The sequence below is a fragment of the Agrobacterium tumefaciens genome (assembly GCF_005221385.1).
Lineage (GTDB): Bacteria > Pseudomonadota > Alphaproteobacteria > Rhizobiales > Rhizobiaceae > Agrobacterium > Agrobacterium tomkonis.
In genome coordinates, this window is record NZ_CP039904.1 from 1 (window position 1) to 115,343 (window position 115,343).

General features: G+C 59.1%; 106 protein-coding genes and 1 pseudogene (1 of these 107 running past the window's edge). 57 read left to right on the forward strand and 50 right to left on the reverse strand.

The annotated features are described in order from the left end of the window. Positions 1–1,038: 1,038 nt before the first annotated feature. The 4 genes from dcm (at position 1,039) to CFBP6623_RS15255 (ending at position 4,658) form a co-directional block, all read left to right on the forward strand. Complete coding sequence (dcm, locus tag CFBP6623_RS15240; RefSeq protein ID WP_046800494.1) at positions 1,039–2,307, forward strand: DNA (cytosine-5-)-methyltransferase; 1,269 nt, start codon at positions 1,039–1,041, stop codon at positions 2,305–2,307. Between the two features lie 105 nt (positions 2,308–2,412). Beyond that, positions 2,413–2,868 carry a very short patch repair endonuclease gene (locus CFBP6623_RS15245; RefSeq protein WP_046800493.1) on the forward strand — a complete coding sequence of 152 codons (456 nt, stop codon included), beginning with the start codon at positions 2,413–2,415 and terminating at the stop codon, positions 2,866–2,868. Next, complete coding sequence (locus tag CFBP6623_RS15250; RefSeq protein WP_200960447.1) at positions 2,869–4,092, forward strand: type II restriction endonuclease; 1,224 nt, start codon at positions 2,869–2,871, stop codon at positions 4,090–4,092. It begins immediately after the preceding gene. A 203-nt stretch (positions 4,093–4,295) separates the two neighbouring features. Further along, the gene (locus tag CFBP6623_RS15255; RefSeq protein WP_046800492.1) at positions 4,296–4,658 is read left to right on the forward strand and encodes a hypothetical protein; all 363 of its coding nucleotides are present in this window, start codon (positions 4,296–4,298) and stop codon (positions 4,656–4,658) included. 50 nt (positions 4,659–4,708) lie between these two features. On the opposite strand, the gene CFBP6623_RS15260 is transcribed toward CFBP6623_RS15255, so the two are convergent. Together CFBP6623_RS15260 and CFBP6623_RS15265 are read right to left on the reverse strand one after the other, a co-directional pair. Next, the gene (locus CFBP6623_RS15260) at positions 4,709–5,632 is read right to left on the reverse strand and encodes an SRPBCC family protein (RefSeq protein WP_046800491.1); all 924 of its coding nucleotides are present in this window, start codon (positions 5,630–5,632) and stop codon (positions 4,709–4,711) included. After that, positions 5,629–5,970, reverse strand: a complete 342-nt coding sequence (locus tag CFBP6623_RS15265) for an ArsR/SmtB family transcription factor (protein WP_046800513.1) — start codon at positions 5,968–5,970, stop codon at positions 5,629–5,631. Before CFBP6623_RS15265 ends, CFBP6623_RS15260 begins: the two co-directional genes overlap by 4 nt. Before the next feature lie 284 nt (positions 5,971–6,254). Here CFBP6623_RS15265 and CFBP6623_RS15270 point away from each other — a divergent pair, with 284 nt between their 5' ends. The 5 genes from CFBP6623_RS15270 to CFBP6623_RS15290 all read left to right on the forward strand — a co-directional run bounded on the left by CFBP6623_RS15270 (position 6,255) and on the right by CFBP6623_RS15290 (position 10,941). Beyond that, positions 6,255–6,473 (forward strand): hypothetical protein, encoded by a 219-nt coding sequence (locus CFBP6623_RS15270; RefSeq protein ID WP_046800490.1) that lies wholly within the window; start codon positions 6,255–6,257, stop codon positions 6,471–6,473. A 46-nt stretch (positions 6,474–6,519) separates the two neighbouring features. Then, positions 6,520–6,924, forward strand: a complete 405-nt coding sequence (locus CFBP6623_RS15275) for a hypothetical protein (RefSeq protein ID WP_080842754.1) — start codon at positions 6,520–6,522, stop codon at positions 6,922–6,924. A 321-nt stretch (positions 6,925–7,245) separates the two neighbouring features. Next, complete coding sequence (locus CFBP6623_RS15280) at positions 7,246–8,139, forward strand: DMT family transporter (protein ID WP_046800488.1); 894 nt, start codon at positions 7,246–7,248, stop codon at positions 8,137–8,139. Positions 8,140–8,292: 153 nt separating this feature from the next. Further along, the gene (locus CFBP6623_RS15285; RefSeq protein WP_046800487.1) at positions 8,293–10,308 is read left to right on the forward strand and encodes a hypothetical protein; all 2,016 of its coding nucleotides are present in this window, start codon (positions 8,293–8,295) and stop codon (positions 10,306–10,308) included. Positions 10,309–10,662: 354 nt separating this feature from the next. Next, entirely contained in the window at positions 10,663–10,941 is a 279-nt protein-coding gene (locus tag CFBP6623_RS15290) for a hypothetical protein (protein WP_046800486.1), read from the forward strand. Positions 10,942–10,990: 49 nt separating this feature from the next. On the opposite strand, the gene CFBP6623_RS15295 is transcribed toward CFBP6623_RS15290, so the two are convergent. From CFBP6623_RS15295 to CFBP6623_RS15310, 4 genes are all read right to left on the reverse strand, one after another. Beyond that, positions 10,991–11,497 (reverse strand): hypothetical protein, encoded by a 507-nt coding sequence (locus CFBP6623_RS15295; RefSeq protein ID WP_175415500.1) that lies wholly within the window; start codon positions 11,495–11,497, stop codon positions 10,991–10,993. Between the two features lie 338 nt (positions 11,498–11,835). Then, the gene (locus tag CFBP6623_RS15300; protein ID WP_046800484.1) at positions 11,836–12,897 is read right to left on the reverse strand and encodes an ABC transporter ATP-binding protein; all 1,062 of its coding nucleotides are present in this window, start codon (positions 12,895–12,897) and stop codon (positions 11,836–11,838) included. Beyond that, the gene (locus CFBP6623_RS15305; RefSeq protein ID WP_232370439.1) at positions 12,890–14,641 is read right to left on the reverse strand and encodes an ABC transporter permease; all 1,752 of its coding nucleotides are present in this window, start codon (positions 14,639–14,641) and stop codon (positions 12,890–12,892) included. Before CFBP6623_RS15305 ends, CFBP6623_RS15300 begins: the two co-directional genes overlap by 8 nt. 149 nt (positions 14,642–14,790) lie before the next feature. Beyond that, the gene (locus CFBP6623_RS15310) at positions 14,791–15,855 is read right to left on the reverse strand and encodes an ABC transporter substrate-binding protein (RefSeq protein WP_046800483.1); all 1,065 of its coding nucleotides are present in this window, start codon (positions 15,853–15,855) and stop codon (positions 14,791–14,793) included. Positions 15,856–16,162: 307 nt separating this feature from the next. Here CFBP6623_RS15310 and CFBP6623_RS15315 point away from each other — a divergent pair, with 307 nt between their 5' ends. From CFBP6623_RS15315 to CFBP6623_RS15325, 3 genes are read left to right on the forward strand one after another with little or no spacing between them, the layout of a single operon-like run. Beyond that, positions 16,163–16,837, forward strand: a complete 675-nt coding sequence (locus CFBP6623_RS15315) for a response regulator transcription factor (protein ID WP_080843196.1) — start codon at positions 16,163–16,165, stop codon at positions 16,835–16,837. Then, positions 16,824–18,215, forward strand: a complete 1,392-nt coding sequence (locus CFBP6623_RS15320; protein WP_046800482.1) for a sensor histidine kinase — start codon at positions 16,824–16,826, stop codon at positions 18,213–18,215. Before CFBP6623_RS15315 ends, CFBP6623_RS15320 begins: the two co-directional genes overlap by 14 nt. Continuing rightward, positions 18,212–19,312 (forward strand): ABC transporter substrate-binding protein, encoded by a 1,101-nt coding sequence (locus CFBP6623_RS15325; RefSeq protein WP_046800481.1) that lies wholly within the window; start codon positions 18,212–18,214, stop codon positions 19,310–19,312. The genes CFBP6623_RS15320 and CFBP6623_RS15325 overlap by 4 nt, the downstream gene beginning before the upstream one ends. Positions 19,313–19,435: 123 nt before the next feature. Here the strand turns inward: CFBP6623_RS15325 and CFBP6623_RS15330 are convergent, their stop codons facing one another. The 5 genes and pseudogenes from CFBP6623_RS15330 to CFBP6623_RS15350 form a co-directional block, all read right to left on the reverse strand. Further along, a complete protein-coding gene (locus CFBP6623_RS15330; RefSeq protein ID WP_046800480.1) occupies positions 19,436–22,225 on the reverse strand; it encodes a bifunctional aconitate hydratase 2/2-methylisocitrate dehydratase in 2,790 nt (929 codons plus the stop codon). Positions 22,226–22,500: 275 nt separating this feature from the next. Next, the gene (locus CFBP6623_RS15335; RefSeq protein ID WP_046800479.1) at positions 22,501–24,444 is read right to left on the reverse strand and encodes a methyl-accepting chemotaxis protein; all 1,944 of its coding nucleotides are present in this window, start codon (positions 24,442–24,444) and stop codon (positions 22,501–22,503) included. A 352-nt stretch (positions 24,445–24,796) separates the two neighbouring features. Further along, on the reverse strand, positions 24,797–25,876 hold the full coding sequence (locus CFBP6623_RS15340) for an alpha/beta hydrolase (RefSeq protein WP_046800478.1): 1,080 nt from the start codon (positions 25,874–25,876) through the stop codon (positions 24,797–24,799). An 89-nt stretch (positions 25,877–25,965) separates the two neighbouring features. Next, positions 25,966–26,355, reverse strand: a pseudogene (locus CFBP6623_RS15345) (cyclophilin-like fold protein); the annotation flags it as partial. Beyond that, positions 26,352–27,560 carry an MFS transporter gene (locus CFBP6623_RS15350; RefSeq protein ID WP_137002548.1) on the reverse strand — a complete coding sequence of 403 codons (1,209 nt, stop codon included), beginning with the start codon at positions 27,558–27,560 and terminating at the stop codon, positions 26,352–26,354. The pseudogene CFBP6623_RS15345 and the gene CFBP6623_RS15350, both read right to left, overlap by 4 nt. A gap of 109 nt (positions 27,561–27,669) precedes the next feature. Between CFBP6623_RS15350 and CFBP6623_RS15355 the strand changes: the two genes are divergently transcribed. The 7 genes from CFBP6623_RS15355 (at position 27,670) to CFBP6623_RS15385 (ending at position 34,292) form a co-directional block, all read left to right on the forward strand. Next, complete coding sequence (locus CFBP6623_RS15355) at positions 27,670–28,563, forward strand: LysR family transcriptional regulator (protein WP_137002549.1); 894 nt, start codon at positions 27,670–27,672, stop codon at positions 28,561–28,563. A 185-nt stretch (positions 28,564–28,748) separates the two neighbouring features. After that, entirely contained in the window at positions 28,749–29,900 is a 1,152-nt protein-coding gene (locus tag CFBP6623_RS15360) for an extracellular solute-binding protein (protein ID WP_046800474.1), read from the forward strand. Next, positions 29,897–30,781, forward strand: a complete 885-nt coding sequence (locus tag CFBP6623_RS15365) for an ABC transporter permease (protein ID WP_080842755.1) — start codon at positions 29,897–29,899, stop codon at positions 30,779–30,781. Before CFBP6623_RS15360 ends, CFBP6623_RS15365 begins: the two co-directional genes overlap by 4 nt. A 1-nt stretch (position 30,782) precedes the next feature. Beyond that, complete coding sequence (locus tag CFBP6623_RS15370) at positions 30,783–31,607, forward strand: ABC transporter permease (protein ID WP_046800473.1); 825 nt, start codon at positions 30,783–30,785, stop codon at positions 31,605–31,607. A gap of 8 nt (positions 31,608–31,615) precedes the next feature. Further along, on the forward strand, positions 31,616–32,650 hold the full coding sequence (locus tag CFBP6623_RS15375) for an ABC transporter ATP-binding protein (RefSeq protein ID WP_046800472.1): 1,035 nt from the start codon (positions 31,616–31,618) through the stop codon (positions 32,648–32,650). Positions 32,651–32,652: 2 nt separating this feature from the next. Next, complete coding sequence (locus tag CFBP6623_RS15380; RefSeq protein ID WP_046800471.1) at positions 32,653–33,489, forward strand: glycerophosphodiester phosphodiesterase; 837 nt, start codon at positions 32,653–32,655, stop codon at positions 33,487–33,489. Further along, on the forward strand, positions 33,486–34,292 hold the full coding sequence (locus tag CFBP6623_RS15385; RefSeq protein ID WP_046800470.1) for an inositol monophosphatase family protein: 807 nt from the start codon (positions 33,486–33,488) through the stop codon (positions 34,290–34,292). Before CFBP6623_RS15380 ends, CFBP6623_RS15385 begins: the two co-directional genes overlap by 4 nt. Before the next feature lie 76 nt (positions 34,293–34,368). Here the strand turns inward: CFBP6623_RS15385 and CFBP6623_RS15390 are convergent, their stop codons facing one another. The 9 genes from CFBP6623_RS15390 to CFBP6623_RS15430 form a co-directional block, all read right to left on the reverse strand. Further along, complete coding sequence (locus CFBP6623_RS15390; protein ID WP_046800469.1) at positions 34,369–35,130, reverse strand: SDR family NAD(P)-dependent oxidoreductase; 762 nt, start codon at positions 35,128–35,130, stop codon at positions 34,369–34,371. Between the two features lie 3 nt (positions 35,131–35,133). Continuing rightward, entirely contained in the window at positions 35,134–36,816 is a 1,683-nt protein-coding gene (locus CFBP6623_RS15395) for an SMP-30/gluconolactonase/LRE family protein (protein WP_046800468.1), read from the reverse strand. After that, entirely contained in the window at positions 36,813–37,796 is a 984-nt protein-coding gene (locus tag CFBP6623_RS15400) for an NAD-dependent epimerase/dehydratase family protein (RefSeq protein ID WP_046800467.1), read from the reverse strand. The genes CFBP6623_RS15395 and CFBP6623_RS15400 overlap by 4 nt, the downstream gene beginning before the upstream one ends. After that, complete coding sequence (locus tag CFBP6623_RS15405) at positions 37,793–38,875, reverse strand: ABC transporter ATP-binding protein (RefSeq protein WP_046800466.1); 1,083 nt, start codon at positions 38,873–38,875, stop codon at positions 37,793–37,795. Before CFBP6623_RS15405 ends, CFBP6623_RS15400 begins: the two co-directional genes overlap by 4 nt. 2 nt (positions 38,876–38,877) lie before the next feature. Continuing rightward, the gene (locus CFBP6623_RS15410) at positions 38,878–39,708 is read right to left on the reverse strand and encodes a carbohydrate ABC transporter permease (protein ID WP_046800465.1); all 831 of its coding nucleotides are present in this window, start codon (positions 39,706–39,708) and stop codon (positions 38,878–38,880) included. 10 nt (positions 39,709–39,718) lie between these two features. Further along, positions 39,719–40,645 (reverse strand): carbohydrate ABC transporter permease, encoded by a 927-nt coding sequence (locus CFBP6623_RS15415; protein ID WP_046800464.1) that lies wholly within the window; start codon positions 40,643–40,645, stop codon positions 39,719–39,721. A gap of 83 nt (positions 40,646–40,728) precedes the next feature. Continuing rightward, the gene (locus CFBP6623_RS15420; protein WP_046800463.1) at positions 40,729–42,000 is read right to left on the reverse strand and encodes an ABC transporter substrate-binding protein; all 1,272 of its coding nucleotides are present in this window, start codon (positions 41,998–42,000) and stop codon (positions 40,729–40,731) included. Between the two features lie 24 nt (positions 42,001–42,024). Beyond that, on the reverse strand, positions 42,025–43,191 hold the full coding sequence (locus CFBP6623_RS15425) for a mandelate racemase/muconate lactonizing enzyme family protein (RefSeq protein WP_046800462.1): 1,167 nt from the start codon (positions 43,189–43,191) through the stop codon (positions 42,025–42,027). Then, positions 43,188–44,096, reverse strand: coding sequence for a dihydrodipicolinate synthase family protein (locus CFBP6623_RS15430; RefSeq protein ID WP_046800461.1), 909 nt, complete (start codon positions 44,094–44,096; stop codon positions 43,188–43,190). Before CFBP6623_RS15430 ends, CFBP6623_RS15425 begins: the two co-directional genes overlap by 4 nt. A 115-nt stretch (positions 44,097–44,211) precedes the next feature. Here CFBP6623_RS15430 and CFBP6623_RS15435 point away from each other — a divergent pair, with 115 nt between their 5' ends. Further along, positions 44,212–45,123 (forward strand): 2-dehydro-3-deoxygalactonokinase, encoded by a 912-nt coding sequence (locus CFBP6623_RS15435; RefSeq protein ID WP_046800460.1) that lies wholly within the window; start codon positions 44,212–44,214, stop codon positions 45,121–45,123. A gap of 105 nt (positions 45,124–45,228) precedes the next feature. Here the strand turns inward: CFBP6623_RS15435 and CFBP6623_RS15440 are convergent, their stop codons facing one another. The 4 genes from CFBP6623_RS15440 to CFBP6623_RS15455 form a co-directional block, all read right to left on the reverse strand. Next, positions 45,229–46,005: an ABC transporter permease gene (locus CFBP6623_RS15440; protein WP_052820062.1), complete on the reverse strand. Its 777-nt coding sequence runs from the start codon at positions 46,003–46,005 to the stop codon at positions 45,229–45,231. After that, positions 45,992–46,759 carry an ABC transporter ATP-binding protein gene (locus CFBP6623_RS15445; RefSeq protein ID WP_046800509.1) on the reverse strand — a complete coding sequence of 256 codons (768 nt, stop codon included), beginning with the start codon at positions 46,757–46,759 and terminating at the stop codon, positions 45,992–45,994. The genes CFBP6623_RS15440 and CFBP6623_RS15445 overlap by 14 nt, the downstream gene beginning before the upstream one ends. Before the next feature lie 64 nt (positions 46,760–46,823). After that, positions 46,824–47,825: an ABC transporter substrate-binding protein gene (locus CFBP6623_RS15450; protein WP_046800458.1), complete on the reverse strand. Its 1,002-nt coding sequence runs from the start codon at positions 47,823–47,825 to the stop codon at positions 46,824–46,826. A gap of 46 nt (positions 47,826–47,871) precedes the next feature. Then, on the reverse strand, positions 47,872–48,954 hold the full coding sequence (locus CFBP6623_RS15455; RefSeq protein ID WP_080842757.1) for a 4-oxalomesaconate tautomerase: 1,083 nt from the start codon (positions 48,952–48,954) through the stop codon (positions 47,872–47,874). 105 nt (positions 48,955–49,059) lie between these two features. Between CFBP6623_RS15455 and CFBP6623_RS15460 the strand changes: the two genes are divergently transcribed. Continuing rightward, on the forward strand, positions 49,060–49,956 hold the full coding sequence (locus CFBP6623_RS15460; RefSeq protein WP_046800456.1) for a LysR family transcriptional regulator: 897 nt from the start codon (positions 49,060–49,062) through the stop codon (positions 49,954–49,956). 138 nt (positions 49,957–50,094) lie between these two features. Here CFBP6623_RS15460 and CFBP6623_RS15465 read toward each other — a convergent pair whose 3' ends face one another. Continuing rightward, the gene (locus CFBP6623_RS15465) at positions 50,095–51,429 is read right to left on the reverse strand and encodes an aspartate aminotransferase family protein (RefSeq protein WP_046800455.1); all 1,335 of its coding nucleotides are present in this window, start codon (positions 51,427–51,429) and stop codon (positions 50,095–50,097) included. 103 nt (positions 51,430–51,532) lie between these two features. Between CFBP6623_RS15465 and CFBP6623_RS15470 the strand changes: the two genes are divergently transcribed. Next, positions 51,533–52,381 carry a LysR family transcriptional regulator gene (locus CFBP6623_RS15470; protein ID WP_046800508.1) on the forward strand — a complete coding sequence of 283 codons (849 nt, stop codon included), beginning with the start codon at positions 51,533–51,535 and terminating at the stop codon, positions 52,379–52,381. Here the strand turns inward: CFBP6623_RS15470 and CFBP6623_RS15475 are convergent. The 3 genes from CFBP6623_RS15475 to ampC all read right to left on the reverse strand — a co-directional run bounded on the left by CFBP6623_RS15475 (position 52,371) and on the right by ampC (position 56,671). Beyond that, positions 52,371–53,705, reverse strand: a complete 1,335-nt coding sequence (locus CFBP6623_RS15475; protein ID WP_046800454.1) for a solute carrier family 23 protein — start codon at positions 53,703–53,705, stop codon at positions 52,371–52,373. The two genes, CFBP6623_RS15470 and CFBP6623_RS15475, sit on opposite strands and share 11 nt — an antisense overlap. Positions 53,706–53,902: 197 nt before the next feature. After that, on the reverse strand, positions 53,903–55,312 hold the full coding sequence (locus CFBP6623_RS15480; protein WP_046800453.1) for a GGDEF domain-containing protein: 1,410 nt from the start codon (positions 55,310–55,312) through the stop codon (positions 53,903–53,905). Between the two features lie 201 nt (positions 55,313–55,513). After that, on the reverse strand, positions 55,514–56,671 hold the full coding sequence (gene ampC, locus CFBP6623_RS15485) for a class C beta-lactamase (protein WP_046800452.1): 1,158 nt from the start codon (positions 56,669–56,671) through the stop codon (positions 55,514–55,516). 133 nt (positions 56,672–56,804) lie between these two features. On the opposite strand from ampC, the gene CFBP6623_RS15490 reads away from it, so the two are divergent. Next, on the forward strand, positions 56,805–57,683 hold the full coding sequence (locus CFBP6623_RS15490; protein WP_046800451.1) for a LysR substrate-binding domain-containing protein: 879 nt from the start codon (positions 56,805–56,807) through the stop codon (positions 57,681–57,683). A gap of 6 nt (positions 57,684–57,689) precedes the next feature. Here the strand turns inward: CFBP6623_RS15490 and chrA are convergent, their stop codons facing one another. The 5 genes from chrA to CFBP6623_RS15515 form a co-directional block, all read right to left on the reverse strand. Continuing rightward, positions 57,690–58,898, reverse strand: coding sequence for a chromate efflux transporter (chrA, locus tag CFBP6623_RS15495; protein ID WP_080842759.1), 1,209 nt, complete (start codon positions 58,896–58,898; stop codon positions 57,690–57,692). A 184-nt stretch (positions 58,899–59,082) separates the two neighbouring features. After that, positions 59,083–59,553 carry a hypothetical protein gene (locus CFBP6623_RS15500; RefSeq protein ID WP_046800449.1) on the reverse strand — a complete coding sequence of 157 codons (471 nt, stop codon included), beginning with the start codon at positions 59,551–59,553 and terminating at the stop codon, positions 59,083–59,085. Between the two features lie 157 nt (positions 59,554–59,710). Then, entirely contained in the window at positions 59,711–60,253 is a 543-nt protein-coding gene (locus tag CFBP6623_RS15505) for a hypothetical protein (RefSeq protein ID WP_046800448.1), read from the reverse strand. Between the two features lie 229 nt (positions 60,254–60,482). Continuing rightward, positions 60,483–62,351: a tyrosyl-tRNA deacylase gene (locus CFBP6623_RS15510; protein WP_052760247.1), complete on the reverse strand. Its 1,869-nt coding sequence runs from the start codon at positions 62,349–62,351 to the stop codon at positions 60,483–60,485. A gap of 49 nt (positions 62,352–62,400) precedes the next feature. Then, positions 62,401–63,300, reverse strand: a complete 900-nt coding sequence (locus CFBP6623_RS15515) for a hypothetical protein (protein WP_046800507.1) — start codon at positions 63,298–63,300, stop codon at positions 62,401–62,403. 566 nt (positions 63,301–63,866) lie between these two features. On the opposite strand from CFBP6623_RS15515, the gene CFBP6623_RS15520 reads away from it, so the two are divergent. Together CFBP6623_RS15520 and CFBP6623_RS15525 are read left to right on the forward strand one after the other, a co-directional pair. Next, positions 63,867–64,694, forward strand: a complete 828-nt coding sequence (locus CFBP6623_RS15520) for a hypothetical protein (protein ID WP_046800446.1) — start codon at positions 63,867–63,869, stop codon at positions 64,692–64,694. An 84-nt stretch (positions 64,695–64,778) separates the two neighbouring features. Further along, positions 64,779–65,495 (forward strand): GntR family transcriptional regulator, encoded by a 717-nt coding sequence (locus CFBP6623_RS15525; protein ID WP_046800506.1) that lies wholly within the window; start codon positions 64,779–64,781, stop codon positions 65,493–65,495. 51 nt (positions 65,496–65,546) lie between these two features. On the opposite strand, the gene CFBP6623_RS15530 is transcribed toward CFBP6623_RS15525, so the two are convergent. After that, positions 65,547–66,527, reverse strand: coding sequence for a 3'-5' exonuclease (locus tag CFBP6623_RS15530; protein WP_080842760.1), 981 nt, complete (start codon positions 66,525–66,527; stop codon positions 65,547–65,549). A 183-nt stretch (positions 66,528–66,710) separates the two neighbouring features. On the opposite strand from CFBP6623_RS15530, the gene CFBP6623_RS15535 reads away from it, so the two are divergent. From CFBP6623_RS15535 to CFBP6623_RS15550, 4 genes are all read left to right on the forward strand, one after another. Further along, positions 66,711–67,613 (forward strand): hypothetical protein, encoded by a 903-nt coding sequence (locus CFBP6623_RS15535; protein WP_046800444.1) that lies wholly within the window; start codon positions 66,711–66,713, stop codon positions 67,611–67,613. A 140-nt stretch (positions 67,614–67,753) separates the two neighbouring features. Beyond that, positions 67,754–68,263, forward strand: coding sequence for an RNA polymerase sigma factor (locus tag CFBP6623_RS15540; RefSeq protein WP_046800443.1), 510 nt, complete (start codon positions 67,754–67,756; stop codon positions 68,261–68,263). A gap of 86 nt (positions 68,264–68,349) precedes the next feature. Continuing rightward, on the forward strand, positions 68,350–69,276 hold the full coding sequence (locus CFBP6623_RS15545; protein WP_052760246.1) for a FecR family protein: 927 nt from the start codon (positions 68,350–68,352) through the stop codon (positions 69,274–69,276). Positions 69,277–69,432: 156 nt separating this feature from the next. Then, positions 69,433–73,011 (forward strand): TonB-dependent receptor domain-containing protein, encoded by a 3,579-nt coding sequence (locus tag CFBP6623_RS15550; protein ID WP_232370440.1) that lies wholly within the window; start codon positions 69,433–69,435, stop codon positions 73,009–73,011. 68 nt (positions 73,012–73,079) lie between these two features. Here the strand turns inward: CFBP6623_RS15550 and CFBP6623_RS15555 are convergent, their stop codons facing one another. From CFBP6623_RS15555 to CFBP6623_RS15565, 3 genes are all read right to left on the reverse strand, one after another. After that, entirely contained in the window at positions 73,080–73,493 is a 414-nt protein-coding gene (locus tag CFBP6623_RS15555; RefSeq protein ID WP_046800440.1) for a hypothetical protein, read from the reverse strand. A gap of 148 nt (positions 73,494–73,641) precedes the next feature. Then, entirely contained in the window at positions 73,642–74,559 is a 918-nt protein-coding gene (locus CFBP6623_RS15560; protein ID WP_046800439.1) for a lytic transglycosylase domain-containing protein, read from the reverse strand. Positions 74,560–74,769: 210 nt separating this feature from the next. Then, positions 74,770–76,554, reverse strand: a complete 1,785-nt coding sequence (locus tag CFBP6623_RS15565; protein ID WP_046800438.1) for a methyl-accepting chemotaxis protein — start codon at positions 76,552–76,554, stop codon at positions 74,770–74,772. Between the two features lie 295 nt (positions 76,555–76,849). Here CFBP6623_RS15565 and CFBP6623_RS15570 point away from each other — a divergent pair, with 295 nt between their 5' ends. From CFBP6623_RS15570 to CFBP6623_RS15595, 6 genes are all read left to right on the forward strand, one after another. Continuing rightward, entirely contained in the window at positions 76,850–77,440 is a 591-nt protein-coding gene (locus tag CFBP6623_RS15570) for a methyltransferase family protein (RefSeq protein WP_052760245.1), read from the forward strand. A gap of 159 nt (positions 77,441–77,599) precedes the next feature. Next, positions 77,600–78,073 (forward strand): VOC family protein, encoded by a 474-nt coding sequence (locus tag CFBP6623_RS15575; RefSeq protein WP_080842762.1) that lies wholly within the window; start codon positions 77,600–77,602, stop codon positions 78,071–78,073. Positions 78,074–78,331: 258 nt separating this feature from the next. Continuing rightward, complete coding sequence (locus tag CFBP6623_RS15580; RefSeq protein ID WP_046800504.1) at positions 78,332–79,675, forward strand: extracellular solute-binding protein; 1,344 nt, start codon at positions 78,332–78,334, stop codon at positions 79,673–79,675. A gap of 87 nt (positions 79,676–79,762) precedes the next feature. Further along, positions 79,763–80,653 carry a carbohydrate ABC transporter permease gene (locus CFBP6623_RS15585; RefSeq protein WP_046800436.1) on the forward strand — a complete coding sequence of 297 codons (891 nt, stop codon included), beginning with the start codon at positions 79,763–79,765 and terminating at the stop codon, positions 80,651–80,653. A gap of 7 nt (positions 80,654–80,660) precedes the next feature. Beyond that, positions 80,661–81,545, forward strand: coding sequence for an ABC transporter permease subunit (locus tag CFBP6623_RS15590; RefSeq protein WP_046800435.1), 885 nt, complete (start codon positions 80,661–80,663; stop codon positions 81,543–81,545). A 34-nt stretch (positions 81,546–81,579) separates the two neighbouring features. After that, a complete protein-coding gene (locus CFBP6623_RS15595) occupies positions 81,580–82,704 on the forward strand; it encodes a sn-glycerol-3-phosphate import ATP-binding protein UgpC (protein ID WP_046800434.1) in 1,125 nt (374 codons plus the stop codon). 18 nt (positions 82,705–82,722) lie between these two features. Here CFBP6623_RS15595 and CFBP6623_RS15600 read toward each other — a convergent pair whose 3' ends face one another. From CFBP6623_RS15600 to CFBP6623_RS15630, 7 genes are all read right to left on the reverse strand, one after another. Continuing rightward, on the reverse strand, positions 82,723–83,550 hold the full coding sequence (locus tag CFBP6623_RS15600) for a carbohydrate ABC transporter permease (protein ID WP_046800433.1): 828 nt from the start codon (positions 83,548–83,550) through the stop codon (positions 82,723–82,725). Beyond that, positions 83,547–84,431 (reverse strand): carbohydrate ABC transporter permease, encoded by an 885-nt coding sequence (locus CFBP6623_RS15605; protein WP_046800432.1) that lies wholly within the window; start codon positions 84,429–84,431, stop codon positions 83,547–83,549. Before CFBP6623_RS15605 ends, CFBP6623_RS15600 begins: the two co-directional genes overlap by 4 nt. A gap of 69 nt (positions 84,432–84,500) precedes the next feature. After that, the gene (locus CFBP6623_RS15610) at positions 84,501–85,775 is read right to left on the reverse strand and encodes an extracellular solute-binding protein (protein ID WP_080842763.1); all 1,275 of its coding nucleotides are present in this window, start codon (positions 85,773–85,775) and stop codon (positions 84,501–84,503) included. Between the two features lie 72 nt (positions 85,776–85,847). Next, the gene (locus tag CFBP6623_RS15615) at positions 85,848–86,921 is read right to left on the reverse strand and encodes an ABC transporter ATP-binding protein (RefSeq protein WP_046800430.1); all 1,074 of its coding nucleotides are present in this window, start codon (positions 86,919–86,921) and stop codon (positions 85,848–85,850) included. Between the two features lie 7 nt (positions 86,922–86,928). After that, positions 86,929–88,440: an alpha-N-arabinofuranosidase gene (locus CFBP6623_RS15620; RefSeq protein WP_046800429.1), complete on the reverse strand. Its 1,512-nt coding sequence runs from the start codon at positions 88,438–88,440 to the stop codon at positions 86,929–86,931. Between the two features lie 120 nt (positions 88,441–88,560). Beyond that, positions 88,561–89,490: an ArsR/SmtB family transcription factor gene (locus tag CFBP6623_RS15625; RefSeq protein WP_046800428.1), complete on the reverse strand. Its 930-nt coding sequence runs from the start codon at positions 89,488–89,490 to the stop codon at positions 88,561–88,563. 159 nt (positions 89,491–89,649) lie between these two features. Next, positions 89,650–90,942: an ABC transporter substrate-binding protein gene (locus CFBP6623_RS15630; protein WP_046800427.1), complete on the reverse strand. Its 1,293-nt coding sequence runs from the start codon at positions 90,940–90,942 to the stop codon at positions 89,650–89,652. 111 nt (positions 90,943–91,053) lie between these two features. Between CFBP6623_RS15630 and CFBP6623_RS15635 the strand changes: the two genes are divergently transcribed. The 5 genes from CFBP6623_RS15635 to CFBP6623_RS15655 are packed head-to-tail and all read left to right on the forward strand — an operon-like array spanning position 91,054 to position 96,086. Continuing rightward, positions 91,054–92,118 (forward strand): LacI family DNA-binding transcriptional regulator, encoded by a 1,065-nt coding sequence (locus tag CFBP6623_RS15635; RefSeq protein WP_046800426.1) that lies wholly within the window; start codon positions 91,054–91,056, stop codon positions 92,116–92,118. Beyond that, a complete protein-coding gene (locus tag CFBP6623_RS15640) occupies positions 92,111–93,988 on the forward strand; it encodes a DUF2264 domain-containing protein (protein WP_046800425.1) in 1,878 nt (625 codons plus the stop codon). Before CFBP6623_RS15635 ends, CFBP6623_RS15640 begins: the two co-directional genes overlap by 8 nt. Next, positions 93,985–95,001: a hydroxyacid dehydrogenase gene (locus CFBP6623_RS15645; RefSeq protein ID WP_046800424.1), complete on the forward strand. Its 1,017-nt coding sequence runs from the start codon at positions 93,985–93,987 to the stop codon at positions 94,999–95,001. Before CFBP6623_RS15640 ends, CFBP6623_RS15645 begins: the two co-directional genes overlap by 4 nt. Continuing rightward, on the forward strand, positions 94,998–95,774 hold the full coding sequence (locus CFBP6623_RS15650; protein WP_046800423.1) for a sugar phosphate isomerase/epimerase family protein: 777 nt from the start codon (positions 94,998–95,000) through the stop codon (positions 95,772–95,774). The genes CFBP6623_RS15645 and CFBP6623_RS15650 overlap by 4 nt, the downstream gene beginning before the upstream one ends. 45 nt (positions 95,775–95,819) lie before the next feature. Further along, the gene (locus CFBP6623_RS15655) at positions 95,820–96,086 is read left to right on the forward strand and encodes a hypothetical protein (RefSeq protein ID WP_137002550.1); all 267 of its coding nucleotides are present in this window, start codon (positions 95,820–95,822) and stop codon (positions 96,084–96,086) included. Here CFBP6623_RS15655 and CFBP6623_RS15660 read toward each other — a convergent pair. The 5 genes from CFBP6623_RS15660 to CFBP6623_RS15680 form a co-directional block, all read right to left on the reverse strand. Beyond that, positions 96,083–96,454, reverse strand: coding sequence for a hypothetical protein (locus tag CFBP6623_RS15660; RefSeq protein WP_046800422.1), 372 nt, complete (start codon positions 96,452–96,454; stop codon positions 96,083–96,085). The two genes, CFBP6623_RS15655 and CFBP6623_RS15660, sit on opposite strands and share 4 nt — an antisense overlap. Positions 96,455–96,728: 274 nt before the next feature. After that, on the reverse strand, positions 96,729–97,802 hold the full coding sequence (locus CFBP6623_RS15665; protein WP_046800421.1) for an ABC transporter ATP-binding protein: 1,074 nt from the start codon (positions 97,800–97,802) through the stop codon (positions 96,729–96,731). 88 nt (positions 97,803–97,890) lie between these two features. Continuing rightward, the gene (locus CFBP6623_RS15670) at positions 97,891–98,766 is read right to left on the reverse strand and encodes a carbohydrate ABC transporter permease (RefSeq protein ID WP_046800420.1); all 876 of its coding nucleotides are present in this window, start codon (positions 98,764–98,766) and stop codon (positions 97,891–97,893) included. Further along, a complete protein-coding gene (locus tag CFBP6623_RS15675) occupies positions 98,759–99,637 on the reverse strand; it encodes a carbohydrate ABC transporter permease (protein WP_225245840.1) in 879 nt (292 codons plus the stop codon). The genes CFBP6623_RS15670 and CFBP6623_RS15675 overlap by 8 nt, the downstream gene beginning before the upstream one ends. An 81-nt stretch (positions 99,638–99,718) precedes the next feature. Further along, complete coding sequence (locus tag CFBP6623_RS15680; RefSeq protein WP_046800418.1) at positions 99,719–101,008, reverse strand: ABC transporter substrate-binding protein; 1,290 nt, start codon at positions 101,006–101,008, stop codon at positions 99,719–99,721. Positions 101,009–101,125: 117 nt separating this feature from the next. On the opposite strand from CFBP6623_RS15680, the gene CFBP6623_RS15685 reads away from it, so the two are divergent. From CFBP6623_RS15685 to CFBP6623_RS15735, 13 genes are all read left to right on the forward strand, one after another. Next, positions 101,126–101,824 (forward strand): TetR/AcrR family transcriptional regulator, encoded by a 699-nt coding sequence (locus tag CFBP6623_RS15685; RefSeq protein ID WP_046800417.1) that lies wholly within the window; start codon positions 101,126–101,128, stop codon positions 101,822–101,824. 245 nt (positions 101,825–102,069) lie between these two features. Continuing rightward, positions 102,070–103,212, forward strand: coding sequence for a Gfo/Idh/MocA family protein (locus CFBP6623_RS15690; RefSeq protein ID WP_167379177.1), 1,143 nt, complete (start codon positions 102,070–102,072; stop codon positions 103,210–103,212). A 10-nt stretch (positions 103,213–103,222) separates the two neighbouring features. Continuing rightward, on the forward strand, positions 103,223–104,386 hold the full coding sequence (locus tag CFBP6623_RS15695; RefSeq protein ID WP_046800415.1) for a dihydrodipicolinate synthase family protein: 1,164 nt from the start codon (positions 103,223–103,225) through the stop codon (positions 104,384–104,386). Positions 104,387–104,422: 36 nt separating this feature from the next. Next, a complete protein-coding gene (locus tag CFBP6623_RS15700; RefSeq protein WP_046800414.1) occupies positions 104,423–105,244 on the forward strand; it encodes a sugar phosphate isomerase/epimerase family protein in 822 nt (273 codons plus the stop codon). 19 nt (positions 105,245–105,263) lie between these two features. After that, positions 105,264–106,499 carry a Gfo/Idh/MocA family protein gene (locus CFBP6623_RS15705; RefSeq protein WP_046800413.1) on the forward strand — a complete coding sequence of 412 codons (1,236 nt, stop codon included), beginning with the start codon at positions 105,264–105,266 and terminating at the stop codon, positions 106,497–106,499. 336 nt (positions 106,500–106,835) lie between these two features. Beyond that, positions 106,836–107,009: a hypothetical protein gene (locus CFBP6623_RS26845; RefSeq protein WP_167379178.1), complete on the forward strand. Its 174-nt coding sequence runs from the start codon at positions 106,836–106,838 to the stop codon at positions 107,007–107,009. Positions 107,010–107,275: 266 nt separating this feature from the next. Continuing rightward, positions 107,276–107,485 carry a cold-shock protein gene (locus CFBP6623_RS15710; protein WP_046800412.1) on the forward strand — a complete coding sequence of 70 codons (210 nt, stop codon included), beginning with the start codon at positions 107,276–107,278 and terminating at the stop codon, positions 107,483–107,485. Positions 107,486–107,589: 104 nt separating this feature from the next. Continuing rightward, positions 107,590–107,877, forward strand: a complete 288-nt coding sequence (locus CFBP6623_RS15715; protein ID WP_046800411.1) for a hypothetical protein — start codon at positions 107,590–107,592, stop codon at positions 107,875–107,877. Between the two features lie 27 nt (positions 107,878–107,904). Then, positions 107,905–108,141: a 30S ribosomal protein S21 gene (rpsU, locus tag CFBP6623_RS15720; RefSeq protein ID WP_046800410.1), complete on the forward strand. Its 237-nt coding sequence runs from the start codon at positions 107,905–107,907 to the stop codon at positions 108,139–108,141. 34 nt (positions 108,142–108,175) lie between these two features. Continuing rightward, positions 108,176–108,391 carry a hypothetical protein gene (locus tag CFBP6623_RS15725; protein WP_046800409.1) on the forward strand — a complete coding sequence of 72 codons (216 nt, stop codon included), beginning with the start codon at positions 108,176–108,178 and terminating at the stop codon, positions 108,389–108,391. 146 nt (positions 108,392–108,537) lie between these two features. After that, positions 108,538–108,810, forward strand: a complete 273-nt coding sequence (locus CFBP6623_RS15730) for a hypothetical protein (protein ID WP_046800408.1) — start codon at positions 108,538–108,540, stop codon at positions 108,808–108,810. 87 nt (positions 108,811–108,897) lie between these two features. Further along, complete coding sequence (locus CFBP6623_RS26850) at positions 108,898–109,035, forward strand: hypothetical protein (protein WP_167379179.1); 138 nt, start codon at positions 108,898–108,900, stop codon at positions 109,033–109,035. A 585-nt stretch (positions 109,036–109,620) separates the two neighbouring features. Further along, entirely contained in the window at positions 109,621–109,908 is a 288-nt protein-coding gene (locus CFBP6623_RS15735) for a hypothetical protein (protein WP_046800407.1), read from the forward strand. Positions 109,909–110,281: 373 nt separating this feature from the next. Here CFBP6623_RS15735 and CFBP6623_RS15740 read toward each other — a convergent pair whose 3' ends face one another. Next, positions 110,282–111,391 carry an acyltransferase family protein gene (locus CFBP6623_RS15740; protein WP_046800406.1) on the reverse strand — a complete coding sequence of 370 codons (1,110 nt, stop codon included), beginning with the start codon at positions 111,389–111,391 and terminating at the stop codon, positions 110,282–110,284. A 311-nt stretch (positions 111,392–111,702) separates the two neighbouring features. Here CFBP6623_RS15740 and CFBP6623_RS15745 point away from each other — a divergent pair, with 311 nt between their 5' ends. The 4 genes from CFBP6623_RS15745 to CFBP6623_RS15760 all read left to right on the forward strand — a co-directional run. Beyond that, positions 111,703–111,939 (forward strand): acyl carrier protein, encoded by a 237-nt coding sequence (locus CFBP6623_RS15745; protein WP_046800405.1) that lies wholly within the window; start codon positions 111,703–111,705, stop codon positions 111,937–111,939. A 280-nt stretch (positions 111,940–112,219) separates the two neighbouring features. Further along, positions 112,220–112,744 (forward strand): RNA polymerase sigma factor, encoded by a 525-nt coding sequence (locus tag CFBP6623_RS15750; protein WP_046800404.1) that lies wholly within the window; start codon positions 112,220–112,222, stop codon positions 112,742–112,744. Beyond that, positions 112,741–113,691 carry a FecR family protein gene (locus CFBP6623_RS15755; protein ID WP_052760244.1) on the forward strand — a complete coding sequence of 317 codons (951 nt, stop codon included), beginning with the start codon at positions 112,741–112,743 and terminating at the stop codon, positions 113,689–113,691. The genes CFBP6623_RS15750 and CFBP6623_RS15755 overlap by 4 nt, the downstream gene beginning before the upstream one ends. Positions 113,692–113,782: 91 nt before the next feature. Continuing rightward, positions 113,783–115,343: the 5' portion of a TonB-dependent receptor gene (locus tag CFBP6623_RS15760; RefSeq protein WP_232370441.1), read on the forward strand. 944 nt of this gene lie beyond the right edge of the window; the window shows 1,561 of its 2,505 coding nt (coding positions 1–1,561); the start codon lies at positions 113,783–113,785; its stop codon lies beyond the right edge, outside the window.

The following is a 115,343-nucleotide window of genomic DNA, read 5'->3' on the forward strand; positions in this document are numbered from 1 at the left end:
ACAGAAACTATATGAGTGAGATGGAATTGATTAGAGCGGAGATCAGGTTTGAGAGACGATCGATCACAATAACAATATCATGATATTGTTATTGTGATCGATCGTCTCTCAAACCTGATCTCCGCTCTAATCAATTCCATCTCACTCATATAGTTTCTGTGCATAATCATTCTCCAGCCAGATCGCTAATTCCAACATAAAAGTCATATATTTACACGTTATCGTCCCGCAATTCGCAAATTGCAGGCCGTAAAAACAAGATTCTGGCCGCGGATTTTCATCCGCCCTCAAATATTCATATACAATTCAACACAACATATATTTCATATGTTTCTGCATATATATCTATATAAATATATGTTTACGGAATCCTACCAGATCGAAGGTGTGCTCCCCTCTTCCTCTGGTTGTATAAATATTGCTTCTTGCGTCGACGATTCATAATCTTCGCAACCCTTCGCCTCATCAGGGCTGTATCTGCACGAGCTGCAAGAACGTACATTTCATAGAGACCCATTTGAACACACCTTTTCTATCACGCGACGCAGTTGCGACCGTGTTATGATCTTCATCTCTCTTTCCCATCTGCCTTTCAGCTCGATGGGCATTGCAACGGGGCACTGAAAACTGCCACCTGTGGAAAATAAAGACACTTATCAGTGCCCCGCATCAGCGGTTTGTGCCTGTCAAAGCATGCCTTTCAGCCAATGCGTTTCGGAGAAATAGAGAGGCCCACCACAAACCAGATTCCATCTCTCCTCCGGTCATTGCCAGACGACTTTCCCTGCCAGACCCCGGAATATGAAAGCGACGTCTTTCTCTCATACAACGGCAATCATTCAGATCCGAAACAGGGATAGTATAGGTCAGGCAAACAGGATGGGGATGAGTGGGGAAATTAAAAAGTGAGAAACCAGACGGAACACATCTGGGCTGCGTCGCAACATAAGTCTTAATAACTAAATTTGTGCATGCTTTGTTCTTGCTAACAAGGATAAATCCTGGCAGGATGGCAAAAAAATACCCAGCGAGGACAACATGAAAGATTCGATCACCGACTTTTCTAGGTTACGCCAACAGGTCGGAATTAGCCTCGAACAGCTGGCTCCCATCGTGGGCTTCAGCCTTTCCACGTTGTATCGCTGGGAACGCGGACAGCAGGAACCAAGACAAGCTGCCATAGCCGTCCTGCATGGACTTCTGAACGCGCGCGCCCAGGTCGTCAACGAAAATCCAGCATTTACCTTCATTGACCTCTTTGCGGGCATCGGCGGACTGCGCCGCGGGTTCGACCACATCGGTGGGAAATGCGTATTTACTTCAGAATGGGATAAGTATTCACAGGCAACTTACAAGGCAAACTATCGCAGCGACGATCATGAAGTCGAAGGTGATATCACGAAAGTAAACGCCGCTGACATCCCGGCACACGACATTTTACTGGCAGGCTTCCCATGTCAGCCATTCAGTATTGCCGGCGTAAGTAAGAAAAATGCCTTAGGCCGTGCCCACGGCTTTGCAGACGAGACACAGGGAACTCTTTTCTTTGATGTCGCACGCATCATAAAACATCACCAACCCAAGGCCTTTTTGCTTGAGAACGTGAAGAACCTTGTCAACCACGATAAGGGACACACATTCGAAGTGATCATGAAAAAGCTGAAGGAAGAACTCGGTTACGACGTGGAAACCCGCGTCATAGATGCGAAAGGATATGTTCCCCAGCACCGGGAGCGAATTTTCATCGTCGGCTTCCGCAGGGATCTTGGTATCAAATTCTCCTTCAAAAACTTCAACATGCCGGATTCGTACGCAGGGCCGAAGCTCAAGACAATCCTGCACCCGGAAGACGGATCAGAAGGGCCAGACAAACATTATACACTGGGCAACATTGGTAACGTCTCAGAGCGATACATCCTGACAGACCATCTATGGAGGTATCTGCGCGACTACGCCGCGAAGCACGCCGCCGCCGGAAACGGATTTGGTTATGGTCTCGTAGGCCCAGGCGATGTTGCTCGCACTCTTTCGGCACGCTATTACAAGGACGGATCTGAGATCCTGATCGATCGCGGTCCCGCCCTCAATCCGCGCCGACTCACACCTCGGGAATGCGCACGACTCATGGGCTTTGACGAACCGGGCAAGGCCGAATTCGTGATACCGGTGAGTGACACCCAGGCATATCGTCAGTTCGGTAATAGCGTCGTCGTGCCAGTTGTGAAAGCCGTAGCCAGCCATATGCTACCCTTTATCGAGGAGGCGTTGGCCTGCGCAGCAAATGGGCGAATGAAGCTCAGTGCCTGATACTCACCGCCCCAAATGGCGCGCCTTGGACCATAAGGTCAATTGCCTGACCAACTTCCTTGGTCGCCTCCTCCCAAGAGGCCGCCGACGATGTGTTGTTTTGCCATGACTGATGTGGTCGATAGCGTAACTCGTAGTCGAATGATGTCAGGTATCAGGAGCAAAAATACAAAGCCCGAATTGGTCATACGAAAAGGCCTTCATGCGCTGGGTTTCCGCTACAGGCTGCACCCGAAAAAGATTCCTGGTAAGCCAGACCTGTGGCTGCCCAAATATGGCGCCGCCATATTTATCCACGGTTGTTTTTGGCACGGGCACAACTGCTCTCTTTTCAAAATACCTGGTACCAGGCAAGACTTCTGGAAGGCCAAGATCAATACGAATCGCATCAGAGATGCGCGCGTCAACGAGTTACTGGCCGACGCCGGTTTACGTCGACTGGAGATTTGGGAATGCGCTTTTCGGGGACCAGGACGTATCGGGCTGGAAGAGACTCTTGCACGGACAGCCGAATGGCTCCGTGGAGAAGAGATTGGATGTGAGATAAGGGGGACGCGATAAATGATGGAACTGGGTGATTGGCTCAGCGAGTATAGCGGGCCGAATTACACATGGTACGTCAAGCGATTGAGCGGCAATGATACACTTGCCAATAAAACACACCAGGCGGGTCCGTATATTCCCAAAGAATTGCTGTTCGAAGTACTTCCGGGTCTCGCACGTATTGACGTAGAAAACCCCGATCTTTGGTTTAATGTGTACATTGACAGCCATGCCGACGCCCGCCAGATCCGAGCAGTCTATTACAACAGCAAGCGTCACAAGAAACAACCGAACGGTCGCGATGAAACACGACTGACGAATTGGGGCGGTGGCGAATCGGCACTGCTGGATCCCGAAAGCACGGGCGCGTTGACCATATTCGCTTTCTCGGTTGAACCAAGTGTCACACCAGAATGCCATGTCTGGGTCTGCCGGCATGAGACAGAAGAAGAACTCGTCGAGGACCGCATCGGCCCCATCGAGCCGGGTAAGTCGATAGTCCAGCCTGTAGGCGGTACGATCCAAGCCAGCCTGTTCGAGACTACTGTCCGCGCCAGTTGTTGGCTGACGCCGGATGAGATTCCCACCGCGTGGCTCACGAAGTTTCCAAGCGGAGTCGAAATAATCGCCAAGGCAGCCGAACTTCAGTCCCATGGCAACCTTATGCCTGATCTGCGGCTTATGAAGCGACGTGCCTGCGAATACGAGATATTCCGTAGCGTAGAGGAAGCAGTCGAGATGCCGCTTATAAAAGCTGGCTTCACCAATATCGATGGCTTCATCTCTCGAGCGCAGACAATCCTCCAACGCAGGAAATCCCGTGCCGGAAGATCACTCGAACTCCACGCTCGCGAGATTTTCATGGAGGAAAAGCTCGTAGAGGGAACCGACTTTTCGCATCAGCCCGAATCTGAATCGGGTAAATCTCCAGACTTTCTTTTCCCTTCCGAGGCCGCCTATAAGGATACAAATTTCCCCTCAGAAAAACTTAGAATGTTGGCGGTGAAGACGACCATGAAGGATCGCTGGCGTCAGATCCTCAATGAGGCCAATCGCGTGGAGCATAAGCATCTGCTTACGCTGCAGGAAGGAATATCGGAAACTCAATTCAGAGAGATGATCGATGCAAAGGTTACACTAGTTGTGCCAAAGCCAATAATTGAGAAATTTCCGGAATCCGTTCAGCCGCACCTCCAAACCCTTGAATCCTTCATAGGCGACATGCGTCTGCTGCGACTTTGATAGCCGGAAATCAGTTGGAGCAATTGTGGGTTAAACGTCAGGCAGTACCCGCGTTGGGTGTGCAACAAGCAGGCAGAATCAGCCACGTTGTTGGAGCGAAGACAACAATGCGTCAAGCATCAAGTCGCTGTATTGTTTACTTTTTCTTTCTACTAAGGGAAATATTTCTAGTCTGACGAGAAAACACGAATAAGGATCAAGACTTGAAGGTCATCACAGGAACCGGATTTGCCGCTGCTGCCCTGCTTTTTTCAGGCTCTTTTGCATTTGCCGCACCCACATATCTCAGCTGTGAATTCGCAGGTTCGAAGGGAACCCCTCAGGTGTTCAATTTCGCTCTCGACGAAGCCGCCGGGACATTTGGAGTTTATGTCCCGGCTTCTGGCAGTCAGAGAATGGAGAAAGGCGCCTTTGCCGGTGGTAAAGCGAGCCTGAATGAAGGCTCGGTGGCATGGGAGATCGATATCGCCAAGGGTTCGGTCATCCGCGATAAACGCATGGTTGGCGAGAAGGATGGCGGGACCTGCAAGACGATCTCGCACGCGCAGAGCGGCTTTGAAGAGTAATTGCAGTTCTGGACGAGACCGCGGAACAGGGAGCTGACGGCACGGCGCATCTATAGCGCCTTGGCGAAGCGTTCCAGTTTGCCCAGCGTTTGCTGACCCAGCTCCACGGCACCGAAACCCTTCGCTTGCTGGAACTCGGCTTCCGTGCTGAACACCATGCCCAGCACAACTTTCGTCGCGCCATTCTGATCTTCGAAGGAGGCCCAGGCGTCGGCATGTTTCGGCCCGTTTTCGCCCCACAGCAGCATATAGCCGATCCTCTCTTCTGGCCGGACCTCGACATAACGATGATGGTTCGGGAAGACTGTGCCGTCAGGGCCGATCATGTCAAAGACCCATTCCCCGCCGGTCCGCAGATCAATCCTCTTCGTGCGGCACGAAAACCCTTCAGGACCCCACCATTGCGGCAGCGTCTTTTCGTTCATCCAGGCTTTCCAGACGATGTTTCGCGGCACCTTTATCGTTCGTTCCAGCACCATGGTTCGCCCGGCCACGCTAGCCAGATTGTTGAGACCGGCGCTGAAACCTTGTTGATAGCCATCGCGCATATCCTCGGCCAATGAGGAAAGCTGCACCGTTACGGTCAAGCGGCTACGCTCTTCCGCCGCCTGAAAATCGGCAGTGACCAGCGCTGCCGACTGGGTTACGCCCCCGGAGGAGACCACCTCGTAATTCACGCTGCGGCGGGTTGGCTGCAGCTCCAGCCAGCCGCATTCACAGCGAATATCCGGCTGGCCGGCGACCTTGCAGAGCGAGACTTCGCGACCGCCCAGCCTGCTGTCCGCCTCCAGGAATTCCACGGTGACCGAGGGTGAGGGAGAGGCCCACACCGCCCGGGCGGCGGGTGACAGCCAGACCTGCCAGAGAGCCGATAGCGGAACGGCAATCTCCCGTTCGAAGCTGAGCGTCGCAAAACGATCTTGCGGCAGATGCGGTTCAGCGTGTGCGCTTTTTTGACCCGATTTCGTTGTCATTGTGAATCCTCCTTCATGGCCTGCATTGCAAATGCCTCCAACCGGTCAAGCCGGCTCTCCCACATGGCCCGCTGCTCATCGAGCCATGTCCTCACCGGCTCCAGCGCTTCGGGCACTATCGCGCAGGTGCGCACCCGCCCATCCTTGGACGTGATGATCAGCCCCGCCTCCTCCAGCACGGAAAGATGCCGCATCACCGTGGGCAGACGCAGCCCCGTGGGAGCGGACAACTCCATGACCGGTGCCGGCCCGCCGCCGAGGCGGGCCAGAATTGCCCGCCGCGTTGGATCGGCCAGAGCCTGGAAGATCAGTGATAGCTCCTGATGATGCTTAGTCATCCTGCTAACTATCATGCTTCATCGCGACGGAGCAAGGGAAAACTTAGCAGATCAACTAAGTTTTATCCGGAGGAATGGCACCGGGGATGAAATGTCCGTGCGTCTCCCGGCCGTTCGTTTGGGTAACCGAGCCTTTCCCCTTCTTGCGCCTGGCGTTCGGCAACCGGCGGCGGATGCAACTGCTGGGTCGGAAACAAGCCATCAAAAGTTGCAGAAAAAGATTGACTCTCGCAGCTGCCTGAGTGAGCTTCGCGGGGAAAAGACGGGGAAAATATCAAATCATCATGTCACCAGAACGCTTTAATCAATGCCTGCGGGTCATCCGCTGGACGCCGATCAATATTGCGTCCGCGCTGCAATGCGAACTTTCGTGGATCGAGGCACTGGAGGCGGGCAATGAGGAGGTTCCCGCTGGCCTGGCCACATGGCTTGAAACGCTTGCACAGGCGCATGAAGCTCTCCCGCCTCCATCAACCTACAGAGGAAAACGGTCGGCATTCTGATGCGGCCGATAGCTCTTAATCTTCACCAACAACTGGATTACTCGAAATGAAATATGTCATAGCAGCTCTTGGCCTGATCAGCTTCTCAAGCCCTGCCTTCGCGGCCTCCTGCGAGAAGAACTTCGCTGTCTCCGGCGTGCCGATGGTGACGGCTGTCTCTTACAAATCATGGCAGGAATTGCCGAAGGCGAAAGCGCCCGCCGTGCTTCAAAAGCTCGCTCAGGCTGTGGCAGCGGAAGGTTTTTCCGGCATCCAGATCAACAAGGCGCTGTCCTCGATCGATGCGCACCAGGAGACCAGCGGCAGCGGCAGAATTCAGACGCTGCGGGTTGTGGCCCGGCAGAAAGGCGCCGGCGTGCGGATCGACGCTGTTTTCAACATTCAGGCAAGACAGATTGCGGACAAGAACGTCATCCGCGAGGGCATCTGCAATATCATAAACGGCGTGTGAAGTGCTGTAGATAAGACTATCCTTTCGACGGAGCGGGCCAGCCGCTTCGTCTGCATTGGCCTTGGCGTGACGGCCGCTTCTGCGGGTGGCAACAGGAAGCAGGCCCGGGCCTCACCATTCATTCGCAGTCTCTATGATGGTAGACACCGACATCGGAAATGGCACGCCGCCGGCTGACCCGGCACGGGCGGTGAACCAGGCGCTGCTCCGCGCTGTTTATGACGATGCTTATGGTATGGCGGGCGAACCCGGAATCTGCGATGGGTGCAGGCAGGGATAGTGTCCGTGGCCGGAAGCGCGCCATGAAGCGACGGGGAAAAAATGCCGATCTATGAACTGGCTGCCGTGGGCGCCGCAACCTGCTGGGCGATGACCGGACTTCTGGCGGCGCGTCCGGCGGGGCATCTGGGAGCGCTCGCCTTCAACAGGACGCGGCAGCTTTTTGTCGCTTCCCTGCTGGGGGTCTATGTTCTCGCTTCGGGAACCTGGCGAGAACTGCAGCCCGAGGCGCTTTCGGCGCTTCTGCTATCCGGTTTCATCGGCATCTTCGTTGGCGATACGCTGCTGTTCACCTGTCTCAATCGGGTTGGGCCACGCCGCTCGGGAATCCTGTTTGCCCTCAACGCCCCAATTGCCGCGCTGCTGGGATGGGCGGTGCTTGGCGAACAGCTTTCCGCAACAACTGTCACCGGCATAGGCCTGACGCTGTGCGGTGTTCTGCTCGCAATCCTCTTCGGCAAGCGCAAGGCGCAGCTGCACGAATGGGAAAGAGTGAAGGGACCACTCTGGCTCGGCGTGCTGCTGGGCCTGCTGGCCGCGCTCAGTCAGGCCGTCGGCTCGCTGATCGCAAGACCCGTCATGGCGAGCGGGATCGATCCGATTACCGCGTCCATGCTGCGCGTCGGGGTCGCGGCGCTCTGCCTGACGGCGCTTACCATGCTGCCCATCAAGGCAGTCCGGCCGAATGGCCCGCTGACGAAGAGCATTTTCCTGCAGACGGCGCTTACCGGCATCATTGCCCTTGCGTTCGGCATGACCCTGCTTCTTTTCGCGCTTTCCGGCGGCAAGATCGGCATCGTCTCGACGCTGTCTGCGACAACACCTGTCATCATCCTGCCATTGCTCTGGCTGAGAACACGGGAATTGCCGGCACCCGGCGCATGGGCCGGGGCAGCACTGGTCGTGGCCGGCATGGCGCTGATGTTCTGGAAGTGACCGAAGCCGTCGAAAGCGCCGCAGATGACGCCGCGCGCGCCACGATATACCACTGCAAATAATGTCCAGCTGTCCCGGCGGCACACTTGCGCGGCAACTTTCGCGTGTCTAAAAGACGCGCAAAGTTAATTCGCATTACAGAGGACCAATTTCGTGGAACAGGAAAACACTCCAGTCGGCAAGGGCCGGCGCAAGGCTTTATGGGCAGCGGTTGCGATTATTGCCATCGCGGCTGCAGGTGTCATCGGTGGTAAAGCCTTCTACGAAGCAAAGGTCGACGAGCTGATTGCCCGCAGCGGCGCAACGGCGCGTTCCGTGGACGTCGATTTTCTCGGACAAATTCATATTCGCGAGCTGACCCTGCCGCTTGAAGACGGCAAGAAGATCCAGATTGCCGCTATCGACGGGCGTCCCAAACTTCCTTTCCTGGAAGGCGCGCTCGATATGAATGGCATCGATATTGACGTGCCGACCGGCAAGATCTCCATGGCGCATGCCCGTGTCGAGAATGCCGCTTTCAAGCAGGCGACCTCGGCAGCGGCATCTGGCGATGGCAATGCAAACTCCCTGTCCCGGCGCCTGGAGCGCTTCGCAGCGACGCGCATTTCCACGCCTGAACTGACATTCACCCAGTCTATCGCCGAGACCGAGCAGAAGACCGTATACAACAACGCGGCGCTCTCAGACATCGCCGATGGCCGGGTCACCCGCTATACGATCGACAATGCCAGCTATGACATCAAGATGGCTCTGCCGGATAGCACTGGCACGATGGAAAAGAAGCACATGGTCGTCTCGACAGGTGCAATAACCGGCCAGGACTTCGACGCCGCCTACCTTGCAAGGCTCTACACGGAAAAGGCGGGTCCCGAAGACAAGGATGCAAAACCTCTTTACGGACCACTCTCCGTCAGCAAGGTTTCCTTCTCCGACGGTGACGGTCAATTCAGCTACGACGAAATCCGCAGCGACGGCTTTACCGCTCGCATGCCGGCCGAGCCGCTGCTGGAAACCCTGAAGGCGCTGACCGCAACCCAAAATGCGGATGAGCTTTCACCGCAGGAGCGTCAGGCATTTTTCGGCAAGGTCGTGTCCATTCTGGACATGATGGGCAAGAGCAACATGCAGCTGCTGGGCTTCAAGGTGGACGCGCCTGATCAAAGCGAAGGGGCGGACGGCAAGCGGGTCAAGGCCACCATCGAGCGCATTGACATGCAGATGGACAGCCGCAAGCTCGATTTCGGCCTGAACGGCATGTCGATTGGCGATGGCGACGGCAAGATCGAAGTCGCCGAGGCAAGCCTCAAGGGCTTTGACTGGAGTTCCACAATCGAAGGTCTTTCCCAGATCGTCGGTTTCGATGAAACGAAAATCGAGACATTTCCGTTCAATCGGCTGATACCGGAACTCGGCAGGGTGCGTGTCGGTGGCATCAACGTTGATATCGCCGCACCGGAAAAGACCGATGAAGAGGCCGCAGGCACGCCTGAGCGCATCAAGTTCACGCTCAAAAATTTCGAGATGGGACTGACCAAACCCTTCAATGGCATCCCGACCGATATCGAGATCAGGCAGGAGGACCTCTCCCTGCCCATCCCGGCGGATTCGACGGAGGAAGTTTTTGTTGAAGCGCGCAAACTGGGTCTGGAGTCACTCGCCTTGTCTTACGCCCTCGCCGCTGGCTGGGACGAACCCAACAAAAACCTGCTGATCCGCGAAGTCTCGCTCAGCAGCAAGGATATTGGCAGTGTCAATTTCTCCGGTCTGGTAAGCGGCTTCACGGAAGAGTTTTTCTCCTTCGACCTTGGTCGCGCCCAGGCTGCGCTTTTCGGGATTGCCGGTCGTGAGGTAAAATTCACGATCAAGGACGAGGGCATGATGGCCAAGGCGATCAAGCTCTATGCCCTGCAGAACGAGATGACCGAGGATCAGGTGCGTGGCACATTGACGTTGGTTGCCAACGTGATGCTGCAGCAGGTGGCCGCCGAACAACCGAAACTCCAGGAGGCGGTGAACGCACTCGTCCAATTCATCAACACGCCGGGAACCTTGACCGTCACGGTCAAATCGACAGGCCCAAATGGCCTTGGCCTTTTTGATCTGGCTGCAGCCTCCGAGAATCCGATGCTTCTTCTCGACAAGGTGGATATTCAGGCAACGGCGGAATGAGCCGGCCTATCAGCCGCCAATTGTCTCGAGCTCAGTTTCCTGAGCTTGAGATAACCTGAATATACATTCAGCCGCCCCATTTCGGGGCGGCAATTGAAATTTGAATAAAACTTTTTATTTTGTAATCAATAATTTACGCCGAAAATTAAAAGTCAAACATTAAAAGAAATCACAGACGTGAGCCTGAATATCCTGGCTGTGAACAATCCAAAGCGCAGTCCCCCAATAAGAGCAGGCTTTACGCTCCACTGCGCCGATTAAAAGACAGATTTGCGGAAAAAGCCCCGGGGGGCCGGATTTTTCAGTAAATTTGCGTTAGATAAGCCAATCTGTTTCAATCGAAAGAAGGCCACATTGCCGATATTCGAGATCATCATTGTTTTTGCCGCGCTGCTGGCAGTCGGCCTTCTGGCAATCCAGCAGATTGTAGCCCAGGTCCGGGAATATCGGTTTTACAAAAAAAACGGTGGTGATTTTTCTGTTGATAGCGGCGTGGATTACCTCCGGCTTGATAAATCCCTTTATTACAACAGCCTTCGCCTCACGAACTGGCAGCGTTTTTATCTCTTTCGCCCGGCCTGTATCATCATGCTCATCGCATTTCTGGGCATGATGCTCGTGGCCCTGTTCTGAAGAGCAAATTGTGCTTTTAAGGGCACAATCATTGCGAAGAGGAGTGTTGTCACCGGTCGCTCTCGGAATCCTGAACGAAGGTTTCAATCGCGTCTTCTGACAACGAGAGAATACGACCGGCAGCAAATCGTTGCACGGAAACGGCACCCTCATCGCTGCTTTCGAAAGCCAGGTCGAACGTAGAAGAAAGGACCCGTGCCCACCCTTCATCGTAAACGGTACCACCGACATGGATTATACTCATTGATCGCCAGTCGACCCGCTGTTTGGTTTCCGGATCAGTAACCACGGCACTGCCGACGCGAATTTCCCGGGTTGCCAATCTCACCTGGTCAAAAATGGGTTCAAGCTTGAAACTGTAAGTGCCGCTTTCCGGATACACGAGTTCGACGACCGACGCCGGCGAAGAAACTCTGATGCGGAATTCTTTTGTGAGGGGATTCGCGTTGCCGCCACTCTCCTGCAAGGAGTGCCACTCGCTGTCAGAAACCGGGCGAGCTGCGACGATAACCGCACCACCTTTTGTAAGCATCGGCTCATCAACGGTGATACTCAAACGCGTCGAAAGCTCGGGCTCGTCCGAACCCCAGGATTGCAGTCAATAAATGGCGAAAGCCTGCAAAATCCCCCCACAAAATTTGGTGAGGGAAGCGCCAATCAACGGCGATCACGCTGCGGTGGTCTTGCGCCAGCCGCTTAAGCCAAAGGCGATTCGTAATGCTTGTCGTATCGTTGTCGATATTCCAGCCCGGCCGCACGACACAAAACCGGCCGATTGAAAAATCGCATTCCGGTCCATCGCAGCCCCCTTGAAGGACGCTACGATGGACCATAACCCCGTCTTACCGACCATACTGGTCCGCCACAGATAGGCCGGACCGGACGGACGGGATCTTATCGAGCGCCGGCAAAAAGCCAGACGCTTTCACGGGGAATATCCACCCAGACCGGGCCTTCCGGCAACGCCTTCGCGCCAAAGGCCTTGGCGGCGAAGTCGCCGGCCTTCAGGCGGTATTCCCAGCGGTCGCCAAGATAGAGGCAGGCATCCAGATGCATTTCCCTGCGGTTCTGGCCGGGGTTGTCATGCACGGCGATCTGCTCGACGCGGATGACCGCCTTGTCCTCTTTTTCTTCGTTCCTGCCGAAAACAATGCCATCAAGCTGCCAGTTTGGCCCGTGAATGCTGGCATCTTCGCCCAGACCGCGTATCTCGCCGCTGGCGACATTGTTTGCGCCGAGAAAGTCCGCCGCATAAAAGCTCTTCGGCTTTGTATAGATGTCCTGCGGTGTGCCTTCCTGAACGATGGCGCCGTTGCGCAAGAGCAGGATATTGTCGGATGCGGCGAGCGCTTCCGACTGATCATGGGTGACGAGAACACCGCATATTTCCAGATCAAGGATGAGCTTTCGGATCCAGTAACGCGCCTCTTCCCGCAGCTTCGCGTCAAGATTGGAAAGCGGCTCGTCCATCAACAGGACACGCGGCTCATAGACCAGCGCGCGGCAGATTGCGACGCGTTGCTGCTGGCCGCCCGAAAGCTGATCGGGATAACGCTCGGCAAGATGGCCGAGACCGATCTTTTCCAGCGTCGCCTGAACACGTTTGCCGGCATCCACCCGGTTCACGCCACGCAGCTTCAGGCCATAGGCGACATTTTCCATCACTGTGCGATGCGGCCACAGCGCATAGGACTGAAACACGAGGCCGATATTGCGGTTTTCCGGTGCAACCGTCAGGCCCTTGCTGCCATCGAGCATCGGTTTTCCGCCAATGCTGATGAGGCCCTGTTCGGGCTGCTCGAGCCCGGCAATGCAGCGTAGCAGGGTTGTTTTGCCGCTACCCGACGCGCCGAGCAGGGAGACGATCGAGCCGCGTTCGGCAGTGAAGGATGCGCCCTGGAGAATATGCAGGCCGCCGAGATATTTGTGAACGTCGCGAACAGTAAGTTCAGTCATGGATTTTTGCTCCCAGACGAAGGGCGAGACCGAGGCCTGCGCCGGTAAGAACGATGCTGACGAATGCCAGCGCGGCAATCGTGTCCATTGCGCCGGACTGGATCATGGAAACCATGAGCGAGCCGATGACTTCGGTTCCGGCGCTCATGAGATAGATGCCGGTGGCATAGTCGCGCAGGAAAACGATCATGATCAGCGCCCATGCGCCGACGAGACCGGGGCGCACGATGGGAATGACGACGTCACGCCAGGTCTGGCCGATTGTCGCACCTGTCGTGCGCGCAGCCTCCTCCAGTTCGGGGCTGACCTGAATGAGCGTGCCCTGCAACAGCCGCAGACCATAGGAAAGGCCGACGATGAGATAAGCGATGAACAGGCTTATGAGGGTCGTGCGCAGCGGCACCAGGAACGGAATGAACAGGAACAGCCAGAAGAAGGCGAGACCGATGATCAGGCTCGGCATGGAGCGCGGCAGAAGAACCATGTAATCGAGAACGGTGTTGGACACGTCCCGATTGCGGTGCCCCGCAAGACCGACGACCAGATAAAAGGCGACAGCCACGGCGCCGCCGACGACCGCCAGTATGATGGTGTTGAGAACACCACGATAAAGGCTCGGAACCTCGAAAAGCGCATTGAAATGCTTGGTGGTGAGATGAGCGAAAGGATTGACGCCCTGCCCCCACGCATCGACAAAGGCGCGCAGGATAATTCCGCCGATCGGCAGAATGACCGAAAGGAACAGCCAGAAACCGATGATGGAAAGCGCGATGATCTGGCCGGCGCGCCCCAGCCGCATGACGGTGGTGCGCGAACCTTTTCCGCCAAGGGCCGCATAACGGCGGCTGTGGCGCAACAGCCGGCGCTGATACCACACCAGCGGCAGGGTCAGGAGCACGAGCAGGACAACGACGACAGCCATCAGCTGATAGGTGGGGACGCCGAAAAGTGTCGTGAGCTTGTAGATATAGGTGGTGAGGACGTTGATGCCGCTCGGATCGCCAAGCACCAGCGGCACGCCGAACATTTCAAAGCCGATCAACAGGTTGAGGGCGGTGGCGAAGATGAGCGCGGGCAGCACCATGGGTACGGTGACATCCCAGCACACACGCCAGATGGGCGCGCCGGTGATGCGGGCCGCCTCTTCAAGATCGGACGGCAGGTTGCGCATTGCCGCCGACACGTAAAGATAGACATGCGGGACATGCGCCAGCCCCGTGACAAGCACGATGCCGCTCAGGGAATAGATGTTCCACGGCACGAAACCGATGATGTCGCGCACGAGGATCGAGACGAAGCCGGACGGCCCGATGGCGACCGTATACCCGAAAGCAAGCACCAGCGCCGAAATGAACATCGGAACCAGCACGATGATTTCCAGCGCCTTGCGGAAATGCACATCGGTGCGGGTGAGCAGGAAGGAGAGCGCCGCGCCCAGCGGGACGGCGATCGCCACCATGCCCACGGCCATGATGACCGTGTTCCACAAGGCGTCGTAAAACATCGGGTCGACGAGAATATATTCATATGCGCTCAGGCCGAGGCTGGCGCTCGGGCTGAAGAACGGACCATCGAGAAAGCTCTGATAGATGATCAGGCAAATGGGCGTCAGGACGCACAGCGTCAGGAAACCGATGACGAGCCGGCGGAAGAGCAGCGCTTCGCCGGGCGGGCGCGGCGTCTCCAGCCGCGGCTCGCGGGATAGTTCTCGGGGTGGGTTTTGGGTAATGGTATCCACCGGCATGGGTTGTAACCTCCGGGAAACAGACGTTTGTTGAATGGATTTTCATAAGAGTGGCAGGACCGCGGCCATGGGCCAGACACCGTCCTGTTGCCTTTTAAAAAGCTCGGTGCCTGGCCCCGTCCTGGGGGACTTGCGTGCCCGAGGCGCGATTAGCCCTTGAGCGCTGCGCGCCACTCGTTGAGGAACTTCAACCGTTTCATGGGTTCCATGAAACCGAGGAGCGTTTCATCAAGCGCGATCGGCTTCAAATTGCCGCCGACCAGTGCGTTGAGCGTGTCGATATTATAACCTTCGGTGGTGTCCTTGCGCAGAGCCGGCATGCCCTTTGAAGCAAGCGCGTTCTGTCCGTCCTGCGACAGCAGGAAGTCCATGAACAACTTGCCGGCATTGGGGTGCGGCGCGTCTTTCAACAGGCCGGCAACACGCGAGAAGGCAAGCGTGTAGTCCTTGCCGAAAGCAACACCGAGGTTCGGAGCGCTCTTTACCCAATCCAGCGCGTAGGAGCCGATCAGGTTGTAAGCGAGGACATTTTCACCGGAAACCACGGTTTCGCGCATCGAGCCTGTCGAGGAGTAAGATTTGCCCTTCGCCTTGCCGAGCCCCTTGGTCATATCCCAGAAATTGCTGGTTTTTTCCAGGTCACTTGTCTGGATCAGAAATCCGACGCCGGACTTTTCCGGATCGAAGGTGCCTATCCGACCATTATATTCACCGCTGGAAATGAATTTGATCAGGTCTTCGCGTGTCTGCGGCACCTTGTCTTCCGGCAGCGCGGTCTTGTTGTAGATCATGCCGACAGGCTCGACCGAGGTGGCATAAACAATATCCTTGAAGACCGCCCAGCTGGGCAGAGAGGGCATTTCAGGCGACTTGTAGGCCTCCAGATAGCCGTCGGTCGCAAGCTTCACGCCCTGATCCATCGCCGAAGTCCAGAAGACGTCGCCACCCACCTGCTTGGCGGCGGCCTCCGAAATGATGCGGTTATAAACACCGTTGGTGCCGATATCGTTGTAGTCGACACGGATGCCGGGATATTTCTTCGTGAATGCGTCGAGCGCTGCCTGCGCCTGCGCCTGGTCGGTAGCCGCGTAGATCGTGACCGACCCCTCCTTGCGTGCGGCCTCGACAAGATCGTCACTGGCCGCAAATACGGGCATGGCCAGCAGCAGGGCCGCCGCATTCGCGGTCATCGCATAAGAGAAAAATTGCTTCATTTCTGGTCCTCCCACAATGATTCAAGAAATCCGGGGAAGAGAAGCGATCAAGTTACGACAGATTTTACTTGCCGCCAAACGCCTGAATATCTCGATTATTTTTAGCAAAGCAATAGTATTTCCACTTCTTACGAAGTAGATCAAGCCGCCAATAAAATCGATATCCTCCCACGGATATAGTGAAAATCATCCGATAAACCGAATAGATCGCCACGCTACATAAATTTATCCATGAATCTGTCAGCAACCTGTCACGTTCAAATATGTTTTTGTTGTCATGTTCGATTTTTCATGCAATTCATGGCCCATGCGCATCCTCTTGGTCGAAGACACACGGGATGTCGGGGAGGCAATCAATCAACGGCTGGAGCGGGTGGGACACTCGGTTGATTGGGAGGCAGACGGACTTGTCGCGGCTGAAATTCTCGACTTCACCGATTACGATCTGATCATTCTTGACGTCATGCTGCCCGGGCTTGACGGGTTCGAGATATTGCGCCGTGTGCGGGCCGCCAAAAAAACGGTTCCCGTGCTGGTACTGACAGCCCGCTCGGAAATCGAGGATCGCGTCAGCGCACTTGATCTTGGCGCGGACGATTATCTGGTCAAACCGTTCGATTTTCGTGAGCTGGATGCGCGTGTGCGCGTGCTGTTGCGGCGCAACCGCGGCGAAACCACCAATATCATCACCTGCGGCAATCTGCAGCTCGATCAGCAGAGCCGCAATGTCCGGATCGGCAAGCGGGAAGTGCAGCTGAAGCGGCGCGAAATTGCCATTCTCGAGGTTTTTGCCACCCGTCCCGGCCGTCTGTTCAGCAAGGACGAGTTGATGGATGCGCTGTTCGGCTTTGACGAGGGCGTCAACCACAATGCGGTCGAGCTTTATGTCAGCCGGATACGCAAGAAGATCGAGGGTTCAGGCGTATCGATCATCACCCAGCGCGGCATGGGTTATCAGCTGGTGATCGATGACAACCCGTGAACCATCGCTGTTTTCACGCCTCGTCATTCGCGTGGGCATGGTTCTGCTCATAGTGGCGAGTATCCTTATTTCCGCCGCCGGTTATTATGCCCAGACGGCCGCCAACAAGACCTATGACCAGCTTCTGCGCGGCGCCGCCATGCAGATTGCCGACGGCATTACCCAGAATGACGGCAAGCTGATCGTCAATCTGCCGCTCTCGGCTTTCGAACTGCTTGGCTTTGCGGAAAGGGACCGCATCTTCTATCGCATCGTCGGACCGGACGGCGCGATCGTCAGCGGTTATCCCGACCTCAATGCCGATTATGATTATGTCGCTGCCCGCTACGATCCGCAGCTCGAAACGGAACAATATCGCGGCGTGGAAGTGCGGGTCATCACCGTTTCGCGCGCGCTTGCCGATCAGGCGCAGGGCGGATGGATCTACGTCATCCTGGCGCAGACCACCGAGGCGCGCCGGGCGCTGGCCGCCGAGATAACCCAGGGCGCCATATTGATTGTCGGCATCATGATCCTGCTTGGACTTGGCGGCACCTTTCTCGCCGTGCGTTATGCGCTGAAGCCCGTTACCCGGCTGGCGCTTGCGCTGCGGCAGCGCAACCCCGAAGACCTGACGACCATGGAAATGCCAGCACCGCAGGAGCTGCAGCCGTTTCTGGGCGCCATCAACCACTTCATGAGGCGGCTGGACGAACGTGTCGTGCGGCTGCAGCAGTTCATCGCCGATGCCGCACACCAGATACGCACGCCGCTGACCGGGCTTTCCGCCCAGGTGGATATGCTTGATGAAGCGAGCATGATCCCGGAAAATCGCGAGCGTACCCAGCGCATCAAGATACGCACGGGCGAACTGGCGCAGCTGACCAATCAGCTTCTCAGCCACGCCATGGTCATCCATCGCTCCGGCACCATCCAGCTCGAGAACATCAATCTGGTTGCGGTGGCGCGCACGGCCTTCCACCATGCCGTTCCGCTGACCGTCGATCCCGACATGGTGATTTCCTTTGAGGCCGACGAAGCGTTGATGCCGGTCAAAGGCGACCCGGTCAGCCTGCGCGAAGCAATCGCCAACATCATCAGCAATGCGCTGCGCCATGGCGCGGTGTCGCGCCTTGACGTCCGGGTGATGCAACATGACGAGCGGATCTGCGTCGAGGTGGAAGACGACGGACCAGGTATTCCGCCGGAAAAGTGGGATCAGATGTCACGCCGCTTCAACGCCACATCTCCCAATGTCGGCACCGCCTCGGGGCTCGGTTTTGCCATAGCAGCGGAAGTCGCGGTCGCGCATGGCGGCCTGATCCGCTTTCGCGAGAAGGGCTACACGGGTTTCACCGTCATCCTTGACTTGCCCTGCGCCGGGGAGGACAGCGCGTGAAAAAACTTTTCCTGGCAATCCTGTTTTCAGCGCTGGCCACGGGCTCGGCGCTGCCGCAGCCGACGGAGGGCACCTCGACATATTTTCCCGCCCCGGCCGAAGAGACGGGCCGTCTCGTCATCAACGGCGCGACCGACACATCCGCCCTGAAACCGCTTCTGCTCGATTTTCAGCAGGTCGAACCAAACATTGCCATCGACTATACCGATTTCGTCACCAACGATCTCTATCGAGAGGCGGACGCCGCCTGCCGGGAGGAGAAGGATTTCGGCGACCTTCTGATGTCATCCTCGGTGGACCAGATGGTGAAGCTCGCCAATGACGGATGCGCCCTGTCGCATGTGTCCACAGAGACGCGCGCGGTAGAGAACCACGCCAATAGTTGGCGCGACGAGGTCTATGGCTTCACATTCGAGCCGAGTGTCATCGTTTATAATAGCGATTATGTTCCGCCGCAGGACGTGCCGCATACGCGCGCCGAACTTGCCGATCTGCTGCGCCGAAAACAGGAGTTCTACCGCGGCCACGTCGCGACCTATGATCTTCGCCAGTCAGGCGTCGGTTATCTTCTGGCCTTCCTTGATGCGGAACAGAATTCCACCGCCTATGGCCGCCTGCTGGAAAGCATGAGCCGCGTCGACACCCAGCTGCGCTGTTGCAACAATTCCGTGCTGGCCGATATTTCCAACCAGAAAATATATATCGGCTACAATGTCATAGGCTCCTACGCCTATGCAGCGACCCTGCGCGATCCGAAGCTGAAAATCGTCTTGCCGCGTGATTATACCCTTGTTCTGAGCAGGGCAGCGCTCATTCCGCAAAAGGCAAGGCAAGCGGCGCTTGCCGGACGCTTCATCGATTATCTTCTTTCGGAACGCGGCCGGCGTATCGCCCGGGAAAAATCCTTCTTCTTCTCGCAGGACGGAACCATGCCGACAGGCGTCGATGGCCCTCCCTCGCTCATCGAAAGCGGTGTCGGACGCCTCATCCGCATCGGCCCCGCCCTTCTGGCGACGCAGGACGCCGCCCAGCGCAAACGTTTCATCGACGACTGGACCGACGTGATGACGTCCGGAAACAATTCCGGAGCGAACTGATATCTTGAAAAAATCGGACGGCACCCGGCGCATTCGGGCCGGCGGTGCATCCGTCAGATCATCATGAAGCGCTTCACATAACGCGTCATGTCCGGGAGGCTTTCACCTCCCGGTGCTGAAACATCAATAATGGACCGAGAGGGAATCGATCGGCGTGCCCTTCGACGGGGTGAACTTGGTCAGATCGATCCCTTCGACGGCTGCCTTGTATTCCTCAGCACTCGGCGTGCGGCCAAGGATTGCCGACAGGACGACGACCGGGGTCGAGGCCAGAAGCGATTCACCCTTCTTTTCAGCCGTGTCTTCCACGACGCGGCCCTGGAACAGGCGGGTCGAGGTTGCCAGAACGGTATCGCCCTTTTCCGCCTTTTCCTGGTTGCCCATGCACAGGTTGCAGCCCGGGCGTTCCAGATAGAGGATGTTCTCGTATTCGGTGCGGTTGGTGGTCTTCGGCTTCAGGTCATCGAATTCGAAGCCTGAATACTTCTGCAGGATTTCCCAATCCCCTTCCGCCTTCAGCTCATCGATGATGTTGTAGGTCGGTGCAGCGACGACGAGCGGCGCCTTGAACTCGACCTTGCCTTCGGCCTTTTCGATGTTCTTCAACATCTGGGCGACGATCTTCATGTCGCCCTTATGCACCATGCACGAGCCGACAAAGCCCAGATCGACCTTCTTGGTGCCTCCGTAATAGGACACCGGACGGATCGTATCATGGGTGTAGCGCCGGGAGACATCGGCATTGTTGACGTCGGGGTCGGCGATCATCGGTTCGTCGATGACATCGAGATCCACGACGACTTCGGCGAAATATTTCGCATTGTCGTCGGGGGTCAAGGCAGGCTTTTCGCCAGAACGGATCTCGGCGATGCGCTGATCCGCCTTGGCGATCAGGCCCTTCAGGGTCTGGGCGGCATTGTCCATGCCCTTGTCGATCATGATCTGGATGCGCGACTTGGCGATCTCCAGCGACTCGATCAGCGTCTCGTCCTCAGAGATACAGATCGACGCCTTGGCCTTCATCTCGGCCGTCCAGTCGGTGAAGGTGAAGGCCTGGTCGGCGAGCAGCGTGCCGATGTGGACTTCGATGATGCGGCCCTGGAAGACGTTATCGCCATGCTGCTTCAGCATCTGCGCCTGCGTCGCATGCACAACGTCGCGGAAGTCCATATGCGGCTGCATCGTGCCCTTGAAGGTGACCTTGACCGATTGCGGGATCGGCATGGTCGCTTCACCCGTCGCCAGCGCCAGCGCCACGGTGCCCGAGTCGGCACCGAAGGCGACGCCCTTGGACATGCGCGTATGGCTGTCGCCGCCGATGATGATCGCCCAGTCATCCACGGTGATGTCGTTCAGCACCTTGTGGATCACGTCCGTCATCGAATGGTAGACGCCCTTCGGGTCGCGCGCGGTGATGACGCCGAAATTGTTCATGAAGGACATGAGCTTCGGAATGTTCGCCTGCGCCTTCTTGTCCCAGACGGAGGCCGTGTGGCAGCCCGACTGATAGGCGCCATCCACCAGCGGCGAAATGACGGTTGCCGCCATCGCCTCAAGTTCCTGCGCGGTCATCAGGCCGGTCGTATCCTGCGAGCCGACGATGTTGACCTTGACGCGAACGTCCGAACCGGCATGCAGAACCTTGCCCGGGGTCACGCCGACGGCGTTGCGGTTGAAGATCTTCTCAACGGCGGTGAGGCCCTGACCTTCGATCGCGATTTCCTTGTTCGGGGCAAAGACCGGCGTAGCCTCGATGCCGAGCGTCTGAGCCGCGAAGGTCTGGAGCTTCTTGCCAAAAACGATGGCGTAGGAGCTGCCCGCCTTCATGAATTCCATCTTCTGGGGCGTGAAGGCGGCGGCAACGTCAACCAGCTCATTGCCGCTTTCGTCGCGGAGCTTGCGGTTCTTGGCGTCGATCTTCAGGACAGTGCCGGTCTCGACCGAATATTTCTGTTCGAGGATCGGGTTGCCGTCATTGTTGAGGATCGGCTTGCCATCTTCACCGAGCTTCTTCACCCAGTTCTTCAGGTTGATGCCGATACCACCCGTCACGTCGACGGTGGTGGCGAAGATCGGCGAGATGCCATTGGTGCCGGCAACGATGGGGGCGAAATTGACGAAGGGCACATAGGGGCTGGCCTGCTTGCCGGTCCACAGCGCCACGTTGTTGACGCCGGACATGCGTGACGAGCCAACGCCCATCGTGCCCTTTTCGGCGATCATCATCACCCGCTTGTCGGGATGCTGCTTCTGAAGCGCGACGATTTCCGCCTGCGCTTCCGGCGTGATCATACACTGGCCGTGCAGCTGGCGGTCGGAACGCGAATGCGCCTGGTTGCCGGGGGACAGAAGGTCGGTGGAAATATCGCCTTCGGCGGCGATGAAGGTCACAACCTTGATCTCGTCCTCGACGTCAGGAAGCTTGGTGAAGAATTCGGCCTTGGCATAGCTTTCAAGCACGCCCTTGGCGACGGCATTGCCTGCCTTGAAGGCGTCGCGCAGCCGGAACATGTCGGCGTCATAAAGGAAGACCTGGGTCTTCAGAACTTCACCCGCCTGCGCGGCAAGTGCCGCGTCATCACCGAGCGTGATGTCGAGCAGCACTTCGACAGAAGGGCCACCCTTCATGTGCGACAGCAGTTCCAGCGCGAAGGCAGGCGTGATCTCTGGCACGACGACTTCACCGAGAATGATCTGCTTGAGGAAGGCCGCCTTGACGCCCGCAGCACTCGTGGTGCCCGGCAGGGAGTTGTAGATGAAGAATTTAAGGGCGTCCGTCCGGTATTCGCTACCGGCATCCTTGATCAGCGCAATGATTTCGGCGGTCAATGCGCCGTCATCGATCGGCTTGGGTGCGAGCCCTTGTTGTTCTCTGCTTTTGATCTCAGCCAGGTAATCCAAGTAAAGGTTCATCGCTATCCCAACGTCCTGATATGTATGGAGCCAAAACCCAGCACCACCGAACTGTCACGTCAATAGGTCTGGGTCTTTTACCGGTTTCGAGTACGCCAACCGGGGCCGGCTGACAAGATGTCGCATTTCAGTATAATCGTTTCAATCGTTCCGTTGTTCGACTGTCGCGACAAAAATGGGCGGCCCTTCTGCGAACCACCCATTCCTATATCAGACCATCGTCTTGCCGGCGATCAAAAGGAGCCGTGAATCCGCCGTCAAAAACGCGGCAATCATCAAAACTCCTCCCAGCTGTCCGCAGAGGTGTTCAGTGCGGCATTGCCGGAAAACGCAGCCCTGATCCTGCCGCCAAGAGCGCGCGCCGGAGACGCCGCGGGCCTGTCGGACGAAGAGACGGTGCGAACCGGAGCGGAGGCTTCACTATAACCGCCTTCGGACAGTTTGAACTGGGCGATAAGCCCGTTGAGCGAAGACGCCTCGCGTGCAAGGCCGTGGCTTGCAGCCGTGCTTTCCTCCACCATGGCGGCGTTCTTCTGGGTGTCCTGATCCATCTGGTTCACAGCCGTGTTGATCTGCTGGAGGCCGGAGGACTGTTCCTGTGCCGATTCCGCGATCGCCGCGACGTGCCGGTTGATGTCCTGCACTTCGGTGACGATCAGTTCCAGCGCCCTACCGGTTTCGCCAACCAGCTGCACGCCCTGCTCCACCTGACTGTTCGATGTCGTGATCAGGTTCTTGATTTCCTTGGCGGCACCGGCGGAACGCTGCGCCAGCTCACGAACCTCCTGCGCGACAACGGCAAAGCCCTTGCCCGCATCACCGGCACGCGCCGCTTCCACGCCGGCATTCAGCGCCAGAAGGTTGGTCTGGAAGGCGATCTCATCGATCACGCCGATGATGTTGGAAATCTGATTGGCGGATGTCGCGATCTGTTCCATCGCCGCGACGGCCTTCTGCACAACCTCGCCCGACTTTTCCGCGCCGACCTTTGCGCGGCCGACGAGATGACCGGCTTCCTGCGCGCGTTTGGTGGAGTCCTTCACCGTGATGGTGATTTCTTCCAGCGCCGCCGCAGTCTCTTCAACGGCCGCCGCCTGCTGTTCGGTACGTCTCGCCAGATCATCTGCCGCAGACCGGATTTCGTTGGCGCCGGCATCGATGCCACGGGCATTCTGCGCCACATGGGTAAGGGTCGACTGCAGCTGTTCAGCGGCCCGGTTGAAATCACCGCGAATACCGTCAAGGCCGGCAACGAACGGCTGAACGATCCGGTAGGTAACATCGCCCTCAGCGATCTTCGAAAGCGCAGTGGCAAGATTGTCGACGGCAAACTGTACGTCGGCAGCCTCCTTCGCCTTCTGTTTCTCGCGCTCTATCCGGTCCTTTTCAGAAGTCGACCGGTTGGCCTCGGTTTCATTCTCAAGCCGCACACGCTCGATTGCATTTTCACGGAAGGCCTGAACCGCAGCGGCCATCTGGCCCACTTCATCCTTGCGGTCCATTCCGTCGATTTCGCTTGCCGTATCACCGGCCGCCAGCGATCCCATGCGCTCACGAAGCCGCGCAATCGGGGTGGTGATGCCACGCGAAGAGACAAACAGGCCGAGTGCGATCAAGGCGAGGGAAACGAGCGCTATGCCGATCAGTCCCGTCCAGATCGTCGTATCGGTGCTGGCGGTGAGCTGCTGCCTGCCATCATTCATGACCTGAATAAGCTGCTCGTTGCCGGCGCTGATCTTCGGCGACACTTCGCCGATTTTCCGAAGGACGTTCAGCGCCATCTGCTGCGCTTCGGCGGTTTTCCCCGCCTGCATCAGGGCGATGACCTGATTGCCGATCTCCTCCACTTCAACGACACCCTTCAGGATATCGCGGGCGGCATCCGTGCGGGCCGGCACCAGTTCCATGATCTTGTTCTGGCGCTCTTCGAGCTGTTTGCGATCTGCCCTGAAAGTCTTGACCGCCGATTCGAAATCACTGCCGGCGGGATCATTGAGGCTGGCGCGAAGCATCTGCATGCCGAGCGCATTGAGATTGCCGCTGGTCCGCGCGTTCAGCACCGCCGCAAGAGCCTCGTTGGCAATGAAATCGCTATAGACGCGGTCGGTATTCTTATATTGCAGGCTGACGTAGCTAATTCCGGAAAGCGACATCAAACTCATCAGCGAGATGACAAAAACGACCTTCGTTTTTATCTTGGTATTCTTCAGGAAAGACATGAATGGCCTCGGGGCAAGCGCTCCGCCAGCCATCCGCATAGGGTGGCCGGGGAGAGATATAAAGAAACATCGCGGGTAGCTGTGCCCCTCATAGGGCTACAAGCGGATGCCCTTGTTCGAGCCGCCACGAGGCAGACCGAGGGAACCGCTTGTTCTACCGGCTCCGCCGATGAAACCTTGGAACCTGCTTGTTTAGATTTCACGAAACCACTGAATGAAGTGTTACCTAATATATGCAAGTGCTCATAATTTGCTGCGCCGCGACATTCCCGTGCGGCTGCCGACACGCAGGCGCGTGTCAGCCCGCCCCGAAGTGTGCCGGCAATCATAACCGGCACACTAACGTCCTCGGTTAAGCCAAATGCTGATTGAAGAAACCGGCGATCCGGTCGAACGGGATTTTGTCCGCACGGTCGTAAAGATCGACGTGATTGGTATCCGGAATAATTACGAGTTCTTTCGGTTCCGCCGCGGCGGCGAAAGCGGTTTCACTGAAGTAGCGCGAATGCGCCTTCTCACCATGGATAATCATGACCGGACGCGGAGATATCTCGGCGATATAGGTCAGGATCGGCATATTCATGAATGACAGCGGCGTGGTCTGCGACCAGGCATTGCCCGAGTTGACGGCACGCGGATGATAGCCGCGCGGTGTCATGTAATAGTCGTGATAGTCGATCAGGAACTGCGCTTCACCGCCCTTCAATTCATTGTAGCGCGACTGATAGGCCGGCGTTCCCTTCTCGGCATCCACCCAGCGCTGCCGGCTCATCTGCTCCAGCGCCTGTGTACGTTGTTCAAGGGTAACGCTGTCATTGTAGCCCTTCGACATAACGCGTGACATGTCGTACATGGTGCTGGCAACGACTGCCTTCACGCGCTTGTCTGCGGCAACTGCATTCAAGGCCATGCCACCCCAGCCGCAAATGCCGATGACGCCGATACGCTCGCGATCGACATAGGATTGCAGGCCGATATAGTCCACCGCCGCACTGAAGTCCTCGGTATTGATATCAGGCGAGGCAATGTTGCGGGGCTCGCCGCCGCTTTCTCCGGTATAGGACGGGTCAAACGCCAGCGTGGCAAACCCGCGCTCCGCCATGGTCTGCGCATAAAGCCCCGAGGACTGTTCTTTCACGGCACCGAACGGACCGCCGATGACGAGAGCCGCCGATGGCTGGGTTGCGCGGTTCTTCGGCAGGTAGAGATCGCCCACTAATGTGATCCCATAACGGTTCTTGAACGAGACCTTCTGGTGGTCGACATTGTCGCTCTTCGGGAAAACCTTGTCCCAGGCTGTGTTTTGGGCGAAGGCCGGTATTGTGCCCGCAGCCTGCACCATGCTGATCGCGGCAACGGCGATGCCTGTAGCCTTCATCAGGTTGCGCCTGCCGGCATTGAAAATCTCGGTCGTTTCAGTTTCGTTGGTCATGGGAGGTCTCCAGTGGTGGATTAGATGCGTTCGATACGCAGTGGAAATTCCCCGGGGAGATGCAGCGCTTCATAGCCTTGTTCGAAGCGTCCCAGCCGGACCAGACCGGGATGCTTGTAGTCGGTGTAGAACATCGCAAGATTGCCCCAGGGCATGTAATAACAGAGGTCGTATGGTCGCTCATTGTCGAATGGCCCATGGCCTTCGACGGTCAGCTTCCGAGGGAGATAGGCGATCTTCTCGTTGGAGCTGAAGTCCGTGATTTTGAGATCTAGCGGAAGCATGGATGCGAAATCGCGTGCCGATGGATTATCGTAGAGCGTCGCTATCATCGTGTTCCTTGCAAAAGTCAGCTGGATCCTCACCTCAGTTCGCTCCTGATCGTTAGGGCCGCCTTTACTGAAAACTCGGCCGGGGAAGATGAAAGCCGCGACCGCCAGCGCCAGCAGTTTGCGTCGTTTGGCGTGGGCAGATTTCATGCGCCTGCTGGTCTCCGTGTCACACGCCACGCGACAAGGGAAACGAGCGAGGAACCCCAGAGCAGCAACGCGCTCATCGTGAAGGCGGACCACCAGCCGAAAGCGTCGAATAGAACCCCGCCGAGCGACGCCCCGGACGTGATCGCCAGTTGAATGACGGCGACCTGCAGCCCACCGCCTGCCTCGGCGTCATCGGGAAGAATGCGGCTGAGCCATGTGCCCCAGCCCACGGGTGCCGCGGTTCCAAGGAAACCCCAACCGACAAGTGCGGCGACGACGGGAATTTTCGTGCTGCCAAAGGCGACCATGACAAAAGCGATACCGGCCATCAGCAAGGGGACGATCACGAGGATGCTGAACAGGCGACGGTGTAGCAGCCGTCCAATCATCCATGTCCCGACTGCTCCGGCCAACCCCATGACCAGCAGAAGAAACGACAGCGTTTCAATTCCCACCTGTGTGACCCGCTCGAGAAATGGCCGCAGATAGGTGAAAAGTGCGAACTGCCCCATGAACAGCAGGAAGATCGCAGTCATGCCTGCCGCGACAGGCGGGCGTGCAAGCAACCGGAAAACATTTGCGGATGGACGTTCGCGCCGAGGTGAAAGTGGAGGCAGGGTGATCCATTGCCACACCACCGCAAGCAATCCGATCGGCACGACCAGAAAGAACGCGCCGCGCCAGCCGATATAAGCGCCCAGGAGGCTTCCAAGCGGTGCAGAAACCGTTGCGGCAACGGCGTTACCAGCGTTCAGCAAAGCAAGCGCTTTCGGAACCTGATCGCGAGAGACGAGCCGCATCACGATCGCGGTGGATATCGACCAGAAGCCGCCGATCGAGATGCCAAGCAACGCACGGCCGAGCATCAAAACCGGGAAAGACGAAGCCAATGTCACGATCAGACCTGATGCCGTCAGCAGCGCCGTCAGACCGAGGACGACGATACGCCGATCAAGCCGCTGCGTCAGGCTGGCTATGAACAGGCTGGTCATCACCGCAAAAATTCCGGAGACAGAAATCGCCTGCCCGGTATTTCCTTCCGAAACCCCGAGGTCGGCGGCAATCGGCGTCAGCAAGCTGACAGGCATGAATTCCGACGCAATCAACACGAAAGCGCACAGCGTCATACACAGAACAGCGCTCCACGCGGCGCCTTTGCTTTCTACGTTTTCATTGTAGATAAGGGTCACTTGTCCAGGTCCCATCGAAATTTGGTCATGTATTCGGACCGCAAGATATTGCCGAGAGACTTTGCCGACAATCCGTGTTAATCCGCATGGACTTATCGAAATTCAATATCAATCGGGGATTTTGATGCAGCGCGAGGACATGAAGGACCTGCTGTGGTTCATGGAGGTAGCCAAGGAACGCAGCTTCACAAAAGCTGCGGCTGCGCTTGGAACGTCGCAATCAACATTGAGCTATACCATCAAGCAGTTGGAGGCCCGCCTGGGCGTGCGTCTTTTGACAAGGACGACACGCAGCGTTGCGACGACGGACGCCGGCGAGCGTCTTTTTCTGTCGCTTGCGCCACGATTTGAGGGCATTGAAGCCGATCTGGTGGACCTCGTCGCTTTCAGGGAAAAGCCCTCCGGCACCGTTCGCCTCACCTTGTCTGATCATGCTTTGCAGATGACCGTCTGGCCGAAATTGGCCCGGATTCTCTCGGCCTACCCGGACATCCATGTTGAACTTTATAGTGACAACGGCATGCGCAATATCATCGAGGAGCGTTTCGACGCCGGCGTGCGCTTGGGAGAAAGTGTCGACAAGGACATGATCGCGGTACGGATAGGCCCGGACTGGCGCCTCAGGGCCGTGGCTTCACCGGACTACTTTTCAAGGCACGGCGTCCCCGCCACGCCACAAGACCTCGTTGACCATATCTGCATCAATACACGCCAGGCAACCTGGGGCGGATTTTACGCCTGGGAGTTTGAAAAGAATGGACGCGAGCTGCGGGTCAGGGTCGACGGGCAGCTGAGCTTCAATTCCTCGATGTCCCAGATCGATGCGGCCATAAAGGGCTTCGGGATCGCTTACGTTCCCGAAGATATAGTCGAGGAACATATCGCCGAGGGACGATTGCAGGCAGCTCTCGATAACTGGAGCGAACCCTTCACCGGCTACCACCTGTATTATCCCAGCAGACGCCAGATGTCGCCGGCAATGAAGGTGATTATCGAAGCGCTACGGCATCATGCTTGAGTAAGGTTTGCTCAATGGCCACCAGCGTCTCCGGGTGTCACGAAAGCGTTAAGGAAAGGCATTAGAAACGCCGCCGACCCGTTAAAAAATGCACGGCTGTGCAAAGGCGGGCCAGCGCCGTTCCGATCTTTCCAAAAAGGGTCAGCGCTCAACAATTCCACTCGCCGAGAGCACTGGAGACAGAGATGAAACGCCGCACCTTCATGATATCAGCAGCAGGCGCCGCCGCTGGCCTTGCCCTTGCGCCGCGCATGAGCTTCGCCGCCCCGGGCACGATCGACTGGTATACTGGCGCTGACAGCAACATCCTCGATTTTTGGACCAACACGGTGAAGCCCGCTTTCGAGGCCGCCAATCCGGGTATCAAACTCAACCTCGTGGACGCCGGTGACAATGCCGGCATTATCGCCATCGGCGAACGCGCCATTGCAGCCAAGCAGACAGGCACCGACCCGCAGGCTGACTATTTCGAGCATTCCGACCCGCTGCTGCCCGCCGGCGCAATCGATGCCGGCATCTATGTGAACATGGCGAAAGCCGGTCTCTCCAACTATTCGCGCGTCAACCCGCTTGCCATCCGCAGTGAATACAGCCTGCCCTATCGCGGCAGCCAGGTTCTGCTCGCCTATGACACAGCCAAGCTGAAGCCCGCGGATGCCCCGAAGACCTGGGAGCAGCTGGTCACCTGGATCAAGGCCAATCCCGGCCAGTTCGTCTATAACCGTCCCGACAAGGGCGGCTCCGGCGGCAATTTCGTTCGCCGCGCCATCCATCAGGCCAATGGTCTCGACCCCAAGGCCTTCACGGTCGACAACTACACCCAGGAATTCGGCGACAAGGCACTGGGCAAGGCCTGGGATCTGCTGACCGATATCGCCCCGTCGCTTTATGACAAGGGCGCCTATGCCTCCGGCAATACCCAGTCTCTGCAGCTTCTGTCGCAAGGCGTCGTGACGATGACACCCGTCTGGTCCGATCAGGTTCTGAAAGCCATCGATCAGGGTGTGCTTCCTGCGGAAACGGGCCTCGTTCAGCTTCAGGATCTCGCGCTTTGCGGCGATTTTTCCCGGGCCGTGGTGCTGGCCAACGGCACCAATCGCGATGCCGCCCTCAAGCTGGCGAACTTCGTTCTCTCCGAAGAAATCCAGGGCGCCATCCTTACTGAACTCGGCGGTTTCCCCGGTGTTTCCTGGGACTATGTATCGGCCGATCTGCGCAAGCGCTTCGCCGACATCATCCCGCAGACCATTCCGACCTTCCCGGCCGGCAAATGGGAAACCGCCATCAATGACGGCTGGTACCGTCACGTTGCTCCGAACGTCGACCGCAAGTCGTGACCGAGGTAGCAGAAGGAGCGGTTCGTCCGCTCATCGACAATTCGGCAGGCAGGAGGCCCATCGGCCTCCTGCTCGTCGCCATTCCCGTTTTCCTGATGATCTGGCTCGTCATCTGGCCGGCCATCAATGCCATAGGCCGCACCATCTGGCGTACCGGGGCCAATGGAGAAACGACGTTCGATCTTTCGAGCTACGTCTTCTTCTTTTCGGATCGCTACAGCCTCGACAATCTTGCCGTCACGCTCTGGACCACTTTGGTCTGCGCCATGCTGCTTCTGGTGATCTGCCTGCCGATCGCGCTCTATCTGCGTTTTTCCCAGGGCCGCCTTTCGGCCTATGTGCAGGCGCTGGCCATCTTTCCGATGTTCGTGCCCTCCATCATCCTCGCCTTCGCCTTCATCCGCGTCCTTGGGCCCAATGGCATGGTGGATATTCTGCTCAACGCGGTCGACCTGCCGAAAATCCGCACGCCCTATCTGACCCCTTGGGGGCCGGTCATCGGCCTTGTCTGGGACAATATCCCGCTGACGGTGCTGATCCTGCTGTCGGGCCTCGGCAGCGTCGCCAACCAGTCGGTGGAAGCGGCGCGGGATGTGGGCGCCAACGCGCCGCAGGTTTTCTGGCACATCATCCTGCCGCGCATTTCCAATTCCATTCTCGTGGCGCTTTCCTTTTCGGTGCTCGGCATTTTCTCCTCCTTCACCCTTCCTTATCTGCTTGGCCCCGCATCGCCGGAAATGATTGGTCCCTTCATGCAGCGCACCCTTCGCGATATGCAGGATCCCATCGGCGCCATGACCCAGGCCGTCATCGCCTTCGGCTTCTGCATTGCCTTCGGCCTCTTTTATGTGCGCTCAGTCGCACGCAATCAGGGGAAGTAACATGGCCGCTTTTGCACCGGCGCGCAGGCGCCTCGACTGGCCCGGCATATTCTTCGCCGCCCTTCTGACCGTTGCGATCGTCGGGCCGCTCATCGTCGTTGGCACCTGGGCTTTCACCGAAGTCTGGCGTTACCCCAACGTCGTGCCGCAACAGTTCGGCTTTCGTTTCTGGGGCCAGACGCTCGGACGCCCCGATGTGTGGAACGCCCTGATGCTGAGCTTTCGGCTGACGACGGTGGTGACCCTGCTTTCGGCGCTGATCTGCCTTCCCGCCGCTTATGCCTTTGCCCGCATGAGCTTTCCCGGCCGCAACCTCTTGTTCTTCTCCTTCCTTGCCGGTCATGCCTTCCCGAAATTCGGGCTGCTGGTAGCAATTGCGGCAATCTTTCTGCAACTCAATCTCATCGGCACCTTCTGGGGTGTCGTTCTCATCCAGCTCGTCGGCACGCTGATGTTCATGATCTGGATACCCGTCGCCGCGTTTCAGGCGGTCGATCGCCGCATGGAAGAGGCGGCCCGCGATGTCGGCGCCAGTCCCCTGCGGGTCTTCTGGTCGATCACGCTGCCGCAGGCCGGGCCGACCATTGCCGCCGCCGTGCTCCTGAGCTTCGTCGGAACCTTCTATGAAACCGAAGGGGCATGGCTCATCGGCGCACCCGGCATCCGCACCATGCCGGTGCTGATGATCAGCTACATCAACAACCAGATGGTCATCCAGTATGGTGCGGTCCTGTCCGTCGTGCTCTGGGTGCCGTCATTCATTGCCCTCATGTTCGCCCGCCGCATCATTGGCGGCGGCGCCTTCGCCCGCGGCTTCGGCGGTTAGGAATATTCATGTCCGTACTTCATATCCGCGGGGTCACGAAAACCTTCGCCGGTGGCACCAAGGCAGTCGACAACTTCTCGCTCGATGTCGCCGATGGTGAACTCGTCTGCCTTCTTGGCCCCTCCGGTTCAGGCAAATCGACGCTGCTGCGCATGGTCGGCGGTTTCGAACAACCGACCGGCGGACAGATCACCATCGACGGCGAAGACGTCACCCATCTGCCACCCGAGCGCCGGCCCACCGGCATGGTGTTCCAGAGCCACGCACTCTGGAGCCACATGAATGTCTTCAAAAACCTCGCCTTCGGTCTGAAGCTGCGGCGCATGCCCGCCTCCGCGATCCGGGAAAAGGTCGAAGCGGTACTCGAACTGGTGGGGCTTTCCGGTTATGGCGAACGCGCCACCAGCCAGCTCTCCGGCGGCCAGCAGCAGCGCGTGGCGCTTGCCCGCTCGCTGGTCCTTGAACCGAAAATCCTGCTTCTGGATGAACCCTTCGCCAGCCTCGACCAGCATCTGCGCGAGCGCCTGCGCGAAGAGGTGCGCGATATCCAGCAGCGTCTCGGCATCACCACGCTGTTCGTGACGCATGGGCAGGACGAGGCCCTTTCCATGGCCGACCGCATCGTCGTGATGGCCAATGGCAGGACCGAGCAGATCGACCGGCCGAACGTCATCTACCGCGAACCGCAAACCCCCTTCGTCGCCGGCTTCATCGGCACCATGAACCTGATCGAAGGCATGGTCTCGGGCGGAAACTTCACCCATGCCGGCCTGACCGTGCCGCTGCCCGTCTCCGACGGTCCCGCCATTCTCGCCATCCGCCCCGAGGCCGTTGACCTGACGGCATCCGAGACGCCGCAGGCAAGCGTTCACCGGGTGACCGATTACGGCACCCATGGCCTTGTCGATCTCGATCTTCCAGATGGTATCAGGATCAAATCGATGGTCGCCCATCCCGATCTCTTCCGGGCCGGACAGGGGGTCGATATCCAGCCCCGCGCCGTCACGGCCTTTCGCGACAACCGGCAAATCTACCGGAGCTGACCATGAACATGCCCATCCTCCTCGAACGTGACGGCCACCGCACCTGGCTCAAATGGCATCGTGGCCGCCGCCGCGCCGCCGATACCGCCTTCACCGGCGAGCGCATCATTGAGGCCATGTGCCTTGGCGCGAGCATCGAAGTTGATCTCGTCATTCACGCCGACCACGGCTGCGCCGTGCTGCATGATCTGACGCTGGAGCGGGAAACCACGGGCGCCGGAAGGGTGCGCAACACCTCCGCCGCCGCGCTGCGCCAGCTGCATCTGCGCGACAATCAGGGCCAGCCCGTATCCTCAAGGGTGATGCTGCTCGAAGACCTCTGCACCCTGCTCGCCCGCGAGATCATCCATCCCGATGCCCTGCTTCAGCTCGATTTCAAGGAAGACCGGCACGCCCTCACCCCGCAGGTCATCGCCGGTTTCAGCGCAAGCATCGCGCCATTGGCGGGCTCCATGATCCTGTCCGGCGGTGATTTCGACGCGATCGCCGCGCTTGCCGCATCGGTCCCCGATCTCAAAACCGGATATGATCCATGTGAGGACGACACACTCGCACGGCTGCAGCAGGACGGAAACTTTTCCGGCTTCATCGAACAGGCGCTTGCCACGGCACCGGCTGCCGGAATGATCTATCTCGACTACCGGATCGTCCTTGCCGCTGAAGATGCCGGCATCGATATCATCGCCCCCATCCACGCCGCCGGCCGCCGTGTCGATGCCTGGACCATCAACCGCATCACGCCGCAATCGATCACCGATGTCGGGCGGCTTTTGCGGCTCAAGGTCGACCAGATCACCACCGATGACCCGGAAGGGCTAACCGAGGCATTCAGCCGATGACCGTCAATTACACCGCCATTCTGGAAGACATGATCGCCACCACCCGCGAGGCCGGCGCATTGACGCTCGAGCATTTCAGGCGCTTCCGCGACATCGAGATCGGCGTCAAGGGACCGGGCGACTTCGTGTCGGATGCGGACCGGCAGTCCGAAACACTGATCCGCGAACGCCTGCTCGGCCGGTATCCCTGGGGGCTGACCGGCGAGGAATTCGCTCCGGTTGACGGTTCGGATGCCGAACATCGCTGGCTGGTCGATCCCATCGATGGCACCACCAATTTCATCTATGGCCAGCACTACACCATCACCATTGCGCTTCGCCGCGGCAACGAGACGATCTGCGGGCTCGTCTATAATCCCGTCGCCGACGAAATGTTCACCACGATCAAGGGCGAAGGCGCATATCTCAACGGCGAGCGCCTGCGCGTCAATGCCAGCAGCGATATTGCGCTCATGTGCGTCGGCACCGGCCTGCCAACACCCAACCTCTCGCTTTATCCCGGCGCCTATCAGCGTCTCGACGATATTCGCGCACCCATCGGCGCGGTGCGGGTCGTCGGCAGCGCCGCCAATTCCTGCGCTTACGTGGCCTGCGGCCGGCTTACCGGCTATTACGAGGAGACGGGGTTTGTCGATACCGCAGCCGGCATCCTGCTCGTTGAGGAAGCCGGCGGCATCGTGACGGACTGGTGGGGGCGCGGGCCTGAAATCTATGAGCGAACCGGCACGCTGATCGTCGCCAATGCTGCAACCCACGCCTATCTTCTCGAGCGGCTTCGCGGCGTTCCGCCCAAGAATCCGTGAGTGGCACAGCGCGCGTGGTCAGTACATCCGCCGGCACGTATCCGCCAATATGCGGGTCCTGCGAAGGATAGCGTGATCAGTAACCGCCCGTCATCAGCACGGTTTCACCGGTCATGAAACTGCAGGCCTGCGACGACAGGAAGATGGCGGCACCCACCATTTCTTCCGGCTGCCCGGCACGGCCCATCCAGTTCAGCGTCCGGACGTATTCCGCCCAGCCTTCGGGGTCCTCATCACGACGGTGGGCATTGCGGTCGGTGTCGATGAGGCCGGGCGCGAGCGTGTTGAGCAATACATTGTCGCGCGCATAATCCCGCGCCTGACTCTGGATCAGATTGTGCTGCGCTGCCTTGGTGGCGGCATAGGCGGTGACGATGCCCTTCGGCCGCAGCTGATTGACCGAGCCGATGGAAACCACCCTGCCCCATTTGCGGGCCGCCATGCGCGGCAGGGCCGCCTGCAGCATATCCACCGTCGAGCCGAGATTGACCGCCAGCTGAAACGCCAGATCGGCGGATGTCAGTTCCGACAGCACGGCGTTGATCTGGGCGCTGGCATTGATGACAAGAATATCGACCGGTGCAATCGCCTCGGCCCGTTCGATGAGGTCACGACCGGCACCGGCCTCGGAAAGATCCCCCGCCAGTTCCTGCGCCGTGCCGCCGCTTGCGACGATCCGGTGCTGCACGGGCGCGGCAGCGCCCGGCTTTACGCCATGCAGGATGACATGGGCACCCGCGCCCGCCAGCCCCTCGGCAATGGCGGCGCCTATTCCACGGCTGGAACCGGTGACGAGTGCCGTGCGGCCCTTCAATCCAAACACGCTTTCGAGACGCATCCTTTATCCTTCAAACAGCGAGATGCGCGCGCCGGCAATTCCCGGGCGGCAGGAAAACAGGCCGCCGGAGAGCGGCGCGTCGGCGAGCGTGGATGCCGGCAGGCGCGTGCGGGCGCTGGTGATGAACAGCGTCGACAGATCAGGCCCGCCAAAGGCGATGCTGGAGGGGCGCGGCACCGGCATGTCGATCACCTGGTCCAGCTTGCCGTTCGCAAGATAACGGCGCACGCACCAGCCATCCCAGATGGCGCACCAGACCCCGCCTTCCGCATCCACGGCCAGACCATCCGGCCGGCCATCGGCCACGGGAATGCGGGCGAATTCACGGCGCTGCGACAGCGCACCCGTCGCCGGATCGCAATCATAGGCGTGGATGAGGCCGGGCACGGTATCGACGAAATAGAAGGTCCGGCCATCCGGGCTCCAGCCGAGACCATTGGAGACGATGATGCCGCCTTCCTTGCGCTCGGATGCGCCATTGGCGTTGATACGATAAAGCGCACCCGTGGGCTTGGAGGCATCGATGCGCATCGAGCCGACCCAGATCGCGCCATCCGGCCCGCATTTGGCATCATTCAGGCGGTTGTCGGCGATGCCCGCTTCCGGGCTGACAAAGGGTGTCAGCCGGCCGGAGGCGAAATCCAGCCATTCGACGCCATCCTGCGACGCGACCAGCAACCGCCCGCCAGTGACCGGAATGACGGCGCTGACCAGCTTGCCGGTCTCGCAGGTTTCGTTGCGGCCCGTGGCGGGATCAAAGCGGTGCACCGCCGGATGGAGGATATCGACCCAGTAGAGCGTGTTTTCCCCCTCGTGCCAGACCGGGCTTTCCCCCAGCTGCGCACCCCATGGCAGAATGCAGCTCAGTTCGGCGCTGGGGCGGCCCGTTGCCGAACGCGGGCGTGGCCGCGAACTGATCGCCACGGCCCCGGCTGCACCGGTAATGCGGCGGGCGGCGGCAATCAATTCACGCCCGGCGGGATGGATATTGGAGGAATCGAGCCGCGATGACGGCCCGAGCGCAACGAGCACGCCCATCGGTGTATTGTCCCGGCCCATGACGGGGGCGGCGACCGAATTCACCCCCGGCAGATGCTCCTCGTAGGAAATCGAATAACCCCGCGCCCGGGTCAGCGTCAGATCGGCCTGCAGCGCATCGAGGGTGGTGATGGTTTTGGGTGTCTGCAGATCGAGCGTCAGGCGATCCAGCAGGGCGCGGCCGACGGCGGGATCCTGAAAGGCGAGCAGCGCCTTGCCCGGTGCGGTGCAATGCAGGGGAACGCGGCGTCCCACCTCGACGCGCACCGAAAGACCGTTCGGCGAACGTTCGGCGAGATATTGCGTCATCGTGCCGTCAAGCCGGCACAGCGCAACCGTCTCACCCAGCTCAGCCGCCAGCCGCTCGAGTTCCGGCATTGCCGCCGAGACGAGATCGAAGCTCTCCCAGACCTTATGGGACATTTCCAGAAAACGCTGGCCGAGGACGTAGGTGCCACGGGCCTCATCCTGACGGACGAGGCCATAGGCGATAAGGGTGCGCAGGATGCGTGCAAAGGTGGGCTTCGGCAGGCCGGAGGCGCGCAACAACTCGGCAAAACGCAGCGGTTCCGGCGCATCGGCGACCATGTCGAGCAGGGTCAACCCCTTGGCCAGCGCCGCCGTGCCGCCCGGCGTCTCCGGTTTCATTGCCTCTGCTCCTGCGCGAGTCGCTGCCGCCTTGCGGCCGCCGCGTCGTCCAGCATCCGGTCCATCGTCCATTCCGCTTCAAACCCCAAAGTGTTTCTGATCCGCTCGTTGGACGTATGGTAATAAACGCCGTCGCCGGGAAAATCGACTGTCACGATGGGCAGGCCGGTCAGCGCGGCAATCTTCGGCAGAAGGGCGGCGAAATCGGCCGGTTGGTCGGCACCCAGATTGAAGGTGCCACCCGCCGCCCCGGGGTGATCGAGAGCGAGCAGAATGCCCGCCACCATGTCGCGTGTATCGGTTATATGCATACGGAACGGTCGGCCGTTTTCATTGCGCGCCAGAATGTGCGACGGCTCACCGATATCGCGGGACTGGAGCAATTCGGCGATGGCAGTATTTCCGAAATTCTGCTGCTGGCGAATGCGCGGCCGCAGGAAAAACCGGGGACCGGAAAAGAAGCTGTCCTCATCCAGCAGTTCCGCCGCATCCTGCGTATGCGAAAACCGCAGGATCACCGTTTCCATGGTACCGCTTCGCTGGTGAAAGCGCACCAGCTCTTCACCCAGAAGCTTGGTCAGACCATAGGGCGAATTGGGGCAAAGCGGATGATCCTCGGTGACCGGCAGGAATTCCGGCCGGTTTTCCGGATAGACCTCACCCGAGGAGGCGAAAACGAACCGCCGCACGCCAGCTGCTGACGCCGCATCCAGAAGCCGGCGCGTGCCCTCGACATTGACGGCGAACATGCGGTCACGATCCGCCGGAGCCCATGACATGAAGGCGCCAAGATGCAGGACGGCCCTCACGCCCTTGATGGCCTCGGACAGTGCCTGCGCATCCTCCAGCGACCCGACGACTTCCTCGCCGCCGGTTGCCGATGGCCTCAAATCAAAACCGCGAACGGCGCGGCCCTGCGCGCGCAAGGCGGCGACAACGGCACGGCCGACACGGCCTGCCGATCCGGTGACGAGGATCATAGCCGTGCTCCGGTCTTTGCATCGAAGAGATAAAGCTGGGCCGGATCAAAACCGAGCCGGAGCGCCTCATTGCCGGGAAGGCTGCCGGTATGCGAGACGCGCGCGATCAGCCCCTTGGACTTGCCCTCCTCGCCATCCGCAACCCTTGCGCCTTCCGCATCGAAATAGACGTATTTTTCCGATCCGAGGCTCTCCACCAGCGTCGGGCGGACATCGAAGGTAACCGGTGCATCGCCCAGAACGAGATGTTCCGGCCGCAGGCCGACGATCACGTCGCCTTGGCGGACGGCTGCGCCCGGCAGGGAAACCTGTTGCCCAAACAGGGTAACAGTGCCGTCACGCAGTTCCGCATTGAGGAAATTCATGCCCGGCGAGCCGATGAAACCGGCAACGAAAAGATTGGCCGGATTGTTGAAAAGCTCGTCGGGTGCGGCGATCTGCTGGATGATGCCGCCCTGCATGATGACGACGCGGTCCGCCATCGTCATCGCCTCAACCTGATCATGCGTCACATAAACGGTGGTGACACCGATACGCTTGTGCAATGCGCCGATTTCGGCACGCATGTGGACGCGCAGCTTGGCATCGAGGTTGGACAGCGGCTCATCCATCAGGAAGGCCTGCGGCTGACGCACGATGGCACGGCCAAGTGCAACGCGCTGGCGCTGGCCGCCCGACAGGTCCTTGGGCTTGCGATCGAGATAGGGTGTCACTTCCAGAATGCGCGCCGCATCATCAACCCGGCGATCGATCTCGGCCTTGTCTGTGCCGCGCATCTTCAGGCCGAAGCCGATATTCTGGCGAACGGTGAGGTGCGGATAAAGCGCATAGTTCTGGAACACCATGGCGATGTCGCGGTCGCCCGGCGCCAGATCCGTCACTTCGTTGTCGCCGATGAAGATCTGCCCTTCGCTTGCCGGTTCGAGACCGGCGAGGATTTTCAGCATCGTCGACTTGCCGCAGCCGGAAGGCCCGACCAGCACCACGAACTCGCCGTTCTCGATCTCAAGCGAAAAGGGCCTGAGCACGTTAAGCGCGCCATAGGACTTGCTGACATTGCGAATGGAAATATTGGCCATGCTTATTTCTCCGCGCCAGCGGTGAGGCCGCCGACCAAATAACGTTCCAGGAACAGGTAGATTGCGATGATCGGCAGCGCGATGAACACGGATGCGGCGGAAATGTCGTTCCAGTAGGTGACATATTCGCCCTGCATCGTGGTGATGCCGAGATTGGCCGTCCAGTTGTCCGGCGAGTTGACGAGGAAGGTGCGGGCATAGGCATAGTCTGCCCAGCTGAGCACGAAGGCATAAAGTGCGGTGGCGGCGAGCCCCGGTGTGGCGATGGGAAGCACGACGCGCACCATCGCGCCGATCGGCGAGCAGCCGTCGACCATGGCAGCCTGTTCCAGTTCCTTCGGGATGGTGTCGAAATAGCCTTTCAGCATCCATGTGGCGAAAGGAATGATCATTGTCGAATGCGCCAGAACCAGCGTCCACAGGCTGCCGATCAGGCCGAAGCTGGAAAAGATCGAAAACAGCGGAATGACGAGCAGCGTCGCGGGCAGCATCTTCGCCGTCAGGACGAAGAGGCCCATGGTCGCGCCGCCCCGCATGGAATAACGCGACAGCGCATAACCGGCGCTGACCGAGACCAGCATCGACAGAGCCACCGAACCGATGGCCGCCAGCATCGAGTTCCAAAGCCACAGCAGGATCGGTTTTGCCGCCCAGACGCGGGCGAAGATGTCCCACTGCGGATCGTCAGGCCAGAAGGTCGGCGGCAGGCGATACAGCTCATCGGTGGTGGAAAGTGCCGTGACCAGCAGCCAGTAGACCGGGAACAGGATCATCACCAGCGTGAAGATCACAGTCGCGTAAAGGGCAAGGCTCTGTAAAAATGTCCGTTTCATCAAAGCCTCCTCAATAGATCGATTTCGAACGCCGGCCGAGCATCAGAAGGCTCGCGACGATGCAGATCACCAGCGTCAGCACGCCGACGGCGGCGGCACGGCCGAAATTGTGATACTGGAAGGCCTGGTCATAGGTCATGATCGACAGTGTCTGGGTTGAACGCAGCGGCCCGCCGCCGGTCAGAACCTTGATGATGGAAAAGTCGCGGAATACCCACAGCAGCGTCAACACCAGCGTCACGCCCAGAACCGGCATCAAAAGCGGCATGGTGATCCAGCGGAAACGCTGCCACACACTCGCACCATCGACCTTCGCCGCCGCATAATAATCGGCGGGAATGGACTGCAGGCCAGCCAGACACATGATCGAGACGAAAGGAAAGCCCTTCCACACCATGGTGATCGCCACTGCCCAGAATGCGGCCGTGGAACTGCTGACCCACGGGATCATCTGGTCGGTAAAACCGAGTTTGATCGCCAGCCAGCCGAACAGGCCGAAGGACGTGTCGAACATCCACGCAAAGATGACGACCGCGATGATTTCCGGCACGGCCCAGGGCAGCGCCATTCCCAGCCGCGCGACGGTGCGGCCCTTGAAACGGTTATTGGCAAGAAGCGCCGTGCTGAGACCGACGGCGACGCTGCCGGCGGTAACGACGATGACCAGTTTCAGCGTTACCCAGCAGGCCAGCCAGAATTCCGGCGACGAGAACAGCCATGTGTAATTGCTCAGCGAAAACGGCCGGCTGGCGCCGCCAAGCCGCGGTATCTTGACCTGCTGGAACGACAGGTCGATGGCCAGCACGAGCGGCCAGACGATGATGGCGGCAACCATCAGGACCGCGGGCGCGATCAGAATATAGCCGAGGAGATGTTGCCGGCTGGGACGCGCAAGATCGAAGAACTTGCGACGCCCAGCCCGAACGGGTTCGGTCATGGATGGTCCTCCTGCCGGATGCGAATGATGGCCATGGCCCTTTACGGGCCATGGCAGGACAACAAGATCAGGACAATGGGGGATCAACCCTTGATGGCTTCGGCCTTTGCCTGCATGGTTTTGGCCACCTCCGCCGGATCGAGATCCTGAATGATCATCCGCTGGCTTTCTTCCATCACCATCTTGCTGAACTCGTTGTAGAAAAGCTCAAGACCGGTCGGAATGCGGTCGATACCGGCTTCAGACGCGGCCTTCATGGTTTCGATCAGCACCGGGAAATGCGGGATGGTCTTTTCAACACCCGAGACATCCGCCTTCGGGCTTGGCGGGGTGTTGCCGCCAAGGGTAGCGTAACTGCGCTGGAATTCCGGCGTCATCGTCAGCTTGATAAAATCCCAGACCAATGCCTTCTGGTCGTCGGGAATATCGGCCGGCATGGCCAGCACGTTGGACGAGCCGCCAAGCGGCGGATGAAGCGGCGGCGCGACATAAACGATGTCACTCTTGGCCGAACCCTTTTCAGTCGTGCCATAAAGCCACGGTCCATCGAGCCGCATGGCCATCTTGCCATCGGCAAACAGCTTGCGCACGTCGCTGGCGCTCATGTCCACCGGGCTGATGCCGCTCTTCATCACGGTTTTCCAGCGTGAAAGGCCCTCGACCATTTGCGGCGTATCGATGGTGATGTTGCCGTCCTTGTCGGTCCAGTAGGCGCCGGCATCGATGACGTAGTTCAGCATTTCCGTTAGATATTGCCCCGGACCGCCCTTGGTTTCATGGCCGGTGCCAAACTGGTCGATGATGCCGTCGCCGTTCAGATCCTTGGTCGTGGCTTTTGCAGCGGCCAGGAACTCGTCATAGGTCTTCGGAACCGCAACGCCCGCTTCTTCCAGCAGCTTCTTGTTATAGGCCATGACGAAACCGAAATAGTTGGTCATGATGCAGACGGTTTCGCCGTTCCATTCGCATTTCTTTTGGCCGGCCCAGCCGGTCATGTCGATGCCGTCCTTCTTCAGCCACGGGTCGAGCGGTTCCAGCCAGCCGCTATCGGCAAACATCTGGAATTCGAAGGACGCCAGATGCACGATCTGCGGCGGCTGGTTGGCGGCGAAAAGCGTGGTCATCGTATCCGCGTAGGAACTGCGCTCCGCCTTGGTGAATTCGATCTTCACCCCCGGATGCTGTTTCTCGAAGGCGGCGATGGCGGAATGCCACCATTCGCCCGTTCCGGCATCATCGGTCTGCCAGGAAATGAACTTCAGCACGGTATCGGCCATGGCGGGCGCAACAGCGCCCATGGTCATCAAGACGGCGGTCGCGGTGCTGAGCGCCAGCTTTTTCATTCTTTTGGTCATGGTTTCCTCCTCCAAAAAACCAAATCAGATACGTTCAATCAGACCGAGCGCCGCCTCCGACGGTCTTACCCCAAGTCCCGGTCCCGATGGCAGGTGATACCTGCCCTCGCGGCAATCCATGTCGCCGTCCAGCAGGCGACGGTTCGGCTCGAAGATCGAGTGCTGGAATTCGTGTCCCTTCAACATCGACAATGTCGACGATGCCTGCAGGCTGGCGGCAAGGAAGATGCCGGCGCCGACGGTGGCGTGCGGGATCACGTCAATGCCGTGCTCGGCGGCAAGGGCGCCGATGCGGATGAAATTGGTGATGCCCTTATGGCCCATTTCCGGCTGCACGATAGCGATGCGGCAGCGTTCGATGCGGGCGCGCATATCCCAATGGGTGCGCCATTCCTCACCGACGGCAATCGGCACGTCGGTATTCTTCGAAACCTTCTCCAGACCGGCAATGTCCTCCGTCCAGACTGGCGCTTCGGCGAACCACGGGTCGAAGGGCTGCATTTCGGCAATCAGTTCCAGCGCCCGGTCCGGTGTCTGGTTCCAGTGCATGTCGGCGGCGATCTTCGCCTGGGGCCCAAGCACCTGCCGGAGATTGGCAATTTCGGCCGCCGGGCCATCATCAGCCACCGGCGTTGCGAATTTGAAGGCGTTGAAACCGCGATCCTGCCAGTATTTCGCCAGTTCCCCGCGCGCCTTCAGCGTCCTTTCAGGCAGGCCGGAAACATAGGCCGGAAACGTATCTACCCCGCCGCCGAGAAGGTCGCGAACCGATTTGCCGGCTTCCTGCCCGGCAATATCCCAGAGCGCGATATCGAGCGCGGCGAGCGCGTCGACGTAAAAGCCGCCGGTATAACCGCGCACCCGCATCATGTCGTAGAGGTCGTCATAAACAGCCGAAGGATCGGACGCATCGCGGCCGATCACGAAACCGGCGAGAAGATCATTGATGAGGGCGGCGACCGCGCCGGGAGCGACGATGCCATAGGTCTCTCCCCAGCCAACAATGCCGGCCTCGGTGGTCATGCGCACCAGCACGCTGCGGTCGAAGGTGGGGTAGACCGTGCGATTGCCCTTGCGCACGATGTAGCCGTTGGGATTGACCACTTCGCCTTCCCTGAGCGCGCCGAGATAGGGCACCTTGCGCGGCTGGGTCAGCGTGAAGACTTCGACGGTTGCGATGGGGCTGTTCATGCAGCCTCCGCGGCAACGAGGCCAAGTTCGACCAGATTGGCGTCAATATCGGCAATGGCCGCCGCATCAAGCTCGGGTGTCGGTGCACGCACACCGACGCCTTCGATCACACCGCGACGGGCGAGCACATATTTGGTCAGCCGCATGCGATAGACCGCCTGCAAAACCAGAAGCGGCAGGGTGCGGACATAAATCCGGCGAGCCTCTTCCTGACGCCCGGCAACAAGCGCGCGGTCGATGGCCACATGTTCCTCGGCGATCTCCAGCGCCGGCATGGCCGCCGTTGCACCTCTGGCATATTCGTCGAGAATGTAACGCGCGCCGCCGCCGCCGATGACGCCCTTCAGCGTCGAAGGCGCATGGGCGATGATGTGGCTGATGGCCGGGCCGGCGGGAAGCGTTTCTTCCTTGACATAGGTCACCTGCGGCAAGGAGCGCACGATCTCCACGATCGCCTGCGGGGAAAGGTCGGAGCCGCGCGGCGCAGGCGCGTTCTGCAGGATGATCTCAACCTCGGGCAGCGCCTCGACGACCTTGCCGAGGAATTCGATCAGCGCCGGCGCATCCGTGCCGACCGACTTGGGCGGCTGCACCATCAGGTGGCGAATGCCGAGCGCCGATGCCGCCCGCCCATGCTCGACCACGTCACGCCAGTCGGCCGCACTGGCGCCAGCCACAACAGGCACCCGCCCGGCCACCGCATCCACGACGATCTTCAGCAGCGTAGCGCGCTCGGCAGCATTCAAAGTCTCCACCTCGCTGGCGAAACCGGGAAACACGACACCATCCACACCCTTGTCGAGCGCGAAGACTACCAGCCGCTTCATACCCGCTTCGTCAATGCCGCCACCAGCCAGAAACGGCGTGGGCAGAACAGGCAAAATCCCCTTGAGGCCAGCCACCATTTTTCTCCTCCCAATTAAGTATCATATTTTGATACCTTGAATTCACTAATTGACACTACATAGACTCGCACCCTATGACAAGCCCCAAGATGAAATGAACGAGGAGGTTCAAGACATGGCAGCAGCAGCGACATCGATCATCGTCGATTGGGGAACGACATCACTGAGGGCGGCGCTCGTCAGTGAAAGTGGCGAAGAACTGGATCACCTGGAAACCGCCGACGGTATTTCGAGCCTTGGCAAGGGAGAACATGAGGCGGCGCTGATGGCTGCACTCGCACCCTGGTTCTCTCGCCACGGGGCTTTGCCCGTCGCCGCACTCGGCATGATCACCAGCCGTAACGGCTGGGTTGAAGTCGCTTATGTGCCGTGCCCGGCAGGCCCGGCAGAACTTGCCGCCGGCACGGTGCGCAAGTCGCTGCCGAACGGGTCCGATCTCGTCTTCCTGCCCGGTTTGAACGATCCCGCCCGCCAGCCCTTTCCGGATGTGATGCGCGGCGAAGAAACCCAGATCGTCGGCCATGGCCTTGGCGAAGACGCCACCCTCATCATCCCCGGAACCCACAGCAAATGGGCGCGGGTGAAGGCGGGGCGGATTGACGGCTTCCAGACATTCGTGACCGGTGAAATCTTCAACCTGCTCATCAATCATTCCTTCATCGCGCGCGGTTCAACGCAGCCGCCGGTCGATGATCCGGAGGCCTATCGCTGGGGCCTGAAAGAGGCAAAACGATCCGCCGCCATGCTGTCGCTGCTGTTTTCAGCGCGAACAGGCGGGCTTGCCGGCCGGCTTTCGCCGGATCAGCTGCGGTCCTATGTGCGGGGACTGGTCATCGGGCAGGAGTTTCGGCAAGCCCGCGATGCCGGATGGTATGCGGAGGGAGACGAGGCAGCTATCGTCGGCAATGATGGACTGAACGATCTCTATCTGGTTGCCGCAGATGTGTTCGGGCTCAAGACATCAGTGGGCGCGGACGACGTCCTGACCAAGGGGGCACTGGCCGTCCTCAAACAGACGCTTTCCTGAGCGCAGACTATCGCCGGGTGCAATCCCGACAGGACAGAGCCTGTCCATTTCATGAAACGAGGCGGCCCAAGGGCCGCCTCGTTTGGTATCAGCAAAAGCCAGACCTCAGGCAGGTCGTTCTTCACCCGCATTCGGCCGCCAGGTGATCAGCCTCTTCTCGGCAATATCGAGAATAAGGTCGATGATGAGAACGAACACGGCGAGAATGATGATGCCTGCAAAGACACCCACCGCGTCGAAATTCCCTTCGGAGCGGGCGATCAGGTAACCAAGGCCTGCCGAAGCCCCAAGATATTCACCGATGATGGCGCCAACCACCGCAAATCCCACGGATGTACGCAGCGACGACAATATCCAGCTGGCCGCCGCCGGAAAATAGACGTGGCGCAGCAGATCAGAACGCTTGGCGCCGAGAATGCGGGAGTTGGAAAGCACGACGGGGTTCACCTCACGCACGCCCTGCATGGCGTTAAAGAAGGTGACGAAGAAGACGAGCGTCACCGCAAGCGCAACCTTGGACCACAGGCCAAGGCCCAGCCACAGGACAAAAATCGGTGCCAGAACGACACGCGGAATGGCGTTCACCGCCTTGATGAAGGGATCCAGCACGCGGGCGACAAAGGGGCTTAGCCCCAGCCATACGCCGGCGCCGACGCCAAGGCCCGTACCGATGAGATAACCGAGCACCGTTTCGCTGAGCGTGATGCCGACATGCTTGTAAAAACCCGCATCGGCAACCCAGGTGACCACCTGCATGACGATGTCATAAGGCGCCGGGAAGAAGAAGCGGTCGATCGCTCCCGAGGTGACGCCGAGCTGCCAGCCGCCCAGAAGCACCACCAGAAGCACGACCTGAATGATACGAACATTAACGGCTTGCATAGCTTTTCTCCACTTCACCGCGCAGCGATGCCCATATGTCGCGATACAGGGTCATGAATTTCGGATCGAGTTTGATTTCCGCAACGTTGCGCGGCCGTTCCAGATCAACGGGGAAGCTTTCGATGACACGGCTTTTGGGACCGGCAGCGAGAACGACGACGCGGTCTCCAAGCGCAATCGCCTCTTCGAGATCATGCGTGATCATGACCACCGCCCGACGGTCTTCCTGCCATAACCGAAGCAGCTCGTTCTGCATCAGATGGCGGGTGTGGATATCCAGCGCCGAGAAGGGTTCATCCATCAGAATGACCTTCGGTTCGGTGATGAGCGCCTGCGCCATCTGGACACGTTTGCGCTGCCCGCCCGAAAGCTGGTGTGGAAAACGACTTTCGAAGCCCTTCAGCCCGACCTTTTCGAGCCATGCCAGAACCTTCTGACGCCGCTCATGTTCGGGAACGCCGCGGAACAGCAGGCCAAGCTCGACATTCTGATACGCCGTCTTCCAGGGAAGCAGCGCGTCCTGCTGGAAAAGATATCCGATGGTGTTCTGCACGCCCTGAACCGGAACATCGTCAATGGCCACTTTCCCCTGCGCCGGCTTCAGCAGTCCCGCAATGGCGTTGAGGATGGTGGATTTTCCGCATCCCGTTGGGCCGACGATGGAGAGAAACTCTCCATCGCCCACTTCGAGGTTCACGTCCTGAACGGCAACGAACGAACCGAAAGCCATGGTCACGTTGTCGATTGTCACCATGGGCTGGGGTTTGAATTCGGTCACGGGCTCTAGCTTTCTGACTGGTGATGACATCTCGCCCCCCTCAGTTTGCAGCCTTCGAGGCGGCGGCCTCGACGAACTTGTTGGTATAGGTGGTGTTGAGGTCGATCGTTGCCTTGGCGACTGCGTCGTTGAAGCTTTTAAGAACCGCCAGCGGCGTTTCCAGATCGGCCGGCTCGAACCTGCCATCTTCGGAGAAGATCGCCTTGGCCGCTTCGACAGCCTTGATGTAGGTCTTCTTGTCGCCGGAGACGAAATCATCCGGCAGCCTGTCGACGATTTCCTCGGCCGAATGCTGCTTCATCCAGTGCAATGCCCGCACGGTGGCATTGGTGACTTTCTGGATCACCTCCGGATGGACATCGATATATTCCTGCGTCGCATAGAGCACCGAGGTGGGATAGATGCCGCCATAAACATCCCTGGCGCCCTGATCGCTTCGCGCATCGATGAGGATTTTGCCCAGCCCGCGCTCGACCACAATCGTCGCGGCCGGATCGTAATTAACGAGCAGGTCGATTTTTTCCTGCTGCAGCGCAGCCACCGCCGCAGCTCCGGAGCCCACACCGATGATGGAGATGTCATTGTCGCTGAGATTGTGCTGCTTCATGTAATAACGGATGAAGAAATCCGAGGACGAGCCGGGAGACGTGATGCCGACCTTCTTGCCCTTGATGGTTTCCGGCTTTGCCGGATCGAAGTCGGTATCGTTCTTTCCCGCAAGCACCAAACCCGAATTGCGGGCAAGCTGGACGAAGCCGATGACGTGCTTGTTCTGGGACTGCATCTGGATGGTATGATCGTAAAAGCCGACGGCGACATCCGTCGAACCCGCAACCAGCGCCTGCAGGACCTTCGAGCCGCCCTGGGCAAAATTCTCTGTCGTCACGTCAAGGCCCTCATCCTTGTAGAAGCCGAGGCTGGCGGCGACAGGAAAAGGCAGGTTGTTGAGATTGTACGAGCCAACGCTCATTCTCACGGATTCGGCATTTGCAGATGCCGCCAGCGCACAGAGCGCGGCTGTTGCAAGCAGGTATTTACGCATATGGGTCTCCTCCCGGTTTGCGATGTTTTGAATTACTGACTGTTGTCTAAGCTGCGTCGTTGATTGCAGCGACTGGTTTGGCGAAGGCAAAACCCTCAAAAAGCCTGCGGGCCGTTCTCACAAGTCCCGCCGTTATTGCCCCGTTGCGCATCTCCAGTTGCACGTCGAGGCGGCCGGCGGGATGTTCGAGGCGGATCTGGGTCGGTACGGACGGACTTCCGGCAAGTTCGAAAGCCACCGATCCCTCCGTCACGGCCGCCCGGGCAATCCCCACAGCACCCGTTGTCGCGAGGGCGGGATGACATTCGTCCGGCATGAAATAACGCACGGAAAGTGTGCCTCCATTGCGCGCCGGAGCGACCAGCACGGGCTTTGGTATTACCATGTCCTTCACCTCCCCCATTCCCATCTGCCGGCCGGCCTGAATTCGTATGCGGCTCATCCGCTCGATAAGGTCCCTGTTACCGCTCAGGTTTTGCGGATCTTCATATCCGCTGACGCCGAGATCGGCTGCGCGTATGAGAACCATCGGGATCGCACAGTCTATGGCCGTCACATCCACCCCGTCGATCGTGTCGAGAGGGTTTCCCGTAGGCAACAATCTGCCGGTCTTCGCCCCGGCGGCATCCACGAAAGTCAGGGCAATCGGCGCGGCCAGACCCGGAACTCCGTCGATCGAGGCATCGCCAAGATAAATCACCTCGTTGCCGCGCGTCGGCACCTTCGCCTCGATCAGCTTGCCGGTGTTCACATTGTGGATGCGCACCACTGTATCGTGCCGATGAGCCGCAACAAGCCCCGCTTCGATCGCAAAAGGCCCGACGGCGGCCAGCATGTTCCCGCAATTGGGAGAATAATCCACATATTGCCGGTCGGTGCGGACCTGCGCGAACAGGTAATCGATATCGGCCCCTTCGACGGTTGCAGGCCCGATGATGGCGACTTTCGACGTCACGGGATTACCCCCGCCAATGCCGTCGATCTGAAGCGGATGCCCCGACCCCATGATCGACAGGAGGGCTGAATCGCGCTGTCGTGGATCACGCGGAAGGTCGGAGGCGAGAAAGAACGGTCCGCGCGAAGTTCCGCCGCGCATCAGCACACAGGGTATCTTAAGCAGATCATTCATCGCACGCCTCAATCTTGCATTTAGCGGATCAATCCGCTTCGTTGTTGCAATATGGGCAAAAGACGCTAATCTGTTAAATGCAATGTTTAGGGGTATTATTGCGATATGAGCATTAATTGCGAGATTCTGGATTTGCGGGCTTTTCAAGCCGTGGTTGAAATGGAAAGCTTTCATAGAGCGGCGGAAGCGCTCCATATTTCGCAACCGGCACTGACCCGGCGCATCCAGAAACTGGAGCAGACGATTGGCGCTCCGCTTCTGGAAAGAACCACCCGCCATGTGGCGCCGACAGCCATGGGTCAGGAAGTCATTCCGCTTGTCCGGCGCATGCTGGAGGAGTTCGACGGATCGCTTTTTGCGATGAAGGACGGCGCGCAGCGACGCGGCCTCATCACCATGGCGTGCGTTCCGACAGCGGCATTTTATTTTCTTCCCGCCGTCATCAAGGCGTTCAGCCAGCAATATCCGCATATAAGGCTGCGTATCCGGGATCTGACGGCCAATGAGGGGCTGCAGGCCGTCGCCAGAGGTGAGGTCGAGTTCGGCATCAACCTGATGGGCAATTCCGATCCCGATCTGTCATTCGAACCGCTCATCGACGACCCCTTCGTGCTGGCGATGCGAAAGGATCACCCGCTGGCGGCTTTCGAAACAATCGAGTGGAACCAGCTGGAGGCCTATCCGCTTGTCGTCGTGGACCGTTCCAGCGGCAACAGGACACTTCTTGACGGCGCGCTCGCAAGACACAATCTGAAGCTGAACTGGTTTTACGAGGTGACCCACCTCAACACCTCGCTTGGGCTGGTGGAAGCGGGACTGGGGATTTCCGTGCTGCCGCGACTGGCGACACCGCAGGACGATCACCCCTTTCTCGTCAGTCGCCCGATCGTCAATCCCGTCGTCTCACGCACGATCGGCATCGTGCAGAGGCGAAGCAGCACACTCTCCCCGGCAGCGGAAAAATTTGTCGGGATGCTGCTTGAAACCTGGAAAACACAATAGCCCCGGCCGGGAGACATGACGCGAAGATCGACCGGCCTAACGGGTACGGCAACGGGCTTCCCTAAAGCCTCGTCGCACCGAGTGGATCACGCCGCACCCGCTCGCCTGAAATCTGAGCGTCAGGCGAGCGTCACCGCCCTATCGCACGGCCTGCGCGGCTTCGATGGAATCCGCCAGAATATCCAGCCCGAGATCGATTTCGGCATCCGACACGGTCAGCGCCGGGGCGATGCGGAAGACGCCGCCCATGCCGGGCAGCTTGACTATATTCATGCTCATGCCGCGCAGCATCGCTTCCTGCATGATACGGGCACCGAGTTCGAAACCCGGGGCCTTCGTATGCCTGTCTGCCACGACTTCCAGCCCGAGCAGGAGCCCGCGACCGCGCACGTCGCCAACGCATTCGAACCGCTGCTGCAAGGATAAAAGCCCGTCCTTCAGGCGCTTTCCGCGGGCAATCGCCTGTTCCACGAGACCGTCACGCGCAACCACATCGAGGACCGTCACACCGACAGCCGCCGGCAGCGGATCGGACACATGGGTGGTATAGAACAGGAAGCCTCGCTCGAAGGCCTTTTGCTCCACTTCGGCGCTTGTCATAACGGCTGCCAGCGGCAGGCCGGCGCCGAGCGTCTTGGAGAGTGTCATGATGTCGGGCGTCACGCCATCGCGCTGGAAGGCGAACATATGCCCCGTCCGGCCGACGCCGGTCTGGGCTTCGTCGAGGATGAGCAGCATGCCGCGCTCCTCGCATTTCTTCTTCAGGGCGGCGAGATAACCGAGCGGCAATTCGAGAATGCCGCCGCTTGAGAGGATAGGCTCGGCAATGAAGGCGGAGAGATTGCCGGTCGACTGGCGATCGATCAGCTCGAAGGCGTCGTCAAGCTCGGCCTGCCAGTCATTCGATCCATCCGGGTTGCGGAAGCGCGGGCGATAGGCATTCGGGGCGGGAATGACCAGCGAACCGGCCGTCGCCGGGCCGTAACCCCTGCGGCCGGCACTATAGGTGGCAGACGCCGCAGCGCCGGTCATGCCATGCCAGCTCTGGGCAAAAGCCACGACCTCATGGCCGCCGGTGACGAGCTTTGCCATGCGGATCGCCGCTTCGTTGGATTCCGCCCCTGTTGTCAGCAATTGCACACGGTCGAGACCGGGCGCCAGCGCTGCCAGCCGCGCTGCAAGTTCGACGACGGGGCGTGACAACATGCCGGAGAAGAGATGCGCGACCGAGGCCATCTGCCGGTTGACGGTGGCGACAATATCCGGGTGGGTGTGGCCGATCAGGGCGCTCATCTGGCCGGAGGTGAAATCGAGAATGGCGCGGTCATCCGCATCGTAAACGAAACTTCCCTCGGCGCGTTCGACGATGATTTCCTCGAAGGCCGGCCCATAGCGGGTCAGGTGTTTGTTGGCGGCGGCCCAGAAGGCCGGCTCATCGTTCAACGAAATGGCGTTTTTCGAAATATTGTCCATGGCACGTTCCCCAAGAGGTGATCCTGAAGAACGGTAACAGGCCCTTGCGGATACAGTCCAATTGATAGTATCTGAAGCAGATATCGATAATTTTGATATCGCCATGCTCGACCTTACGCTTTTAAAGAACTTCGTCATCGTCGCCCGCACCGGCTCCATCAGCGTCGCCGCCATGCAGGTCGGGCGCACGCAATCGGCGCTCAGCACGCAGATGCAGCGGCTTGAGGAACAGGTGGGCCGCAGCCTGCTGCAACGAACGGGTTCGGGAGTGCGGGTCACTGCGGCAGGAGAAAAGCTGCTTGCGCACGCCAATGCGCTGCTTGCCCGGCACGATGAAATCCTTGCGGATATGAGCGAGGCGATCCTTCAGGGAACCGTCAGCCTTGGATGCCCGGAAGACTATTCCATCGCCTTCCTGCCGGAGCTGCTACGCGGCTTCTGCGCAACCTACCCGAAAGTCGACCTGCGGATGGTCTGCGCGCCGACCATCGAGCTGCATCCGCTGCTGCGCCGCCGCCAGATCGACATGGCGCTGGTCTCGCAGGCCGATCCGGATCATCCCGAGGTTCTGCGCAGGGAGAGTTTCGTCTGGGTGGCGGACAGGCCGGACCCGGATCTGCTGGCCAAGGATGTGTTGCCGCTGGCGCTCTCGGCACCGGCGACGCTGGATCACCGCGCGGCCTGCGATGCCATGGAAAGCGTCAATCGTCGCTACCGGGTCGCCTTTGCCAGCACCAGCCTTTCAGGCCTCATCGCCATCGCCCGCTCCGGCCACGCCATCAGCGTGCTGACGAAAACAGCCGTTCCGCCCGACCTCCACATCGTCAGGAGTGGCCTGCCGCCGCTGCCGACGATCGGAATAGCCCTCGCATTTTCCGATCCCCAGACATCATCGGCGGCCAAGGCGCTTGGCGATCACATTCGTGCGGTTCTTCCGGGCCTCAGTCTTTAGCGTGATTTCCCCGAGCCGAGGCACCAAGGCTGAGGAGATGATAAAAGACGATGGCGCCGATCGTCGCCGTGCCGATACCATCAAGCGTAAAACCGCCGACATTGAGCTTGAAGTTGCCGGCACCCAGCACCAGCGCGATGCCCACGGTGATGAGATTGCGCGGCTCGGAGAAATCGACCTTGTTCTCCACCCAGATGCGCCCGGCAGTCGCCGCGATCAGACCGAACACCACGACGGATAGGCCGCCAATGACGGGTCCCGGTATCGTCTGGATCAGCGCGCCGAATTTCGGCGAGAAGCCGAGAATGATGGCCACCAGCGCCGCAACGATGAAAACCAGCGTCGAGAAAATGCGGGTAATCGCCATAACGCCCATATTCTCGGCATAGGTCGTCATCCCGGTTCCGCCAAACGCGCCGGAGAAGATGGTGGCGATGCCGTCACCGATGAAGGCGCGGCCAAGGTAAGGATCGAGGTTGCGGCCGGTCATCGCGCCGATCGCCTTGATATGCCCGAGATTTTCCGCCACCAGAATGACAACGACAGGCGCGATCAGCGCGATTGCCGAGGCGGAAAATACCGGCGTGGTGAATGTCGGCAATCCAAACCAGGACGCGGCTGCAACGCCGGAAAAATCCACCGGCTTGCCGAGGCCGAAGCCGTTGGCCAGTACCAGATAGGCGATGTAGGCAATAGCCCCGCCGAGGAGGATGGGCAGGCGTCGCGCCATGCCGGGCGCATAGACAGCAATGGCGCCGACGGATGTGACGGTCAAAATTGCAATCCAGCGCGACAGCTGGTCGCCATCGGGATTGCCGGGGCCGGTGCCGGAGGCGCTGGCTATGGCAATCGGCGCCAGCACCAGACCGATCGCCGCAACGATGGCGCCGGTCAGAACCGGCGGCATCAGCCGTTCGATCCAGTTATGGCCGGCAATCATGACGATGACGCCGATCAGGGCATAAAGCACGCCCGCAGCGATGATGCCGCCAAGGGCGAGCGCGATATTGGGGCTCGCCGCACCGGCGGCGGCACCGGTTGCCACCAGCACGGGACCGATGAAGGCAAAAGACGAACCGAGATAGCTCGGCACGCGGCCACCGACGGCGATGAAGAAAATCAGCGTCGAGATGCCCGAAAACAGGATGGAGACGTTCGGATCGAACCCCATGATCAGTGGCGCAAGCACCGTGGAGCCGAACATGGCGACGACATGCTGCAGACCGAGAACTGCGGTCTGCCCGGCGGGCAACCGCTCATCCGGCATGATGCGCCCTTCGGTTTTCAGTCGCCAGCGCGGAAAATAGCCACCTGTATCGCTCATCGTCGTCTGTCCCCCAGAAAGCGGCCGGCGCGATTTGACGAACGTCCCCGTTGCAGATCGCAGCCGTGCAAAAAGATTTGTCTTTATGTGATATGCGACCGTCGTCCCGGACCGAATCGGTGGCGGCGCATCCAATCTCCGGTAGCGCGATTGCCGGCTGCTGTCATCGGGCATCAAGGGGTTACCCACCCCTCAGTTCAGCCGAACCGGAGAACGGGCTCGATCTCGCAGAGCGATGTCATGACCTTGCCGCGGCCTTCACCCTTGGCGCGGTAAAGCGCCTCGTCCGCGCAGCGGAAGGCCTCGTCGCAGGAGGTTTCCGCCCCGGTAACGCTGCTCAATCCGAAGGATGCACCGATGATCATCACGCCGTCATCGACAATATAGGGCTCGGAGAGAAGCACGCACAGCTGGCGGCAGCGCATCTCGGCTTCGGCAAGGGAAATGGCGGGCATCAGCACCGCAAACTCATCGCCGCCCAACCGGAACACCACGTCGCGCTCCTGACAGGCTGCGCGAAGGCGGGCGGCGACCGCCTTGAGCAAGGCATCACCGGCGGCGTGTCCGTGGCTGTCATTGATGGCCTTGAAACCGTCGAGATCAAGGCAGGCGACAGTCAGGTGTCCCTGCTGTGACAGTCTGGCGAATTCGGATGCGACGAGCGACCTGTTGGCCAGCCCGGTGAGGAAATCATGGGTAGCGGCGTGCCGCATCTGTTTTTCGGCCTCGACAAGCGAATGAACCGCGCGGCGGGACATCCGCACCGCGAAGATGCCGCCGGCTATGAGGACGACAAGAACCGTGACGGCAAGCGGCAGGGACTGACGAAGCAGATCCCGCGCCGGGGTCAGCGGCTGCCAGGACAGCGCCTGTGCCTGCCCATTTGGCCCCATGGCGATTTCCACCCTTGCGCGCTTTGCCGGAACGCTGCCGGCCGGCCCAACGGAAGCATCGTCCAGAAGGAAGCGGTTTCCGAGAAACTCCTGCAGGCTGCCGGCGATGGGAATTGCGGAAATGAGCACCGGCGCCCGTTCACCACGGGGTGTCGCTGTCCTGAAGTCCGACTGGAAGAGGCTGGCTGTCAAAAGGACGGCGTCATCACCGATCACCTCGATCTTGCTGAAGGCGATCGGCTGCGGAATCCCCTCCGGCCTTTCGCCGCGTTCCTTCGCGCGCACGGCATCCACAAGCGAGTGCGCGTCCTGCGCAATCACATCCGCGCCGCGGGCAAAAAACGGGCGTTGCAAAACTTCGTCATCCGTCTTCGAATAGATCAGATCGCCCTCACCGTTGAGAATGCTGACGAAACGTGTACGCGAGGTGCCGATGAGCGACCGTCCGATATTCCGGTCGGTCCACTCCGGATCGAAGAGATTGTCGATCTTGGCGATGGATTCGTCCCAGATCGTCCACGCAGTTAGCGCAAACTCCACGTCGGAAATCCATATGGAGATGTTGCGTCCGACCAGCGTTTCCTGCCGCTGGCGAAGCTCCGCGTCGAGACGCGCAACGCCGTAATAGGGAATGGCCGCCAGCCCCGCCAGCAATATGGCGATAAGCACTGCGGCCGGTCCGGCAAGCCTGAGTTGGGTGAAACGCATCGTCATTTATGGTCCGATTATTTGTCGGATGTCATTTTCGACACGGCACGTTTCACCGCAGTTACCACGATGGGAATTTCAAACGGGTCGGTTAACACTTGGTTCCCGACACCGGCGGGCGCTTTCGATGAAAGCGCAGTCCGCCTTGACGCGGGAGCGATTGAGCTCCCGCGCACGGGTGGCGGACAGCAGACCGCCCGACGGGTATTATTCCGCCCTGTCGAGCGCCGTCAAAATCTCATAGGCCAGGGCGACACGATCCTCATTGGGATAGTTTTTATTGGCCAGAAGGACGACGCCGCGTTTCTGCTGCGGTATGAAAGCCACATAGGCGCCAAAACCATTGGTGGAACCCGTTTTGTTGATGAGGACATCCTGACGCGGTTTCATCGGCGGGGTGATTTCGGAGACCGGAACCGTCTTCAAAAGGGCGCCGGAATTCGTGTCCACCAGCGTCTTCAGAGCAACCGGATAGGCATATTGTTCCCAGACCATGTCCTGCACCATCGCGCCGACACTGAAATACCCCGTATGGGTGTTGAGGAGCGCCTGCTGCATTTTTCCATCCAGCTTCTCAAGACCCATATTGGCATTGATGAAACGGATCATGTCGCTTGCCGAGGATTTGACGCCGTAGGCCTCCGAGGAGAGGATGGCCGGCGTCACCCGGGCCGGGTCGCCGTTTCTCTTATAGCCTTGGGCATAATCCCCCATCTTTGCCTTCGGCACCACGGTGAAGGTGTTCTTCAGGCCCAGTCCGGGCAGCAGCGTGCCTTGCATCGCATCATCAAAGCTCTGGCCCATGGCCTTTGCGGTAACGTAACCAAGCATTCCGATACTGGGATTGGCATAGGTACGGTGGGTTCCGGCCTTATATGACGGTTTCCAAGCCTTGAGATAGGCCAGCAGCTGCTGTTCCGTCTCGACGTTATCAGGCACCTGCAGCGGGAACCCGCCGGCGGTGTGGGTGCCGAGATGCATCAGGGCAACATCGCCGAAAGGTGTGCCCTTCATGGACGGAAGATAGTCCGCGACCTTGCCGGACAGCGACAGCTGGCCATTCATCTCGGCATAGGTGCTGAGCGCGACCGTGAATGTCTTGCTGATCGAGCCGAGTTCGAACAGGGTCTGCGGCGTCACCGGCTGGCCGGTGCTCTTCGACGTGACGCCATAGGTGAATACATGGTTTTCACCATCGACGCTGATGGCGACGGCCAGGCCCGGAATGCCGTTTTTCTCCATGACCGGCTTTATCGCGGCATCCGTTATTGCCTTCAGCTTCGCTTCATCGGCGGCGGAGGCCTGTGTGAACAGGCCGGCCGAGAGCAGCGCGGCAAGGGCGATATGTCCGTGATTGAGTTTCATCTTTCGCATTCTCCAAAACCTCAGGTCGATGACCGGCGCTTGCGCCGTCCCCAGCGAAAGAGCTTTAGCGGCCCTACATTGCACGAACAAACCATGATATCTCGGAAGAGATACAAGAAAATCTAGGTCTCAAATGGTTCGGCAATTTCTTCCCCTGAACGGTCTTCGGGCCTTCGAAGCATCGGCAAGACACCTCAGCTTCACCCGTGCAGCCATCGAACTCTGCGTCACGCAGGCGGCGGTGAGCCAGCAGGTGAAGGTGCTGGAAAAGCGGCTGGGCGTCTCGCTGTTTCAACGGCTTCCGCGCGGGCTGAAAATCACCGCCGAGGGTGAAGCGCTTCTACCCACCGTTACCAGTTCCTTCGACCAGATGGCGACCACGCTCGACAGGATCGAGGCCGGACAGGTGCGCGAATTGCTGTTTCTGGGGGTGGTCGGCACATTTGCCGTCGGCTGGCTTCTGCCGCGGCTGAAGGAGTTTCAAAAACAGCATCCCTTCATCGATGTCAGGGTTTCCACCAACAATAACCGGGTAGACATGGCAGCCGAAGGGCTGGATTTTGCCATCCGCTTTGGTCAGGGTTCATGGCACGGCACCGATGCCTTCCGGCTTTTCGAGGCGCCGCTTTCACCCCTGTGCACACCCAAACTGGCGGAAACTTTAAAAACGCCCGCCGATCTTGTCGAGGCGACGCTTTTGCGCAGCTACCGGTCCGACGAATGGAGCACATGGTTTGCGGCGGCCGGTGTGGCGCCGGCAGCCCAGGTGAATGCCGGGATCGTTTTCGACACCTCGCTCGGCATGATGGAGGCCGCGCTGCAGGGGCTGGGCGTGGCGCTGGCACCGCCATCGATGTTTTCGCGGCATCTGGCTTCCGGGGCAATCATCCAGCCCTTCCCCGTCACCATATCGCTTGGAAGCTACTGGCTGACCCGGTTGCAATCCAAACCGCAGACATCAGCCATGCTGGCCTTTTCGGACTGGATGTTGACCCATGCGGAATTTGCCTGACATGGCTTACAGCAGCGCCAGCAGAACGCCGCCCGCAGCACAGATCACCACCACAACCCATGGCGGCGTCTTCCACACCGTCAACAGGATGAAACCCGCAAGGGCCAGTGTGAAATCCTTCGACGTGAAGATGGCGCTGGTCCACACCGGGTCATAAAGTGCGGCACCAAGAATGCCGACGACGGCGGCGTTTGCTCCGCGCATGGCCGCCTGCGCCAGAAGATGCCGGCGAAACCCTTCCCAGAAGGGCAGCGCACCGATGAGAAGCAGCATGCCCGGCAGGAAGATTGCAATGAGGGCAATGGCTGCACCGGCAACGCCGTTCGGCTGCGGCGCCACCACGGCACCGAGATAGGCGGCAAAGGTGAAAAGCGGGCCGGGAACGGCCTGTGTCGCGCCATATCCGGCGATAAATGCATCCTCCGTCACCCAGCCGGTGGCGACGACCTCGGATTGCAGCAGCGGCAGGACCACATGACCGCCGCCGAAGACCAGCGCGCCGGCACGATAAAACGCATCGAACAAAGAGAGGCCCTGCGATCCCGCCACAGCCGCAAGCAGCGGCAGCAGGCCAAGAAGCAGGATGAAGGCTGTGAGCGCGATATATCCGACGCTTTTCGACACCCGGAACTGGAGATGGGAAGCGTCCCGCACCGCACCGTTGCGACAGAAGGCAAGCCCGGCAATGGCGCCGACGGCAAGCGCCAGGATCTGCCCGAAAGCTCCGGCCAGAAAAACCACACAGACAATGCCGGCAAGTGCGATGCTGGCGCGCTGCCGATCCGGCGCAAGGCTTTTTGCCATGCCCCAGACCGCCTGCGCCACCACGGAGACGGCGACGATCTTGAGGCCATGCAGCAGGCCGGTGCCGACCGGCCCCTCGATCGAAGCGGCAACGGTGGCAAACAGCAAAAGCAGGATGGCGGATGGCAGGGTAAAGGCCGTCCAGGCCATGAGAGCGCCGAGCGGCCCCGCCCTCAAAAGCCCGAGCGCAAAGCCCACCTGGCTGGAAGCCGGACCGGGAAGAAACTGACAGAGCGCCACAAGATCGGCATAACCGGCCTCATCGATCCATTTGCGCCGCACGACCAGCTCATCGCGAAAATAACCGAGATGGGCGATGGGTCCGCCGAAAGAGGTAACGCCGAGCTTCAGGAAGGCGGCGAAAACTTCACCGGGAGTGCCGTTTTTTTGGCTGTCGGCTTCGGCTGGCATTGCTTGCGTTGACGGCTTCACGAAAAGCTCCCTGAGCGTGCAACGGCTATTCGTCAACACAAATGGGTATCAAAAAAATCATGTCGGTATCAGACACTATTGCGACAGGGATATGAAGGGGCCGGTCATGTCGACGCCGGAAAGTCGCTGACTTTCCGGCGTGTCTTGATGTCATAAGGAACCGCTACAGCAATTCGGAGAAGTGGGATATCCATCCCCGCTCATCGGTGCCGCCGGAGAAACCGGCCGCGCCCAGAGTGATTTCATACTGCTTGCTTTTCCTGTGGATGGTTACCGCGACCGCGATCGGCGTCTTGGGTCTCCATGTAAAGTCACTGTCCGGGCCAGGTGCGAGCTGGCTGAGGGATTCGAGCTGAACCGCGTCGAGAAACATGACTGTGCTTTTGCCGGTTTTGTAGAGAGACTCCCACCGCGCCTGGGCAACAGCATTTGCGGCCTCGGCGAAGACATCGCCGTCTTTCCTGGGATCAGCCAAGGCTGCCTTGCGCCATGCCGCTAGGATATTGAGGATGTCGTTCATGTCGAGTCCCAGCTCCGCGAGAAACTCGATGGTCTGGGTGTTGCCAAATGTGTTGTAACCGTCCTCGCTGAAAGGGCGAATATGCTTGATCATGAAATCGCTGAGAATTGGCATATGTGTCTCCTTTGGACATGAGCCAGCTGTTCCCGGCCTTTGATGGTAAGGACAGGTTGGCATGATTTTGAGGGGTTGCTGGGTGCCGGAATGCCTCCGGCAAGACGTCTGGTGCCGTTATGCGCCTTTGCGCGCAGCCGACATTCTGCTTGCAGGCTTAGCCGAAGGTGATGGCGGTGTGGCCGGCCATCCCGAGGAATTCCTGCAGGCCAATGCGCGTTCTGCTGCCGCCATGCCCTGTCGGCCATGGATCGAGGATGTGAAGTTCGAGATCCTTGCCTGCCTCGGTATAACCATAGACGACGTAATAATGGATATGTGTGCCGATGACGAAGACGCGGTTGTTGTCGATCTCGCCTCTCACGATCTCCGGTGTCAGATCGGCGACGAAGTGGCCGCCGGTCGTTGCATGATCGAAGGCGTTCCACTGGCTGGAAACCAGCCGTACGATGTTGCTGTCGGGGTTGGCGCCGCCCATTTCATCGATCGCAGCGGATTGATCCAGAATGAGCGCCAGCTCCCAGCGCTCCTGAACCTCCGGGTCGACGGTCGCAAGCGCTGCGGTGTTACGTCTTGCGATGGCATATTGCGTGGCGGCGGCAAGTTCACGATAGGCCCGCACCATCTGCTCCACGGCGGCAAAGCACCAGGAGGGCGTTTCCTGAGCGACCAGCGCCGGAGGATTGTTGACTGTCGGCATGATATTCTCCTTCCTTAAAGTGACACGGCACGGGTTGCGCTTCGATGGCGGCCGGATGCCCGTCGTTGATTTTGCGTTGGTGAATGGTGAGATTTCGTTCCTAGCCGTCCTGCCGGCATATTCGCCGGCAGGACATTGCCTATGATCCATGCCAAGGAGGACGATTCCGGCTGAGACCATGGATACGCTTCCTGCCGGGCCGGAAAAGGAACGGCAGGATCTCAAGGGATCAGGCTGTTTTGCTCAGATCCTGACGATAGGCCTGCAGCGATGCGATTTTTGCGTCCGCAGCGGCCTCGCGTTCGGCGACGATGGCCGAGAGCTTTTCCGAGGCTTCCGCCATATAGTTCGTCAGGCCGGTGCCGGTGAGATATGTCCCCTGCAGCTTGTTGAGCTTTGACCATCCGTCCGCAAAGCTGCGGTTGAACCTGTCGCTGACGGTCCCGACCGCATACCATTGGGCGGTCTGCCTGACGAAGAACTCGTTGACGGAGCGAACGAGCTGGGCGAGACGGTTCTTGCGAATGACCTCCAGCTCGGCCACATTGTCGATCGCCTTGATCTGGTGCTCGGCATCGTCGGCCACGGCCTGCATGAAATCGGCGAAACTTTTGAAGAAAAATGCGATTTCCTCAATGATTTCCTTCATGCGTTTCAGCGCCGTAATGCTGACGTTGAGGGATTGAACCGCAAGCTTGATCTTATCGTCCTCAGCCTGCTTTCCCTTCAGCAGAGCGTTGATCTTTATGAGTTCGGCGGCCTGGGTACGGCGTTCGTTCTCATAGGATTCCGCCTTGTCGATCATCTTCATCTGCATTTCGCGCAGGCTTGCGGCCTGTTGCTGCTGCTCGTCGGTGAGCTTGCCCAGCCCCTTGTCGAGCGCGTCGAGTGAAGCCTGCAGACTGGAAATCAGAGTCTGCTGACTTGCGATCTTCTCCTCCTGCGTCTTCAGTTCCGCGGCGCGCGCGGTCAGACGCTTATCAAGTTCGGCAAGTTCCACGGCCTTGCTCGATTTCGGATCGGTGCCCTCGGCATCTTTCGCCAGCGCCGACCTGCTGTCTTCCAGCGCCTTGATATCCGTCTTTAAGGTGTCGCGTTTTTCCTCGCTCTTGCGCAGTTCGGCCTTCTGCTCGGAAAGCTTGCTCTGCGTGGCGGCCCCATCCGCCTTTCCGCCGCCGGTTGTCGGTGTGCGGGAGCCGCCACCCTGCCCCTGCCCGTCCGCATCTTGGCCGCCCTTGGGCTGTCCCGAAAGCGCGCCGCCGACCGACGAGGCCAGCATGGAGGCAGGACCGCCCGCCACCATAGCGATGGCGGGAATGGCGCTTGAAATCATCTGCGCGCCGACCCGGACGATCGACATGATGAAGGCGCGCTCCTCTGCCGTATTGGCCCGCTTTTCATATTCACGGGCCTTCTTTTCGAACTCCGCAACCTGTGCCTTCAGATCGTTCACAAGCGATTCCAGCTGCTGGCGCCGCGCATCGGCCTCGCGGATTTCCCGCTCCATGGTCGCCTTGTCTTCGAGACGCTTGCTCAAGACCATTTCGCTCGCATCGGTGATCTGCGCCGTTGCCTTGATGATGCCATCATAGGTGGAGGCGACCTTAAGGAGATCGTCCCGCACTTCCAACGCCTTGTCGCGGATATTTTTCGCGAGCTTTATCAGGTCGTTGGAGACGAAGGCCTTGATCTCGCTCTGGTCATTTCCCTCGCGGACATCCAGCCAGTCCGGGAAGAGGTCGTCGACTGAAATGCGGATGCGATTGGCAACATCCATCGCATGTTTCATGGTGAGTTCACTGCTCTGCTGCGCGGTTATCAAGCTGTCCATGATGGCGCTGATGCGTCCGCGAATTTTGCCCTCCTCCTGCGGCGTGGTGTTGTAAGCGATGTAGAGCAGGTCGATCGCATTGTCGGTATCGCGCTTGGCGCGCTCGACATCGTAGGTCCCCTGGATCTTATCAACATAATACCGGACGAGCGCCGTATCCGCCTTGGGAAGGCTGAATTCCGGCTTCGACACGATCGCTTCGACATCGGCATCGATCGCGCTGTTGAGTTTGGTTTCCCGGCTTTCGAGATTGACGACATTATTCATTTTCATGCTCCTGTTGATGGTTGTTACGGAGAGTCATGGGGTTGATCGTTCACGATCCGCATTGTTTCCTGGCATCTTCAGGCAATCCGGCCTCGGTGGAGGAAATGAACTGCGGCACGTCCTTGGTCAGGCCGTCGATCTCGGCGGACAGCCGGTCGACCTGACGTATTTTCGCGTCGTCAGGATTGACCTCGCTCGCTTCCTTGAGGGCATTGGTGAAATTGCCGAGCTGAATGTTGAAGTCCTGAACCTTGCCGTTGATGGTGGAAATCGCCGCTTTGAGCCTGGTGATCTGCTCTTCCAGATTTTTCACTGCGCTCTGGTTTTCCGCGTGGCTCTGCTGTGCCGCTATCAGCTGGCGGCGATTGTTTTCGAGCTGGTTGCGAACGCCCTCAAGCGCCGTCCGGGCATTGTCCAGTCGCGGCAGTGCGATGCGATATTCCCTCTCCGCGTCATTCATCCAGCCCAGCGCCTTCACCGCGGCGTCACCGGCCTGGCAAATTCCCGGCAGGAAGAAGAGGACGCCGCTGCATATTGTTACTCTCTTGGCCTGCTCGTCCCTTTCCCTTCGGGCTTTTTCGAACACGGCCTGACGCGCCCTGACGTTCTCGCTCTCAGACTGAACCAGTTCTTCATAGCCCTTCACGGCCGTCTCGGACTGCGCCACCTGCCGTTCCAGCTCGATCTGCAGGTACATGGCCTCTCCCAGCGCCCGCTCCCGTTCGGCGCTGAGCTGTTGCTGCGCCGTCAGATGTTCCATCAGGCACACGGATCGGCGGCCGAGCAGCTCCCGGCTGGCTTCCGCCTGTTCAAGTTTTGACTGGAACGCCGCCACCTGTTCGGTGGTGAGGGCGGCCGCATTTGCAATGGCCGGCTGACCCATGGACGGAATATCAAACTGCATCGCAATTGCCGCAAGGCCGGCAAAAATAACATGTCGAAGTTGCATCGCTTTATCCTCCTTCTGAGAATTGGTGGTGAATGGACGTGCCGCGGCCCAGCCGGCATTGCTGCCGGACGCGCCAGAAACTCGGTAGAAACATGCGGATGCCAGGCGGCTTCGGGATGCACTTTCCGTCACCTCGCCAAGGCCAAGAAAACAACCATCAAAGATTGTGCTTTCGATTGCCCAACGAAAGATATCGCGTCCGAAGCCAAATAAAATTATGCAATAAAAACAGACGATAACATTGTTATTATCGCCGCTCTCGCAAACCGTTCCAAAAGGGCACATATTTCAACGTGCTCTTTAACACTCAATTTATGAGAGTATTTTTTAATACCCCTCGGGAGAGCGATGCGGGAGTGCAACAAATTGCACGCATCTCCCGAACCCGGAACATTTCAGCTGTCATGTGGGCCTGAACGGCCGCAGTCGGTGAGCAAAACTCATATTTTTAAATTCGCCATAAAGTAGCGAAACTTAAATTCCGTGGGAGAAAGGCATCTGGAAAAGCAGCTGCGCAGGATTCAAAATCGCTCCCGCAAGGAGACCCCGTTCGGCCGCAGCCGGACATGCTTCAGGAGAGGCTGACACCCCTTGCGAACCGGATCCTGAACGATGCCGCTTTTGACGAGACTGTCATCCGTCTTTGCTCGCAGATATCGAGGGTCTACAAGCAGGAACCACGCCTCGTCCGCGCTCTCGGTGATTTCGGCGCATTCGCAACGATCCTGTGCGCCGTCGCTCTGGCATCGGTTCATGGCGGACGATTTACCCTGGCTGAGGTTCAGGCCGTCGTCGTCCCCCGAGGCTGGGCCTCAAGCCGCAGGACACGGGCGCTGATCGACTGGCTGGAACTCGAAGGCGCCGCCCGGCGGCATCAGCCCAATGGCGACAACCGCGAACGCCCATGGTCGTTGTGTGGCTGGCTGATCATGGCGATCGAGACACTCGCCGAGACTTATCTTGCCGCAGCCGCGCCATGGCAGGCGCAACCGGTTATGGACAGGCCGGCGAAAGACATCGGCGTCAACATCCTTATTGATGGCGTCGGCTGGCTTTTGAAACAACCGCAGGAGTTCAGCCCCACATCAATGGAAACCCTGATGTTCCTGGGCCATGCGCCCGGATTTCCTCTGCTGCTGGATCTGCTGTCTGCGGCCAAAACCAGCAAATCCGGTGCCTCCAATTGTGAGTTTTCCCGCAAGGCGGCTGCGCGCGCCTATGGGATCAGCCGCGCCCAGGTCACGGCCCTATTGGCCAAGGCAGAACGCCTGAGCATCTTGAAGAGGGACGGATCCCGCATACTTCTGAGCGATGGGACATTGCAGAATGTACAAAGGGATATCGCCCATCAACTGGCATTCATTGTCGTGTGGTTAGGGATTTTGAGGGCCTGACGATATCAGCGATTGTTCACGATAGCGACGCCACTAGGAAAACCGATGCCGCCGGGTTAGAAGAAGCGATACCGGATGCGTGACATGACCCTGCCAGAAAAGACCCCAGCCGTGGATGCCACAATCGAGGATCGCTCGCTTTTGATCCGCGAATCCCTGCGCAATGCCATCATCGACCGGCGGCTGGCGCCGGGAACCAAACTGTCGGAAGCCGAGGTTGGGGCACTCTTCGATGTCAGCCGCACCGTGGCGCGCGCCGCGTTGCAGATTTTGGCCTTCGAGGGGCTGGTGAAGACCGAGCGTAACCGTGGGGCCTTCGTTTCCACGCCTTCACCGGAAGAAGCGCGCCAGATTTTCGCCTCGCGCCGCCTGATCGAACCGGGCATCATCGCGGCGGCGGTGGAGCGCATCACCCCTGCGGATATTGTACGGTTTCAGCATCACCTCGTCGAAGAGGCGCAATATATGAATGAACGCGGCCCGGCGGCACGCCGGGCGGAAATAAAGGCCTCGGGCGATTTCCATCTCATGCTGGCGGCCCTATCCGGCAATGTCATCCTCCAGCGGTTTATGGATGAGCTGGTCGCCCGCTCCTCGCTGGTCGTCGCCCTTTATGGCCGTTCGGGTATTTCGAGCTGCGGCCACAACGAACATCTCGCCATTCTCGAGCTTGTCGCAAAGGGCGATGCAAAAGGCGCTTCAGATCTCATGCTCCATCACCTCGATCATATCGAGGCCGATCTCGATCTGCAGCCGAAGCAGGGTGTCAGCCTGCGAAATGCGCTGGCACCGCTCGCCTGATCGCCGGCGGAATCGATGGCGGAGAATGTCCGCCGCTCCCGCACGAGTGCTCTAGTTGGCCTTGAAGCGGTCGAAGGCTGTGAGGTGCTTGACCGGGGGATCGGCCTCCCAGCGGTAAATCTCGGTCCGCAGGAAATGCAGCTCCTCGTCGAGCTTTTCTTCGGCCACTTCCACCCACCAGGCTTTGGGTCGGCCATCGGAGCCATCTGACCAGCGGTAGCCGCGCTTTTTCAGATGATCCTTCATGTCGAAGGGGCTGTTTTCCGCATAAATGCGGACACGGGAGCGCTGGCTTGCCTGATGCAGTTCTGCGAAGGGTGCTTCGCCCTGCCCCGCACGGGCATGACCCAGCACTTCCAGAAGCGCAAAACAATCATCGACGGCGCGATGGCCGTCGTGGAAATAACCGGACTGCCCTATCAGATAGGCAAGTTTGCTGCCCTCAAAACCCCGCGCCCTCCAGTCGATCTCGGAAACCGAACAGGCCCATGCCTTCTCGCGGAAAATCGGTGAGAAAGCCTCGCAGAACGGGCGGTCGAAGCCGGCATTATGGGCGATGATCAGATCCGCCCTGGCAACAAGTGCGCTCAGGCGGTCCATGTCTATTACCTGTCCTTCGACCATCTCGTCGGTAATACCGGTCAGGCGCGTGATCTCTTCCGGGATAGTGACGCCGGGCTGCCGCAGGCCGCCATAAACACCGGTAACGTCGCCGATCGCGCCGTGATCGTCGAATGTGAAGGCGATGACGCCGATCTCGATGATCTCGTCGGTTCGATGATTAAGCCCTGTGGTTTCGGTATCGAGGATGATGCCCTGACGCGGAAATTCCGGCCGCGGTTTGTCGACGACCGCGCGTGGCATGAGCCGGCGTGAAACACGGTAATTGCCGGTGGATTCAAGATATCCGGCAAGCGTCTCATCATCCGCAACGTTTTTCTGCACCGTTTCGCGGCCGGCCGCTTTTCGCCCCCGTTCACCCTGGGGGAAACGCGCTGCCGCGGAACCGAAAAAATCCAACTGGGAGTTCATTATGCGCCTGTCCGCCGTATCCGGAAATCGTGATTTAAGTAGTCCAACATATGTGCAGAGGCTCACGGTAACAACAGCGGTTGCTGTCATCCACAGAAACTGACCCACACAGGTTGCGGGTTGCACCTTCTCGTTGCGGTGTTAGAAGGGAAATACCGTTCCGTGTTCAAGGAGAGAAAACGAATGCCGATCCCATCGCTTTCCAACCCGAAGACGCTCGCTGACCAGAGCCGGTTGAAGCTGTTTCCGCTGCAAAGCGGCCCGCAATTCGCCAATGTGAACATTTCCACCGGCGCAAGCGGCATCGTCTTCACCGGTTATACGCGAGATGCGAGTGCGGATAACGACGCCTTCTCCTGCTGCGGCAGCTATACGCTGCGCAACTCCGTCCACGCTGCCATTGCCGGCATGACCAGCGACAATTGCACGCTGTTTGCCCTGAAAAGCGTCATCAATCAGCGCCCGTGCCTCGCCGTTGGTGGTTTCGATGCCGAAGGCAAGCCCGTCCGGCTGTCGCAGACGGAATTTGAACAGGTCACCAGACCGCTCTTTAATTTCGCCGACAAGGTTTCGCCGATCCTCGGCAGCGAACCGGCACCGGGCATTCAGGTGCGCAGCGGTGACGCCTCCTACAATTATCAGGTCGATGCGCGCAGCGGCCGTTTCCGCTTCACCTATAAGGACAGCATGAACGGTGGGCTTTTCGGACCTTCCGCCGACGGCAATGTTTCGCTTGAGCACGACGGGCACCGACTTGCCAGAATAAGCGCGGGCGGCAGCTACAGCCAGTCCGACAATTCGATCAGCGGCTCCGCCTATCGCGACATCGATTCCCGTGGTTTCGATGCGACTGTGCGCAGCGGGCAGGCTTCCGCCATGTTCGGAAGAACCTATACGGAAAACGCCATCACGCGCAAAATCGGCATTGGTTATGGCAATACCTCATTGCGCCGTGAGGACACGCCCGGCGGAACAATCAAGGAAAGCCTCGAACACAAGCTGGAAAAAGTCACCCTAGAAGTGTCCCGCACCCGCGACCGGGCGAAAGGCACCGAATATATGCTGACGATCAAGATGCAGCTGTAAGGCCTGCCCAGGCCGGGGCGGCTCGGACATGCACGTCCGCCGCGATCACGGCCTGCCGGCTTTAACATGATTATTTAAGTTAAGTATTGAATTCGCATCTGCCACGGGGTATCGCCTGAAGTCCAATCTCCAGGTCGGTCATGACGCAGCGCGACGACAAATTCCTTTCGGCATTCCTGAAAACCCAGTCGGATATCAAGCGATATCTGACGCGGATGACGGGCTCGCGCGAGGATGCCGAGGATCTTGCCCATGAGGCATGGATCAAGCTGGCGAGAAACAGCTCGAATGCATCCGCAGCACCAGTGCCTTATCTCAAGCGCATCGCTAGGTCGCTGGCCATCGATCATGGGCGGGGACGCAGGCACAGGGCCACGACCGAACAGATCGAGGATGCCCTTTCCATTCAAGACGAGCGCCCGGGTCCTGACCAGCAGGTGATCGACCGCGACCAGATCCGGCAGCTTATGCGGGTCATCGGTGAACTGCCGGATCGACAGAGAAAGATGCTGGTCGCGGCGCGGCTGGAATTTCGTCCCTATGCCGAGATCGCGGAAGAGTTCCATGTCTCCACCCGCACGGTGGAAATGGAAATCAATCGCGCCCTCAGCTACTGCATCGAGAAAATGGGACATGAGCGGCGCAGATAATTTTCGGATTTACCGTTTGTGATCGTTAGAGCTAATGAGGTTCATGTGAAATTCCGGTATCGGGGCGTATTTTTGATAGGGGTTGCGTGTTGAACGAAGGATCCGATGCGCTCAGGAAGAAGGCCACGTCCTTTATCGTCAGGCTGCGCTCCGGCGCGGCCACGGTTGAGGATACAGAGGCGCTCCGCCACTGGCGCAGCCTCAGCGCCGATCATGAGCGCGCCTTTGTCGAGGCCTCGGCGCTCTGGCGCGATCTTGGCCCGGCCCTGGAGGCGCAGGCGAAGCCCCCCGTCAACGCCACATCCAGACGATCTTTTCTGGTGGGCAGCAGCCTTGCCGCCGGCCTTGCAGGCATTGCCATCGCCCTGCCGGAACTCGGTTACCTGCCATCCATCGGCGCAATGCTTGCGGATTTTTCGACTGGCGTCGGCGAGCAGCAGAATGTCAGCCTGCCGGACGGATCGACCGCCTTTCTCGACGGCGGCTCCGCCCTGTCGCTGGACAGCGGCGAACGGCAGTTCGATCTCACGGCAGGTGCAGCGGTTTTCACCGTCCAGCAGGCGGCGAACATTCCTTTTGTGGTCAAAGCCGGCAATGGCCGCGTGCAGGCCTCCAGCGGCGCGTTCAGCGTCACCCATAATGCCAGCGGCGTGACCGTGGAATGCCTGTCCGGTCCACTCAGCGTGCACTGTCTCGGCGATGCGCAGCTGCTTCCGGGAGAAGCAATCGTCTATTCGGACGCTGGCCTTGGGGAAAAATCCGCAATCGACCTCGAGACGGCATCGGCATGGCGTGAAGGCATGCTGGTCTTCAACAACCGTCCGCTGGAAGACATCGTCGCGAGCCTGAACCGCCACCGGCGCGGCAGGATCATCATCACCCGTCAAAGCCTGCGCTCCCTGCACGTCTCGGGCGTCTTTCAGCTCAACCGGCCGCAGGACATTATCGCGCATCTTGAAGAAACCCTGCATCTTCATGCGGTTGGCGCAGGCGGAATCCTGCTGCTCGTCTAAGCCCTTTCGAACCGGAGACAGCGCTGGATTCCGGACGATCCGAAAATATTACAAAAAAACTCCACAAATCTTTTCGGGTTCATGCGCCTCGGTCGTCTTCCCTATCAGAGGCCGCAGCAAGGCGGCGAAATGGAAGGGAATACGGGGATGACTTTATTGGCGACGGGACATAAATCCGGTGGTCGCGAACGGCGTTTGAGGCTCGCAGCATTCTGCGCATCACTGGCCTGCTCCGTATCCTTAGTTGCCCATACCCAGGCCGTTGCGCAGGAGCTGCGCCAATTTTCCATTCCCGCCGGCTCCCTCGATGTGGCGCTGACGCGTTTTGGCGCCGCAAGCGGCATCCAGATTTTCTACGACGCATCCTTGACGAGAGGGCTCAAAACCTCCGGAGCAGCCGGCTCCCTGCCGCCGCGGGAGGCACTCGGCAGGCTGCTTGACGGCACCGGCCTCAGCTTCCGCTTCACCGCGCCCGATCGCGTGACGGTCTCCAATGCCTCACAGGCACCGGAGGCAACCTCTGCGGATGGCTCGCTCGTTCTCGAAACAATCACCGTCACCGGCAAGACCGGACGATATGGCAGTCCGGATGCGCCTTACGGCAACGATGCCCCGACCGCCTTCATTTCGGGTGAAGATATCGAGCGCTTCCGCGGCTCAAGCCCGGCCGACATGTTTCGTGGCACGGCCGGCGTCATGTCCGGCGAAGCGCGAAACGGCGCCGGTGCCATCGACGTCAACATTCGCGGCATGCAGGGAATGGGCCGCGTCGCCACGACGATCGACGGCGCCGAAAATTCCGTGACTGTCTATCAGGGTTATCAGGGCGTCTCGAACCGCACCTATGTCGATCCCGATTTCATCGCCGGTGTCGACATTACCAAGGGAGCCGATGCTGCTTCCTTCGGCAATGCCGGATCAGTGGCGATGCGAACGGTCGGCGCCGACGACATCGTCAAGCCGGGCGAAAAATGGGGGCTGAAGGTCAAGGCTGGCTTCGGCACCAATTCATCAAGCCCGACCGAAGGGGCATTGAGCGGCTATAGTTACCAGTCCGGCGCAGGCACCGCGACACCGTCCGCTGACGGCATGGACAGGCCCGCCTTCCTCAAGCCGACGACCGGTTCCGGCAGCGTCATCGGCGCTTACAAGGGCGAGGACATCGATGTCGTCGCCGGATATGCGCATCGCCGCCAGGGCAATTATCACGCCGGCAGCCACGGTCCTGTCGCGTCCCCGAAAAACATCGGCGACACGAAATATTGGGGCGGCACTTTGCCCAACACGATGATCAATGAAGGTCTGGTCAACTATCGCGGCGGCGAGGAAGTCCTCAATACCGAGCTGGAAACCCAATCGCTTCTGGCGAAGGTCACGGCGCGTCTGTCAGACGATCAGACATTCCAGATCGGCTACATGGGATACAGAAGCGAGGCCGGCGACAGGCTTGCCTCGCGGCTGACCTCGAATACCGGACAGGCGCAGCAGCAGGAACAGACCGTCAGCACCAGCCTCGACACATTTACCGCCAGATACAACTGGAACCCCGAAGACAATGACCTCATCGACTTCAAGTCGAATTTCTATTTCAACCATCTCGAAGTCCGCAACCCCGTGCGCGGCGGGCGTGGCCTGACGCCAGAGAAGATCGGCCTGCCATCAGGCTTCCGGGTCGGCACCGATACCAATATGTGGGGAGCGGAGATTACCAACCGCTCGCAGTTCAGCCTGGATTACGGCGATTTCGACCTGAATTACGGACTTTCCTACCGTGCTGAAGACACCAAGGGCAGCGACCACACCGCCGTTCTGGAGGGCTGGCTGACACCGCGCGACGCCATTCGCCATGAAGGCGCAGCCTTCGCCAAGGCAGCTTACAAACCGGTGGACTGGCTCACCCTTAATGGCGGGTTGCGATACTCCCATTATTGGGTCGAAGACAGGTTCGATCCCTATGAGCGTTATCAGGCGCGGGACAAGCCGGTTGGCCTGAAAGTGGATGACGGCGGGTTCAGCCCATCTGCCGGAGTGACGCTGGAACCGTTCGACAATACCCAGTTCTACATCAATTATTCGAATACGCTGCGCTCGCCATCCATCATCGAATCCGTCTCGGCCTTCAACAGCGTCATCGCGAATTCGGGTGTCCTGCCGGAACGCTCCAGCAACTGGGAAATCGGCACCAACATCATTCGCGACGGCATCCTCTCCGACGATGACACCGCCATGATCAAGTTCGGTTATTTCAACTGGGATGTGAAGAATTACATCTCGCGCACCGTCGTGACCGAACCACAGTTGACGTTGAATATCGGCAATATTCCGCGCGCCAAGTTTTCCGGTCTCGAACTTTCCGGCCGATACACCAATGGCGGATTTTCGGCAGATCTTTCCGCCAACTACTTCCTGAATGTCGAATATTGCCGCACGACCCAGACCTGCGACAGCAAGTCTCTCTATGGCGACTATGCGACGAACCATGTTCAGCCGGAATATACGGTCGACCTGACGCTTTCGCAGAAATTCCTCGAGGACCGGCTGACGGTCGGGGGCCGCATCTCCTATGTCGGCCCGCGCGCCATCGGCCACGGCGACGTCACCGCGCAGGGTGCGTCGGAATTCATCGCGCTTGTCGACTGGGAACCCTATACGCTGGTCGATCTGTTTACCGAATACAAGATCAACGACAACATGACCGCGAGCCTGCGGGTGGAGAACCTGTTCGACCGTTTTTATGTCGATCCGCTCGGCCTCGTCACGCAGCCCGGTCCCGGCCGCACCATCTATGCCAGCCTTACGGCAACGATCGGCGGCGGCGAGGCCCTGCCCGGCCTTTCCCCCTTCAGCCGCCCGACGGACGCATCCTTCGTGCGTGACTGGACCGGCTTCCATGTGGGTGCCCATACCGGCGGCGATTTCCTGAATTTTGCGGGAAATACGACCTCGCTGGATGGCACATTCAACGATGCGGCCGCACGGGAATCGGCCGATTTCAACCTGCGTGGCGGTGCGTTTGGACTACAGGCCGGTTATGACCGGCAGCTGGAAAACGGCCTTGTCGTCGGCGTGGAGGCCGATTACACCAAGACCTATCTTCGTGGCCTCGAAAAGTTCGGTTCCACCGATCCGGTGCTGGCAAAGAGCGGTCACCTGGACGCAACGACCAGCTACGATATCGACTGGACGGCCGGTCTGCGCGCGAAGCTCGGTTACGCCGTGAATGACAGGTTGCTCGTTTATTCCACCGCCGGCCTGGCGCTGGCGAAAGAAACCCAGTGGCGCGACCAGTATATTTCAGACGGCGCGAGCGGGACCAATCCCCTTGGCTCCGAAACGACGGCATTCTTTGTGGAGAAGGCTTCCGGAACACGTGCCGGCTTCACAATCGGCCTCGGCGCGGAATATGCGCTGAACGACAATTGGTCGATCCGTGCGGATTACAGCTACAGCCATTTCCGCGCCAAATCGTTGAAGTTCAAGAACGCCCGCGCCGGCACCGGCAAGGATTATCGCACCAGTGAGCAGACGGGCACGGAGATGGTCGATCCCGGCTTAAAGAATGATCCGAACATGGCTTGGCTCTGCGATTCCATGCCGGAAGTCTGCGAGCCCTATGAATCACCGATCTACGAATATGTGGACCATGTGGGGACATCCGGAATTGCCAACGGCCGCAATGCCTCGAACTCGCTGAACATGCATGCCATCAAGGTTGGGCTGAACTATCGCTTCTGAGGAAACTTTCCACAAGCTTTCGAGCCGTGCGCCTATCTGGCGCGCGGCTCACCGAAACATGAGATTGCTCACGAAGCCGGACGATTGAGAATGGCTTCGCAACTCGCCGGATTGCCGATGATCTCACTGGTCTTGATGATGGAGCCGGCATCCGCAGTGATCTTGATGATGCAGTCGCGGCGGTGTTCCTTGATTTTCATGCCCTCCGTCTGCGTCATCTGGGTCTGTCCATCCACGGACTTGTATTCACGCCGGTTGCTGAGCCCGGCATAGGTCTCCACATCGACCTTCAGCCAGTAGGATTCGGTTGCGCCCTTGTCGATAACCACCTTGTTGGGGCGACCAAGCCTGGCGATGGCCGCATCCCGCGGCTGCCCCACGAAGGCCGCGACCGTTCGGGAAATATCGGTTTCTCCGGTTGAGGTGCAGGCGGTGATAATCATCAGCGCAGCCGCCAGACATCCGGTTTCAATCCATCTCATTTTCAATCGTCCCCTCGCAAAATATCGCCAGCCGCATAGGTTGCCTACTGCCGCTGCGGGGCAAATCTAGGGTCAATGATTTTATGCTGAAAGGCGGGCGGACAGAAATCCCGATCAACTTGTTATGATCGACGGGTGTTGCGCTTCTCTATCTATTGCGGAACACGGTGCAGGGGACGCCGACCTGCCGGATCTCTCCGCAGAGCCTGTTGGCTTCGGCGCGGGTCTCACGGCCGATGCGGGCGGCATAACGCGGGCGCGAGCCGAAATTCCCGCCTCTTTGCCTGACGATGAGGGCACGTTCCGCATTGAGCGGTTCCGACAATCCGCCGATCGCGCGGGTGAACAGCCGGTTCGCCACCGCCGGATTGTAATGCGCCGCAAGCTGCACACCCCAGGGCGCCCAGTCAGCCGAGGAGATGAGAACGGGATCGTTCATGGTGCGGGTGTCGGCCAGACGCAGGCAGGCGTCGAGGAAGGAACGACCGTCATCCAGCGCCGGGGCGGCCTTTTCCGGCGGGTTGTCTTTCCAGTTCTCGACAGGATATCCGGTGATGGCAAACACGTAATCGCGGGTTTCCATTGGCAGGCGGCCGGTGGCGATGAAGGTTCGCAACCCCGCCTCGCCGGCATTATAGGCCGCAGCGGCAAGCCCGAAATTGCCGAATTGACCATTCAGCTCGGAGAGATAACGCGACGACGCCTCAAGCGCGGCAATGATGTTGAAACTGTCCTCGAGACCACGCAGCCTTGCCGTTCCGGGCATGAACTGGGCGATGCCCTCGGCCCCTTTCGGGCTGACCGCATCGGCGCGGAACAGGCTTTCGCGCCAGATCAGCCGGGCGAAATAATCCGGCGGGACGGCGTAACGTGCGGCCAGCACCTCGATGGCATGACACAGATCGCTATTGTAGCTGCCGACCCGAATGCACAGTTCCGGCGCAACGGCATGGCTATAGGCACAGGCATTTTTCCCCTCCGCCGGCTTCTCAGCCCGGGCGGCACCACCGGCTGTCACCAGCAGGCAGACGACGAGAGCGACACGGCCTGTCCATATCCCTGCCAAGCAAACGACCCCATACTTCCAGACGCAACGCACCGATCATCGGGCAATCGCGAAAATATGCCCCGAGCTTCGGCCTTGTTCAATGGAAGTTTCGGTTTCGCGCTGCCGATGCGCATCCGCACTATCAAAAGGCTCGGCGCAAAACATCCAGCCGGCCCGATTGCCGGGCTGGCTGGACGCTGTCATTTACCCGCTCTGGCGAGAATCCTTCTAGAACTCCTGCCATTCATCGTGATTGAGGGCAACCGCGGCGGAGCCACGCGCCGCAACGGGCCGGGATACCGGGCGGCGCGATTGAGAAGGCGCCGGCCTCACCTCCGGGCTGCTGCGCAGGGAGGATGACGAACGCGGCGCTTCATCGAACCTGAACTGGCCCAGAAGTTCGAACAGGGCGGCGGCTTCCCGTGCAAGGCTGTGGCTGGCGGCAGTCTGCTCCTCCACCATCGCAGCGTTCTGCTGTGTGCCCTGATCGACGGTATTGACCGCCTGATTGATTTCGGCAAGTGCGGTGGACTGTTCGCGGGCGGCTTCGACAATCGCCACGACATTGCTGTTGATATCACGAACCTGCGCCGCGATTTCCTGCAGCGCCGATCCCGCCTTGGTAACCAGGCCGACGCCGTTTTCCACCTGCGAGCCCGAAGCATTGATGAGGCTCTTGATTTCCTTTGCAGCCGTTGCCGAGCGCTGCGCCAGTTCGCGCACTTCCTGCGCGACGACTGCAAAACCCTTGCCCGCTTCACCGGCACGCGCCGCTTCCACGCCGGCATTCAGCGCAAGCAGATTGGTCTGGAAGGCAATCTCGTCGATCACGCCGATAATGTTCGAAATCTCGCGTGACGATTTTTCGATCTGATCCATGGCGCCGATCGCATCGCGCACCACCTGGCCCGAATGTTCGGCATGGTCACGGGCACGGGCGACGATCGTGCCAGCCTCTTCGGCGCGGCGGCTGGAATCGTTGACGGCAGTGGTGATCTCCTCCAGCGCGGCGGCAGTCTCCTCAATCGAAGCGGCCTGCTGTTCCGTGCGTTTGGCAAGATCATCGGCGGCGGAGCGTATCTCGTTGGAGCCCGAGGAAATCGCGCCGGCATTTTCAGATACCAGCGTCATCGCTCTCTTCAGCTTTTCCGAGGCTGCATTGAAATCCGTCCGCAATCTCTCAAGCGAGGGGATGAATGGCTTGTCAATGCTCTGCGACAGATCGCCATCAGCGAGGTCAGTAAGACATTGCGCCAGCTTTTCGACATTCTCGACGCGGCCGGTCACGTCGGTCGCAAATTTGACGACCTTGAACACCTTGCCGTTCAGATCGAAGATCGGATTATACGAGGCCTGAATGAAGACCTTGCGGCCGCCCTTGCCGAGGCGCATGAATTCATCCGCCACGAGATCACCGCCGGCAAGCCTTTCCCAGAACTGCTTATAATGCGCCGACTGCGTATAGGCCGGTTCGCAGAACATCGAATGATGCCGGCCCTGAACCTCCGGCAGTGAATAACCCAGTGCCGCCAGAAAATTCTCGTTGGCCGTCAGGACATCGCCATCAGGTGAAAACTCGATGATGGCCTGCGCCCGCGACAGGGCGTCGATCTTGCCCGCATCTTCCGCCGCCTTCAGCTTGCGCTGCGTGATGTCGGTGGCGATCTTGATCACCTTCACCGGCTTGCCGCGGCGAAACACCGGGTTATAGGAGGCCTCGATCCAGACCTCCCTGCCGCCCTTGCCGATGCGCTTATATTGCTGCTGGTCGAACTGACCGGCTGAAAGTTTTGCCCAGAAGGTCTTGTAGTCCTGCGAAGACACAACGGCGGGCTCGACGAACATGCTGTGATGCCTGCCGATGATTTCCGCCAGCTCGTAACCGAGCGCACGACAGAAATTCTCGTTGGCGGTCAGAATTTTCCCGGAAAGGTCGAATTCTATAATGGCCTGGGATTTGGAAAGGGCGGCAAGAACCGCGAAAGCATTGGCACCCCGATCAAGAAAACTCACGCGCAATCCTCCGATGTCAGACAGATGATTCCCTATCAAAATCATTCAGTAATATTACTGTTACAATATTAAATAATATTTAAGGATAAACTTGACGTCCGTCGCGTGGGTTGCAAAATTCAGACTGAATTTAAACCGGCCATCGTTTCTTGCCCCAGCCCCATCACCCGCGTCAGCGCCACGGGACCGGCATAACAATTATGCATTATTGCTGTTTATACTCCGGGCATCACGAATCGGATAAGGCTGCCCTTCGCCGATACGTTGCGGCTTGCCACTGTTTTCGGGAGAAACCATGATCGACGTCGCAACCGCACTCGCCGTGTGGGTCTATATTGCCGGATTTCTATTTTTGACGGCGCGGCTGGCGCGGCAGACGGGAGAACCGATCTGGCTTTTCGCAAAAGGCCGCGAGCGGCAGGCCGTTCCCGCCATGCTCTTTCGCCTCGCTTTTCTCCTCGGCGCCCTGCTTCCGCTCGTTACCCTGTGGCTGGAGCCGCAAAATCCGGTCTGGCTTCTGAACCGCGGCGATCTTGGTGCCCCAATCCGGATTGGCGGCATGGCGATGGTGCTGGCTGGCGGCCTGATCGCGCTTTATGCGCAGAACTATATGGGCAGGTCATGGCGCATCGGCGCGGCCGAGGGCCATCTTGGCGCAATCGTCGATAGCGGTCCTTTCGGCCGCTCCAGAAATCCCGTCTTTGTCGGTCAGATCGTGCTGTTTACCGGGCTGGTGCTGGTATTTCCATCGGTTCTGCAGCTTGTTGTCGCCATCGCTCTTGTCATCGCCGTGTCGCTGCAGGTGACTATTGAAGAACGTGTGCTGACGAAGGAGCTTGGACCGGCATATGACGCCTATCGGCGCCGGGTGAGGCGCTGGCTGTAACGACAGTCGAACCTGAGCCGTGGCGTGGCCTTCAGCTTTTTCGGAACATTCATCCGCCGCAGGCATTTTATGCCGAATGGGGGGCCGGCCACAGGCCGGCAAATTTCCTTGCCTGTTCAGGCAAGATGAAGATCAGTTCCAACCTGGAGGAGCACGCAGATGAAAAAGAACACGATCTGTATCTGGTACGACAAGGACGCCGAGGCCGCCGCCAGATTTTACGCCGAGACCTTTCCCGACAGCGCGGTAACCGCGGTTCACCACGCGCCGAGCGATTATCCTTCCGGCAAGAAGGGCGATGTGCTGACGGTGCAGTTCACCGTCGCCGGCGTATCCTGCATCGGTCTGAATGGCGGTTCTGCCTTCAAACAGACAGAGGCCTTCTCGTTCCAGATATCGACCGAAGATCAGGAAGAAACCGACCGCTACTGGAACGCCATCGTCGGCAATGGCGGAGAGGAAAGCGCCTGCGGCTGGTGCAAGGACAAATGGGGTGTCTCCTGGCAGATCACCCCGCGCGTGCTGATGGACGCCATGGCCGCCGGCGGCGCTGAGGCCAAACGTGCCTCCGAGGCGATGATGGACATGAAGAAAATCGACGTCGCCGCCATCGAAGCCGCACGCCGCGGTTGACGCCAACGGACTATTCAGCAGCAAGTAGCGAAATTAACTTGATCCCGGAAACACCCGAAACATAAGGGAAAATCCGATTTCATGAAATTAATCGCCTTTCCCCGCCGCGCAGATCGCCCTGCGCGGCAAGTCATCATAAAACGTTCAACAAAGTGTAAGCGATCCGTCAAAGACGGCTGTTAGCAGAGCCCGTGGCTTCGTGCTGGGAACATGATGTCCTTGCCGATCATGCCATCATCCATCAACGGGGCTCAACTCATGAAATCTTCCGCTCTGACCTCTTTCGTGGCCGGCGTCGCCATTGCTGCCGCCTTCGGCGCCACGGCCGCCCATGCAGAAAAGACCAAGTTCGAATTCTGGTACGGCCTTTCCGGCGATCTTGGCGATCGCGTTCAGGAAACCTGCAAGAAGTTCAACGATTCGCAGGCTGAATTCGAAATCGTCTGCACCTCGCAGAACGATTACGACGCCACGCTGCAGAACACCATTGCCGCTTACCGCGCCAAGAAGCAGCCCGCCATCACCCAGATCTATGACGCCGGCACGCTGGACATGATGCTGTCCAAGGCTTTCGTTCCCGCCAAGAAGCTGATGGCCGACAACGGCTACAAGATCGACTGGGACAATTATTTCCCCGGCATCGCCAACTATTATGCCACCGCTGCGGGCGAGCTGAATTCTTTCCCCTATAACTCCTCGACCGCGATGTTCTATTACAACATCGACGCTTTCGAAAAAGCCGGCATCACCTTCAAGCCCGACACATGGGAACAGGTTCAGGAAGCCGCCACGAAGCTCAAGGCTGCCGGCTTTGAATGCCCACTGGCCTTCAACTTCGACACCTGGATGCTGATGGAGCAGTTCTCCGCCATCCACAACCAGCCGATCGCCACCAAGGGCAACGGTTATCAGGGCCTCGACGCTGAACTGACGATCAACAAGACGAAGTTCGTCGATCACGTCAAGTTCTTCAAGAAGATGCAGGACGAGAAGCTGTTCGTCGTCAAGACCAAGCAGCTCGGCATGGACATCCTGCCCGCCTTCACCTCGCAGACCTGCCAGATGTTCATGACCTCGATCGCCAATCACGGCACCGTTGCCAAGACCATGCCGGAAGGCGTGAAGTGGGACGTTGCCATGCTGCCGGTCTGGAAAGGCACCGAGCGCCACAATTCACTGGTTGGCGGCGCGTCGCTGTGGGTCATGGCCGGTCGTCCGGACGCCGAATACAAGGGTGCAGCCGCATTCCTGAACTTCATCGCCCAGCCGGAGATGGTTCAGTGGTGGTCGACGGTCACCGGTTACATCCCGGTCACCAAGACCGGCTTCGACGCCATGAAGGCCAACGGCTTCTATGACAAGGCCCCCTATAAGGGCCGTGAAAAGGCAATCGAAAGCCTGACCTTCACGCCGCCTTCGGAATATACCCGCGGTATCCGCCTTGGCGGTTTCACGCAGATCCGCAAGGAAGTCGCCACCTCGCTCGAAGCCATCTTCATGCAGAATGCCGACGTCCAGGCTGAACTCGACAAGGCTGTCGAGCGCTCCAACGCTGGCCTGCGCCGCTTCGAAAAGACCTATGCCGGCGCCAAGCTGAACTAAGTTTCCTAAAATTTTCCAATGGCTTGCCCGAATCGCTTCACGCTTTACGGGCAAGCCCGCCCATTTCTCCAGTATTGCCGGTTTTTTATGGAAAAGCGCGCCGTCTTCAAAAGCACGTGGTTGCCCGTGCTGTTCGCCCTGCCGCAGCTTCTGCTGATCTTCCTGTTCTTCTATTGGCCCGTGGCAGCGGTCATCAACTGGGCCTTCACGCTGGAGCCGCCCTTCGGCGGCGCTGCGGAATTTGTCGGCCTTGCCAATTTCGAGGAGACCTTCCTCGATCCACTCTATTGGCAATCCGTGCTCGTCAGCATGGTTTTCGCCATTGCCGGCCCCTTCTTCACCATCCTCATCGGCCTCGTTCTGGCGCTGTGCGTCGATCGCGCCCTGCCCGGCTCCGGTTTCTTCCGGGTGCTTTATATCCTGCCTTATGCCATCGCGGGTCCTGCCGCCGGCATGGCCTTCCGCTTCATCCTGTCACCGGAGCGTGGTCTCGCCGCCTCCCTCAACGCCTGGTGGCCGGACATCTGGAACCCGGCCAAATATGGCGAACACGCGTTGATCCTTGTCATCGTCATCTTCATCTGGAAATGGGCGGGTTACACCTTCATCTTCCTGTTCGCAGGGCTGCAATCCGTGCCGCGCTCGCTGACGGAAGCCGCCGCCATGGACGGTTCCGGCCCCATTCGCCGCGCCATAGACATCCAGGTGCCGCTGCTCGCACCCACCCTGTTCTTTCTGACCGTCATCATGATGACCGAGGGTTTCGTCGGCGCCGACACGTTCGGCATCGTCGCCACCACCACCGAAGGCGGCCCCAACCGCGCCACGGAGGTGATGGTCTACCGCATCGTCAGCGAAGCCTTCGAGGGGCTGAATTATTCCGGCGCCTCGGCGCAGAGCCTCGTCCTCATCGGCCTCATCATGGTTTTCACCTTCATCCAGTTCCGCTTCGTCGAGCGGCAGGTCCATTACAAGTGAGGCGGCGATGATCCAGCGCACCCCCTATGCCGACGCCCTGACCTATATCCTGATGGTTGCCGGCTTTCTTCTGCTCATCGGCCCCTTCGTCGTCATCATCGCCGGAGCGAGCCAGACGATAACCCAGGTCAACAGCGTACCGTTTCATTTCATGCCGCAGGGCGAGTTTCTCGCCAATGCCGAGACAGCCTGGAAACGCGCCAATCTCGGCAATGCGCTGTGGAACAGCATGATCATGGCGACGCTCGTCACGATCGGCAAGGTAGCGCTTTCGGCGTTTACCGCCTTCGCCATTGTCTTCTTCCGCTCGCCGCTCAAACATCTGTTCTTCTGGACGGTGTTCATCACCCTGATGCTGCCGCTCGAAGTGCGTGTCGTTCCCACCTATTCGGTGGCCGCCGATCTTTTCCAGCCGTTCCGTTCCATTCTCGGCCTGTTCGGCATCGAGGTGACGGTGGAGTGGAACCTTCTCAACTCCTATGCGGGCCTCACCCTGCCGCTGGTCGCCACCGCCACCGGCACCTTCCTCTACCGGCAGTTCTTCATGACCATCCCGGACGAGCTGGCGGAGGCAGCGCGTATGGATGGTTCGGGCGCGATACGCTTCTTCGTGGAGATGCTCCTGCCGCTGTCTCGCACCAACATGGCGGCGCTCACCACCATCATGTTCGTTTATGCCTGGAACCAGTATCTCTGGCCGCTGCTGATGGTCACCGACCCTTCCTACAAGACGGTGATGATGTCGCTGCGTGCGCTTTTGCCCGCCGAAGACGGTACGCCGGACTGGAACGTCACGCTCGCCGGCTCGCTCATCATCATCACACCGCCGCTTCTCGTCGTGGCCTTCCTGCAACGCTGGTTCGTCCGCGGTCTCGTTTCGTCCGACAAGTGACGGCGCGCGGCTTTCAACAACAAGGTTTCCCATCATGGCTCAGATCGATATCCGCCAGGTCCGCAAATCCTACGGCAAGACACCCACCCTGCATGGCGTGGATCTCTCTTTCGAATCCGGCGAATTCGTCGTTATCCTCGGCCCCTCGGGCTGCGGCAAATCCACGCTTCTGCGCATGATCGCCGGGCTGGAAGACATTACATCAGGTGAAATCGCCATTGGCGGGCGCGTCGTCAACAAGCTCGAGCCGCGCGAGCGCGGCTGCGCCATGGTGTTCCAGAACTACGCGCTTTATCCGCATATGTCGGTTGCCGGCAATATCGGCTATGCGCTGAAAGTCGCCGGTGTCGCCAAGGCCGAGCGCCTGCGCCGCATCGAAGAAACCGCAAAGATCGTCGGCCTTACCGATTTTCTGGAGCGTAAGCCGGCCGCCCTTTCCGGTGGCCAGCGCCAGCGCGTCGCCATGGCCCGCGCGATCATCCGCGAACCGCAGGTCTTCCTGTTCGACGAGCCGCTCTCCAACCTCGACGCCAAGCTGCGCGTTACCATGCGCGCCGAAATCCGCAAGCTGCACCAGCGCCTGTCCGCGACCTCGGTTTTCGTCACCCATGACCAGGTGGAGGCGATGACGCTGGCCGACCGGCTGGTGGTGATGAACAAGGGCAATGTCGAACAGGTCGGCCATCCGCTCGATATCTATCATCGCCCCGCCACCACCTTCGTCGCGTCCTTCATCGGTTCCCCGGCGATGAACCTGTTCACCACAAGGGTCGAAGTCGAATCGCCTGCGGTGATGCTGGGCGGCGCGGCCGTCAAACTCTTCCCTGAAACCGGTCTCGAACTGCGCGGCCGCGACGTGACGGTGGGCATTCGCCCGGAACAGTGCCTTGTCAGCACGGAAGAAGGCCCAGGCGTACCGGCAATCGTCGATTTCGTCGAAGAGCTCGGCTCCGGCCGCATCGTGCATGCCGAGATCGCCGGCGAAACCTTCTCCGCCGCAATCGGCGAAGACCTTTCGGTCAAACCCGGCCAGCGCATCCACCTCACCATGCCGCCTGCGCACCTGCATTTCTTCGACCCTGCCACCGGCAAGCGGATCGAAACGGAAGGGGCAACCGAGACCAATAATCTTGGCAAGGAGGCATTGCTGGCAGTCTAGAAGACAAGGCCTTTCGGCTTAGCCCTTCACGCCTGACGAAATCATGATGGCCTCCGTCACGCGGCGCTGGAAGATGACGTAAGCGATGATGACCGGCAGTGCAGCCAGCATCGCAACGGCCATCAGGCGCGCATAGGCGACACCGAAGGCATCATTGACCTGGGTAATGCCGACGGGGATCGTCATCATGTTTTCCGAGGTGACGACGAGGAAAGGCCAGAAGAAGGCATTCCACACGGAAATGAAGGTCACGATCGCCATGGCGGTCGTGATCCCCCAGTTGAGCGGCAGATAGACCCGGAACAGGATCGTGTATTCGCCGCCGCCATCCAGCACCACCGCCTCGCGCATCTCCTTCGGCACGCTGTCGAAGAACTGCTTGTAGACGATGATGACGATGGGGGTGATGAGCTGCGGCAGGATGATGCCCGCCCAGGTGTTGATGAGGTTGAGGTTCTTCATCAGGATGAACTGCGTGACGACAAGCGTCTGCGCCGGCACCATGAAACTTGCCAGCACGATGCCATAGAGCAGCCGCCGTCCCGGAAAGCGTATCTGCGACAGCGCATAGGCGCACAGCATCGAAATGAACAGGACGGAGACCGTGACGATGACGGCGGTGCCGATGGAATTGACATACCAGGTCAGCAGCCGCGTGTTGAAGATCGCATTCACATAGGCGCCCAGCTGGAACTCGTCCGGCAGCAGCGATGTGTTGCCGGCAACATTTTCATCGGAGCGAAGCGACGTGACGAAACTCCAGTAGAGCGGAAAAATCCACACCAGCGCCGCCGAAAAGGTCAAAAGGGTCAGAACGATGTTCTCTAGTTTTCTGGTCGGGCTCATGAGTTCCTCCGGATGCGCAGCAGCTGGAACTGGAGAACGGAAACGATGACGATCAACAGGAAAAGCACGGTCGCAACGGCCGAGGCGTAACCGCCATTGTTCATCTGGAAGGCCTCGCGATAGACCTTGAGGAGGAGCACGAAGCTGGAATTGAAAGGGCCGCCGCCGCTCAGAAGGTAGATCTGGTCGAATATCTTCAGTTGCAGGATCAGTTGCAGCGTCAGGACAAGTGCCGTCACGGGCCACAGGAGCGGCCAGGTGACGCGGCGGAAGCGTTGCCAGGTCGTCGCGCCATCCAGCGCCGCCGCTTCATAAAGCTCGGTCGGAATATTGCGCAGGCCGGCAATGAACAGCAGCACGTTAAAACCGTTCGTCCACCAGATGGTGACGACAGCGACCATCGGCATCACCCAATATGGGTTCTTGAAGACTGCGACGGGCTTGCCCGCCAGCAGCGAAATGACCGGCTGGAGAACACCGAACTGCAGATCGAGCATCCATGCCCAGATTTCCGTCACCACCGAGACCGGCAGCACGTAAGGCAGGAAAAACAGGCTCATGGCGATTGTCTGCCCGATGCCCGACAGCCGGCTGACGGCGAGTGAAATCATCAGCGCGATGATGGTGGTCGGCACCACGGTCAAGAGGACGAAATAACCGTTGTTCTTGAGCGAGGTGACAAACAGCCGGTCGCCCAGCAGTTTCGCGTAGTTCTCAAACCCAACCCAGTTTCCCTCACCGATCAGCGGCGCATCGGTAAAGCTGATGCGCACCATCTCGATCAGCGGATAAAGGAAGAAGGTGGCGAAGACGACGATGAATGGCGTCACCATCGACAGCGCGATCAGCGACTTCTTCCGCCGGTTTTCAATCATTGCCATGGAATGCCTCCGGGCCTCTGCGCATTGCGCGATGCCCTCCAGCCATTGGGGCCGGAGGGCAGGCGTGGATTATTTGAGTTTGCCCTGAAGTTCGGACTGGATCTGCTCGACGGCTTCCGCGCTGCCGACAAAACCCTGAATGGCCGGCGCGATGACGTTGAGTGCCGCGTCATAGGCCGGAGAGGCAACCCCGGTAATTGTGGTCTTGGGGTCAAACACCGCCGCCTCCGCCAGCGTGGCATAGGTGGCGTTCGGCTGCATGGCCTTATATTCGGCACTTTCGGTGATCGATTTATAGGCTGGAATATGCCCGGCATCGGCCCAGCTGATGGCGTGTTTTTCCATCCAGCCGATCACCGTCATGACTGCGGCACGTTTTTCGCCGGAAACCGTCTTGTCGCCTTCATTCGGGATGGCGAAAGCATGGGAATCCGCCCAGGTGGCGCGTTTGCCCATCAAAGGCGGCACTTCCACCGCACTCCATTTGAACCCGAGCTTGCCGTTCTTTTCCAGATCCTTGTAGGTCGGTACTTCCCAGACGCCATTCAGCTGGAAGGCGGATTTGCCGGCGGAAAACAGCGCCACCGAGGCCTCATATTCCGCCTGTTCCGGCGCCCAGCCGTTTTCCCGCCATCTGGACATTGTGTCGATGGCTTTTGCGGCCTTTTCGGCATTGTCGCCGGCCAGAACCTCCTTACCGGTGACGAGTTCGCCACCCTGCTGCGACAGCAGCGTGTAGAACACCCGCCACACTCCGCCTTCACCGCCCGACTGATAGGTGATCGGCGTCTCAACGCCATTTTCCTTCGCCCAGGCAAGCGCCTTTTCGAAATCCTCGATCGTCTTTATGCCGGTCAGCTTGCCTTCGGCATCGAGATAGGGAGAGCCCTTCAAAAGATCGGCGTTGTAATAAAGGACAAGGGCGTGAATATCGAACGGCACGGCGTAAAGCTTGCCGTCCTGCGTGGCCGCCTCCACCGGCGCGCTGAAGAAATCTTCCGTCTTCAGCCCGGCATCCTCAAGATCCTTTGCGGTGATTTCGCTCAGCACCCTTTCTTCAAGGCCAAGCGGCCCGCGCGACAGGTGATAGGTCATGATATCCGGCCCTGAACCGACCGCAGAGGCCGTTCTGACCTTGGTGTAAAAGGGAACGCCCCATTCCAACGTCGTGCCCTTGATCTGGATATCGGGATGTTCCTTGTTGAAGGCCTCGATCAGCGCTTTCATGCGCACGCCGTCACCACCGGCCAGAAAGTCCCACCAGATGATATCCTGCCTGGCAAGCGCCGGCATGGCGGTCAAACCCAGAACCGTGCCGATAAGCAATGTCTTGATCAATCGCATCGTTATTCCTCCCGTTTCTTGAAACACCCCGTCAGGGGATGGTTTGCTGCATCGAAAGGCGCCTCCTCGCGCCTATCGCAACCTTTTGCCGTCGCTGTCGAAAACCAGGATCCTGTCGGGCGAGGCGCTGAGCGAAACGGACCGGCCATCCAGCTGCTCCCGGGAGCCCTGCCGCTGCACGATAAGCTCCTTTCCCGCCCTGGTGCGGGTGTAGAGGTAAGACAGATCGCCAAGCTCCTCAGCCACCTCGACGATGACAGGTAAGACGCCTCCATCCGTGATCGCCAGATGTTCCGGCCTGATGCCAATCTCGAGCCGCTGGCCGGGCGACACCGGTTGCGACAACCGCGCTTCGAGAGGCCGTTCGCCGCCTTCAAGGGCAAGGGTCACGCGGCCATCACGCTGCTCCACCACATCGGCCTGCAGGAAATTCATCGCCGGCGATCCGATAAAGCCCGCCACGAAACGATTGTCGGGATCGTCATACAGCGTCAGAGGCGCCCCCGCCTGCTGCACGATGCCGCCCTTCAGGACGAAAATCCTGTCGGCAAGTGTCATCGCCTCCACCTGATCATGCGTGACATAGATCATGGTCGCGCCGAGCTTGCGGTGCAGCCGGGTCAGTTCCAGCCGCATCTGCACACGCAACTCGGCGTCCAGATTGGACAGGGGTTCATCGAACAGAAAAACCTTCGGCTGCCGCACGATGGCGCGGCCGATGGCCACACGCTGCCTCTGGCCACCCGAAAGTTGCGAAGGCCTTTTGTGCAGATGCTCGTCAAGCTGCAGGATGCGGGAGGCCTCGCCCACCCTCTCATTCACCTCCGCCTTCGGCCGGCGGGCAAGCCGAAGGCTGAAAGCCATGTTCTCGAACACCGTCAGATGCGGATAGAGCGCATAATTCTGGAAGACCATCGCAACGCCGCGATCGGCCGGTTCGACCGCGGTAACATCGCGGTCGTCAATGGCGATGCGGCCGCCACTGGTTTCCTCAAGCCCGGCGATCATGCGCAACAGGGTGGATTTTCCGCAACCGGAAGGCCCCACGAACACCGCGAAGCTGCCGGTCGGGATTTCCATCGAGACGTCCCGGATCGCTGCGAACGATCCGAAGGACTTGGCGATATTGTTGAGACGGACACCCATCACCGCCTCACTGAACCTTCAGGCGCAGCACGTGATAGGACAACGCCGGCACGGAGCCTTTGAGTGCCCCATCCTCGACAGCGACGCCACTGCCCGGCACCGGCACGACGCGGTCGGGCTGGTCCGGGCCGTTTCCGACCCGCAGGTCATATCCCGCCATCGCAAGATGCAGGCTGAGGCTGGCTGATGAAAATCCGGTAAGGCTGACATTGATATCCGCCGCCTCGGTAAGATGGCGGTTGAGGACGAACAGCGTCACCACGCCTTCTTCCTCGCTGAAGACCCCGGCGACATCGAGATATTTGACATCGTCAGCCGCGTTGCAGTCGTAAGTCGGGCAATCGACCGCGACATTCAGCGCAACACCACGGCCATAAAGCGAGGCGAACTGATAGGGATAATAGATTGTCTGACGCCAGGCCGGGCCGTTCTTTTCTGCCCGGATCGGGGCGATGACGTTGACGAGTTGGGCGATGCAGGCGATGCGCACGCGGTCCGAGCGGCGGATGAATTCATTGAGCAGACCGGCAACGAAGAGAGCATCTTCGAAATTATAGGTCTCTTCCAGCAGGGCGGGCGCTTCCGGCCAATCCCAGCTCTTGATGCGTTTGCTGTCGTCTTCGCGGATGTGATACCAGACGTTCCATTCGTCGAAGCAGATGGAAACATCGTTTTTGGCGCGCTTCTTGGCTTTCACATAATCGATGACGCCGGCGATCGTCTGGATGTAACGGCCGGTCTCTTCGATCTTGCCGAAATAATTCAGCGTGTCGCGGCTGTTATTGCCGAAATATTTGTGCAGCGAGATATGATCGACATTCTCGTAGCATTCCTCCAGCACTTCGCGTTCCCACTCGGGATAGGTCGGCATGCCGTCATTCGAACTGCCGCAGACGATCGCTTCAATTGTCGGGTCGAAGCCTTTGAAAGCCTTGGCGGTTTCGTTGGCCAGCCGGCCATATTCCACCGCCGTCTTGTGGCCGATCTGCCAGGGGCCGTCCATCTCGTTGCCGAGGCACCACATCTTCACGCCATGCGGTTTCTCGGTGCCGTGGCTGCGGCGCAGATCGCTAAGCTCGGTGCCGCCGGGAAAATTCACATATTCAAGGAAGTTACGGGCATCATCCAGACCGCGGGAACCAAGATTGACCGCCAGCATCATCTCGATGCCGGCCATCTGCGCCCAGTCGGCGAATTCATTGATGCCGATCTGGTTGGTTTCCTTTGACCGCCAGGCAAGGTCCAGACGAATAGGCCGCTTGTCGCGCGGGCCGATGCCGTCTTCCCAGCGATAGGCGGAAACGAAATTGCCGCCGGGATAACGGATGGCGGGAATTTTCAGGTCCTGCACGAATTTCAGGACATCCCTGCGAAAGCCGTTCTCATCCGCCTGCGGATGGCCGGGCTCGTAAATCCCGCCATAGATCGCACGCCCCATATGCTCGATGAAGGCGGAATATAGGCGATCGTCGATACGCCCAATCCGGAAGTCCCGGTGGACTGAAACCCGCGCTTTCATAGGCTCTCCTCCCTGCGCATTTATATCTTAAAATATGGTATGAACCATATTTGATAATATAGTTGCCGAGGGAATCCGCGCCTGTCAACCGCGAAAATCATACTTTTAAAATTTGAAGGCTCAGTCTGCCGTGCGCAGGCGCAAGACGATGTCCTGATCGTAATTTCCGAAACCCCGGCCGAAGATATTCAGCCCGCCCGGATGTTTCGCGTCGGCCTTGACTTCGATGCGCAGGCGGATGGAACGATGGCTCACCAGATCGATATCCGCCAGCGTCACATCCGAAATGCGGGTGCCATCGACATAGGTTCCCTGCGCGGTGATGCGCCAGGTTTTGAGCATGCCATATTGGGAACCGGAGAGTTTCCACCAATCGGGCGTGAACACCCCTCGCTTGTCACCGAAGTCGCCCGGCGAGGTCCACACGCCGATTTCCCTGCCGTTGACAGAGAGGGTTATGTCCGACGGCCAGTTGCTGTGCGTTCCCGGCACCTCGGAACTGACCTCCATCGAAAACTCGATTTCTTCGACGTTTCGGCCCTGAATCTTGGCATTATTGGGGAATTGATATTCCACGAAGCCGGATGTCAACCATAAGAGCGCCGTCTTCATGCGATCAGGATCCATGAAGGTATCGGGCACATCCAGAAGCCCGATAATACCATCAGGCGAACAGATGCCGCAGGGTGCCGTCACCGAACTCTGGGTATAAAGACCGAGCGGCATGGCCACCGCAATGTAATTGGAGGCCGCCGGCGCCTCGGGCCTTCGGAAGGAAACGATGAGTTCGTCGCAGGTGGCGAAGCAGATTTTCTGGCTGCCCTTGCGCGCCTTGCGCGTCTCGGTTCGCAGCAGCCCCGCCTCTTCAAGAACGGCCACACCGGCGGAAACGGTGGACTGGGGCAATTCCAGCCGCTGTGCGATCTCGTTGACATTCAGACCGCTCGTCTCGTGCAGCAGCTTCAATATCTGCACGCGGATCAACGAAGCGGCCGCTTTCAGGACATCGAATTCTTTTTCAGCATCAACCAGGAGGAAATTGGGGGCCATTCTCTAATCTTCAGATTTATCGATCCAGATCAGGATTTCTGGCTTAAATACCCTATACTTGTCCAGTGTTGTTTATCGTTCAGGCATATCTGAAAGTTAAAGGCATGAAAAAGGCATCGCCACGCAGCCTTGAGACCACGTGGCGATGCCCCTTTGTCGTCAACCGCGCTTGCGCAGGGTCCGCGTGCCGGTGTCGACAAGATTCTGCGCCGCTTCATCCACGCTGGCGCGACCGAAGGCGAGCGAATCGGCAATCGGACGCATCACGCCACGGTCGAATTCATTGGCACCGATGGGGGCGGGCTCCGGATAGGCATCGGTCTTTCCGGACAGGCTTTCGATATAGTCCACCGATTTGCGCTCAGTCTCATTGAGGCTCGGCAATACTGCCTCACGCACCTTCTTTGCCGGCGGCACGCCGCGTTCCACGCCCAGTACCTTGCCGGCTTCCAGATCGTTGACGAAGAAGTTGATGAACTTCGCCGCCGCTTCCGGATTGGTGGAGGTGGACGAAATGGACCAGATAAGTCCCGGCCGGTAATAATGCCCGGTCGGCTTGCCGGCCCCCTCACCCGGCAGCATGCCGATGGACAGCGTTTTCTTGTTGAGCGCCTGATAACCCACAAGCTGGTTGGAATAGGCAAAACCCGTGGCGGAATTGCCAAGCGTCAAGGCGTTGGATTCAATGGTATTGTCATCACGCGTCTGGATATCGGCGGAAACGCAGAGCTTGTCCTCGCGCAGCTTCTCCCAATAGGCGAACCATTCCTTGGCGTCTTCCTTGTTGAAGCCGATGGTGCCATCCTGAAACAGCAGCTTGCCGCGCTGGCGAAGCCAGACATCGAAGACGTAATGATAACGCGCACCATAGGGAATGGCCCAATAATTGCGCCGCGCCGGGCCGTTCTTCTTGAAATCGCGCGCCAGTTCCGCAAGCGCCGTCCAGGTGATCTGCCCTTCCGGCATGGAAACACCGGCTTCCTTCAGCGCTTCGGCATCATACATCATGCAGAAGGAATTAAGCCCGAGACCGACGCCGTAAAGCTTGCCGTCGATGCGGCAAAGATCGATCTCGCTCTTGCCGAAGCTGGAAAGATCAAGCGCCGAGCCGACGAAATGATCTAGTTCCATGCAGGCGCCACGGCCGGAATAATCGGCGATGGTGGATGGTTCCAGCTGGAAGATATCGGCGACATTGCGTCCAGCCATCGAGGTCGCAAGCTTGGTCCAGTAGTCGGAGCCGGCGATCATTTCGCCGCTGACCACCGTTTGCGGATCGGCCTTCTGGTAAAGGGCGATGACGTCATTGGTGCGCTTGTTGCGATCGGCTGATCCCCACCACACGCAACGAAGCCGGGTCTCGGCCGCCAGCGCGCGGAAACCGCCCGCCGCAACCCCAAGACCGGCCAGCGCCGCCGTCACCAAAAATCCACGTCTGTCGATAGTTTGCATCTGCTCCTCCCGCGTTTTGCAAATTTTTCACTGACTACTTAATTCTTGCAAATTTTCTATATTTGCAATATTTGCATCATAATAGATTTTTTTGCAAGCGCAGGAGACGACATGAACGATACGCCCGACATCAGCCGCCCGCGCCAGTCGGATATCGCCCAGCGCGCCGGTGTCTCCATCAGCACCGTCTCTCGTGTTCTCGCCGGGGAAAAAGGCATCAGCGCTTCGATCCAGACCAAGGTTCTGGGGGTTGCGGCGGAGCTCGGTTATCCGTTGCGGCCGGTCACCAGCCAGGCCGGCGGCGTGCCGCTGGAGGGCAAGAAAGTCCTAGCCCTGATGTCCGCCGAAAGGGCAACCGGCGATATCGGCGCTTTTTATCACGATATTTTCGACATGCTGCGCAGCCTTGCCCAGACGGACGGGTTTGAACTCGATATCCGGCTGCTGCACCAGAAACAGGTGGATGACGCCCTGACACAGCGGGTCTGCGAAGCGGACGGCCTTCTTGCCATCGGTCTCGACCCTGAAGAGGAGATCATCCACCGCATCACGCAGGGTGTGCTGCAGCCGGTTCTGGTCAACAGCGCCGACCCCTCGATGACGCTGGATTGTGTTTCGCCCTCCAATTTTTACGGCGGTGCAATGGCAGCGCGGCGGCTTCTGGAACTCGGCCACCGCAAGGTCGCCTATATCGGCCCGCACCACCGCCACACCATACGCGAGCGCATGCGCGGCTTCCGCCACACCATCCTTGAGGAAGAAGGCACGACCTATGAGGAATTCCTGCTCTCCACCGTGGATAGCGGCTTCGGACAGGCGGGTGATGCGGTTCGCCAGCTACTGGCCAAGAACCCTGACCTGACCGGCATTTTCTGCATGAATGATGCGATTGCGCTCGGCGCGCTGGGGGCGGCGCAGGAGCTTGGCCTTGCCGTGCCGGACGATCTTTCCATCATCGGCTTCGACGACCTGCCCTTTGCCGAACTGTCCACCCCTCGCCTCAGCACCATCCGCGTCGACCGCCGCGAGATTGCCCGCGAGGCAGTGGAATTGATGCGCCGCCGGCTGACGGAACCTTCCGCCAATGCCCGGCAGGTGCAGCTGGGTGTGCAGCTGGTGGAAGGACAGACCGCCGGACAGGCGAAAAAGACGGGAAAGGCGATACGTAATGCATGATGCGGCAAACAATGATCCGATGACCCGTTTCAATCCGCTCTATGGCAATCCGCTTAAAACCCGCGCCGATGTCAGAAAGGCGCTTGATGACAGTTTCGCACCGCTCCTGCCCTATTTTTCGCAAAGCGGCGCAAGGGTGACACTTAGCGGCACTGCCGCGCATTTTGACCGGGCGGCGGCCGATCTGGAAGGATTTGCCCGGCCGCTCTGGGGCATCGCGCCGCTGGCGCTCAGCGGCGACAGTTTTGCGCATTGGCCGCTTCTGGCGAAAGGCATCGCCAACGGCACCGATCCCGCCCATCCCGATTATTGGGGCGACGTGCGCCAGAAGGATCAGCGGCTGGTGGAACTTGCAGCTCTGGGCTTTGCGCTTCGGCTTGCGCCGCAACATCTTTGGGAACCCCTCTCCGACGCGCAAAAAGACAATGTCCGCCGCTATCTGCTGACGGCGCGCGAGCGCAATTATGCCGACAATAACTGGAAGTTCTTCCGGGTGATGGTCGACATGGCGCTCGATCATCTGGGCGTAGATTTCGACCGCAGCCTGACGGAAACCTTCCAGGCGGAGCTGGACGGTTTCTACATTGCCGACGGCTGGTATCGGGACGGCGATTATCGCCGCATCGACCACTATATCGCCTTCGCCATGCATTTTTACGGCCTGATCTACGCAAAACTCAGCAAGCCTGGTGATGCTTACGCCGAACGTTACCGCGAACGCGCCCGCCTGTTTGCCGGCGATTTTGCCAGCTGGTTCGATGAGGATGGCGGGGCGCTGGCCTTCGGCCGGTCCATGACCTATCGTTTCGCCTGTGGCGGTTTCTGGGCAGGCCTTGCCTTTGCCGATGAAGAGGCTCTGCCCTGGGGCGAAATCAAGGGGCTTTATCTGCAGCATCTGCGCTGGTGGGCACAAAAGCCGATTGCCGATCGCGACGGCGTTCTCTCCATCGGTTACGCCTATCCGCAGCTGACCATGTCGGAAAGTTATAATTCGGCCGGTTCTCCCTATTGGGCCTTCAAGGCCTTCCTGCCGCTCGCCTTGCCGGAAAGCCACCCCTTCTGGCAGGCGGAAGAAAAGTTGCCTGAAACCTCCACCAAACCGCGGCCGCTTCTTCATCCCGGCATGGTGATGATGCGAACGAAAGGCAACGTCACGGCACTTTCCAGCGGGCAGGAAACCCTGTCGATGCGCGGTGGGTCGGAGAAATATGCCAAATTCGCCTATTCCTCCCGTTATGGTTTTGGTGTGGAGGTGGATGAGCGCGGCTTCAGGACCAATGGTTTTGACAACATGCTGGCCTTCTCGGAAGACGGTTTGCATTACCGGGTGCGCGAAACCAACGAAAAGGTTCTGCTGGCGGGGGAAAACCTGCGGGCGACATGGAAAGCGTTCCCCGATGTCGAGGTTGAAACGACGCTGGTTGCCGCCGGCGACTGGCATATCCGACTGCACCGGATCACCTCCGCCCGGCCGCTTTCCGTCACCGAAGGCGGCTTCGCCATCCACCGCAACGACGGCGACAGCGATGCCATAACCGAGACAGCCGGCCACGCATCGGCTGATTGCGGCACCGACATTTCCGCGATCATCGATCTCGGCTCCGTCATATCCCGCCAGGGCATCGCACTGAAGGCGCTACCCAATACCAACCTCGTCAATGCCAAAACCACGGTGCCGCAATTGCGCGGGGACATTCCAGCCGGCGAAACTCTGCTTGCCTGCGCCGTCTTTGTGGGGCTGGCCGGACCTGAAAGCAAAAAAGCCCTGGCAGCTATTCCCGTTCTCCCGGACATCAGGGCGCTCGACCGCCTGTTTGCCGAACACGGCGTCCCGGTCAGCAGCATGGCGGCGACGGGAGAGCCACGATGACGAACCCGCTTCCGCGTCTCAGCCTTGCCATGGACCCGGAGCGGACGCAGCATGTGCTGACACCACAGGCGCTAGAAAGACTGTCGCAGAGCGTCGATATCATCGATATCAACCGCATCTGCGACTTTCACGATCCATCGATAAAAGACCAGCTGGAACGGACGGATATTCTCCTGACCGGCTGGGGCTGTCCCGATATCGGCGCGCGGGAACTGGCGTTGATGCCAAGGCTCAAACTGATTTCCCATGCCGCCGGCACGGTGAAATATTTCCTCTCGCAGGCGGTCTTTGAGCGCGGCATCACCGTGTGCAGCGCGGCGGAGGCCAATGCGCAGCCGGTCGCCGAATTTACGCAGGCGATGATCCTGCTTGCCGGAAAGCGCGTATTCAGCTTCCGACGGCTTTATGGAAACGACCGCGGGCGGGAAAACGTCGATCACCTGCAATCGCAGGCCATCGGCAATCTCGGCCTGACGGTCGGCGTGGTCGGCGCATCGCGCATCGGGCGTCGGGTTATCAATCTGCTGAAACCCTTCGATCTCGACATCATCCTTTTCGACCCGTTTTTAAGCGCTGCGGAGGCGGAGCGACTTGGCGTGCGGCTGGTATCGCTTGATGCGCTGATGGCAATGAGCGACGTCATTTCGCTGCATGCGCCGTCGCTGCCGCAGACCCGGCATATGATCGGCGCGGAAGCACTCGCCCGGATGAAGGACGGCGCAACCCTGATCAACACGGCGCGCGGCGCTCTGGTGGATGAGGAAGCACTGCTGACTGAGCTAAAAACCGGGCGTATCGAAGCCGTCATCGATGTGACCGATCCGGAAGTGCCGCCGCCGGATTCCGCCTTCTACAGCCTGCCCAACGTCTTCCTGACGCCGCACATCGCCGGCGCCGTAGGCCTAGAACGCGCCAGGCTGGGCGACATGGCAATCGCGGAAATCGAACGCTTTTGCCAGGGCGCGGCACTTGAACAGCAGGTGCGGCCGGAACATCTGGAACTGATTGCATGAGAATTTTCGAGCCGGGCCTCTGCTCCGTCACCTTCCGCTCCCTGTCGCCGCAGGCGGTCATCGACCTTGCCGTCGCAAACGGCATCAAGGCAATAGAGTGGGGCGCGGATATCCATGTGCCGCCAGGCGATCTCGAAAACGCCAGGGATGTGGCCGAGCGGACCGCTAAAGCGGGCCTCACCGTCTCTTCCTACGGCTCCTACATCTTCGCGCCGGATTTTACGCGGCAAGATTTGACCGCTGTTCTCGAAACCGCCAAGGCCCTCGGCACCGGCCATATCCGTATCTGGCCGGGCCAACGCAAAAGGCCCTCCACCGACTACTCTCCCGCCGAGCGCCGCAGGGCCACCGAGGCGCTGGCAGAGATCGCCCGCCATGCGCAAGATTACGGCATGACGATCGGCCTCGAATATCACCCCAATTCACTGACGGACACCCTGCCCTCGACCCTGCAACTGGCGCAGGATTTGGCCGTGCCTAACCTGTTTTTCTACTGGCAGCCGGCACCCGGCCTGCCGCTCGAAAAGGCTCTCGCTGAAATATCGGCAATCGGCTCACGCATCTGCCATCTGCACGTCTTTGCATGGCTTGCCGACACCAGCCGCCTGCCGCTTGCCGACCGTGCGGATTATTGGCGGTCGTGCGTCGAGGCGTTGCAGGCGAGCGGCTGGACGAAGACGGCTTATGCGATGCTGGAATTCGTCAGGGGTGATGATGTCGGTCAGTTTGCGGAAGATGCGGTGGCGCTACGCGAGATTCTTGATAGGTTATAAACCCGACCGACCTATGCGCTCCTCTGCAGACAAACAGACCACGCCATGACACCACGTATCAAAAACATTGTAACGAAGCGGCCAGGCATTCTTAAAATCAACTGGACAGATGGCGGCCAATCAACGGTCGATCTCTCCGGATGGATAGCAAGCGGCGGAGAATTACTAACTCCACTTCTTTCAACGGATGTCTGGAAAACCGCAACGATTGCCGATTATGGAGCGAGCGTGGAATGGGATAGCCAGAACCTAGAAATAGATGCCTATCATCTCTATCAAATCGTCAAGCATCAGCGACTAGCTGAAAACTAGAACAATCTCGCCCGATAAGCATCAATTGCATCCATCAAGGCTTGTTGCTTCTTCCTTGCCGCCTCGGGCCGGCCGCTCACTAGCATGGCTGCGATCCAGTACCAGCCGAAAACCCATTGCGCAGCTAACACGACTACTAAAAGGATAGGGAGACCAGCAATCAGCAGAAAAACTTTTGCGATATCGTCGGAGTATGATTGCAGCAAAATATACGGCAATACGAACGGCATTGCCATCATAAACCACCAGAATGATACTACCGCCCATATCGGAAAGACTGCTATGAATGGCGTCCGTTGCGCCTTATTGAGCGACCAAAACTCGCTGAGATGACGATAATATGTCACTCGTTGCCATAATCCGCGCATTCATCTCTCCAGCCCCAATGCCTCCAAATTGACGAGATTTGCCTTGTTTTGCAATCGGACTTTACAAGCGCATCTGTCATTGCAGTTTGCGGCCGTTCAAAGGAATGATGTCATCACCCATATTCCGTAACCCGGACCTGCTCCGGGATCCAGGGTGAGCAAGCTTTTGATCGCGTGAGGCTTTTTTTGCTACACAGAAGCACTGGATGCGAGCTCAAGGCCGGCATGACGGAATAGTTTTTTTCCCCTTGCCGTCAACACGTTGATACAAGTGTCATATCCGCCGCCCATCCGCCCCGAACAGATGTGTCTTGGCCAGATCGAACGCAAAGGGAATGGTCTCGCCGATGCGGATCTGGCGCTGGCCGTCCAGCAACACGGTGGCCGGTTGGCCGTCCGGGGTATTGGTGTAAACCACCGTCGAGCCGCCGAGATGTTCCACGAGCTGGATGGAAGCCTCGCCGAGCGAGGATTGCGCCTGCGGGTTGACGTGTTCAGGGCGCACGCCAAAGGTCAGCGGTTCGCCTTCGCCGGCCGCAACCGGCTTTTCCAGCACGATGCGCTGCCCGGCCACCTCGATGGTGCGGTTGGAACTATCGCCTGAAATCACTTTGGCGGAGAGGAAGTTCATCTTCGGCGAGCCGATGAAACCGGCCACGAACTGGTTGGCCGGATTATTGTAAAGATCGAGCGGCCGGCCGACCTGCATGATGCGGCCGTCACGCAGCACGACGATCTTGTCGGCCATGGTCATGGCTTCCACCTGATCATGCGTCACATAGATCATGGTGCTGCCGAGCGTCTGGTGCAGCTTGGCGATTTCGACGCGCATCTGCACGCGCAGTTCGGCATCGAGGTTGGACAAAGGCTCGTCGAACAGGAAGATTTTCGGCTCGCGCACGATAGCCCGGCCAATGGCGACACGCTGGCGCTGGCCGCCCGAAAGCGCCTTCGGCTTGCGCTGCAACAACGGGCCGATCTGAAGGATATCGGCGGCCTTCTGCACCCGCGCCTCGACTTCCGGCTTCTTGTAACCCGCCGTTTCCAGCCCGAAGGCGAGGTTCTTGTAGACGCTCATATGCGGATAAAGGGCATAGGACTGGAAAACCATGGCGATGCCGCGCTTGGAGGCGGCTGTTTCGTTGACCCTTTCGCCATCGATGCGAAGATCACCCTCGGAGATTTCCTCCAGCCCGGCAATCATGCGCAAAAGCGTGGACTTTCCGCAGCCCGAGGGGCCGACAAAAACGGTGAACTCACCCGGCTCGATCTTCAGATCGATACCGTGAACGACCGGAAAAGCGCCGAACCGCTTGACGATTTTTTCCAGAGTAATGCTGCTTGCCATGCTGTTTCTCCCGACTGTCGCGCCGCGCCAAGGGCGGCCGCGACAGTGTTGATGGTCTTATAAAATGCGTTCCCGATCCGGGTTCCGTTCAGCGTTTCATTCCCGTCGTGGCGATGCCTTCGATCAGCAGCCGCTGGAAAAACAGGAAGAACAGGAAGACCGGCACCAGCGACAGGTTGGACATGGCGAAAAGCGAGGTCCAGTCCGAGCTGCCGGTGGAATCCACGAAGGATCTGAGGCCGAGCTGCACGGTGTAGGTGTTGATGTCGTTCAGATAGATCAGCGGACCGAAGAAATCGTCCCAGGTCCAGATGAAGGAAAAAATGGCGGCCGTGGCCAGCACCGGCAGCGATAGCGGCAGCATGATCTTCCAGTAGATGCGGAAGGGCGAGCAGCCGTCCATGACCGCCGCCTCGTCCAGTTCACGCGGGATACCGCGGAAGAACTGCACCATCAGGAAGATGAAGAAGGCGTCCGTCGCCAGATATTTCGGCACGATCAGCGGCAGCGATGTGTTCACCCAGCCCATTTCCAGAAACAGGATATATTGCGGGATGAGCACCACGTGATAGGGCAACATCAAGGTGCCGAGCATCAGCGCGAACCAGAAATTGCGCCCGCCGAACCGCAGCCGGGCAAAAGCAAAGGCCGTGAGCGAGCAGCCGACCACGTTTCCTATGGTGGCGAGCACGGAGATGAAGAAGGAGTTCCAGAAGAACTGCCCGAAACTCACCTGCAGCCCCGTCCAGCCGCGAATATATCCGCCGACATCGACCGCCGAGGGAATGAGCGAGGAAGAGCCGAACAGCTCATCCTGCGGCCGGAACGAACCTGATATCATCCACAGGATCGGATAGAGCATCGCGAAGGAGGCGATGATCAGCGCCGTGTGGAGCATCACCGATTTCAGCGGCGTGCGTTGCGGGCCTTGTCCCGGCCGGGGAGCGGTAACAGCATCAGTCATCGTAATGTACCCAGTATTTCGCGCTGAGGAACGAGAAGGCCGTGAACAGCGAGATGATGATCACCAAAATCCAGGCCAGCGCCGAGGCATAACCCATGCGGAAGAAACCAAAGGCTTCCTGATAGAGGTAGAGCGTGTAGAACAGTGTCGAGTTGATCGGCCCGCCGGTACCTTCGGAAATGATGAAGGCGGGCGTGAAGGCCTTGAAGGCGTCGATCGTCTGGATCACGGCGTTGAAGAAGATCACCGGGGTCAAAAGCGGCAGGGTAATGCGGAAGAACTGCCGCACCTTGCTTGCACCATCGATTTCGGCGGCTTCATACATATCCTGCGGGATTTGTCTCAGACCCGCGAGGAAGATGATCATCGGCGAACCGAACTGCCAGACCGACAGGATGACCAGCGTGTAGATCGAATAATCCGGATTGGAAATCCAGCTCGGCCCTTCATAACCGAAAGCCTGCCAGAGGATCATGTTGACGAGACCGTCAGAGGCGAAAAGCTGGCGCCAGAGCACGGCAATCGCAACGCTGGAACCCAGCAGCGACGGCAGGTAGAATATCGCCCGGTAAAGCGTCAAACCCTTGATGCCGCGATTGAAGGCAAGCGCCACGAGCAGCGCGAAGATCAGCTTCAGCGGCACTGACAGCAGCACATAGGTAAAAGTCACCTGCATGGCGGCTGCAAATTTCGGATCATCGGTGGCGATGCGCACATAATTTGCCGCCCCCACCCAGTCCGGCGACTGCAACAGGTCGTAATTGGTGAAAGACAGGTAAAGCGACGCGAGCGCCGGGCCCAGCGTGAGGCCGAAGAAGCCGATCAGCCAGGGCAGGAGAAACAGGTAGGCGTGAATATTGCGGTCGAACATCCGCCTCACGCTGCCCCGCTTCGGGAGAGCCGCGCCACGGCTCTCCCCCACAAGAGTTTCAGATCGAAATGCCATACGCCATCACTTCCGTTTGATAACGGTTTCAGATTCCTTGACGAGACGGTCACCGCCCTCTTCCGGCGAAATCTTGCCGAAGCCAACTTCTTCCGCCGTGCGTTTCAGGACGAAGGCGAACTCACCCGCACCCGGAGGTGGCGCCGGCGGCAGATCGCCGACGCCGGGGGTAATCTCGGCAATATATTCCACCATGCTCTTGCTGACCTCATCGAGCTTGGGGGTCAGCGCGTTGCGCATGGCTTCCGAGGCCGGAACGCCACGTTCGACGCCGAGAATATCGATGCCCTGCGGGTCGGCGACCAGGAAGTTGATGAACCCAACCGCCTGCTCGATGCCGGCGCTGCCATTGGCGACGCTTATGAGCATGGAAGGCTTCAGATAATGGCCGGAAGGGCCATCCTTCGTGCTCTTCGGATAGGAGCTGATGGCAAGCTTGGCCTTGTTGAGCTTCTGATACCCGACGAACTGGTTGGAATGGGCGAATGCGGTTGCCGCCTTGCCCGTCGTCAGCGGGTTGGTTTCGATATTGAGCTGGTCGAGCGCCTGCACATCGGCCGGCACACAGGCGCCGCTCTTGCGCAGATCCGCCCACAGGGTGAACCACTTGGTCGCATCCGTCGGATCGAAACCGATGCCGCCATCCTGTGTATAAAGCGATTTGCCGTTCTGCCGCAGCCAGTTTTCAAAGCTCGGCTCCACGCCGCTGGCATCGGCCGTGGCGTAATAACCGGGCTTCGGCTTGTTCTTGCTCAGCTTGGCGGCGTTTTCGGCAAACTCCTCCCAGGTCTGGCCGATAGACGGCGGTGTTGCGCCGGATTTTTCCCAGGCCGCCTGATCGAAGAAAACGGCACTGGAATTGACGCCGAGATTAATGCCGTAAAGCTTCCCGTCGACCCGACCGGAATCGATGTTCATCTTGCCGAAATCTTCGATCTTCAGGCCCTTGCCGATATATTCATCGAGGGGTGCCAGCGCGCCGCGACGGCCATATTCGAAGATGTAACGATAATCCATCTGGATCAGGTCGGGCGCATTGCGGCCAGCCACCTGCGTGGCAAGGCGCGGCCAGTAATCACTCCAGCCGGCAAATTCACCGGCAATGTCGAGATCGGGCTTGACCTGCTTATAGGCCGATATCGCCTTGTTGGTGCGATCGGCGCGTTCCTGCGACCCCCACCACAACATGCGAAGGCGCGCGGCCTGCGCCTGCGCCGACCCTCCTCCCAATGTTGCAAGCGACAGGGCCGCAAGCCCTGCTGAAAGCACACCTCTCCTGTGAAGCATCATGGGCATTGGCAACTCCTCCCTATTGACTGCCAATTGATGATGAACGTAAACGACACTTGCCGTTTTATAACTAATTGGTTACATGGGAACACTGATCGCAAACATTGTCAAGCGGGTGTTGAAATGGAAGAAACCACGAAAAACCATCAACCCGATCCGGCTCCGGAAAAAGCGCCTGCCCCCAAGCGCAAACGCGCCACCGCACAGGTCCGCAACCCGGAAAGAACCCGGGCCGCCATCCTTGAAGCCGCCCGCCGCGAGGTGGCCGCCAAGGGACTGGCAGGCGCAAGAATAGATGTCGTCGCCCGCCGCGCCGGCACCAACAAGCGCATGATCTACCATTATTTCGGTGACAAGGATGCGCTTTATCTCGCCGTTCTGGAAGACGCCTATCGCCATATTCGCCACACCGAACGGCGGCTCGATCTCACCCGCAAGCCCCCATCGGAAGGGTTGCGGGAACTTGCGCTTTTCACCTGGCATTATTTTCTCGACCACCCGGAATTCCTGAGCATCCTTGCCACCGAAAACCTCAATAAAGCCCGCTATCTCAAGCAATCTCCGACGATTGCCGCCATGCACTCGAATTTCATTTCCGAGCTTGAGGACGTGCTGCGGCGCGGCAGCGATACGGGCGAATTCCGCGACGGCCTCGATCCGATCGACGTCTATCTGACCATAGCGTCGCTCGGCGCGTTCTATTTGTCGAACCGGTTTACGCTGTCGACGATCTTTCAGCGCGACCTGACCGACCCTGCCGAGCTGGAACGCTGGGGCCAGCACATAGTTGATACCCTGCTTGCTGCAGTGCGGCCGATCTGAACCAGCGGAACCGGATTATCCTTTAACAACAGTGACGACGCGCCATTCGCATCCGCGAAGCGCGTCGTTTCCTTTTGCGACGCGGCACAAAGCCGTTATTCCGGCCGCCGCCACGGCATGTGATTTTCCTGCCAAAAACATCTTGACAGATCGCATCCTTCACGACCACAAATAACCAAATGGTTACAAATTGCCATGTTTGACGGAAGCGGCTTTCGGGAAAAGGTCGCCTTGGGAGGAAATTCATGAAACGTATCGGCGTCATCATGCACGGCATCACCGGCCGCATGGGTTACAACCAGCATCTCGTGCGCTCCGTTCTCGCTATTCGCGATCAGGGCGGCGTGCTGTTGAAGAACTGCGAAAGGGTCATGCTCGACCCCATTCTGGTCGGCCGCAATGGTGCGAAGATCGAGGAAATCGCCAGGAAGCACAATGTCGCCCGCTGGACGACCGATATCGATGCGGCGCTGGCAAACCCTGACGATACGCTGTTCTTCGATGCCGGCACGACGCAGATGCGCGGCAGCCTGCTGGAGAAAGCCATCAAGGCCGGCAGACACGTTTATTGCGAAAAGCCGATTTCCGACACGATGGAAGAGGCGCTGGCCATCGCCCGGCTCGCCGAAAGCGCCGGCATCAAGCACGGCGTGGTGCAGGACAAGTTGTTCCTGCCCGGCCTGCGCAAGCTGGCCATGCTGCGCGACAGTGGCTTTTTCGGCAAAATCCTGTCGGTGCGCGGCGAGTTCGGTTACTGGGTTTTCGAAGGCGACTGGCAGCCGGCGCAGCGCCCCTCATGGAACTACCGTCTGAAAGATGGCGGCGGCATCATTCTCGATATGCTCTGCCACTGGCGTTATGTGCTCGACAACCTGTTCGGTCCGGTGAAATCGGTAAGCTGCCTTGGCGCCACCCATATTCCGGAACGTTTCGATGAGCAGGGCAAAGCCTATAAGGCGGATGCGGATGATGCGGCCTATGCCACCTTCGAGCTTGAGGGCGGCGCCATCGCCCACATCAACTCCTCATGGGCCGTGCGCGTGCGCCGCGACGATCTCGTGACGTTCCAGGTGGACGGCACCCACGGCTCGGCAGTGGCGGGCCTGACCAAATGCTTTACCCAGCATCGTACCAACACGCCGAAACCGGTGTGGAACCCCGACCAGCCGCAGACCATCGATTTCTACAAAACCTGGCAGGAAGTGCCTGATAACGTCACCTACGACAACGGCTTCAAGGCGCAGTGGGAAATGTTCGTGCGCCATCTCGTCGACAACGACCCGTGGCCCTACGGCCTCATGGAAGGCGTCAAGGGCGTGCAGCTGGCGGAACTGGGGCTGAGATCGTGGAAGGAACGCCGCTGGCTCGACGTTCCCGCCATTTCCTGAGGAGGCTGACGTGAGCGAACTCAAGCTTCCGAAGGAAGACCGCAGCATCGAGGTCTACAGCCTATCAGGCACGCCGGTCGCGGTTGAAAAACGCAGTGCGGCGGATTTCAACCGCATCGCCTTCGCCGCCGCCCATGTGGTGGCCGATCCGCTTGCCGATAACGACCCGTGGCTTAACCCCGCCATCGACTGGGACGCCACCCTGCGCTTCCGCCATCGCCTGTGGGACCTCGGCCTCGGTGTCGCCGAGGCCATGGATACGGCACAGCGCGGCATGGGGCTGGCATGGCCGCAGGCGCAGGAACTGATTTCCCGTTCGCTGAAGGAAGCAGCCAGCCGCAAGGATGCGCTGATTGCCTGCGGTGTCGGCACGGACCATCTGAATGGCAGCGATTACGATCTAAACCAGATTATCGATTCTTACCTGGAACAGCTTGATTTTGTTCAGCGAGAAGGTGGGCGCGTAATCCTGATGGCAAGCCGCGCGCTGGCCGCCGCCGCCCGCTCGCCGGATGATTATCTCAAGGCCTATGCCAGAGTTTTATCCCATGCCGACGAGAAAGTGGTGATCCATTGGCTGGGCGAAATGTTCGATCCGGCGCTTGAGGGTTATTGGGGTTCTGCCGACCATATGCAGGCGATGGAAACCTGCCTTGCCATGATCGAGGAGAATGCCGACAAGATCGACGGCATCAAGATTTCGCTTCTTTCCAAGGAAAAGGAAATCGTCATGCGCCGCCGCCTGCCGGCAAGCGTGCGCATGTATACCGGTGACGACTTCAACTATGCGGAACTGATCGCCGGTGACGAAAAAGGTCACTCGGACGCACTGCTCGGCATTTTCGACGCCATTGCGCCGGCCGCCTCCAAGGCGCTCGCCAGCCTGAAGTGCGGCGCGGACAATGAATTCTTCGACATTCTGGAACCGACGGTGGCGCTTTCGCGCCATATCTTCAAGGCGCCGACCCGCTTCTACAAGACCGGCGTGGTGTTCCTCGCCTATCTCAACGGGTTGCAGGATCATTTCACCATGGTCGGCGGGCAGGAAAGCACCCGCTCCACGCAGCATTTCGCCGAACTTTTCCGGCTGGCGGACAAGGCCAATGTGCTGGCCGAACCGGATCTCGCCACACACCGCATGAAGGCATTCCTGGCCGTCAGAGGCATCGCGTGAGGCGAGACGTTGGAGCAAAGAAGGGGAGATACAAAGATGAGTCTTGAAGGCCTTTCCATCAATTTCGCCACCGTGCGCCAGGGCGGTGCTTTCGGTGCCATTGTTGATGCCTGCCTTGCGCATGGCATCACCGCCATTTCGCCTTGGCGCGAACAGGTGCACGGCGTCGGGCTTGCGGAAGCCGCCCGCATTGTCGAGCAGAACGGCCTGCGCCTTTCCGGCCATTGCCGCGGCGGCTTTTTCCCCGCCCCTGATGCGGAAGGCCGCCGCCGCGCCATCGAGGACAATAAACGCGCCGTCGATGAAGCCGCCGCCATGAAGGCCGATTGCCTCGTGCTGGTCGTGGGCGGCCTGCCCGCCGGCTCACGGGACCTCAAAGGCGCGCGACAGATGGTGGAAGACGGCATGGCCGAGCTTCTGCCCTATGCGCGGGACGCCGGCGTGCCACTGGCCATCGAACCGCTTCACCCCTTTTACGCCGCCGAGCGCGCCTGCTTCAACACACTGAAACAGTCGCTTGATCTCTGCGACCGGCTGGGGGAAGGCACCGGCGTTGCCATCGACGTCTACCACGTCTGGTGGGACCCGGAACTGGAGGAACAGGTGGCGCGTGCGGGCAGAAACGGGCAAATTCTCGCGCATCATATCTGCGACTGGCTGGTGCCCACCACCGATCCGCTCAATGACCGCGGCATGATGGGTGACGGCGTGATTGACCTGAAGGCATTTCGCGCCATGATCGAGGCCGCCGGCTTCCACGGCCCGCAGGAAGTGGAAATCTTTTCGCATCGCTGGCAGGCGCGGCCGATGGACGAGGTTCTCGCCACCGTGGTCGAGCGCTTCAAGACTGTTTGTTGAGATATCCGGGAGAGAGACAATGCCTGAAAGGGTGAAACGCAAACGTTATGCGCTGGTCGGAACCGGCAATCGCGGCACCACCATGTGGGGCCGCGAACTGCTGGCCGGCTGGAGCGACTATGTCGAGCTGGTCGGCATTTGCGACCTGAACCTGATGCGCGCCGAACGCGCCCGCACCATGATGGGATCGAGCGCACCGCTCTACGACGATTTCGACCGGATGATGCTGGAACAGCGCCCGGAACTGGTGATCGTCTGCACGCCTGACGACACGCATGACGACATCATCATCCGCGCGCTCGAAGGCGGGGCCGACGTCATCAGCGAAAAGCCCATGACCACCACCCCGGAAAAGATCGATCGCATTCGCGCGGCGGAGGCCAAAAGCGGCCGCCGGGTCGACGTTTCCTTCAACTATCGTTTCTCTCCCACCGCCGCGCGTATCAAGGAACTGATTGACGAAGGCGCCATCGGCACGGTCACGTCAGTCGATTTTCACTGGTATCTCGATAATCAGCACGGCGCGGATTATTTCCGCCGCTGGCACGCCTTTACCGAACATTCCGGCAGCCTGTTCGTGCACAAGGCCACCCACCATTTCGATCTGCTGAACTGGTATCTCGATTCCGACCCTGTGGAAGTGAAGGGTTTCGGACAGCTGCTGCATTATGGCAGGAACGGCCCGTTCCGCGGAACGCGCTGTCGCACCTGTCCGCACAAGGATGAGTGCGACTATTTCATGGATCTCGGCGCCGATCCCTTCCTTGACGCGCTTTACGAGGACCCTTCGACCGTGGACGGCTATATGCGTGACGCCTGCGTCTTCCGCGAGGAGATCGATATCCCGGATACGATGAGCGCCTCGATCCGTTATGCGAGCGGCGTGCAGGTTTCCTATTCGCTCAATACCTATATGCCGATCGAAGGTCATCATATCGCCTTCAACGGCCATAAGGGCCGCATTGAAATGCGCCAATATGAAAAGCAGCCCTGGACGGAGCCACCGGCGGACGAAATCCTGCTGGTGAAAAGCTTCGGCGGCGGGGTCGAGCACATCTGGGTGCCGCATGAGCCGGGCGGCCATTATGGCGGCGACAACCGCATGCGCGACATGATCTTCAAGCCGGGTTCGAACGACCGGCTGCGGCAGCGGGCCGGTTCGCGGGCCGGTGCGATGTCGGTTCTCTGTGGCGTGGCGGCGCTGAAGAGCGCCCGTGAGGGCGGCTCCGAAGCGGTGAAATCACTGCCGCTCTAGAGAATCTTCGGCGCGCGGCCCCTTCGATAGCGGGACGCGCGCTGCAACTGGCAAAAAGAACGGACGATATTCCGCAGATTACGCGCTTCTTCCTTACCGGTAAGATGATCACCGGGGGAAGAGAGAGTGAATTATGTCCAGTTTTGAATCCTTCGTTCCGCTTATCATCATCGGCGTCAGCCTCTTTGTTTTCTTCAAATGGGTTGGGCGCGACATGAACAGGGACGAGAAAAAACCGCGATCCCGCCGCTGACGGCTTGGCACCTGCCCACAGCCGGGCACAGCTGCGGAACCTCGCGCTTCTCCCGGCGTTTTCCCTGCAAAGGAGAACAAGCCATGACGCAGCAGAAAAAGCCGAAAACAGACGAAAAAGGCCCTTCCAAGGCCAGTGACATTCCGCCTGCCGGCCCACACGCCAAACCCTCCCTCACCGATTATGACAAGACGCCGGGCGCGGGCAGCCTGCCGGACAGCGACAACTCGAAGGATGTTTCGCCGGGCGCCGGTTGACACGTATTCCGTGCGGCGCGCGGCGGCAAAGCATCGGAGAAAATGTTTTAAAATAATTACTTACAAGAAATACTAAGATGAACGAACGTATTTTCCGCCGCGCCCTCGTTGCAAAATTGAAAATTCCGGCTATATTTGCCCAATCGACCATTGCTTGTGACCGACGCTCCAGCCTCCGTGCTCTCGTTGGATTTCCTCTCAAATAATCGATCCAATCCCGCAAGGTATCGCGGGAACCACAACGATTGCTACGAAAGGAAATCGTTATGAACACTGGTACTGTAAAGTGGTTCAACGCCACCAAGGGCTTCGGCTTCATTCAGCCTGACAACGGCGGCACGGACGTTTTCGTTCACATCTCCGCAGTTGAGCGCGCTGGTCTGCGTTCGCTGAATGACGGCCAGAAGGTCACCTACGACATCGTTCAGGACCGTCGCTCGGGCAAAAGCTCCGCCGACAATCTGCGCGCTGCCTGATTTTTCATTCGCGCCGCTGGCGTCAATACGACAGCGGAGCGGAATGATTCTGAGAGGTCGGGTTCAGCCCGGCCTTTTACTTTTTTTGGCCATGGGAGGCCCTCATGCGCAAAAATCTTTACCGCTCCGGCGATGCGATTGTCCTCAAGGCGGGCGTCCTTGGCAGCAATCAGCCCAGCGGGCCTGGCCGGATCATTATGGTTTTGCCGGAAACGCAGGGTTTGGTTCGTTTCAGGGTTCGTTTTCAGAACGAGAACTTCGAACGGAACATTGCATCCGATGAAATCGATACCGCTTCGTCCTCATCGAGAGGAATGGATGCGGAAAGTTTAGCACCCCGTGCTTCGGGATCCAGCTGGATCAACTCGAACACGATCAAAGTCAGAAAATAGCAGCAACGGCTGCTTTAAGGAGATATTTTGCAGGTCATCGTCAGAGATAACAATGTCGAGCAAGCGCTTCGCGTCTTGAAGAAGAGAATGCAGCGCGAAGGTATTTTCCGCGAAATGCGTGCTCGTGAAGCTTACGAAAAGCCGTCGGCAAAGCGCGTTCGTGAAGAAGCCGAAGCCGTACGCCGCCACCGCAAGCTGGCGAGAAAAAAGATGCAGCGCGAGGGACTGCTGCCGGCTCCTAAAAAGGCTGCCCGCACCCGCTAATTGCTAATCCTGCCTTCCCGCAAAGGAGAACGTCATGACCGAACCCAAAGAGGCTGTTTTCAAACCCGAAAAACTGTCCTCTCAGGATAAGGCATCGATGACGGACAAGGCGGCAAGACAGATTATCACTGCCGAATCCGACCAGCGTGCGCGCAAGACGGAACGGCTTCGCCAGCTTCGCGAAGCGCAGGAGGCGGCAACCGCCGCCACTCCGCACCCACCCGCCAAAAGGCCATCCGGTAAAAAATAGCGCTGCTGCGCATTTTGCCGCCGTCCACTCGAAAAACCTCTTGAACCTTATACGCAACAGGCGCACCTTTCGCCTGTCAGCAACCTGTCGAAGGGCGCTGGTGATTGAGGGCAGACAGCCCTTGCCCCAAACGAAAGGAGGACGTCATGTCTTCCGAGTTTTATTCACCAAGTCTTTCACGCAACCTCGTCCGCACCGGCGGCACGGGGTATCGGGAAAATGCGTCGCTGCGCCTGCTGCTGAACGCAGCTGAAGAAACGGCCATTCGCCAGGATCGCGACGCTTATTTTGCAGCCTTTCCGGATTTCGGCGTCCAGACCGACGTGTCGAAGAGAACCGTTCCAGCGGGCCGCATCCGCCTGTCCAAACCGACCCTGTCCTTCGGGAAACAGTCACTCACGGGACCTTGCCTGTCCTGACGGTGAAACCGCTTCCCGGCCCTGCCCGCCTTGAGCGACGATGCCCAGGCGTCACATCACATACTGCTTCAACACGAGGAGAACACCATGGCCAAGGGTCAATTGCGCAGCAACAAGGAAGTCCGCAAACCGAAGAAGGACAAGACCAAAGCCGCGGCGGCAGCACCGACCGGTTCGCAGGTCAAGTTCGCAAACGCCACGACGGCGGACGGCAAGAAGAAATAACAAGGAGGTCTCAGCTGGCCGCCGGCAAATTATAGAGGGTAAAACATCCTTTTAGCTGCCGGACTTGTTTTGGCCACATTGCCCACCTACATAGCTCATATGGCAACTGCTGGTGAGCGCGAATGAAATTGTCGTTCGCAGTTGTTTTTGTCGCTTTAGACTTTTGACCACGGATGTACTGGCACTGGTGTTGAAAGCGATATGAGGAAGGTCGGTGCAATATTGCCCCGGCCTTTTTTGTTGCCCGCAATACCGCAGATTACAAATATCTCCGAACGGGTCACCGGCATTCGAATTAACTTGCCTATCAGCCCCAAAGGGCGCACGATTCCCCATCGGTAATTTATGGGCGTTACCGCCGTCAGGCTGATATGCCGTCCCAAAGCCCCTCGTCCTGCGCATGTCGTTGACCGACAGGACCGTTTTGCAATTTTACACGACATGCACGGCAGCATCGTCCGGGACACCGGAAATGGTTTTCTTTGGAAGAGCCCGTCGTTTCAAAACGTTGAAGCGTCCTTTGCACAGCGTCCGGATGGACGCGTGACGCTCCGGCTTTGTGTACTCCACAGAAAGGAGGACGTCATGTCTTCCACATGCGACAATTGCATCATCTCATCAAGAGACCTGAAAATGCTTCAATCGGTGCTCGAAGGTCTCGGTTATGACCACCACCTCGTCGATGATGAGGCCCTTCTTTATAATAATGCGGCCCGCAAGGTGATCCAGCTGTTTCAGGACGGATTGACCGACCCTGCCGATCTTTCCGAGGAAATGCTTTTTCTGTTCGGCGTTCACAAGCATGAACGCGTGAAAGCCTGGAAGCCGCTGCCGCGTTACGCGATCCAGGGTTTGCCGCCGCTTTACCGGTGAGGAAAATGCTGTCTCGCACCTTGCAGGAAGAGCAACCTTCAAAATCACCGATGAAAATAACGGCTTGGCAAATGCTGTATATCAGGCAAGACTGAAATGGAGCGTCCTGCGTGCGTTCAAGCGCAACACGGGACGCTCCCCGTATGGAATTTGCAGCATCGGACATCGGGGAACCGCGACTGGCTTGCGGCGATGCCCGAGCGGGGTTTCATATCGGCAAGTTTTGCGTCTGCGTGGAGGGTGGAGTATGACGTATGACTGGAGCGGCCGCAGGATGCGGCGCATGCGAGCGGCGAAACTGACGATCATCAGCCTCGTCGCGGCTTTCGTGCTGACGGCTCCGATCTTTGCCCATTACTGACGCCGTAGAAATTTAGCCTTTGATCAAACCGTCCGGCTGATTTCGGGCGGCTTTTTTCAGACGGTTCTTCAGCCATTTTTGAACGGGCTGATCATAATTCACCGTCAGCCACCATGACAGGCAGGTCGTCCCGACCAGGAAAGCGATGCCGGCCGGCAACGCCATGTTTGTCCCATCGACCGCGGGCATCAGAAGCTCCGTCCAGGCCAGAAGCGGAATATGCAGAACATACACCGCATAGGACGCCGTGCCCAAAAACACCGACACCAGTGCCGTCCTGCGACCCGGAACCGTCTGGCTTGCGACGACCAAAAGCAGCGGCCAGATGAGCAGCACGACCATAAGATCGAAAAACGGTCGAAGCTCCCGCGTCATCGGCACGGCGAGGATGAAGCAGACCAGCAGAAGACAAAGAGCAGCCTGTACCGGCCGCAGCTGCGGCACGCGGTTACGGTAACGATAAATCAGCACGCCGACGAAAAACGAGAAAAATACCCGTCCCATGCCGGCATACATTTCATGCCAGCGAAAACCCGCATGCAGCCGGCCAAACTCAGCGGCGGCCACCATCAGCACAATGGCGCTGACGGCCAGCACCGCAGCCGTCTGTTTCGTCGTGGCCCGCACGCCCCAGCGGGCATAAAACGCATTCACCACCAGCTCATTGAACAGCGACCATGCCGGGCTGACGAGAAACAGCGCGCCGTTGAGGGTGAGCGTGAAGGGAGCGGGCAGAAAAAGAAGCCCCGTCACCAGAGCGAAAGCCAGCTCGCCGGGATCGATATGGCGATGGAGATCATCGATCGGCGTTGGCAGACCCAGCACATAAAGACAGATGAAATAGGCAGCCATCAGGGCCAGCCCCAACCCGTAAAGTGGATAAAGACGCGCAAAGCGCGCCTTCATGAAAAAACCGGGGGCAATCGACCCCTCGAGCAACTTCCTGCTATAGGCATGCGCCAGCACGAATCCGCTCAAGGCAAAGAACAGATCCACCGCAAGATAGCTCGACGCCGTGCTTTTTCCGAAAAGCTGCTCGGCGTGACGGTGAACGATGAAGAGGGCAGCCACACCCCTTATGCCGTCGAGCAATATGAAGCGTTCCGGGGACGATTGGACCATGGCATTGAGGCTCGGTGGGGCTGAACGATGTTATTCCACAAAAACGAGGTTTATCGCGCAACGGTTCATCGCTTCCAGTCACAAACTGTTTAACGCAGCATACATTGCGCAATATTATGAAACACGTCCCCTTGGCCGACACTCTTCCGCAGACGTTAAAGGCATGCTACGTCCGGATGTCATCGATGCTTTGCCCCTTTGACTTTGCGCATCACGCCCCGCGAAAACCGGCTTCGATTTTTGTGAGGGATGCTCTGGTGCAAATTCAGATCGGGCGGATCGGAGACAGGCAACTTTCGCGGAGTCCCATTATGTCCAGCATTGCAGACCGTATCAGAAAAATCATCGTGGACCAGCTTGGCGTAGATCCCGCCACGGTCGTCGATGACGCCAATTTTGCTGACGATCTCGGTGCTGATTCCCTCGAAGTCGTCCAGGTCGTCATGGAAATCGAAGAAGAATTCGGCGTGGAAATTCCCGATTCCGCCGCAAACACCATCCTGACCGTGGGTGACGCCATCCGCTTTATCGAAAAAAACAAGGCTTGATTTGAGGCTTGGTTTTAGGGCCTGCCCGGCAGCGGCTGGTCTACCCCGCCGCTAACAGCGCCGCAACGGGTCGAGTTTCGACGCAGGCGGCGCGGCCTGTGCCAGACCGTGATATTCACCAGAGCGACGTCTAAAAATACGGCCGGACGTCATCCTCCCGGCGTATCTTTCGCTGGGCGCAAAAGATATATGATAAAATTAGTCATGTTTATTGCCACGGGGTGATTTTTCACCTATGCAGCCCGGGATCGCTCAATCCTTCCGACCGGGAACCCGCCTCATGTGGAGCAAGCCCACGTCCCGCGCACTCATCGATGATGCCGTACAGCTCTATTATGAGGAACTGTGCAAGGCCATGAACCGGCGTGGACACACGACTGCCATTTCGCAGGAGATCGTTCACGATCTCTACGTGCGGCTGACCGGCAAACCCCGGCTCCCGGAAAATACCTCGCTCATCCGCGCCTTTCTGGTGCGCGCCTGCGCCAATCTCGGCATTGACCGGCGTCGCCGCGAACAGTTCGAGCGCAGGCTGTTTTCCGGCAGCATGGAAGAAGCGCTTGCCGCGCCACAGCCCGTCAATGATGCCGACAGCCTGGCCGACCGGGAACATCGCCTGAAAGTGCTGCGCCGCGCCGTCATGTCCATGTCGCTGCAGCGCCGGCAGGTCTTTCTTGCCAGCAGCATCGGAAACCTGAATTCGGTCGATATCGCCGCGCGAAGCGGCATCAGCAAGAACATGGTCGATCGTCATCTGCGCAAGGCCTATCTGCATTGCCTGGAATGCCTGGAGGAAACGCTGTGACGGGATTGGCAAAAAGCGCCTCGACGTTGCGCGAAGAGGCCGTCGACTGGTTCCTGCGGCGACGGGAAAGCCCGGACGACCCCATGCTCTCAGCGCATTTCGATGCCTGGATCGCCGGGGATGAACGACATGCAAAGGCCTATGAGCGTGTCCGATGTCTTATGGGCGACGCCGGCGCCCTTCTGGCGGGTGATCAGGCGTTTCTGGCAAAGGCAACGCGCAGGCGCGGCAGCGGCAAAGCCAAAGCGGCAGCGGCGGCCATTGCCGGCGTCTCGCTGCTTTCCGCCTTTTACCTCACCGACATGCCCATGCGTCTGCGTTCCGACCATATGTCCGGCACGGCGGAACGGCAGGTCGTCACCACTCCAGATGGCTCGACCATCACCCTGAACGCCCACTCCGCGATTGCACTCCGTTTCTCCAAAGAGGAGCGGCGCGTTGTGCTGCTGCGCGGGGAAATCTTCGTGGAAGTCGCTCCCGATGCGGCGAGGCCTTTTTCCGTCGAGGCGGCAGGCGGCGCGACCACCGCGCTCGGGACGGCCTTCGACGTCGATATGCGCAATGAAGCGACGAGCGTGACGGTGCTGGAACACAGCGTGCAGGTGGAAACGGGCGAGCAGGGCCAGAATGGCCGGGTTCATGAAAACCAGCGCGTCGATTATTCGCCCGACGGCCAGCTTGGCAGCATCGAAACGGTCGACCCCTCCTCCGTTGCCGCATGGCGCAACGGCCGCTTCATCTTCGAGGACAGGCCGCTTGCCGAAGTGGTGGAAGCCTTCGAGCGTTATCTGCCCGGCCGCATCGTCGTGACGCGGCCGAGCCTGCGGCAAAAGCGGCTGTCGGGCAATTTCGACCTTTCCAACCCAAATGCCGCTCTTGCGGATCTGGCCGCCGCGCTTGAAATCGGCGTCGTCAAAGCCGGCCCTTATCTGACGGTTCTTTATTGAGTGAAATTTCTTCGCCGGGGGTGTCCTTAAAAAACGGGCCCATTCGTTCGTGGAGCAGAACAATATCTGCCGCCCCGGAGAGGTGCCCGAAATGACCAGACCACAACCCGCTTTTCGCCACAGGACACGCGCCCGCGCATCGTTGTTTTCGCTTTTGCTTGCCAGCGCGGCGGTGGCGGCTATTCCCGCACAGGTCTCCGCACAGCAAACCCAGAAGGTTGCGATCAACCTGCCCGCCGGCAACATGGCGACCGCGCTCAATCGTCTCGCCAGCCAGTCCGGCCTGCAGATGGTCTATGACGCTTCTGTCGCCAGGGGTCTGAAAAGCGCTTCCGTATCTGGAACCATGACACCGGCCGAGGCGCTGGAGCGGCTGCTTTCGGGAACCGGCATTCGTTACCAGTTCATCGGCGAAAAAACCGTCCGTATGGAAATGGCCAACCGTTCCGCCACAGCCTCCGAGAGCGGTGAAAGCACCGTGCTTCAACCAATTACGCTCAAGGGCGGACGCGTCTTCAACGGCGATGCCCCAAGCGTGGTCGAGATCGATCAGGCCGCCATCGAGGCCGCACAGTCCAACTCCCTGCCGCAACTTCTTCAGAAAACGCCGGGCGTCAGCTCCAGCGGCGGCGTGCGCTCGCAAGGTCAATCCACGTCCATTCGCGGCTTTGCCCGGCAGTCCGATGTGCGGCTGCTGCTGGATGGCGCACCGAAGAATTTCGAGCGTTACGACCAGGGCACCGTCTTCATCGACCCGGAACTGCTCAAGCGCGTGGAAATCCAGAAAGGCGCGACATCCGTCCGCTACGGCAATGGCGGTTTCGGCGGCACCGTCATCATGGAAAGCAAGACAGCTTCCGACATGCTGAAGCCGGGCCAGAGCTTCGGCGCATGGGGCAAGACCAGCTTCCAGTCGGCCAACAAGCAGAAGCTCGGATCGGCGGCGATTTACGGCAAATCCGATTTCGGCGGCCCCGTGACCTATGACGGGCTTGCCTCGGTGATCTGGCGCAAGAGCGACAATATGCGCGTCGGCGGCGGTCAGGTCTATGACGCGTCCAACGACAAGATCACCTCTTTCTCCGCCAATGCCGGTGCTGCCTATGACGGCCATGAGCTGCGCGCTTCGGTCATTTACGGAAAATCTGGCGATTACGGCCCGCTTGCCGCCAATCGCGGCGATCTCGGTCTGACGGCCTACTCCATCAAGACCTATGGTTATGATCTGGCGCGGCTGAGGGCACTGGCCTGGCGTGACATGGAGGATTTTTCCTCAACGCTGAAATATTCCTATGACGGCGACAGCGACCTTGTGAATTTCAAGGCAATGGCGAGCTTTTCCGCCACCAGCCTCGATATGACCCGTCCGGCCATTCCGGGTTTCGTTCCGACAGGCTCGCTCGGCGGCATGCAGGACGACACGAAATATACCGACTTCAAGCTGGAGGCGGAAAACACGTCCAATTTCGAGCTCGGCGGCGTGTCCCACGTCGCCAATTACGGTGTGCAATATATGCGCCACGAGCGGGACTCGTGGATGTACGACATCGCCAACCGCACCAGCGCCCAATATAATTACGGTCGTTATGCCTCATGGATCAAACCGGAAGGCAAGCAGGAAACCATCGCCGCCTTCTTCCGCGACGAGATCA

Bases quoted from the DNA above. Each gene is read 5' to 3' on its own strand.
- dcm (WP_046800494.1), top strand. From the start codon at position 1,039: ATGAAAGATTCGATCACCGACTTTTCTAGGTTACGCCAACAGGTCGGA.
- CFBP6623_RS15245 (WP_046800493.1), top strand. From the start codon at position 2,413: ATGACTGATGTGGTCGATAGCGTAACTCGTAGTCGAATGATGTCAGGT.
- CFBP6623_RS15250 (WP_200960447.1), top strand. From the start codon at position 2,869: ATGATGGAACTGGGTGATTGGCTCAGCGAGTATAGCGGGCCGAATTAC.
- CFBP6623_RS15260 (WP_046800491.1), bottom strand. From the start codon at position 5,632: ATGACAACGAAATCGGGTCAAAAAAGCGCACACGCTGAACCGCATCTG.
- CFBP6623_RS15265 (WP_046800513.1), bottom strand. From the start codon at position 5,970: ATGACTAAGCATCATCAGGAGCTATCACTGATCTTCCAGGCTCTGGCC.
- CFBP6623_RS15270 (WP_046800490.1), top strand. From the start codon at position 6,255: ATGTCACCAGAACGCTTTAATCAATGCCTGCGGGTCATCCGCTGGACG.
- CFBP6623_RS15275 (WP_080842754.1), top strand. From the start codon at position 6,520: ATGAAATATGTCATAGCAGCTCTTGGCCTGATCAGCTTCTCAAGCCCT.
- CFBP6623_RS15280 (WP_046800488.1), top strand. From the start codon at position 7,246: ATGCCGATCTATGAACTGGCTGCCGTGGGCGCCGCAACCTGCTGGGCG.
- CFBP6623_RS15300 (WP_046800484.1), bottom strand. From the start codon at position 12,897: ATGACTGAACTTACTGTTCGCGACGTTCACAAATATCTCGGCGGCCTG.
- CFBP6623_RS15305 (WP_232370439.1), bottom strand. From the start codon at position 14,641: ATGCCGGTGGATACCATTACCCAAAACCCACCCCGAGAACTATCCCGC.
- CFBP6623_RS15310 (WP_046800483.1), bottom strand. From the start codon at position 15,855: ATGAAGCAATTTTTCTCTTATGCGATGACCGCGAATGCGGCGGCCCTG.
- CFBP6623_RS15315 (WP_080843196.1), top strand. From the start codon at position 16,163: ATGCGCATCCTCTTGGTCGAAGACACACGGGATGTCGGGGAGGCAATC.
- CFBP6623_RS15320 (WP_046800482.1), top strand. From the start codon at position 16,824: ATGACAACCCGTGAACCATCGCTGTTTTCACGCCTCGTCATTCGCGTG.
- CFBP6623_RS15330 (WP_046800480.1), bottom strand. From the start codon at position 22,225: ATGAACCTTTACTTGGATTACCTGGCTGAGATCAAAAGCAGAGAACAA.
- CFBP6623_RS15335 (WP_046800479.1), bottom strand. From the start codon at position 24,444: ATGTCTTTCCTGAAGAATACCAAGATAAAAACGAAGGTCGTTTTTGTC.
- CFBP6623_RS15340 (WP_046800478.1), bottom strand. From the start codon at position 25,876: ATGACCAACGAAACTGAAACGACCGAGATTTTCAATGCCGGCAGGCGC.
- CFBP6623_RS15350 (WP_137002548.1), bottom strand. From the start codon at position 27,560: ATGGGACCTGGACAAGTGACCCTTATCTACAATGAAAACGTAGAAAGC.
- CFBP6623_RS15355 (WP_137002549.1), top strand. From the start codon at position 27,670: ATGCAGCGCGAGGACATGAAGGACCTGCTGTGGTTCATGGAGGTAGCC.
- CFBP6623_RS15360 (WP_046800474.1), top strand. From the start codon at position 28,749: ATGAAACGCCGCACCTTCATGATATCAGCAGCAGGCGCCGCCGCTGGC.
- CFBP6623_RS15370 (WP_046800473.1), top strand. From the start codon at position 30,783: ATGGCCGCTTTTGCACCGGCGCGCAGGCGCCTCGACTGGCCCGGCATA.
- CFBP6623_RS15375 (WP_046800472.1), top strand. From the start codon at position 31,616: ATGTCCGTACTTCATATCCGCGGGGTCACGAAAACCTTCGCCGGTGGC.
- CFBP6623_RS15380 (WP_046800471.1), top strand. From the start codon at position 32,653: ATGAACATGCCCATCCTCCTCGAACGTGACGGCCACCGCACCTGGCTC.
- CFBP6623_RS15385 (WP_046800470.1), top strand. From the start codon at position 33,486: ATGACCGTCAATTACACCGCCATTCTGGAAGACATGATCGCCACCACC.
- CFBP6623_RS15390 (WP_046800469.1), bottom strand. From the start codon at position 35,130: ATGCGTCTCGAAAGCGTGTTTGGATTGAAGGGCCGCACGGCACTCGTC.
- CFBP6623_RS15395 (WP_046800468.1), bottom strand. From the start codon at position 36,816: ATGAAACCGGAGACGCCGGGCGGCACGGCGGCGCTGGCCAAGGGGTTG.
- CFBP6623_RS15400 (WP_046800467.1), bottom strand. From the start codon at position 37,796: ATGATCCTCGTCACCGGATCGGCAGGCCGTGTCGGCCGTGCCGTTGTC.
- CFBP6623_RS15405 (WP_046800466.1), bottom strand. From the start codon at position 38,875: ATGGCCAATATTTCCATTCGCAATGTCAGCAAGTCCTATGGCGCGCTT.
- CFBP6623_RS15410 (WP_046800465.1), bottom strand. From the start codon at position 39,708: ATGAAACGGACATTTTTACAGAGCCTTGCCCTTTACGCGACTGTGATC.
- CFBP6623_RS15415 (WP_046800464.1), bottom strand. From the start codon at position 40,645: ATGACCGAACCCGTTCGGGCTGGGCGTCGCAAGTTCTTCGATCTTGCG.
- CFBP6623_RS15420 (WP_046800463.1), bottom strand. From the start codon at position 42,000: ATGACCAAAAGAATGAAAAAGCTGGCGCTCAGCACCGCGACCGCCGTC.
- CFBP6623_RS15425 (WP_046800462.1), bottom strand. From the start codon at position 43,191: ATGAACAGCCCCATCGCAACCGTCGAAGTCTTCACGCTGACCCAGCCG.
- CFBP6623_RS15430 (WP_046800461.1), bottom strand. From the start codon at position 44,096: ATGGTGGCTGGCCTCAAGGGGATTTTGCCTGTTCTGCCCACGCCGTTT.
- CFBP6623_RS15435 (WP_046800460.1), top strand. From the start codon at position 44,212: ATGGCAGCAGCAGCGACATCGATCATCGTCGATTGGGGAACGACATCA.
- CFBP6623_RS15440 (WP_052820062.1), bottom strand. From the start codon at position 46,005: ATGCAAGCCGTTAATGTTCGTATCATTCAGGTCGTGCTTCTGGTGGTG.
- CFBP6623_RS15445 (WP_046800509.1), bottom strand. From the start codon at position 46,759: ATGGTGACAATCGACAACGTGACCATGGCTTTCGGTTCGTTCGTTGCC.
- CFBP6623_RS15450 (WP_046800458.1), bottom strand. From the start codon at position 47,825: ATGCGTAAATACCTGCTTGCAACAGCCGCGCTCTGTGCGCTGGCGGCA.
- CFBP6623_RS15455 (WP_080842757.1), bottom strand. From the start codon at position 48,954: ATGAATGATCTGCTTAAGATACCCTGTGTGCTGATGCGCGGCGGAACT.
- CFBP6623_RS15460 (WP_046800456.1), top strand. From the start codon at position 49,060: ATGAGCATTAATTGCGAGATTCTGGATTTGCGGGCTTTTCAAGCCGTG.
- CFBP6623_RS15465 (WP_046800455.1), bottom strand. From the start codon at position 51,429: ATGGACAATATTTCGAAAAACGCCATTTCGTTGAACGATGAGCCGGCC.
- CFBP6623_RS15470 (WP_046800508.1), top strand. From the start codon at position 51,533: ATGCTCGACCTTACGCTTTTAAAGAACTTCGTCATCGTCGCCCGCACC.
- CFBP6623_RS15475 (WP_046800454.1), bottom strand. From the start codon at position 53,705: ATGAGCGATACAGGTGGCTATTTTCCGCGCTGGCGACTGAAAACCGAA.
- CFBP6623_RS15480 (WP_046800453.1), bottom strand. From the start codon at position 55,312: ATGACGATGCGTTTCACCCAACTCAGGCTTGCCGGACCGGCCGCAGTG.
- ampC (WP_046800452.1), bottom strand. From the start codon at position 56,671: ATGAAACTCAATCACGGACATATCGCCCTTGCCGCGCTGCTCTCGGCC.
- CFBP6623_RS15490 (WP_046800451.1), top strand. From the start codon at position 56,805: ATGGTTCGGCAATTTCTTCCCCTGAACGGTCTTCGGGCCTTCGAAGCA.
- chrA (WP_080842759.1), bottom strand. From the start codon at position 58,898: ATGCCAGCCGAAGCCGACAGCCAAAAAAACGGCACTCCCGGTGAAGTT.
- CFBP6623_RS15500 (WP_046800449.1), bottom strand. From the start codon at position 59,553: ATGCCAATTCTCAGCGATTTCATGATCAAGCATATTCGCCCTTTCAGC.
- CFBP6623_RS15505 (WP_046800448.1), bottom strand. From the start codon at position 60,253: ATGCCGACAGTCAACAATCCTCCGGCGCTGGTCGCTCAGGAAACGCCC.
- CFBP6623_RS15510 (WP_052760247.1), bottom strand. From the start codon at position 62,351: ATGAATAATGTCGTCAATCTCGAAAGCCGGGAAACCAAACTCAACAGC.
- CFBP6623_RS15515 (WP_046800507.1), bottom strand. From the start codon at position 63,300: ATGCAACTTCGACATGTTATTTTTGCCGGCCTTGCGGCAATTGCGATG.
- CFBP6623_RS15520 (WP_046800446.1), top strand. From the start codon at position 63,867: ATGCTTCAGGAGAGGCTGACACCCCTTGCGAACCGGATCCTGAACGAT.
- CFBP6623_RS15525 (WP_046800506.1), top strand. From the start codon at position 64,779: ATGACCCTGCCAGAAAAGACCCCAGCCGTGGATGCCACAATCGAGGAT.
- CFBP6623_RS15530 (WP_080842760.1), bottom strand. From the start codon at position 66,527: ATGAACTCCCAGTTGGATTTTTTCGGTTCCGCGGCAGCGCGTTTCCCC.
- CFBP6623_RS15535 (WP_046800444.1), top strand. From the start codon at position 66,711: ATGCCGATCCCATCGCTTTCCAACCCGAAGACGCTCGCTGACCAGAGC.
- CFBP6623_RS15540 (WP_046800443.1), top strand. From the start codon at position 67,754: ATGACGCAGCGCGACGACAAATTCCTTTCGGCATTCCTGAAAACCCAG.
- CFBP6623_RS15555 (WP_046800440.1), bottom strand. From the start codon at position 73,493: ATGAGATGGATTGAAACCGGATGTCTGGCGGCTGCGCTGATGATTATC.
- CFBP6623_RS15570 (WP_052760245.1), top strand. From the start codon at position 76,850: ATGATCGACGTCGCAACCGCACTCGCCGTGTGGGTCTATATTGCCGGA.
- CFBP6623_RS15575 (WP_080842762.1), top strand. From the start codon at position 77,600: ATGAAAAAGAACACGATCTGTATCTGGTACGACAAGGACGCCGAGGCC.
- CFBP6623_RS15580 (WP_046800504.1), top strand. From the start codon at position 78,332: ATGAAATCTTCCGCTCTGACCTCTTTCGTGGCCGGCGTCGCCATTGCT.
- CFBP6623_RS15585 (WP_046800436.1), top strand. From the start codon at position 79,763: ATGGAAAAGCGCGCCGTCTTCAAAAGCACGTGGTTGCCCGTGCTGTTC.
- CFBP6623_RS15590 (WP_046800435.1), top strand. From the start codon at position 80,661: ATGATCCAGCGCACCCCCTATGCCGACGCCCTGACCTATATCCTGATG.
- CFBP6623_RS15595 (WP_046800434.1), top strand. From the start codon at position 81,580: ATGGCTCAGATCGATATCCGCCAGGTCCGCAAATCCTACGGCAAGACA.
- CFBP6623_RS15600 (WP_046800433.1), bottom strand. From the start codon at position 83,550: ATGAGCCCGACCAGAAAACTAGAGAACATCGTTCTGACCCTTTTGACC.
- CFBP6623_RS15605 (WP_046800432.1), bottom strand. From the start codon at position 84,431: ATGGCAATGATTGAAAACCGGCGGAAGAAGTCGCTGATCGCGCTGTCG.
- CFBP6623_RS15610 (WP_080842763.1), bottom strand. From the start codon at position 85,775: ATGCGATTGATCAAGACATTGCTTATCGGCACGGTTCTGGGTTTGACC.
- CFBP6623_RS15615 (WP_046800430.1), bottom strand. From the start codon at position 86,921: ATGGGTGTCCGTCTCAACAATATCGCCAAGTCCTTCGGATCGTTCGCA.
- CFBP6623_RS15620 (WP_046800429.1), bottom strand. From the start codon at position 88,440: ATGAAAGCGCGGGTTTCAGTCCACCGGGACTTCCGGATTGGGCGTATC.
- CFBP6623_RS15625 (WP_046800428.1), bottom strand. From the start codon at position 89,490: ATGGCCCCCAATTTCCTCCTGGTTGATGCTGAAAAAGAATTCGATGTC.
- CFBP6623_RS15630 (WP_046800427.1), bottom strand. From the start codon at position 90,942: ATGCAAACTATCGACAGACGTGGATTTTTGGTGACGGCGGCGCTGGCC.
- CFBP6623_RS15635 (WP_046800426.1), top strand. From the start codon at position 91,054: ATGAACGATACGCCCGACATCAGCCGCCCGCGCCAGTCGGATATCGCC.
- CFBP6623_RS15640 (WP_046800425.1), top strand. From the start codon at position 92,111: ATGCATGATGCGGCAAACAATGATCCGATGACCCGTTTCAATCCGCTC.
- CFBP6623_RS15645 (WP_046800424.1), top strand. From the start codon at position 93,985: ATGACGAACCCGCTTCCGCGTCTCAGCCTTGCCATGGACCCGGAGCGG.
- CFBP6623_RS15650 (WP_046800423.1), top strand. From the start codon at position 94,998: ATGAGAATTTTCGAGCCGGGCCTCTGCTCCGTCACCTTCCGCTCCCTG.
- CFBP6623_RS15655 (WP_137002550.1), top strand. From the start codon at position 95,820: ATGACACCACGTATCAAAAACATTGTAACGAAGCGGCCAGGCATTCTT.
- CFBP6623_RS15660 (WP_046800422.1), bottom strand. From the start codon at position 96,454: ATGCGCGGATTATGGCAACGAGTGACATATTATCGTCATCTCAGCGAG.
- CFBP6623_RS15665 (WP_046800421.1), bottom strand. From the start codon at position 97,802: ATGGCAAGCAGCATTACTCTGGAAAAAATCGTCAAGCGGTTCGGCGCT.
- CFBP6623_RS15670 (WP_046800420.1), bottom strand. From the start codon at position 98,766: ATGACTGATGCTGTTACCGCTCCCCGGCCGGGACAAGGCCCGCAACGC.
- CFBP6623_RS15675 (WP_225245840.1), bottom strand. From the start codon at position 99,637: ATGTTCGACCGCAATATTCACGCCTACCTGTTTCTCCTGCCCTGGCTG.
- CFBP6623_RS15680 (WP_046800418.1), bottom strand. From the start codon at position 101,008: ATGCCCATGATGCTTCACAGGAGAGGTGTGCTTTCAGCAGGGCTTGCG.
- CFBP6623_RS15685 (WP_046800417.1), top strand. From the start codon at position 101,126: ATGGAAGAAACCACGAAAAACCATCAACCCGATCCGGCTCCGGAAAAA.
- CFBP6623_RS15690 (WP_167379177.1), top strand. From the start codon at position 102,070: ATGAAACGTATCGGCGTCATCATGCACGGCATCACCGGCCGCATGGGT.
- CFBP6623_RS15700 (WP_046800414.1), top strand. From the start codon at position 104,423: ATGAGTCTTGAAGGCCTTTCCATCAATTTCGCCACCGTGCGCCAGGGC.
- CFBP6623_RS15705 (WP_046800413.1), top strand. From the start codon at position 105,264: ATGCCTGAAAGGGTGAAACGCAAACGTTATGCGCTGGTCGGAACCGGC.
- CFBP6623_RS26845 (WP_167379178.1), top strand. From the start codon at position 106,836: ATGACGCAGCAGAAAAAGCCGAAAACAGACGAAAAAGGCCCTTCCAAG.
- CFBP6623_RS15710 (WP_046800412.1), top strand. From the start codon at position 107,276: ATGAACACTGGTACTGTAAAGTGGTTCAACGCCACCAAGGGCTTCGGC.
- CFBP6623_RS15715 (WP_046800411.1), top strand. From the start codon at position 107,590: ATGCGCAAAAATCTTTACCGCTCCGGCGATGCGATTGTCCTCAAGGCG.
- CFBP6623_RS15725 (WP_046800409.1), top strand. From the start codon at position 108,176: ATGACCGAACCCAAAGAGGCTGTTTTCAAACCCGAAAAACTGTCCTCT.
- CFBP6623_RS15730 (WP_046800408.1), top strand. From the start codon at position 108,538: ATGTCTTCCGAGTTTTATTCACCAAGTCTTTCACGCAACCTCGTCCGC.
- CFBP6623_RS26850 (WP_167379179.1), top strand. From the start codon at position 108,898: ATGGCCAAGGGTCAATTGCGCAGCAACAAGGAAGTCCGCAAACCGAAG.
- CFBP6623_RS15735 (WP_046800407.1), top strand. From the start codon at position 109,621: ATGTCTTCCACATGCGACAATTGCATCATCTCATCAAGAGACCTGAAA.
- CFBP6623_RS15740 (WP_046800406.1), bottom strand. From the start codon at position 111,391: ATGGTCCAATCGTCCCCGGAACGCTTCATATTGCTCGACGGCATAAGG.
- CFBP6623_RS15745 (WP_046800405.1), top strand. From the start codon at position 111,703: ATGTCCAGCATTGCAGACCGTATCAGAAAAATCATCGTGGACCAGCTT.
- CFBP6623_RS15750 (WP_046800404.1), top strand. From the start codon at position 112,220: ATGTGGAGCAAGCCCACGTCCCGCGCACTCATCGATGATGCCGTACAG.